The sequence below is a fragment of the Flavobacterium hydrocarbonoxydans genome, assembly GCF_009789235.1.
Lineage (GTDB): Bacteria > Bacteroidota > Bacteroidia > Flavobacteriales > Flavobacteriaceae > Flavobacterium > Flavobacterium hydrocarbonoxydans.
In genome coordinates this window covers 288,358-403,700 of the sequence record NZ_WSTB01000002.1, presented here as the reverse complement: position 1 = coordinate 403,700, position 115,343 = coordinate 288,358, and the positions used below count along the sequence as shown (strand labels likewise).

At 36.2% G+C, this 115,343-nt stretch carries 78 protein-coding genes, 1 tRNA gene and 2 pseudogenes (2 of these 81 only partly in view); 57 read left to right on the top strand and 24 right to left on the bottom strand.

Translation table 11 applies throughout. The features are described 5' to 3' along the window. The 8 genes from metG to GON26_RS04800 form a co-directional block, all read left to right on the top strand. Positions 1–1,525, top strand: the 3' portion of a protein-coding gene (gene metG / locus GON26_RS04835; protein ID WP_160373597.1) for a methionine--tRNA ligase. 533 nt of this gene lie to the left of the window's left edge; only the last 1,525 of its 2,058 coding nucleotides appear in the window; the start codon falls outside the window, past its left edge; its stop codon occupies positions 1,523–1,525. A 155-nt stretch (positions 1,526–1,680) separates the two neighbouring features. Beyond that, entirely contained in the window at positions 1,681–3,117 is a 1,437-nt protein-coding gene (locus tag GON26_RS04830) for a hypothetical protein (RefSeq protein ID WP_160373596.1), read from the top strand. Positions 3,118–3,207: 90 nt separating this feature from the next. Beyond that, positions 3,208–4,302 (top strand): acyltransferase family protein, encoded by a 1,095-nt coding sequence (locus GON26_RS04825; protein WP_160373595.1) that lies wholly within the window; start codon positions 3,208–3,210, stop codon positions 4,300–4,302. 104 nt (positions 4,303–4,406) lie between these two features. After that, the gene (locus tag GON26_RS04820; protein WP_160373594.1) at positions 4,407–5,276 is read left to right on the top strand and encodes a DMT family transporter; all 870 of its coding nucleotides are present in this window, start codon (positions 4,407–4,409) and stop codon (positions 5,274–5,276) included. Positions 5,277–5,573: 297 nt separating this feature from the next. Continuing rightward, complete coding sequence (locus GON26_RS04815; protein WP_160373593.1) at positions 5,574–6,281, top strand: HAD family hydrolase; 708 nt, start codon at positions 5,574–5,576, stop codon at positions 6,279–6,281. 614 nt (positions 6,282–6,895) lie between these two features. Then, complete coding sequence (locus tag GON26_RS04810) at positions 6,896–7,528, top strand: chloramphenicol acetyltransferase (protein ID WP_160373592.1); 633 nt, start codon at positions 6,896–6,898, stop codon at positions 7,526–7,528. Between the two features lie 133 nt (positions 7,529–7,661). Then, complete coding sequence (locus GON26_RS04805; RefSeq protein ID WP_160373591.1) at positions 7,662–8,180, top strand: ferritin; 519 nt, start codon at positions 7,662–7,664, stop codon at positions 8,178–8,180. Between the two features lie 342 nt (positions 8,181–8,522). Next, on the top strand, positions 8,523–9,215 hold the full coding sequence (locus GON26_RS04800) for a DUF2461 domain-containing protein (RefSeq protein WP_160373590.1): 693 nt from the start codon (positions 8,523–8,525) through the stop codon (positions 9,213–9,215). Positions 9,216–9,221: 6 nt separating this feature from the next. Here GON26_RS04800 and GON26_RS04795 read toward each other — a convergent pair whose 3' ends face one another. Further along, complete coding sequence (locus tag GON26_RS04795; RefSeq protein ID WP_160373589.1) at positions 9,222–9,659, bottom strand: hypothetical protein; 438 nt, start codon at positions 9,657–9,659, stop codon at positions 9,222–9,224. Between the two features lie 225 nt (positions 9,660–9,884). After that, positions 9,885–10,211 (bottom strand): single-stranded DNA-binding protein, encoded by a 327-nt coding sequence (locus GON26_RS04790; protein ID WP_160373588.1) that lies wholly within the window; start codon positions 10,209–10,211, stop codon positions 9,885–9,887. 174 nt (positions 10,212–10,385) lie between these two features. Here GON26_RS04790 and GON26_RS04785 point away from each other — a divergent pair, with 174 nt between their 5' ends. The 11 genes from GON26_RS04785 to proC all read left to right on the top strand — a co-directional run bounded on the left by GON26_RS04785 (position 10,386) and on the right by proC (position 23,232). Continuing rightward, the gene (locus GON26_RS04785) at positions 10,386–11,915 is read left to right on the top strand and encodes a bifunctional GNAT family N-acetyltransferase/carbon-nitrogen hydrolase family protein (RefSeq protein ID WP_160373587.1); all 1,530 of its coding nucleotides are present in this window, start codon (positions 10,386–10,388) and stop codon (positions 11,913–11,915) included. Positions 11,916–11,930: 15 nt separating this feature from the next. After that, on the top strand, positions 11,931–12,248 hold the full coding sequence (locus tag GON26_RS04780; RefSeq protein WP_160373586.1) for a hypothetical protein: 318 nt from the start codon (positions 11,931–11,933) through the stop codon (positions 12,246–12,248). A 425-nt stretch (positions 12,249–12,673) separates the two neighbouring features. Further along, the gene (locus GON26_RS04775; RefSeq protein WP_160373585.1) at positions 12,674–13,021 is read left to right on the top strand and encodes a hypothetical protein; all 348 of its coding nucleotides are present in this window, start codon (positions 12,674–12,676) and stop codon (positions 13,019–13,021) included. 14 nt (positions 13,022–13,035) lie between these two features. After that, the gene (locus GON26_RS04770; RefSeq protein WP_160373584.1) at positions 13,036–15,462 is read left to right on the top strand and encodes a M28 family peptidase; all 2,427 of its coding nucleotides are present in this window, start codon (positions 13,036–13,038) and stop codon (positions 15,460–15,462) included. Between the two features lie 227 nt (positions 15,463–15,689). Then, positions 15,690–16,961, top strand: a complete 1,272-nt coding sequence (gene serS / locus GON26_RS04765; protein ID WP_160373583.1) for a serine--tRNA ligase — start codon at positions 15,690–15,692, stop codon at positions 16,959–16,961. A gap of 58 nt (positions 16,962–17,019) precedes the next feature. Next, the gene (gene lgt, locus GON26_RS04760; RefSeq protein ID WP_160373582.1) at positions 17,020–17,847 is read left to right on the top strand and encodes a prolipoprotein diacylglyceryl transferase; all 828 of its coding nucleotides are present in this window, start codon (positions 17,020–17,022) and stop codon (positions 17,845–17,847) included. 81 nt (positions 17,848–17,928) lie between these two features. Then, a complete protein-coding gene (locus GON26_RS04755) occupies positions 17,929–19,710 on the top strand; it encodes a tetratricopeptide repeat protein (protein WP_160373581.1) in 1,782 nt (593 codons plus the stop codon). A 76-nt stretch (positions 19,711–19,786) separates the two neighbouring features. Then, positions 19,787–20,098 (top strand): DUF4286 family protein, encoded by a 312-nt coding sequence (locus tag GON26_RS04750; RefSeq protein ID WP_160373580.1) that lies wholly within the window; start codon positions 19,787–19,789, stop codon positions 20,096–20,098. Between the two features lie 139 nt (positions 20,099–20,237). Beyond that, positions 20,238–21,023: a 16S rRNA (adenine(1518)-N(6)/adenine(1519)-N(6))-dimethyltransferase RsmA gene (gene rsmA, locus GON26_RS04745; protein WP_160373579.1), complete on the top strand. Its 786-nt coding sequence runs from the start codon at positions 20,238–20,240 to the stop codon at positions 21,021–21,023. Then, positions 21,007–22,356: a magnesium transporter gene (mgtE, locus tag GON26_RS04740; RefSeq protein WP_160373578.1), complete on the top strand. Its 1,350-nt coding sequence runs from the start codon at positions 21,007–21,009 to the stop codon at positions 22,354–22,356. Before rsmA ends, mgtE begins: the two co-directional genes overlap by 17 nt. Before the next feature lie 99 nt (positions 22,357–22,455). After that, a complete protein-coding gene (proC, locus tag GON26_RS04735) occupies positions 22,456–23,232 on the top strand; it encodes a pyrroline-5-carboxylate reductase (RefSeq protein ID WP_160373577.1) in 777 nt (258 codons plus the stop codon). 303 nt (positions 23,233–23,535) lie between these two features. Here proC and nhaA read toward each other — a convergent pair whose 3' ends face one another. Next, positions 23,536–24,681, bottom strand: a complete 1,146-nt coding sequence (gene nhaA / locus GON26_RS04730; protein WP_160373576.1) for a Na+/H+ antiporter NhaA — start codon at positions 24,679–24,681, stop codon at positions 23,536–23,538. Positions 24,682–24,865: 184 nt separating this feature from the next. Between nhaA and GON26_RS04725 the strand changes: the two genes are divergently transcribed. The 3 genes from GON26_RS04725 to GON26_RS04715 all read left to right on the top strand — a co-directional run bounded on the left by GON26_RS04725 (position 24,866) and on the right by GON26_RS04715 (position 26,745). Further along, on the top strand, positions 24,866–25,813 hold the full coding sequence (locus GON26_RS04725) for a 2-hydroxyacid dehydrogenase (protein ID WP_160373575.1): 948 nt from the start codon (positions 24,866–24,868) through the stop codon (positions 25,811–25,813). A 210-nt stretch (positions 25,814–26,023) separates the two neighbouring features. Continuing rightward, entirely contained in the window at positions 26,024–26,449 is a 426-nt protein-coding gene (locus GON26_RS04720; RefSeq protein WP_160373574.1) for a DUF805 domain-containing protein, read from the top strand. Positions 26,450–26,466: 17 nt separating this feature from the next. Next, entirely contained in the window at positions 26,467–26,745 is a 279-nt protein-coding gene (locus tag GON26_RS04715; protein WP_160373573.1) for a TM2 domain-containing protein, read from the top strand. A gap of 60 nt (positions 26,746–26,805) precedes the next feature. Here the strand turns inward: GON26_RS04715 and GON26_RS04710 are convergent, their stop codons facing one another. Then, entirely contained in the window at positions 26,806–28,614 is a 1,809-nt protein-coding gene (locus GON26_RS04710; protein WP_160373572.1) for a GNAT family N-acyltransferase, read from the bottom strand. 119 nt (positions 28,615–28,733) lie between these two features. On the opposite strand from GON26_RS04710, the gene GON26_RS04705 reads away from it, so the two are divergent. The 3 genes from GON26_RS04705 (at position 28,734) to GON26_RS04695 (ending at position 31,789) form a co-directional block, all read left to right on the top strand. Next, positions 28,734–29,495 (top strand): exodeoxyribonuclease III, encoded by a 762-nt coding sequence (locus GON26_RS04705; protein WP_160373571.1) that lies wholly within the window; start codon positions 28,734–28,736, stop codon positions 29,493–29,495. 110 nt (positions 29,496–29,605) lie between these two features. Further along, a complete protein-coding gene (locus tag GON26_RS04700; RefSeq protein ID WP_160373570.1) occupies positions 29,606–30,550 on the top strand; it encodes an OmpA/MotB family protein in 945 nt (314 codons plus the stop codon). A gap of 201 nt (positions 30,551–30,751) precedes the next feature. Further along, positions 30,752–31,789 (top strand): NADP(H)-dependent aldo-keto reductase, encoded by a 1,038-nt coding sequence (locus GON26_RS04695; protein ID WP_160373569.1) that lies wholly within the window; start codon positions 30,752–30,754, stop codon positions 31,787–31,789. Between the two features lie 48 nt (positions 31,790–31,837). On the opposite strand, the gene GON26_RS04690 is transcribed toward GON26_RS04695, so the two are convergent. Then, positions 31,838–31,917 (bottom strand) — tRNA-Leu (locus GON26_RS04690). A gap of 300 nt (positions 31,918–32,217) precedes the next feature. On the opposite strand from GON26_RS04690, the gene GON26_RS04685 reads away from it, so the two are divergent. Together GON26_RS04685 and GON26_RS04680 are read left to right on the top strand one after the other, a co-directional pair. Further along, positions 32,218–33,159, top strand: coding sequence for a ribose-phosphate pyrophosphokinase (locus tag GON26_RS04685; RefSeq protein WP_031454016.1), 942 nt, complete (start codon positions 32,218–32,220; stop codon positions 33,157–33,159). Positions 33,160–33,231: 72 nt separating this feature from the next. Continuing rightward, positions 33,232–33,843, top strand: coding sequence for a 50S ribosomal protein L25/general stress protein Ctc (locus GON26_RS04680; RefSeq protein ID WP_160373568.1), 612 nt, complete (start codon positions 33,232–33,234; stop codon positions 33,841–33,843). A 540-nt stretch (positions 33,844–34,383) separates the two neighbouring features. Here GON26_RS04680 and GON26_RS04675 read toward each other — a convergent pair. From GON26_RS04675 to panC, 5 genes are all read right to left on the bottom strand, one after another. Beyond that, positions 34,384–36,348, bottom strand: a complete 1,965-nt coding sequence (locus GON26_RS04675) for a transglycosylase domain-containing protein (RefSeq protein ID WP_160373567.1) — start codon at positions 36,346–36,348, stop codon at positions 34,384–34,386. A 115-nt stretch (positions 36,349–36,463) separates the two neighbouring features. After that, positions 36,464–37,825 carry a DNA repair protein RadA gene (radA, locus tag GON26_RS04670; RefSeq protein ID WP_160373566.1) on the bottom strand — a complete coding sequence of 454 codons (1,362 nt, stop codon included), beginning with the start codon at positions 37,823–37,825 and terminating at the stop codon, positions 36,464–36,466. Continuing rightward, complete coding sequence (locus GON26_RS04665; RefSeq protein ID WP_160373565.1) at positions 37,825–38,979, bottom strand: alpha/beta hydrolase; 1,155 nt, start codon at positions 38,977–38,979, stop codon at positions 37,825–37,827. The genes radA and GON26_RS04665 overlap by 1 nt, the downstream gene beginning before the upstream one ends. A 177-nt stretch (positions 38,980–39,156) precedes the next feature. Further along, on the bottom strand, positions 39,157–39,507 hold the full coding sequence (panD, locus tag GON26_RS04660; RefSeq protein ID WP_160373564.1) for an aspartate 1-decarboxylase: 351 nt from the start codon (positions 39,505–39,507) through the stop codon (positions 39,157–39,159). 14 nt (positions 39,508–39,521) lie between these two features. After that, positions 39,522–40,400, bottom strand: a complete 879-nt coding sequence (gene panC / locus GON26_RS04655; RefSeq protein ID WP_160373563.1) for a pantoate--beta-alanine ligase — start codon at positions 40,398–40,400, stop codon at positions 39,522–39,524. 78 nt (positions 40,401–40,478) lie between these two features. Between panC and GON26_RS04650 the strand changes: the two genes are divergently transcribed. From GON26_RS04650 to GON26_RS04565, 18 genes are all read left to right on the top strand, one after another. Beyond that, entirely contained in the window at positions 40,479–41,285 is an 807-nt protein-coding gene (locus tag GON26_RS04650) for a glycogen/starch synthase (RefSeq protein WP_160373562.1), read from the top strand. 21 nt (positions 41,286–41,306) lie between these two features. Further along, positions 41,307–42,929: a DUF4270 domain-containing protein gene (locus GON26_RS04645; RefSeq protein WP_160373561.1), complete on the top strand. Its 1,623-nt coding sequence runs from the start codon at positions 41,307–41,309 to the stop codon at positions 42,927–42,929. Positions 42,930–42,936: 7 nt separating this feature from the next. Continuing rightward, a complete protein-coding gene (gene glmS, locus GON26_RS04640; protein WP_160373560.1) occupies positions 42,937–44,790 on the top strand; it encodes a glutamine--fructose-6-phosphate transaminase (isomerizing) in 1,854 nt (617 codons plus the stop codon). Between the two features lie 827 nt (positions 44,791–45,617). Further along, on the top strand, positions 45,618–46,208 hold the full coding sequence (locus GON26_RS04635) for a hypothetical protein (RefSeq protein WP_160373559.1): 591 nt from the start codon (positions 45,618–45,620) through the stop codon (positions 46,206–46,208). Positions 46,209–47,051: 843 nt separating this feature from the next. Then, the gene (locus tag GON26_RS04630; protein ID WP_160373558.1) at positions 47,052–49,859 is read left to right on the top strand and encodes a carboxypeptidase-like regulatory domain-containing protein; all 2,808 of its coding nucleotides are present in this window, start codon (positions 47,052–47,054) and stop codon (positions 49,857–49,859) included. A 76-nt stretch (positions 49,860–49,935) separates the two neighbouring features. Then, the gene (locus tag GON26_RS04625) at positions 49,936–51,405 is read left to right on the top strand and encodes an SGNH/GDSL hydrolase family protein (RefSeq protein WP_160373557.1); all 1,470 of its coding nucleotides are present in this window, start codon (positions 49,936–49,938) and stop codon (positions 51,403–51,405) included. A gap of 233 nt (positions 51,406–51,638) precedes the next feature. Further along, positions 51,639–53,150: a F0F1 ATP synthase subunit beta gene (gene atpD, locus GON26_RS04620; protein ID WP_160373556.1), complete on the top strand. Its 1,512-nt coding sequence runs from the start codon at positions 51,639–51,641 to the stop codon at positions 53,148–53,150. A gap of 92 nt (positions 53,151–53,242) precedes the next feature. Next, positions 53,243–53,524 carry a F0F1 ATP synthase subunit epsilon gene (locus tag GON26_RS04615; RefSeq protein WP_160373555.1) on the top strand — a complete coding sequence of 94 codons (282 nt, stop codon included), beginning with the start codon at positions 53,243–53,245 and terminating at the stop codon, positions 53,522–53,524. Between the two features lie 64 nt (positions 53,525–53,588). Then, a complete protein-coding gene (locus tag GON26_RS04610; protein WP_160373554.1) occupies positions 53,589–54,113 on the top strand; it encodes a hypothetical protein in 525 nt (174 codons plus the stop codon). Positions 54,114–54,294: 181 nt separating this feature from the next. Further along, complete coding sequence (locus GON26_RS04605) at positions 54,295–55,416, top strand: hypothetical protein (protein ID WP_160373553.1); 1,122 nt, start codon at positions 54,295–54,297, stop codon at positions 55,414–55,416. A gap of 265 nt (positions 55,417–55,681) precedes the next feature. Further along, positions 55,682–56,881 (top strand): aminotransferase class I/II-fold pyridoxal phosphate-dependent enzyme, encoded by a 1,200-nt coding sequence (locus GON26_RS04600; protein ID WP_160373552.1) that lies wholly within the window; start codon positions 55,682–55,684, stop codon positions 56,879–56,881. 205 nt (positions 56,882–57,086) lie between these two features. After that, the gene (locus tag GON26_RS04595; RefSeq protein ID WP_160373551.1) at positions 57,087–57,287 is read left to right on the top strand and encodes a hypothetical protein; all 201 of its coding nucleotides are present in this window, start codon (positions 57,087–57,089) and stop codon (positions 57,285–57,287) included. Positions 57,288–57,344: 57 nt separating this feature from the next. Continuing rightward, positions 57,345–58,208, top strand: a complete 864-nt coding sequence (locus tag GON26_RS04590) for a TraB/GumN family protein (RefSeq protein ID WP_160373550.1) — start codon at positions 57,345–57,347, stop codon at positions 58,206–58,208. A 7-nt stretch (positions 58,209–58,215) separates the two neighbouring features. Then, entirely contained in the window at positions 58,216–58,719 is a 504-nt protein-coding gene (locus GON26_RS04585) for an RNA polymerase sigma factor (protein WP_160373549.1), read from the top strand. Continuing rightward, positions 58,709–59,323 carry a hypothetical protein gene (locus tag GON26_RS04580; protein WP_160373548.1) on the top strand — a complete coding sequence of 205 codons (615 nt, stop codon included), beginning with the start codon at positions 58,709–58,711 and terminating at the stop codon, positions 59,321–59,323. Before GON26_RS04585 ends, GON26_RS04580 begins: the two co-directional genes overlap by 11 nt. Before the next feature lie 166 nt (positions 59,324–59,489). Beyond that, positions 59,490–60,107, top strand: a complete 618-nt coding sequence (bioD, locus tag GON26_RS04575) for a dethiobiotin synthase (RefSeq protein WP_160373547.1) — start codon at positions 59,490–59,492, stop codon at positions 60,105–60,107. A 63-nt stretch (positions 60,108–60,170) separates the two neighbouring features. Next, on the top strand, positions 60,171–61,442 hold the full coding sequence (bioA, locus tag GON26_RS04570) for an adenosylmethionine--8-amino-7-oxononanoate transaminase (RefSeq protein WP_160373546.1): 1,272 nt from the start codon (positions 60,171–60,173) through the stop codon (positions 61,440–61,442). A 169-nt stretch (positions 61,443–61,611) separates the two neighbouring features. Next, the gene (locus tag GON26_RS04565) at positions 61,612–62,781 is read left to right on the top strand and encodes a beta-ketoacyl synthase N-terminal-like domain-containing protein (protein WP_160373545.1); all 1,170 of its coding nucleotides are present in this window, start codon (positions 61,612–61,614) and stop codon (positions 62,779–62,781) included. 59 nt (positions 62,782–62,840) lie between these two features. Here GON26_RS04565 and GON26_RS04560 read toward each other — a convergent pair whose 3' ends face one another. Then, a complete protein-coding gene (locus GON26_RS04560; RefSeq protein ID WP_160373544.1) occupies positions 62,841–66,989 on the bottom strand; it encodes a T9SS sorting signal type C domain-containing protein in 4,149 nt (1,382 codons plus the stop codon). A 506-nt stretch (positions 66,990–67,495) separates the two neighbouring features. After that, a complete protein-coding gene (locus GON26_RS04555) occupies positions 67,496–67,969 on the bottom strand; it encodes a regulatory protein RecX (protein WP_160373543.1) in 474 nt (157 codons plus the stop codon). Positions 67,970–68,234: 265 nt separating this feature from the next. On the opposite strand from GON26_RS04555, the pseudogene GON26_RS21865 reads away from it, so the two are divergent. The 5 genes and pseudogenes from GON26_RS21865 to GON26_RS04535 all read left to right on the top strand — a co-directional run. Further along, a pseudogene (locus GON26_RS21865) lies at positions 68,235–68,885 on the top strand (glycine-rich domain-containing protein); the annotation flags it as partial. 4,833 nt (positions 68,886–73,718) lie between these two features. Then, positions 73,719–75,119, top strand: a complete 1,401-nt coding sequence (locus tag GON26_RS21860; RefSeq protein ID WP_394350394.1) for a T9SS sorting signal type C domain-containing protein — start codon at positions 73,719–73,721, stop codon at positions 75,117–75,119. A 566-nt stretch (positions 75,120–75,685) separates the two neighbouring features. Continuing rightward, on the top strand, positions 75,686–81,649 hold the full coding sequence (locus GON26_RS04545; RefSeq protein WP_160373541.1) for an Ig-like domain-containing protein: 5,964 nt from the start codon (positions 75,686–75,688) through the stop codon (positions 81,647–81,649). A 233-nt stretch (positions 81,650–81,882) separates the two neighbouring features. After that, positions 81,883–86,994 (top strand): T9SS sorting signal type C domain-containing protein, encoded by a 5,112-nt coding sequence (locus GON26_RS04540; RefSeq protein WP_160373540.1) that lies wholly within the window; start codon positions 81,883–81,885, stop codon positions 86,992–86,994. A gap of 158 nt (positions 86,995–87,152) precedes the next feature. Then, on the top strand, positions 87,153–90,995 hold the full coding sequence (locus GON26_RS04535; protein ID WP_160373539.1) for a delta-60 repeat domain-containing protein: 3,843 nt from the start codon (positions 87,153–87,155) through the stop codon (positions 90,993–90,995). Here the strand turns inward: GON26_RS04535 and GON26_RS04530 are convergent. The 4 genes from GON26_RS04530 to GON26_RS04515 all read right to left on the bottom strand — a co-directional run bounded on the left by GON26_RS04530 (position 90,987) and on the right by GON26_RS04515 (position 94,694). After that, positions 90,987–91,853, bottom strand: a complete 867-nt coding sequence (locus tag GON26_RS04530) for a cupin-like domain-containing protein (protein ID WP_160373538.1) — start codon at positions 91,851–91,853, stop codon at positions 90,987–90,989. The genes GON26_RS04535 and GON26_RS04530 overlap by 9 nt on opposite strands. Before the next feature lie 81 nt (positions 91,854–91,934). After that, positions 91,935–93,023 carry a biotin synthase BioB gene (gene bioB / locus GON26_RS04525; protein WP_160373537.1) on the bottom strand — a complete coding sequence of 363 codons (1,089 nt, stop codon included), beginning with the start codon at positions 93,021–93,023 and terminating at the stop codon, positions 91,935–91,937. Between the two features lie 184 nt (positions 93,024–93,207). Continuing rightward, the gene (locus GON26_RS04520) at positions 93,208–93,645 is read right to left on the bottom strand and encodes a hypothetical protein (protein ID WP_160373536.1); all 438 of its coding nucleotides are present in this window, start codon (positions 93,643–93,645) and stop codon (positions 93,208–93,210) included. Positions 93,646–93,761: 116 nt separating this feature from the next. Then, a complete protein-coding gene (locus tag GON26_RS04515) occupies positions 93,762–94,694 on the bottom strand; it encodes a bifunctional riboflavin kinase/FAD synthetase (RefSeq protein WP_160373535.1) in 933 nt (310 codons plus the stop codon). Between the two features lie 321 nt (positions 94,695–95,015). On the opposite strand from GON26_RS04515, the gene GON26_RS04510 reads away from it, so the two are divergent. Then, positions 95,016–97,688: a zinc-dependent metalloprotease gene (locus tag GON26_RS04510; RefSeq protein WP_160373534.1), complete on the top strand. Its 2,673-nt coding sequence runs from the start codon at positions 95,016–95,018 to the stop codon at positions 97,686–97,688. Positions 97,689–97,691: 3 nt separating this feature from the next. Here GON26_RS04510 and GON26_RS04505 read toward each other — a convergent pair whose 3' ends face one another. Then, positions 97,692–98,375, bottom strand: coding sequence for a ComF family protein (locus tag GON26_RS04505; RefSeq protein WP_160373533.1), 684 nt, complete (start codon positions 98,373–98,375; stop codon positions 97,692–97,694). 98 nt (positions 98,376–98,473) lie between these two features. Between GON26_RS04505 and GON26_RS04500 the strand changes: the two genes are divergently transcribed. From GON26_RS04500 to GON26_RS04480, 5 genes are all read left to right on the top strand, one after another. Continuing rightward, entirely contained in the window at positions 98,474–100,015 is a 1,542-nt protein-coding gene (locus tag GON26_RS04500; RefSeq protein WP_160373532.1) for a glycine--tRNA ligase, read from the top strand. 469 nt (positions 100,016–100,484) lie between these two features. Further along, positions 100,485–101,282 carry a LytR/AlgR family response regulator transcription factor gene (locus tag GON26_RS04495; RefSeq protein WP_160373531.1) on the top strand — a complete coding sequence of 266 codons (798 nt, stop codon included), beginning with the start codon at positions 100,485–100,487 and terminating at the stop codon, positions 101,280–101,282. A gap of 174 nt (positions 101,283–101,456) precedes the next feature. After that, positions 101,457–101,693 (top strand): hypothetical protein, encoded by a 237-nt coding sequence (locus GON26_RS04490; RefSeq protein ID WP_160373530.1) that lies wholly within the window; start codon positions 101,457–101,459, stop codon positions 101,691–101,693. A 96-nt stretch (positions 101,694–101,789) separates the two neighbouring features. Then, positions 101,790–103,853 (top strand): tetratricopeptide repeat-containing sensor histidine kinase, encoded by a 2,064-nt coding sequence (locus tag GON26_RS04485; protein WP_317164680.1) that lies wholly within the window; start codon positions 101,790–101,792, stop codon positions 103,851–103,853. Continuing rightward, complete coding sequence (locus tag GON26_RS04480; RefSeq protein ID WP_160373529.1) at positions 103,843–104,541, top strand: response regulator; 699 nt, start codon at positions 103,843–103,845, stop codon at positions 104,539–104,541. Before GON26_RS04485 ends, GON26_RS04480 begins: the two co-directional genes overlap by 11 nt. Before the next feature lie 74 nt (positions 104,542–104,615). Here GON26_RS04480 and GON26_RS04475 read toward each other — a convergent pair whose 3' ends face one another. The 3 genes from GON26_RS04475 to thiL all read right to left on the bottom strand — a co-directional run bounded on the left by GON26_RS04475 (position 104,616) and on the right by thiL (position 112,192). Then, positions 104,616–109,595, bottom strand: coding sequence for an SBBP repeat-containing protein (locus GON26_RS04475; RefSeq protein WP_160373528.1), 4,980 nt, complete (start codon positions 109,593–109,595; stop codon positions 104,616–104,618). Between the two features lie 56 nt (positions 109,596–109,651). Continuing rightward, positions 109,652–110,680, bottom strand: a complete 1,029-nt coding sequence (locus GON26_RS04470) for a hypothetical protein (RefSeq protein ID WP_160373527.1) — start codon at positions 110,678–110,680, stop codon at positions 109,652–109,654. Between the two features lie 465 nt (positions 110,681–111,145). Continuing rightward, positions 111,146–112,192 (bottom strand): thiamine-phosphate kinase, encoded by a 1,047-nt coding sequence (gene thiL / locus GON26_RS04465; RefSeq protein WP_160373526.1) that lies wholly within the window; start codon positions 112,190–112,192, stop codon positions 111,146–111,148. A 232-nt stretch (positions 112,193–112,424) separates the two neighbouring features. On the opposite strand from thiL, the gene GON26_RS04460 reads away from it, so the two are divergent. Beyond that, the gene (locus GON26_RS04460; protein WP_160373525.1) at positions 112,425–112,904 is read left to right on the top strand and encodes a DinB family protein; all 480 of its coding nucleotides are present in this window, start codon (positions 112,425–112,427) and stop codon (positions 112,902–112,904) included. Positions 112,905–113,026: 122 nt separating this feature from the next. Here the strand turns inward: GON26_RS04460 and GON26_RS04455 are convergent, their stop codons facing one another. From GON26_RS04455 to GON26_RS04440, 4 genes and pseudogenes are all read right to left on the bottom strand, one after another. Continuing rightward, positions 113,027–113,986, bottom strand: a complete 960-nt coding sequence (locus GON26_RS04455; RefSeq protein WP_160373524.1) for a helix-turn-helix transcriptional regulator — start codon at positions 113,984–113,986, stop codon at positions 113,027–113,029. Positions 113,987–114,089: 103 nt separating this feature from the next. Next, positions 114,090–114,692: an outer membrane beta-barrel protein gene (locus GON26_RS04450; protein ID WP_160373523.1), complete on the bottom strand. Its 603-nt coding sequence runs from the start codon at positions 114,690–114,692 to the stop codon at positions 114,090–114,092. Positions 114,693–115,006: 314 nt separating this feature from the next. Further along, positions 115,007–115,129 (bottom strand): annotated as a pseudogene (locus tag GON26_RS21765) (hypothetical protein); the annotation flags it as partial. A 64-nt stretch (positions 115,130–115,193) separates the two neighbouring features. Continuing rightward, positions 115,194–115,343, bottom strand: the 3' portion of a protein-coding gene (locus tag GON26_RS04440) for a DUF4276 family protein (RefSeq protein WP_160373522.1). The gene runs 534 nt beyond the window's last position; the window shows 150 of its 684 coding nt (coding positions 535–684); the start codon falls outside the window, past its right edge; its stop codon occupies positions 115,194–115,196.

Below are 115,343 nucleotides of genomic sequence, written 5' to 3'. Positions count from 1 at the left end.
GATTACGGGTGAAACACCAATCTTAAAATCGACTAAACACTGGTTTTTACCATTAGACAGATATACCGATTTCCTAAACGAATGGATTATAAAAGGTCATAAAAACGACTGGAAACCGAATGTTTACGGACAAGTAAAATCGTGGGTTGATGGCGGATTAGAGCCTCGTGCTGTAACACGTGACCTGGATTGGGGAATTGATGTTCCGGTTGAAGGCGCCGAAGGAAAAAAATTATACGTTTGGTTTGATGCACCAATTGGGTACATCTCATCAACAAAAGAATGGGCTGCCCGCGAAGGAAAAGACTGGGAACCGTACTGGAAAGATGAAGATACAAAACTGGTTCACTTTATTGGGAAAGACAATATCGTGTTTCACTGTATTATTTTCCCTGCGATGCTGAAAGCCGAAGGAAGCTATATTTTACCAGACAATGTTCCTGCCAATGAGTTTTTGAATCTGGAAGGAAATAAACTTTCGACTTCTAAAAACTGGGCGGTTTGGCTGCACGAATATTTAGAAGAGTTCCCGGACAAACAAGACGTTTTGCGTTACGCCTTAACATCTAACGCTCCGGAAACTAAGGATAATGATTTTACCTGGAAAGATTTTCAGGCGAGAAATAATAACGAATTAGTAGCTATTTTTGGAAATTTCATTAATCGTGTGGTGGTTTTGACCAATAAATATTACGACGGATTTGTTCCAACTCCAAATGAACTTTCTGAAGTTGACGAAAATACTTTAGCAGAATTAAAAGCGTATCCTGCCGTGATTTCAAGTTCGGTAGAGCGTTATAGATTCCGTGAAGCATTGGGCGAATTAATGAATGTTGCCCGTTTAGGAAATAAATACCTTGCAGATGAAGAGCCTTGGAAAGTGATGAAAGACAATCCAGAGCGCGTAAAAACGCAAATGTATGTGGCGTTGCAAATTGCTGCTGCTTTGAGTGTTTTGGCTGAACCATTTTTGCCTTTTACAGCATATAAATTATCTAATATCCTGAAAAATCAAGGGAAACTGAAATGGAATGATGTTGCTGAGAATTCAGAATTGATTCCTGACGGACACCAAATTGGCGAAGCAGAATTGCTTTTTGCTAAAATAGAAGATGAAGAAATACAAAAACAAATAGATAAATTGGAAGCTACAAAAACAGCCAACATCGCCGAAAACAAAAAAGCAGAACCACAGAAGGATTTAATTCATTTTGAGGATTTTGCCAAAATGGATTTACGTGTTGGAACCATTCTTGAAGCCGAAAAAATGCCAAAAGCAAACAAACTTCTGGTTCTAAAAGTAGATACTGGAATTGATGTTCGCACCATAGTTTCAGGAATTGCCGAAAGCTTTTCGCCTGAAGAAATCATAGGAAAACGTGTGACCGTTTTAGTAAACTTAGCACCAAGAGCGTTACGTGGTGTTGAAAGCCAGGGAATGATCCTGATGACCACAAATGCTGAAGGAAAACTGGTTTTTGTAAACCCGGATGCTGATGCAGCGAATGGGGAGACGATAAACTAGCGGTTTGTAAATATAAAAAGTGCTTGGCGTTATTATATCATAATAATGTCAAGTACTTTTTCATTGAATACGAATCATAAAAAAGAATTTGTCACTGTATTGATAATTGAAAAAAAGTAGGATATTTGCCTTCAAAAAATAAATCCTAATTATAAATGTTAAGAAACTTCTTCTTTAGTACACTGCTCTTAAGTGCTTTTACTTCATTTTCTCAAGATGTTGTAAATTCTACCTCAATCGAATTAAAAAGAAATCGTGATATCTTTCAAGCTGTAAATGATGCCAAAAAAGAAGTTACTTTATTTATCAGTGACAAAATAAAAGTTAAGGCCGTCCGTCTTGACGAAAAAATGCAAATTATCGATAGTATTTCATCCGAAAGACCAAATACTAAGATTTATGATAAAATGGCAGGTTATAACATTAGCCATAACAACACTCAGCTATTTTGGTCGTCAAATGATTATGAAGATATTTTTTCGCAATTATATGATTTTTCCAACCGCAAAGTAGTTACAAAGCAATATACGCTAATGTTAAAAAACGAAAAAGTATTAGAGAAATTTAGTGGTAATAACGATTTTTACATTTTAACAGTTATCAAAAACAGTAATAATTTAAGGTTGCACATTTTTGACAATGCCGGAACTTATACAACCAAGATAATTGACTTAAAGGGATTTCACTTTTTTGACAGTTATTACAAAAGAACAGATTTATACGGGGTTTTAGGAGAAAACTTGTTGCCTTATGAAGCGCCTTTTTCATTAAAGAGTATCAATGTAGAAAATCCCACTTCTTTAACAGATGGTGCCAAGAAAAGAAAATGTTATTTCAATAATAAGCAAATTGTATTAACGTTCGATGCAAATATTGAATATACGCAACTTATTATAATCGATTTAGAAAATTTTTCTGCTACTGAAAAAATGATAAAGAAGCCTTACATTACAGGCGATCCAATGTTTTTAAAATCAAATTCGTTTTATTTTGACAATAAGCTTTATCAAATAAAAACTTCATCTGACCTTTTGTATTTCACAATCAAAGATTTAGAGGATAATATTATAAAAGAATATTTTGCCAATGCAGCTAAACCAATTGATTTTAAAAATTCTGAAATTTATCAGGAAGGTGGAGACTTTGGAGGTAAAAGAACTTTAGAAAAAACTTCGCAATTTATCAGAAAGGTCAATAATTTAAATTCAGGTCTTTCTTGTTATCACATTGGGCAAAATACCTTAATTACATTTGGAGGTGTTTCTGCAGCACAACAGTCTACGGGACAAATAGCCATGAGTCAATTTGGATTAATTGGTGCCATAGTAAGTGCTGCATTTCTTAACCCTACAATGGAAAGTTTTAACTCTTATTCTAATAAAAAAGTGGTTAAAATTGAAGGTTTATTTGATAGTGAAGGTAATAATATAAAGGGGGATTTACAGCCTTTAGCTTTTGATAAAATAAGAACTTTCTTTGATAATAATTCGGATGTGTCTTCGCAAACATTATTCAAAATGGGGGATTATTACTATCTTGGTTATTACGATAACAATAATAAAAAATACATTATTAGAAAATTTGCAGATTAGATACTATAAACCTTTAAATCTTATATCCATAAATTTCAATATCTTACACATTTTATACTAACATCAGCCATAATCAATAAAAGACAGATCATGAAATACACTTATCTAGAAGGTCTAAGAGGTTATATGTCTCTTTGGGTGCTTTTATATCATGCTTCGTGTTTTCTTCCTTCAGTCAATACAAAAAATGTTTTTTTAGATTTTTTTACTAATGCTTCTTTACCAGTAATTGTATTTATGATTTTGAGTGGATTTGTGACCCACATACTGCTTCAAAAAAACGAGAACTATTTTTTTTATTTAAAAAGAAGAGCTTTTAGGATATTCCCAATTTATTTAATTTGTTTTGTTGCCTCATTGCTCCTGTTAAAATTCTATTTAAATACATTAGAAGAGATCCCATTTGACAGCCCTAAAATTTATGGAAGAATTAAACAAATAGAAACGTATTACAATAGCTCTGACAAAATATTAAACATTATTAGTCACCTAACATTGTCTCACGGCATATTCCCTGAAAGCAGATTCCCTTTTACCTATAGTATTATGGGACAATCATGGAGTTTAACATTAGAATGGCAGTTTTATATTTTCATACCTTTTTTATATTATTTTTTAAATAAAAAAAACAGGATTCAAAATGCTTTTCTTTTATTGTTTTTTCTTGTAGTAATGTATATTTCGAAAACGCATCATATAAATCAGCCTTCTTTTTTACCAAATATGATCATTTACTTTTTAATAGGTTATTTTTCACTGCCACTTTATAAAAAATTCGAAACTTCTAATAACTATTGTGTTTTTGTTTTTTTGAGTGTAATCTGTTTGGTTTATTTGTTTTTTAATTGGGAAATAAGTTGTCTAATTTTACTTTGGGGTGTTGTTTTGTTCTTTCAAAACAACAACAACTTCTTATCAGATATACTTTTGGGGAGTAAAATTCCTCAGTTTTTAGGAAAAATATCTTATTCGATATATTGTACTCACATGATTGTTTTAGCATGTTTGCTTGCCCTTTTACAATGTATTGAAATAAATTATGGGTTGTATTTTTCTATTTCTATGTTATTTGGAGGTATGTTTCTTACTATACTTATATCTCACTATAGTTATCATTACATTGAGTTATATTTTATAAATTTAGCTAAAACTAAAAACTCTTCCAAGGAAGGCCAAACCCACTGAAATATGTTTGATTTTAGTTTAAATTTGTACTTTAGCTTCCCACGAAAGACTTAGATCAAATTTTTTTAAAACATTCTAAGTAATAAATAAATTTTTTGACTCTAATGAAACTCACCAAACCAAGATTAGCCTTAATCTGCGGGATACTTTGTATTTCAATATTTCCAATTTTGATTAAATTGAAGTTGGCTCCAGGATTAATTTCGGCTTTTTACCGAATGGCGATTGCGGTGACTTTGCTATTACCTTATGTGCTTTTGAGTAAAAACTTTAAAATCCCGAGTTTAAAACTGACCTTTTTAGCGGCTCTTTGCGGCATTTTATTTGGCTCAGATGTTTCGGTTTGGAATCTTGCCATTCAGGAATCAAGTGCAACACAGGCTTCATTGTTGACTAATTTAGCTCCGGTTTGGGTTGGGATTGGGTCTTTTTTCTTTTTGAATGTAAGACCAGCAACCAATTTCTGGATTGGAACAGCCGTTTCACTTTTCGGAATGGTGACTTTGGTAGGTTTTAGCTTTTTTATGGATTTGAATTTTGATAACGCTTTTCTGTTTGCGGTTTTATCAGGTATTTTATATTCGATTTATCTTTTGATCAGCAAAAATGTACTTTCAGAAATTGATGTTTTATCGTTTATGACCATTAGTTTACTGGCATCGAGCATTTACCTCGGAATCGTTTGTTATTTATTGAATGAGCCTTTTACAGGATTTTCAAATACGGGTTGGTTCGTATTGGTTTTGCAAGCTGTAATTTGCCAGTTGTGCGCCTGGATTTGTGTAAGTTATGCAACGCAACATATGCGTGCTACGAGAGTTTCGTTGAGTTTATTGAGTCAGGCGGTAATTACCTCTATTTTGGCTTGGCTGTTTCTCGAAGAACAAATAACTTTACAGATGATTATTGGCGGTATCATTTTGCTGTTAGGAATTCGAATTACATTTTACGAAAAGACTATTTCACTGAAATAGGATTGAGAAATGGCACGCTGATGACACAGATTAAATGGATATTCGCGGATTACTTATTTTTAATCTCTGGCAGAAAAATTTGTGAAATTTGCGATTAAATTAATTCGTGCAAATTCGTGAATTGATTTACCTGTTCGCTATCGTTCGGCTAGCGACAAAAAAAATGGCACGCAGATTCTGCAGATTGAGCAGATTTTTTTTTGAATCTTTGAAATCATTCTAATCTGTGGCAAAAAAAATCGAGAAAATTAATGCAATTCGTGACGAAGAAAACCTGAAACTTGAAACAAAAACCTTATGTTACATAGATCTAAAATCCCAAACCTTAAAGTAATCGCATTTGATGCTGATGATACTTTGTTTGTTAACGAACCTTATTTTGAAGAAACCGAGCACAAATTTTGTGCTTTGATGGAAGATTATCTTTCGCATCAGGGGATTTCGCAGGAGTTGTTTAAAATCGAAATTGACAATTTGCCTTTGTACGGTTACGGAATCAAAGGATATATTTTATCGATGATCGAAGCAGCTATGAATATTTCGAACAATACAATTCCGCTGGAAGTGATTGAAAAAATTATCCAATACGGAAAAGAATTGTTGGAGAAACCTATCGAGCTTTTGGATGGAGTTGAAGAAACTCTGCAGGCATTACACGGCAAATACAAATTGGTTGTCGCTACAAAAGGCGATTTGAAAGATCAGCACAGCAAATTGCATCGTTCAGGTTTAGGACATTATTTTCATCATATCGAGGTAATGTCGGACAAGCAGGAAATTGATTACACGAAATTATTAGGACGTTTGGATATTCAGTCACATGAATTTTTGATGATTGGAAATTCTTTAAAATCAGATGTTTTACCAGTTTTAGGAATTGGCGGATATGCCGTTCATATTCCGTTTCATACTACCTGGGAACACGAGAAAATCAGTCATAAAGTAGAACACGAACATTTTAGTTCGTTCGAAAAAATTACTGAAGTCGTTACTAATCTGGTTTAAACGGGAGCTGAAAAATGGCCCGCAGAGGAAACGTATTAAAACAGATATTCACAGATTGTTTTAAAAATTTTTAAAATCATTTTAATCTGTGGCAAAAAAAAATTTGTGTCAATTTGCGTAATTTGTGGTTAAAAATGGCCCGCAGAGGAAACGGATTAAAACGGATATTCACAGATTGTTTTAAAAAAAATCTTTAGAATCATTTTAATCTGTGGCTAAAAAAATTTGTGTCAATTTGCGTAATTTGTAGTTAAAAATGGCCCGCAGAGGAAACGGATTAAAACGGATATTCACAGATTGTTTTAAAAGAATCTTTAAAATCATTTTAATCTTTGGCTAAAAAAAATTTGTGTCAATTTGCGTAATTTGTGGTTAAAAATGGCCCGTAGAGGAAACGGATTTAAACGGATATTCACAGATTGTTTTAAAAAAATCTTTAGAATCATTTTAATCTGTGGTTAAAAAAAATTGTGTCAATTTGTGTAATTTGTGGTTAAAAAATGGTCCGCAGGTGACGCGGATTAAAACAGATATTCACAGATTGTTTTTTAAAAAATCTTTAGAATCATTTTAATCTGTGGCTAAAAACAGCAACGTTGCAATAATATATCATAATGAAAACACTTTTAGACTTAGAAAACTGGAATAGAAAAGAACATTTTCAGCATTTTAGAAAAATGGAGGAACCTTTCTTTGGTGCAACCGTTGAAATTGATTGCACCAGAGCGTATCAAACAGCAAAAAGTCTTAATACTTCATTTTTTATTTACTATTTGCACAAAACATTAGTAGCGGTTAATTCGATAGAGAATTTTAAATACCGTATTGCTGATGATAAAATATATAGTAATGATCGTGTAGATGTTTCGGCAACAATTGGACGTGAAGATGGAACGTTTGGATTTTCATTAATCGAATATCATCCTGATTTTAGAGTTTTTGAGCAAAACGCTAAAACCGAAATCGAGCGGATTCAAAATACGACAGGGCTTTTTACCCGTGAATTTAACGATGATAATGTGATTCATTTCTCGGCAATTCCGTGGCTGAATTTTACTTCGCTTTCGCATGCAAGAAGTTTTACTTATCCGGACAGTTGTCCAAAAATTTCTTTTGGAAAAATGATGATTACTGAGAATGACAAAAGAACCATTGCGATGTCTGTACATGTGCATCATGGTTTAATGGATGGATTGCACATGGGGCAATTTGTGGATTGCTTTCAGGAATTGATGAATGCTAACTAACTTGAAACCAATGTTTTTTCAGCAAATAATAAAAACGGACTTGTATTTAGTCTGAATCTGAATTGTTTTTTAATCCTAAGGAACAATTTCTTAATTGCTTAAAATTATTTAACTTTACAAAAAAGACGAAATTATGTTATCAAAAAATATTGAAGCAGCTTTAAATAAGCAAATCCGTATCGAGGCGGAATCTTCGCAGACTTATCTTTCTATGGCTTGTTGGTCAGAAGTACACGGACTAGAAGGCATCGCTCAATTTATGTACACACAATCTGATGAAGAGCGTGCACACATGCTAAAACTGGTTAAATATGTAAACGAACGTGGAGGGCATGCTCAAATTACTGATTTGAAAGCACCAAAAACAAGTTACACAACTTTCAAAGAAATGTTCGAAGCTCTTTATAATCATGAAATTTTTGTTTCAGAATCGATCAACGAACTGGTTCATATTACTTTTGAAGAGAAAGATTATGCCACTCACAATTTCTTGCAATGGTACGTTTCGGAACAAATAGAAGAAGAAGCAACGGCTAAATCGATCCTGGATAAAATAAACTTAATTGGAGATGATAAAGGAGGATTATACTTGTTTGATCGTGATATTCAACAACTAACAGTTACGAGTTCAATTGCAATTAATCCAAAATAAAAAAGTTAAAGTTTATTTAGAATACATAAAAATAACATTTTTCTTTTATATTTGTCTCGGTTTAATAATTGAGACAGAAAGTGAGCAAGAAAGATAAAGAGAAGGACAAGAAAAAGGATAAAAAGAAAAAGAAGAATAAAGATATCCTTGAAAACATCAAGAAGATTGAAAATTGTAAATCTACTTGTTGTGAGAAATTCAAAAAAAGCGAAAAGAAACGTTGTTCGCGTTGTCCTATGTATGACTTACTAAAAAATATAGCATAAAAACCTTCATCATTTGAAGGTTTTTTTATGTCCAAACGTTACCTTTCCTCTTTCTAAAAAAGACAACACTTTACTTATGAATAACACGGCTTTAATACCAGAATCTAGTCTTGATTTTTTGATTCAGCTAAAAGAGAATAACAATAAACAATGGTTTGAGGCACATAAGCCTGAGTACTTAAACGAATTAAAACATATTGAAGCATTTGCAGACGCTTTACTTGAGGAGCTTGCCAAAACCGATGTTCTGGAAACTCCGTCCGGCAAAAAAAGTGTCTATAGAATTTATCGTGATATTCGTTTTTCGAAAGATAAAACACCTTTTAAAACTTTTTGGGGAGGCAGTTTTACCAGGGCTACAAAAGCAAGACGAGGTGGTTATTATTTTCATCTGGAACAGGGAAATAGTTTTCTGGCCGGTGGTTTTTGGGGACCGAATGCAGCAGACTTAAAGCGTATCAGAAGTGAATTTGCTCATGATGCCGAACCAATGCGTAAAATATTAAATTCTAAAACATTTATCAGCACTTTTGGAACTTTGCAAGGAGAACAGCTTAAAACAGCGCCCAAAGGTTATGATGTACATCATGAGGCCATCGATTTGCTTCGCTACAAACAATTTTTGGTAATTAAACGTTTTGAAGATAATGAAGTTCTAAATCCTGATTTTCTAGAACAAGCAACAGAAACATTAAAAAATATGAGGCCCTTTTTTGATTATATGAGCGAAGTGCTTACTACTGATATAAATGGCGCTTCTGTTTTATAATTTTTTTTAATTGAAAACAGTCCAGTTTGTGCCATCACTTATTATAATAACAGAACGAAGTCCTTCGTACAAGTAAAAAGAGTGAGTTGCTGGATTGATTTCATTCGAAGAATTTTTATAATAAAATATGCCACTTGATGTTGAAACTGCTGCAGTGAAATTAGCATTTACGTTTCTTAAAAAATACATTCTGCCCGGGTACTCAGCTGCGCTGGGTAAATTAAACACCTGATCTTGTGCCTGAGGGTTTAGAGAGATATAAACTCCGTCACTAATGGGCGTTGGTGAACTACTTCCGTTTAAATTAACGACTTTCAATGAAATATTGCCATTAATATCTAATGTGCTTTTAGGGAAAAGGGTATTAACCCCTGTCTGTGAATAGGTTGGAGTAAAAAAAATTAAAAAAAGAATAATCAGAATTTTTTTTGCGACATCATCCATGGCATTTAGATTAAAATTTATGATAAAAAACAACACTCCGATCTTATTCTTATTAAACACATCAGATATAATGGCTGGCCTAAGTATGCTAAATTACACTATTTAATTTGTAGGTAAAATACCCTGATTTAGTGATTTTATAAACTCGATTAAATTCTACAAACAAAGACCCGAAAAACTACAAAATTTTTCGGATTCTTTTTTATATTATCAATTCATATAATTCTAGAGTAATAATATTTCATTTACAACCACCTCAGTTATATAGCGTTTTTCACCGTTTTTGTCGTCATAACTTCTGTGAGTTAATTTGCCTTCAATGGCAATTTCTTTTCCTTTTGCAACAAACTTCTCAATTATTTCGGCTGTTTTCCCCCAAGCCGTTATACGATGCCATTCGGTTTGCTCGACTTTTTCACCTTTATCATTGGTGTACCTGTCATGGGTTGCAATAGTCAACTGAGCTAATTTTTTTCCGTTTTCTAATGTTTTGATTTCCGGATCGTTTCCTACGTTTCCAATTAATTGGACTTTGTTTCTTAATGTGTTCATGGCGTATAAATTTTTAAGTTGTTATAAATGAATTCGTTCGTCAAATTCAACAAGGCAAAATTGCAAACGTTTTCAAAAATTATTCGGTAGCAAACTATTTACTTTCGGTTGTAACTATTTGTAAGCGTTTGCAAATGGAAATATTTTTTGTATATTTGAGAGAAATCGTACAATATGCAAACCAAGATTAATAAAGTTGAATTACGAAATTTAGAGTTAGACGACTACAAGCAGCTCAAAAACTCCATGGTAGAATCATATCCTGTGATGGCAGATTCTTATTGGAAGGAAGATGATATCAAGAAATTACTTTCTATTTTTCCGGAAGGACAGTTGGTTATTTTAGTCGATGGAAAAGTGGTTGGTTCGGCTTTATCGTTGATTGTTCCTGAAAAATTAGTTGATAAAAAACACAATTACAGACAGATTATTGGGGATTATACTTTTTCTACACATGATACAAACGGAGATATTTTATACGGAATAGATGTTTTTATCCATCCTAATTATCGTGGATTGCGTTTAGGCCGCCGTTTATACGATGCCCGAAAAGAGTTGTGCGAACAATTGAATCTGAAAGCCATTGTTTTTGCAGGAAGAATTCCGAATTACGCACAGCATTCTAAAAAACTGACTCCGAAAAATTATATTGATAAAGTCAAACACAAAGAATTGCACGATCCTGTGCTTTCGTTTCAGCTGAGCAATGATTTTCACGTTTTAAGAATTATCAAAAATTATCTGGAAGGCGATGAAGAGTCCAAAGAATTTGCGGTGCTGCTGGAATGGAACAACGTATATTATGACGAAAGTCCAAAACTGATTAACCTCGAAAAAAGTGTCATTCGGTTAGGATTGATTCAGTGGCAAATGCGTCAACTGAATAATGTGGAGTCGCTTTTTGAACAATCTGAATTCTTTATTGATGTGGTTTCTGGTTATGGAGCAGATTTTGCGCTTTTCCCGGAATTGTTTATTGCTCCTTTGATGGCCGATTACAATCATCTTTCTGAGGCCGAAGCCATTCGGGAACTGGCCCGCTATTCAGATCCTATCAGAAAGCGTTTTCAGGAATTTGCTATTTCGTACAACATCAATATCATTACCGGAAGTATGCCGTATCTTGAAAATGGTAATTTGTATAATGTTGGTTTTTTATGTAAAAGAGACGGAACCTCTGAAATGTACACTAAAATACATGTGACTCCCAACGAAGTACAACATTGGGGAATGAAAGGCGGCTCCGAATTTAAAACCTTTGATACCGATTGCGGTAAAATAGGAATTCTGATTTGTTATGATGTCGAGTTCCCGGAACTTTCCAGAATTATGGCCAATGAAGGAATGAATATTTTATTTGTTCCGTTTTTGACGGACACACAAAATGCTTATACAAGAGTGAAACATTGCTCTCAGGCGCGTGCGATAGAAAACGAATGTTATGTAGCTATTGCCGGTTGTGTAGGGAATTTGCCGAAAGTAAATAATATGGATATTCAGTATGCGCAAGCATCGGTGTTTACGCCTTCGGATTTTGCTTTTCCGAGTAATGGAATTAAGGCCGAAGCAACTCCAAACACTGAAATGACGCTGATTGTAGATGTCGATTTGAATCTTTTGAAGCAATTGCACGAGCACGGAAGTGTCAGGATTTTGAAAGACAGACGGAATGATTTGTATGAGATTAGGAAGATAAATCCATAATTATCAAAATGACTTATGACAAGAGTTAGAAAGAATCCATTATTTGAAATCTACACTGAAAATAATTTTTTAATAATCAACAATACAAATTACGTCAAAGACAATGGAAAATATGAATTAGAAAGTATCTCCAGCTTGGAGTTAATAAGGAATCTATCGTTTTTTAATAAAATAATTGAAGTGATTTTTGGATTTAGTGTTCCTGCAAAATCAAACGTATTGCGAATTAATTTAGAAAATGGATTTAAAGATATTGTTTTGACAAATTGTGATATTAAGAAAGTAGAAATTTTAATTTATGAGAAAAATCAAATGACAATCAATAAAGAATAAACATAAACTTGTCATTCCGGAGGAATCTCTACGTGCAGAGATTTAGCAAAGATGAGATTCCTACGGAATGACAAACGGGACGGGGAAGTTCTTTTTTTAGAATATTTAATTTATGAGACAAATCAATTGATAATTAATAAAGAATAAACATAAACTTGTCATTCCGCAGGAATCTCTATACGCAAAGATTCAGCGATGATGAGATTCCTACGGAATGACAAACTTTGGGTGTAATGGGATGTTTTTTGAATGAAACCAAGAAAAAAACCATGTCTCCTAACTAGCCCTGATGGAGCCGATATCCTCGAAGTCCCGATAGCTATCGGGATGGAGAGATAAAGGCGAGAGCAGGAACCATGAAACCAAATACAAAACCATAATTCGCTTGAAATAAATATTATTTTGAGCTTAAAAAAAGGAATTATATGAAAACCTGCCTTGAATGTAGCGATAAAATTGTCGGCCGGGAAGACAAGAAATTTTGTTCGGACAGTTGCCGAAATGCGTACAACAATAAAATAAACAAAGACAGCAATAATTTTATGCGAAATGTGAATAACAAACTGCGTAAAAATTACCGAATTTTGACGGAATTGAACACGGAAGGAAAATCTAAGGCAACAAGAGATAAAATGTTGCACAAAGGTTTCGATTTTGATTTTTTTACTAATATATTGCAGACCAAAACAGGGAATACCTACTATTTCTTGTATGACCAGGGATATCGCTCTTTGGACAATGATTATTATATGCTTGTTAAAAAAGAAATTTAGCCTCAAACCTAAAAATGAAAAAAAATTACAATTCCATAGTAGCCGTAATAGGCATTCTTTTTATCATTGGCTTTATCTACGCCACCATGATGCCGCAATGGATTTCTAAAGAAGAGGAGGCGTTGGCCGAATTTTCTACCGAAAGAGCTTTTGATCAGGTGCGTATTATTGCTCAAAAACCCCATTATGTAGGTTCTACCAATCATGAATTGGTAGCCAATTATCTTAAACTTGAGCTAAACCGAATTGGTCTTGAAACGAGTATTCAGGAAGGTTTTACCTTAAACGACAAAGGTTTATTGGTAAAATCGAAAAACATTTTGGCCCGAATAAAAGGAACAAATAACTCTAAGGCTTTGTTATTGCTTTCGCATTATGACAGCGCACCACATTCTTTTTCGAAAGGCGCGAGTGACGATGCATCAGGTGTAGCTACGATTTTAGAAGGTGTTCGCGCGTTTTTATATGCGAAGCAGCCTCATAAAAACGATATAATTATTCTTTTCTCGGATGCTGAGGAATTGGGTTTAAATGGTGCTGCCTTATTTGTCAATCAACATCCTTGGGCAAAAGACGTTGGATTGGTTTTAAATTTTGAGGCAAGAGGCTCATCGGGCCCAAGTTATATGCTGATGGAAACCAATGGTGGTAATCAGGCGCTGATAAAAGAGTTTAAAAATGCAAAAGCTGCTTATCCGGTTTCGAACTCGTTGATGTACAGCATTTACAAAATGCTGCCTAATGATACCGATCTGACCGTTTTTAGAGAGCAGGGCAATATTCAGGGATTTAATTTTGCATTTATAGACGGGCATTACAACTATCACACCCAACAGGATGATATTCAGCATTTAAGTAAAAGAACATTAAAACATCAGGGGACTTACTTAATGCCTTTATTAAAGTATTTTTCTAATATAGATTTAAACCAAACGGTAACGACAGAAGATAACGTCTATTTTAATATTCCGTTTTCGTTTATCAGCTATCCTTTTGCCTGGGTTTTCCCGATGACTGTGATTGCTTTTGGGTTGTTGGTTCTTTTTATTTTTATAGGAAAAGCCAAACGTGTCATCAGTTTTAGAGAAATGTTTAAAGGATTCGTTCCGTTATTGGGTTCTGTTATCATTTCAGGTTTAGTTACGTTTTTGGGCTGGAAAATCTTTTTGGAGGTTTATCCGCAATACAATGATTTGTTAAACGGATTTACTTATAACGGACATGCTTACATTGCCGGATTTGTATTATTAAGTATTGCAATCTGTTTTGCTTTTTACCATCATTTTTCTGAAACCAAAACTACGATGCAGCATTATGTTGCGCCATTGCTGCTTTGGATTGTCGTCAACGGATTTTTAGCGAACAGCTTAACGGGCGCTGGATTCCTGATTATTCCGGTTTATTTCGGAATTATTTTATTTGGAATTTATGTCCTCACGCAAGGTTCGAGTTTGGGTTTGAATTTAATTTTCAGCATTCCGGCTTTAATCATTATCGCACCGTTTATTCAAATGTTTCCTGTAGGTCTTGGTTTGAAAATTCTTTTCGGAAGTGCTATTCTTACCGTGCTTGCTTTCGGGTTATTATTGCCTGTTTTTGGTTCATTTGCTAAAAAAGGAGCCTGGACACTATTCTTCTTCGCCGCTTCTATAGTTTGTTTTGTATATGCCGGTTATCATTCCGGTTATGAAAAAGGAAAAGCAAAATCAAACAGTTTATTATATGTTTACAATGCCGATACTGATTCTGCTGTCTGGACGACTTACGATGTAAATTTGGACGACTGGACGAAAACGTATTTAGGACAGACTTCGCAAAAGGCAGTTGGTTTAAACAAATTGCCTATTTACAGCAAATACAATTCTGGTTTTACCTATAGCGCCATTGCACCCAAATTAGACGTTCCAAAACCTACTATTAGTTTCCTAAAAGACAGCGTTATTGGAAATCGCCGTTATATGAAAATTCAGATTTCTCCCAACAGAAAGGTCAATCGTTATGATGTTTTTGCCAATCCAAAAATGGTTTTTTACGACTTTAAAGCAAACGGAATGACAACTTCCGGAGCTAAAGGAAGAATTCTGGAACGTGACGGAATGAAGATTTTATGTTATTATGTGGTTCGAAATGAGCCTTTGACGTTAGAATTTAACATTCACAAATCGACAGCATTTGATATGGATTTGATAGAGAGTTCTTTTGATTTAATGACTAATCCGTTATTCAAAATTAAACCAAGAAGCGACTGGATGATGCCAACGCCTTTTGTGTTAAATGATGCTGTTTTGATTCAGCAGAAAATAAAAAGATTTACAGCGCCTGTAAAACCAATTGTAACAGCTCCTGTAAAAGACAGTACTTTGGTCGTAAAAGACAGTCTGAAACCTGTCATAAAACCTATTATCAAGCCAGTTGTTAAACCCACTGTTACTCCGGAATAAAAAAAAGGGCAAACTTAAATTTAAGTTTGCCCTTTTTCTTTAGCATGCACATTCTATTTTCAGGACTTTAAATAGTAAAAATTTCACTTCTCCCTCTGAAAACCTCATTACAACTTCATAAAACAATCATCTGATTGTATTTTACCCCTAAACTTTGTCGTAATCTTAGCAAACATTTCCTTAAATTTGCTTCCGTTATAAAAATACAATAGTATAAAAAAGAAACTATGTTACAAATCGCATTTATTAGAGAGAACCAGGAAAAGGTTATCAAGGCTTTAGCAAAACGAAATATCGATGCTAAAAGTGTTGTGGAAGAAGTGGTGCAACTAGACGAAAACCGTCGTGCAACTCAGGTAGAATTAGACAATACTTTATCTGAATCTAATAAATTATCCAAAGATATTGGCGAATTAATGAAAGCGGGCGAGAAATCGAAAGCCGCAATTCTTAAAGAAAAAACAGTTTCATTAAAAGAAAAAAGTAAAGATTTAGGTGCTAAAGCAGAAGCTTTGGCTGAAGAATTATTGCATAAATTATATACTTTACCAAATTTACCAGCAGACATTGTCCCTGAAGGAAAAACTCCAGAAGAGAACGTAAATGTTTTTCAGGAAGGTGCTATTCCGGTTTTGCACGAAGGAGCGGAGCCTCACTGGGAATTGGTAAAAAAATACGACATCATCGATTTTGAATTAGGTGTAAAAATTACAGGAGCTGGTTTCCCGGTTTACAAAGGGAAAGGGGCTCGTTTGCAACGTGCGTTAATCAATTATTTTTTAGATAAAAATACCGCTGCAGGCTACAATGAAGTTCAGGTACCGCATTTGGTAAACGAAGCTTCAGGATACGGAACAGGGCAATTGCCGGACAAAGAAGGGCAAATGTATCACTCAACCATTGATGATTTATATTTGATTCCGACTGCTGAGGTTCCGGTTACGAATTTGTTCCGTGATGTTCTTTTAGCCGAAACTGAATTACCGGTTTTATACACCGCTTACACACCATGTTTCCGTCGTGAAGCAGGTTCTTACGGAGCACACGTTCGTGGATTAAACCGTTTGCACCAATTTGATAAAGTTGAAATTGTACGCGTTGAACATCCAGATAATTCTTATGCAGCTCTTGACGGAATGGTCGAGCATGTAAAAGAAATTTTGAATGAACTGAAATTGCCATACCGTGTTTTACGTCTTTGTGGCGGCGATATGGGTTTCACATCGGCTTTGACGTATGACTTCGAGGTTTTCTCAACAGCGCAGGATCGTTGGTTAGAAATTAGTTCGGTTTCTAACTTTGAGACTTTCCAGGCAAACCGTCTGAAATTACGTTTTAAAGATAAAGACGGTAAAAACCAATTGGCACACACGCTTAACGGAAGTTCATTGGCTTTGCCAAGAGTTTTAGCTGGAATTATAGAGAATTACCAAACGCCGGAAGGAATCGTAATTCCTGAAGTTTTACGTCCTTACTGCGGATTTGATATTATAAATTAAAGGAAAAATCCTAACAGGGTTTTAAACTCTGTTAGGATTTCTTTTTAAAATAAAAAAGATGAACGGAATTTTAAACTGGAATGTAGATCCGGATATTATAATGATTACGGACAGTTTTCCACTAAAATATTACGGAGCTCTTTTTGCAATTGGGCTTTTACTTGGTTTTGCAATTGTTAGAAACATTTACAAAAAAGAGCATCTTTCTTTAGATAAACTCGATAGTTTGCTGATTTATGTCATAGTAGGAACTATTTTGGGAGCCAGATTGGGACATTGTTTGTTTTATGAACCAGGGTATTTTTTTCAGCATCCGATAGAAATACTTTTACCGATTCAGAAAATAGAAGGTGTTTATAAATTTGTTGGTTTTCAGGGTCTGGCAAGTCACGGCGGAACAATTGGGGTTTTAATCGCCATCATTTTATATTGCCGAAAATATAAGGTTGAATTCTTTGGATTACTGGATCGAATGGCTGTCGCAGTTCCTGTCACGGGTGCTTTCATTAGATTCGGAAATTTTATGAATTCTGAAATCTACGGAAAACCGACCAACGGAAATTGGGGAGTTGTTTTTGAAAGAGACGATTTAATTCCGAGACATCCAACACAATTATACGAAGCATTTGCGTATCTTTTGATTTTTGGAATTTTATTCTTTATGTATAAAGTCGAAAGATTTAAAAATGCACATGGATTAATCTTCGGATGTTTCCTGACATTGTTGTTTTTGGCTCGTTTTATAATTGAATTTTTCAAGGAAAATCAGGAAAGTTTCGAGGATAATATGATGATTAATATGGGACAAATTCTAAGCATTCCTTTTATATTAATTGGATTAGCATTGATAATTTGGAAAACAAAAACCAGTAAGGAATATGTTTAAAAGAGAAGTTTTCGCGCATAGTTTTTTAACTTAAAAGCGGCAGAAAGCTAAAATAAACCACAACTAATAAAAAACTGAAATATGAAAAACGCCTTTATTTATATCGTTTTGTTGTGGTCGGCATTTGCTTTTTCTCAAAATGAGCAATTGGCGCAATATTACTACGAAAAAGGTGATTTCGATAAAGCCAAAATCAGTTACGAAGAGCTTTTAAACAGCGCTCCTTCCAATACACAATATTTTCTCAGAACTGTAGAGTGTTACCAGCAATTGCAACAATTCGTTGCAGCCGAAAAGATGCTTCAGGTGCGTTATAACAAATACAAACAAGGTGTTTTTTTGGTAGAACTGGGATATAATTTTCAATTGCAAAAAAACGATGCTAAGGCTAAAAACTTTTACGAACAAGCTATTGAAAAGATAAAAACGAGTCCGAATGATGTTTACGGAATTGGAAATTCTTTCGAGAAAAAAGTATTGTTAGATTATGCTTTAAAAGCCTATCAGACCGCCATGGAGGTACAGCCCAATTACAACTTCAATTTTCAGATCGGAATGTTATACGGTCAATTGGGCAAAACAGATTTGATGATTGATATTCTGCTTACAGAATCCTTCAAGAACCAGCAAAATTCAAATCTAATCCAGACGCAACTGTCCCGTTTTATGAACGGAGAAACAGATGCTACTGCTTTTAAGGATGCGATGCGCAAAGCCTTAATCCTGAAAACACAAAAAGATCAGGATGTTTTCTGGAATCATTATTTGAGCTGGTTTTACGTGCAGCAAAAAGAGTTTGGAAAAGCGTTTATCCAGGAAAAAGCGATTTATAAAAGAGAACCGGAGTCGTTGATGAGCATTGTAAACTTAAGCCAGTTTGCATTGAATGAAAATGATACCGATACAGCAGAAGAAATTCTGAATTTTATTCTCCTGAATACCAAAGATTTGGATTTGTTAGTGGATAGCAATGCCAATTTGATGAAAATCAAAATTGATAAAGCACAGGAAAAAGACTATCCTGTAATTAATGCTGAATTAGAACAATTGCTTAAAACCTACGAAATAACTCCTTTTACCTTATCTTTGCAGCTTATTCAGGCACACTTTCTGGCTTTTGATTTAAAAAAGACAGAAGAAGGTAAGGCAATTGTAAAAAAAGCTTTAGAACTCAATTTGAACGAGTATCAAAAAGCAGATGCTAAAATGGAACTGGCGGATATTTTACTTTTGGAAGAAAAGTTCAATCAGGCACTGATTTATTATTCGCAAATTCAATTGGATTTAAAGAACGATGTCATGTCGCATGAAGCGAGTTTGAAAGCGGCCAAAACAAGTTATTTTAAAACCGATTTCGAATGGGCTTTAAAGCAATTTAAAGAACTTAAATCGGCCAATACACAGTTGATTGCTAATGATGCGCTTGAATATTTTTTATTGATAAATGATAACACAGTAGCAGATTCGACACAAACTGCCTTGAAGCAATTTGCAAAAGCTGATTTTTTAATTTATCAGAATAAAAAACAAGAAGCCATTACGCAGTTTCAAAGTATTTTAAAAACCTTTAAAGGGCAGGAAATAGAAAGTGTTACAATGTTGCGTTTAGGAAAAGTGTACGAAAGTCTGGCAGATTACAATTTAGCCTTATCCCAGTACCAGCAAGTAATTGACAGTCATTCGGACGGGATTTATATCGATGAAGCTTTGTTCTTTTCGGCAGAAATTTATAACGAAAAGTTGCAGGATATAGAAAAAGCCAAACCTTTGTATGAGAAGATAATTTTTAATCATCAGGACAGTATTTACTTTGTTGATGCCAGAAAAAAATACCGCCAATTACGCGGAGATACGAATTTATAATTCAGATTTTAGACTTTAGATTTCAGATTTCTACAAGAATCTAAAATCTAAAGTCTAAAATCTAAAATCAAGAAACATGATAATTTACAACGTTACCACCAATATACACGAAAGCGTTCACGACCAATGGTTGCAATGGATGCAGGAAAAACACATACCGGAAATTCTGGCAACCCAGAAGTTTTCTTCAGCAAGAATTGTCAAGGTTTTAATTGAAGAAGAAATGGGAGGCGTTACCTATTCGGTTCAGTATTTTACGGATAGCAAAGCAACTTTAGAAAAATATTATCTGGAAGATGCACCAAAATTTCGTCAGGAAGCTTTAGAATTATTTGCTGATAAAATGCTTTCTTTCAGAACGGAATTAGAAGTTATTTCGGAACATTAATTTTGAGTTTCAATAACAGAAATTTACCCACAGATTAATAGATTTTAAGATTTGTGAAAATTTGTGAAATTTGTGGTAAAAAAAACAATAAAGACTTTGTGTCTTAGAGTCTTCGTGGCAAGGCAAACAAAAAGAAAAAATGGAAAAAGTAAAAGCCAAAAAACATTTAGGACAACATTTCCTGAAAGACGAAAGTATCGCCAAAGCAATTGCAGATACTTTGAGCTTACAAGGATACGATGAGGTGCTGGAAATAGGACCAGGAATGGGTGTGTTGACTAAATATTTGCTTGACAAACCAATTAATACACACGTAATCGAAATTGACGGTGAATCGGTGGTGTATTTGGGTGAAAATTATCCAAAATTAAAAGATAAAATTATCTCTCAGGATTTCCTGAAATACAATATAAACGAGGTTTACGAGAACAAACAGTTTGCGATTATTGGAAACTTTCCATACAACATATCGACGCAGATTGTTTTTAGAACATTAGAATTTAAGCACCAGATTCCGGAGTTTTCCGGAATGTTTCAGAAAGAAGTTGCCGAAAGAATCTGCGAGAAAAAAGGTTCTAAGGCATACGGAATTCTATCAGTTTTGGCTCAGGCCTTCTATCATACAGAGTATCTGTTTACGGTTGACGAAAATGTGTTTATTCCTCCGCCCAAGGTAAAATCGGGTGTGATGAAAATGACCCGAAAGGAAGATTATAGCCTTCCTTGTGGTGAAAGATTGTTTTTTACAGTAGTAAAAACAGCTTTTCAGCAAAGACGAAAAACATTACGTAACAGTTTGAAAACATTAAATTTAACTGATAAGTTACGAGAAGACACTATCTTTGATAAACGTCCTGAGCAACTTAGTGTAGAAGAATTTATTGAACTGACTCAAAAAATAGAAGCCGATGGAGTTCAAAGTTAGCAAAGATTTAATAAGAGAATTAGAAGAGCATATTGTAAAGAAAAACGACAAAGAACTTGAAGTTTTACTGAATGATCTGCACCACGCCGATATAGCTGAAATTCTGGATGAACTGGATTTCGACGAAGCAACCTACATTTTTAAGGTTTTAGATAGTGATAAAACTGCCGAAATTCTTCTGGAACTGGAAGATGATTTGCGTGAAAATATCTTAAGCCGACTCTCACCAAAAGAAATTGCAGAAGAGCTTGATGAGCTTGAAACCAATGATGCGGCTGATATTATCGCCGAACTTTCGCAGGAAATTAAGGCCGAAGTAATCTCGGAACTGATTGACGTTGAACACGCCAAAGACATTGTCGATTTGTTGCGTTACGACGAAAATTCTGCCGGTGGTTTGATGGGTAAAGAGCTTGTAAAAGTAAACGAGAACTGGAATGTGCTCACTTGCGTGAAAGAAATGCGCATCCAGGCCGAAAACGTTTCAAGAGTACATTCGATTTATGTGGTGGATGATGAAAACCGTCTGCAGGGAAGATTATCACTGAAAGATTTATTAACGACTTCTACCAAAACTCAGATTAGCGATATTTATATTCGAAAATTAAATTTCGTAAATGTAGATACCGAAGATGTTGAGGTAGCCCGTATCATGCAGAAATACGATTTGGAAGCCATTCCTGTTGTAGACGAATTGGGCCGCTTGGTGGGCAGAATTACCATTGATGATATCGTAGATGTAATCAAGGACGAAGCGGATAAAGATTACCAAATGGCGGCGGGTATTACACAGGACGTCGAATCGAATGATAGTGTTCTGGAATTAACAAAAGCACGTTTACCATGGCTTTTAATCGGAATGGTGATCGAAATTATCGCTTCGTTTGTGTTAAAAGGAAATGAAGGTCTTTTCCAGAAATATTCGACACTCTTTATTTTTGTTCCTTTGTTATCTGCAACAGCTGGAAATATTGGGGTTCAGGCCTCTGCCATTGTGGTACAGGGTTTGGCAAACGGAACGTTGAAAGAATTTAGCCGTGCTTATTTTACTAAAGAAATAACGGTTTCGATGATTTCCGGAAGTATTATTTCGTTGCTTTTATTGGGGTTCCATTCCGTAATGTACGGACAATATTTAGTGGGAATTGCGATTTCGATTTCGATGATTGTAGTGATTTTATTCGCTGCGACTTTAGGAACTTTAGTGCCGCTATTTTTACATAAAAACAAAATTGACCCAGCAATTGCAACGGGGCCGTTTATTACGACGACTAATGATGTTTTCGGAATCATGCTCTATTTTGGAGTAGCCAGAATCATTTTAGGATTTTAGATTTTTGCCACAAATTAATTCATTATCGTGATTATAGATCTATAAAATCGGCGTAATTTGTAGCCGAAAATATGCTATTAACAAGCCAACCAATCAGCAATGAAAGTACATATCATAGGAGGAGGAAACCTTGGCGTTTCTATCGCCCTGGGAATTGCTAAATTCTCAAAGAATAATTCGGTAACAGTAACCAGAAGAAATACAGCCAGTATTCAATATTTATCAGAACACGGAATCACCGTTTCATCTGATAATAAACACAATATTCAGGAAGCCGATGTGGTGATTTTAACTATAAAACCCTATCAGGTAGATATTGTTTTAGCAGAAATTTTACCTGTTATCAAAGGAAAAACAATTGCTTCGGCAGTAAGCGGATTGTCACTCGACATGCTTCAGCAGAAAACAAATAACGAATTTTCGGTAGTACGAATTATGCCGAATATCGCAGCACAATTTGGAGAATCAGCTACTTGTATTTCTTTCCCTGAAAAGGACAGAGAAAAAGCCTTGCCAATCGTAGATTTGTTTCAGGATTTAGGAACAGCTCCCGTTATCGACGAAAAATTAATGGATGCCGCAACCGTTCTTGGTGCATGCGGAACCGCTTATGCGTTACGTTATATCCGTGCTTCTATGCAAGCCGGAATCGAAATTGGTTTCGACTCTCAAACTGCTTTAGCCATTGCGGCGCAAACGGTAAAAGGAGCGGCCAAAATGTTATTAGAGGAAAAAGTGCATCCGGAACAATTAATCGACCGCGTAACAACACCTCAGGGCTGTACAATCGTGGGTCTGAACGAAATGGAACACAATGGTTTCAGTTCGTCTTTAATCAAAGGAATCAAAACTTCTTTGAAACAGATTAAAGGGTAGTTTTTAAAGAAATTCCAAAATAAATAAAAATCCCAAATTCCAAGTTGTAAATTGGCGTTTGGGATTTTTTTTACGCATTTTGTTTGATTTCGATAATAAAACCAAATCTTTTTTTCAGGAGCTAATCCCGCTATCCGTTACAATCTTTTGTGGCGAACCCCGCCACAAAAGGATTTCCACTTCTATCGGGGCTAGGGCATCCGTTTTCATAAGAAAGTTATCGACTAACCAATGTAATTTCTCCTTCATCGAAAGGAATAACAAGTTTGGATAATTGGAATTTGAGATTTGGAATTTGGAATTTTACTTAGAAATTCTCTTCTTCAAAACATATTTCAAAAAGATAAACCCAAAAAGCCCAGCCAGCATTGAAGCAATCAAAATAGCGATTTTCGAAAAAGTAATAACTTCAGGATCATGAAATGCTAGAATGGTAATAAATATCGACATGGTAAAACCTATTCCGCCCAGCATTCCGGCACCCAAAATATGCGACCATTTTAAATCGTCGGGTAGGCTGCAAAGTCCGACAAGAACTCCGAGGAAAGAAAAAAGTATAATTCCGAGTGGTTTTCCAACAACTAATCCTAATATAATTCCAATAGTATTGGCGTGACCCAAGCCTTCATGCCAGTTCGATTCGATCGCGATACAGGTATTGGCAATAGCAAACAAAGGCAATATAAAAAACGCAACAGGCTTGTGTAAAAAATGTTGTAAAATATACGAGGAGCTTTTTTCGCCACCATCTCCAAACGGAATTACAAAGGCTAAAATCACACCCGTAATTGTAGCGTGAACACCAGAATTAAGCATAAAATACCACATCACAACTCCACCAATCAGATACGGAATCAGGTTGTGAATTTTCATTCGATTCAAAATAAATAATAATCCCCAAATACCTCCAGCGATGGCAAGATTTATAAAGGAAATCGAGGTGGTGTAGAATACCGCAATCACTATGATAGCGCCCAAATCGTCAATAACGGCAAGAGCGGTCAGGAATATTTTAAGCGAAGTGGGTACTTTCTTTCCTAAAAGCGATAATATCCCTATGGCAAAAGCAATATCGGTCGCCATCGGGATTCCGGCTCCGTTTTGTGTTGCTGTTCCAAAATTTAAAGCCAGAAAAATCCCCGCAGGAACCAGCATTCCGCCAAAAGCAGCGATTATGGGCAATGCAGCATTTTTTACACTGGACAATTCTCCATGATAAATTTCACGTTCCAATTCTAATCCAATCAACAAGAAAAATATGGTCATCAATCCATCATTAATCCAATGTGTTATAGAATGCCCGTTGAAATCGGTTTCCCAAAAGGAAATATATTCGAATTGAAAAGCTGAATTTGCAAACCAAAGGGAAAGAATGGTAACAAAAAGCAGTAACAGTCCTCCTGATTTTTCGTTTTCAAAAAAGACTTTAAATGTTTTGGTTAATTTCATGTAATGTGTTTCGGGTGATTTTTATTATTGTTTGAAGGTGTTATCTGAAAACCTTAATTTTTCAAAGTTAAAAAAAATACGTCCAATAAAAAACCGTATTGCTTTTGTTTTGGTACACAAGCCAATTAATAGTGTTCTAAAAATGGAGAATAAGCTGTATTTTTGTATTCTTAAAATAGTAAAAATGAGCATTAAAATTCTACATATCGACAGTAATAATCCAGTTTTGTGGAACGGACTAGAAGAAGCTGGTTTCGAAAATCACGCCGATTTTAAATCTTCAAAAGAGGAAATAGAATCGAAAATTCAGGAGTACAACGGAATCGTAATTCGCAGCCGTTTTAAAATAGATAAGACTTTTTTAGATAAAGCAACTAAGTTGCAATTTGTTGCAAGAGTGGGAGCTGGCCTGGAAAGTATCGATTGTGACTATGCCGAAACTAAAGGGATTCACCTGATTGCGGCTCCGGAAGGAAATCGAAATGCTGTGGCTGAACATTCGCTCGGGGTTATTTTATCGCTGTTTAATAATTTGAATCAGGCTGACGCTGAAGTAAGAGCGGGGCATTGGAATCGCGAAAGTAATCGTGGTCACGAACTCGACGGAAAGACCGTTGGAATTATTGGTTACGGAAACATGGGGAAAGCTTTTGCTAAAAAATTAAGAGGTTTTGATGTGGAAGTTTTGTGTTATGATATTTTGGAAAATGTGGGCGACGAAAATGCGAAACAAGTTTCATTGAAAGAGTTACAGCAAAAGACAGATGTTTTGAGTTTGCATCTTCCCTGGACGCCCGAAACCGACAAAATGGTTGATGCTAATTTTATAAACGCATTTGCGAAGCCATTTTGGATTATAAATACGTCTCGCGGTAAAAATATCGTTACAGCAGATTTAGTGGAAGCTATGAAGGCTAAAAAGGTTTTGGGAGCTGGTTTGGATGTTTTGGAGTATGAGAAACTTTCTTTTGAAACACTTTTTCAGGATAAAAACACTCCGGAAGCTTTTCAATATTTACTGGAAGCCAAGAATGTTTTGCTCACACCACACATCGCAGGCTGGACTTTCGAGAGCCACGAACGCTTGGCACAGGTGATTGTAGATAAAATCAGGGTGGTTTATGGTAAGTAAAGTCAATGATTTTGATATTTAATTAGTTAGTTGTTTTTTGCGATTTAATTTTAGGTTTTAATAACAAGTTTTTTCGGAAAGAAGTCTTATTTAGAATTAGTTTTTACAGTTATTTTTTTTTAATATTGTTTCGATTTTAACAAAAATTTAAAAAAAGGAGTAACCGAAAATCCAAAAAGAGTAGGGATTAACTAACTAATTTTATTAATTATGATTGAATGGTACAAAAAAGTGGTTTTTGAAAACTATGCAAATTTTAAAGGGCGCGCGAGAAGAAGCGAGTACTGGTTCTTTACCCTTGCCAACGTTATTATTAATTTTCTATTTATTATTCTTGGATTAATTGTAGGCGCAATAATGGATAATATCTTAGGAGGTCTTATCATAAGTTATGTTCTTTTGGCAATTTACGGATTGGCAGTTTTGGTTCCTTCATTGGCAGTTATCGTTCGAAGATTACATGATGTGGGGAAAAGTGGCTGGTTTTATTTCATTGCGTTAATTCCTATTGTGGGTGGAATTTGGTTGTTAGTTTTATTCTTTACTGAAGGAGATTCAGGTGAAAACATGTATGGTCAAGACCCGAAAAACGTAATTGAAGAAATTAGCGAAATTGGTAAAGTTGAATTACAATAATTAAAAAAGATATAAAAATGGAAACTACAAGACCAACTGAAGACTGGAATAATCCTCCAGTTCAAAGAGAAGAAAATAAAAAAGTTGTTGCGGGTATTTTAGGAATTTTAGTAGGTGCTTTAGGGGTACATAAATTTTATTTAGGTTATACCAAAGAAGGTATCATTCAGATATTGCTAAATCTTGCATGTGGACTGGGAAGTTTAATAGGACTTATTGAAGGAATTATTTATCTGGTAAAAACAGACGAAGAATTCTATCAAACGTATCAGGTAGGTAGAAAACCTTGGTTCTAAAACATAAAAAAAGCCTTTTCATTTATTTTGAAAAGGCTTTTTACTTTTTATATCAATCTCTTAGTTGATGTCTTCTTTCTCGGCTAATTTTCGTTCGAGTTCTAATTGAAACTCTTCGATAACTGGTTTCATTGTGCTTTCTGGAATATCTGCAATCCTGATGTACATTAAACCGTCTATGGCATTATTAAACAAAGGATCGACGTTAAAAGCTACTACACGGGCATTTTGTTTGATGTACTTCTTGATTAAAACGGGCAAACGTAAATTTCCTGGTTCTAATTCGTCGATAATTTTATCAAATTTATTCAAATCAGATTCGGCTTCATCAAAAATAAAGTCTTTATCAGCATCTTTTAGTTTTACTTTATACGCTTTTTTCGGGTGAATGTATTGCGCAATATACGGATCGTAATAATTAGATTTCATAAACTCAATCATCAAAGATTTCGAGAAATCCGAAAATTGATTACTAATACTCACACCACCTAGCAAGTATTTATGCTCTGGATAACGTAAGGTTGTGTGAATAATCCCTTTCCATAACAAAAACAAAGGCATTGGTTTTTGTTGGTATTCTTTTACGATAAAAGCACGTCCCATTTCGATAGACTTGTGCATCATATCGTGTAATTCCGGCTCAAACCTGAAAAGATCATTCAGATAAAAACCTTCAATACCGTATTTTGGATATATTTCAGAACCTAGTCCCATTCTATAAGCTCCGGCAATTTTTTTGGTTTCATCATCCCACAAAAACATATGGTGATAATATTGGTCAAACTTGTCCAGGTCAATCGATTCATTTGTTCCTTCGCCCACTTCACGGAAAGTGATTTCGCGTAAACGGCCAATTTCGTGTAAAATATTCGGAACTGCTTTTGCTCTTGCAAAAAACACTTCGTAATTTTTACTTTGCAGCAAACGGCAATCGCTATTTCTTAAGGCGATAACCTCGTCAATCATTTTTGATTCGTTTGCTGGTGTTACAATTTTTTTGGGCGCTTTTGGAATTTTCAAACTAGCGGTATCCAATAATTTGCTGTCCTTTTCAAATGGATTGGCCAGCATATAGGTTTTCTTTCGTAGAAATTCTGAATATTCTTCGAAAGATTCAATTTCGTTTTGTTCGTTTACCGAAATGGGTTTTCCGATGCGTACTTTAATCACGCGATCCTTTTGCGTAAGCAGTTCCGATGGCAATTTTGCAGTACGAAGCGTATCATCTATTTTAGAAAGCCAATAGAACAATTTGCTGTTTTTGGCATGAAAATAAATCGGAACAACAGGAACTTTAGCTTTTCTAATCAATTTTAGAGCGCCTTCTTCCCAAGGTTTGTCCACCACTAATTTTCCGTCTTTGTAAGTCGAAACTTCTCCGGCAGGGAAAATCCCTAATGGTTTTCCGTCGCTTAAGTGGCGTAATGTTTCTTTAATTCCGACCACACTCGATTTAGCATCCTTATGATTTTCAAAAGGATTTACCGGCATAATGTATTTTTTAAGCGGAACAATGCGGTGTAATAAAAAGTTGGCGATTATTTTGAAATTGGGTTCTCTTTCGAGCATCAGTTTCAATAATAAAATTCCGTCAACTCCTCCAAGTGGATGATTTGAAATTGTGATATAAGCCCCATCTTTAGGCAAACGTTTTAAATCTTCTTCAGGAATTTCAAATTTAATTTGCAATTCATCCAAAACTCCATTCAAAAAAGCAAGATCCTCAAGATGTTTGTTATGATCGTATATTTTATTCAGGGTCGATATCTTAAGAACCTTCATAAGAATCCAGCCTGAAAAAGTACCAAAAACTCCGTACTTCTCAGCATTTATTGCTTTTGCAACTTCTTTCGCGGTAACTAAACCCATGTACTATTGTTAATTTATTAGAGCAGCGAACAAAGATAACAAAAAACTCTACTTTTCGCTGATACAAACACAAACTTTCCACTTTTTTATTACATTTGAAATCCTAAAAAAAAATAGTAATGAAAATCATTTCTTATAATGTAAACGGTATTAGAGCCGCTATTGCCAAAGGATTCATAGAATGGCTGCAACATGCCAACCCTGATGTTATCTGTCTTCAGGAAATAAAAGCAACTCAGGAGCAAATTCCTGTAGAGCAAATCACAGCAGCTGGTTATCCGTATCAATATTATTATCCGGCAACTAAAAAAGGATATAGCGGAGTGGCTATTTTATCAAAAACAGAACCTAATAATGTGGTTTTTGGAACCGGAATTCATCACATGGATTTTGAAGGACGTAACCTTCGTGCTGATTTTGATGACGTTTCGGTAATGAGTTTGTATTTACCTTCCGGGACTAACATCGAGCGTTTGGATCATAAATTTATGTTTATGGATGATTTTCAAACTTATATTAATGAGTTAAAAATCACCATCCCAAATCTGATTATTTGCGGCGATTACAACATTTGCCATGAAGCCATCGATATTCATGATCCTGTACGTAACAAAACCGTTTCTGGATTTTTACCAGAAGAACGTGCCTGGTTAGACGGTTTTATGAAAACGGGTTTTATCGATAGTTTCCGTCATTTCAACAAAGATCCGCATCATTATTCGTGGTGGAGTTATCGCGCAGGAGCCCGCGGAAACAACAAAGGCTGGCGTATCGATTATAATTTGGTTAGCCAAAGTTTAGAGCACCGACTTAAAAGAGCGGTGATTCTTCCGGATGCTGTACACTCTGATCATTGTCCTGTTTTAGTCGAAATAGAGTAATTTTGGTATTGTTCTTGTTGAGAATAAGAAAGTTTTAAACTTAAAAATTGATATTCAATTTTGATATTTTCTAGAATTATTAATTAAGCCCCAAATAAAAAACCTTTCAAATGATTAAAAAAGCTTCCATCGGATTGCTAGTAATAGCTTTATCCACGACTTCATGTGTATCCAAAAAAATATACAACGATCTTGAATCTAAATATTCAGATCTAAAAAAAGAAAACCGCTCCATAGCTGATGAAAATGCCGAATTGCAAAAAGCAAAAAGCCAGTTAGAACTCGAACGCGATAATCTTACCAAAAACCTAAACAGCACAAAAGCTGATCTAGACAAACAAAAAGCTGATCTGGCTGCTGCACAAAAAAAATTCAACGTTTTGCAGGATTCCTATAATGCGCTTGAAAAGAACAGCAACGATGCTCTTGAAAAAAACATGAGTAAAAATCGTGAATTGTTAGCGCAATTAGAAGCAAAATCAAAAGCGCTGGCCGAAGAACAAGCGCGTTTAGATAAAACCGCAAAACGATTAGATGAACTAGAGGCGATGATTGCGGCAAAAGAAGCAGCAATGAAAACCCTTAAAGAAACTTTATCGAAAGCCTTAAATGGTTTTGAAGGAAAAGGTCTGACAGTAGAACAGAAAAATGGAAAAGTATATGTTTCTATGGAGAACAAATTGCTTTTCAACTCTGGAAGCTGGGCAGTAGGTACTGAAGGTAGAAAGGCTGTTGTAGAATTGGGTAAAGTTTTGGGCGATAATCCGGATCTTTCGGTTCTGATAGAAGGGCATACTGATGATGATCCTTATGCAGGGTCTGGTCCAATCGCCAACAACTGGGATTTGTCAACTAAAAGAGCAACGGCAATTGTTGGAATTTTAAGCGAAAACACAAAAATCAACAAACAAAAACTTACCGCAGCAGGACGTAGCGAATTTTCACCTCTGGCGAGCAATGCTACTCCAGAAGGAAAAGCGAAAAACCGTAGAATCGAAATTATCCTGACGCCAAATTTAGATGAAATCGAGAAAATGTTGAATGATATTAACTAAGGGACTAAGTTGCTAAGAAACGAGGTTCTGAGGTTTTAAATTCCAATGTTTAAATCCCAAATTCCAAAACAAAACTTGGAATTTGGGATTTCTTTTTTTGAGATTTATTATTCTTATCCTTTTTTTAACTTTTGTCCTTTTTCCTTTTGAAAAAACCCTTTGTACCTTTGAGCCTTTGCAACTTTGAACCTTTAAAGAAAAATGAAATACACAACATTACCCAACACCGATATAAAAGTTAGTAAAATTTGCCTTGGAACTATGACTTTTGGTCAACAGAACTCTGAAGCCGATGGACATGAACAAATGGATTATGCACTTGCAAACGGAGTGAACTTTTTTGATACAGCCGAAATGTACTCGGTTCCGGCAAGCGAAGCAACTTACGGCAGCACCGAAAAAATCATCGGAACCTGGTTTAAGAAATCTGGAAATCGGGATAAAGTAGTTTTGGCATCGAAAATTGCAGGTCCCAATGCTAATTTTGGTTACATGCGTGAAAAACTTGATTTCTCTCCGGCAAGTATAAAATTTGCATTGGAAAACAGTTTAAAAAGATTACAGACCGATTATATTGATTTGTATCAAATGCACTGGCCGGAACGCAAAACCAATACTTTTGGTCAACGTGCTTTTAAGGTACAGGATGATGCCTGGGAAGACAACTTTAGAGAAGTCCTGGAAACATTTGACGGATTAATCAAGGAAGGAAAAATTAAGCATCTGGGAGTTTCAAACGAAAACCCTTGGGGAATGATGCGTTTTCTGGAAGAAAGTAAATATCAAAATCTGCCAAGAATCAAAACCATTCAAAATCCATATTCGTTATTGAATCGCCTTTTCGAAGTTGGTTCTGCCGAAGTTGCCATGCACGAAAATGTAGGTTTGCTTGCTTATTCGCCTCTAGGATTTGGTGTTTTGACCGGGAAATTTTTAACCGGAGAGCATCACCCAAAAGCAAGACTGAATTTGTTTCAGCAGTATTCGAGATACAGCAGCGAGCAATCAACACAAGCAACACGTTTATATCAGGAAATTGCGAAAAAACACGGACTGACATTAACAGAATTAGCTTTAGGTTTCGTGCTTCAGCAGCCATTTGTGACTAGTGCAATCATTGGTGCAACCACTTTAGAACAGTTAAAAGAAAATATTGCCACGATAGATATTGTACTTTCTAAAGAAATTTTAGCAGAAATTGATGCTGTTCAGGCCATTATTCCGAATCCGGCACCTTAATAAATATAAAGCATAAAAAAAACCTCTTCGATTGAAGAGGTTTTTTTGTACCCGGAGCCGGAGTCGAACCGGCACGGTTTCCCACAGGTGTTTGAGACCAGCGCGTCTACCAATTCCGCCATCCGGGCTTAGCAGACGAAAAAACAATCAATAAATCGATTATTTTAACGCAATAGAATAGGTAATTATGAGGTCATAACTGTGCCTATTCCTTTAACACGGTGCAAATGTAAAAAATAAAATTAAATGTGCTACTAAAAATACTTAAATTTTTCCTTTCAGTGTCCAATAAATTTTCTAAATTTGCACCTCGTTAAAACGAAACACACACAACTAACTACACCCGAGGCAATTATACCTTTCAGGCTGGAAAGAAATTTCTAAGCAAAATTGTATAGCGTGCAGCGGAGCAAAAACAAAACATTATAATGTCGCACCTAGAACCTGAAGCTAAAATTTTTGCTTGTTCACAAAGTGTCTATCTTGCAGAAAAAATTGCGGAACAATACGGAATTCCGCTTGGTAAAGTAACGATGTCAACGTATAGTGATGGAGAATTTCAGCCATCTTACGAAGAGTCAATAAGAGGATTACGCGTTTTTATCGTGTGCTCAACTTTTCCAACTGCTGATAATTTGATGGAATTGTTATTGATGATTGATGCTGCAAAACGCGCATCGGCAAGACATATTACAGCGGTTATGCCTTATTTTGGTTGGGCAAGACAGGATAGAAAAGACAAACCAAGAGTTCCGATTGGAGCTAAGTTAGTAGCTAATTTATTAGATGCTGCCGGAGCAACAAGAGTAATGACAATGGATTTGCATGCAGATCAAATACAAGGTTTTTTCGAGAAACCAGTAGATCATTTATTTGCATCTACCATCTTTTTACCATACGTAGAAAGTTTAGGATTAGAAAATTTAACTATTGCATCTCCGGATATGGGAGGTTCAAAAAGAGCCTATGCTTACTCTAAGTTTTTAGAATCAGATGTAGTAATCTGTTACAAACAAAGAAAAGCAGCCAACGTTATCGACACCATGGAATTGATTGGTGAAGTAAAAGGTCGAAACGTAATATTAGTAGATGACATGATCGATACGGGCGGAACATTGGCAAAAGCTGCCGATTTAATGATCGAAAAAGGAGCATTAAGCGTTAGAGCAATTTGTACACACGCCATTTTATCAGGTGGAGCCTACGAAAAAATTGAAAACTCAAAATTAAGCGAATTAATCGTTACCGATTCTATTCCTTTAAAGAGACATTCAGACAAAATAAGAGTAGTGAGTTGTGCACCTCTTTTTGCCGAAGTTATGCACATGGTGCACCACAACAATTCCATCAGTGGAAAGTTTATAATGTAGTCATTGCGAGGAACGAAGCAATCTCACTACAATAAAGATTAGAATATTATTTAATAACTATATTTTTTTACAATGAAATCGATTACAATTAAAGGATCAGAAAGAGAAAGCGTGGGCAAAGTGTCAACTAAAGCCTTACGTAATGCTGGAGCGGTTCCTTGCGTGTTATACGGAGGAAATCAGGCAGTACATTTCTCAGCGGACGCTGCGGCATTCAAAAACTTGGTTTACACTCCAAACGCTCACACAGTTGTGATCGAACTTGGAAAAGGAAAATCATTCAATGCAATTTTGCAGGACATTCAGGTGCACCCGGTATCTGACAAAATTTTACACATTGACTTCTTTCAATTATTTGATGATAAAGAAATCACTATGGAAGTTCCTGTAAAAATCGTTGGTACATCAAAAGGTGTTCTTGCTGGAGGTGTTTTACGTTTGAACACTCGTAAATTAAAAGTGAAAGCTTTACCTAAAAATCTTCCTGATTTTGTTGAGGCTGACATCACTCCACTTGAAATGGGTAACAAATTATACGTTACTAAAGTTGGTGCTCCAGAATACAAAGTTATGCACCCGGACAACACAGTTGTTGCTCAGGTAAGAATCTCTCGTGCTGCTATGAAAGCTGCTCAAGAGGCTGCAAAAGCTGCAAAAGCTCCTGCAAAAGGAAAGAAAAAATAATTTTTTTCAATCGCAATACAAAAGCATCAATCGCAAGATTGGTGCTTTTTTTTTTGGCTTGAAGTTGGGGGTTTGAAGCTGGGAGCTGGGAGCAGGAAGTTTGAAGCTTTAAGCTTGAAGTTTTTGGAATTTGGAATTTTAGATTTGGAATTTTGAGGTTTTTGGAATTTGGAATTTGAATAATTGGAATTTTAAAATTTAAAATCAGGAGCAGAACCAAAGTTTTTCAGTAGCAACACTCGTCCTGCCGCCATTCGCTAAATCTTTTCCTGGCTAAAGAAGCCAGAAAAAGGATACCGCTGCTGTCAGGGCTATAAAGAAACCCCTGTAATCCTAATTGCTTTTAGCTTAGGAGTACAGGTTTTATTTATGTAAAATGAAAACCTGAGGACAATTATTAAAGAGTAGATAAAAGGAGTATTTTGGCTCCTGCAAGGTTTTCGAAACCTTGTAGGTGTTGTTATATGTATGCCCAAAAGACCTACAAGGTTTCGAAAACCTTGCAGGAAAATATAAAACATTGATAAGCAAACTTTAGGTTTACAAATCAAATTCGTCTTCAATAGTTAAAGAGTCCACCGGTACTGCTAAGGTATCCTGTATTTTAATACGTAATAAAGAACGCGCATTTCCCGAAACATAAACCGGCGATTGAAAAACTGTATCTTCAGAAATTAAAACACCACGACGCAACATTAGATTACTTAAGAATTTTTGATTCTTTATGGCGTAGTCTTTCAAGTTGCCCTGATCGTTAAACTGGTACATGAATTTTCGTGGTTTCGGAATAATCGTTGCCAGGAACAAACATTCATTCAAACTCAAATCAGCAGGACTTTTCTGGAAATAAAACTGACTCGCTTCGCCAATTCCATACACATTTGGTCCCCATTCGATAATATTAAAATAAACTTCCAGCATTCTTTCTTTACTTACCACCCGATTGTTTTCCAGAATATAAACCAGTAAAATTTCTTCCAGCTTACGCGAAAGTGTTTTGTCGCGGGTCAAAAAAACGTTCTTAATCAATTGCATACTAATCGTACTCGCACCACGTGAGAATTTTTTGGTTCGAATGTTTTTCAGAATCGATTGTTTAAACGCTTCATTGATAAAACCACGATGCGAGAAGAACGAAGGGTCTTCAGTCGTTAAAACACATTTGCGTAAATAAGGCGAAATTTGGTCTAAAGGAGTGTAATTTGGATTCGCATTTCCAACCAAAACGGGTCTTTGCAGCACATTTTGAATAATGGCGCGATAAACAAATTCACCATTTAGTTTATTTAGATTTGCCTCGCCATACTTCGTGATTTTCAGGTTTTCTTTATTGAGTTTGCTGTCGAAAACCAAAGTGTTGGGTTTGTTTTTATTGAATTTGAAATCTAATTTATAATTAAAATTCCCTGTCGCTTCCATTCCCTGAAAATGTGTAAACAAACCGTCAGGCAGCGAAACAATAAAATCCTGCGCCTTCATTTTCGGAATGTCAACTTTCATCGTATAAACCGTATCAGACTCTGTGTTGTATGACAGATACGGACGTACTTTTATTTTGTTCAGCTGCATGGTCGAACTGCTGTCAATCGAGATAAAATCGTCGCCTAATAAAAAGCGGTAATCAAAACGCGCATTTTTAATCACTACGTCTTTGGTTGCAATTTTAGGATGATTGATTTTTAAATTAGCAATAGAAGTAAAGCCGTCTATGTGCAATTCGCTTCCGTCTTTGTCTATGTTTTCCACATTCAGCCGGATCGAATCGAAGCTGGCTTTCAAATTATATCTCTGGTCAAGATACGGAACCCGAATGGCGCCGGTATCCAGATTAAAAAAACGAATATCAGCTTTTTTGTTTCTCGGATCGGCAAAACCTTTTATGTTCCAGCGCTGATCAAAATTTTTGCTCTGAACATGAAGACTGGTTTCAAGCTGTTTGTTGTTTAAAACGAGTTTATTTATCGCAATGGAGGCTTTTTTACCATTATCGTCAATCTTAAAAGTTAGATTTTCCAGTTTCATATCGGTCGGAACCAGATTCAGTAACTTCGAAATGATACGATAAGCAAAAGTGGCGTATTTTCTTTTTTCATTGCTTTCGGTTTCTACATCGTCTTTTTTAAGAAAAGCATCAAAGTTGCGAACTTTTCCTTTTTTGACCAATTGTACAAAACCATTGTCGATTTTTAACGTCCCAATTTGCACATCGCCAATCAACAAATTACTTAAACTGATGCTGGTTTCTATCTTCTTGATATTAAAAAGCGTGTCTGCGTTTTTAGGAACTAACACTACGTCGGTCAATTTTATGCCTGATAAACCATCAAACGAAGCCGATTTTATAGAGAAAGTACTATTATAATCCGTATTCATTTTATAAGTGACTTTCGCGATAGCCTGTTTTAAAAGCGAATCACGGAAAAAGTAAAATCCTAAAAAAAGCACAACTAATACCAGGGCAAGTATTTTGAGTGCTTTGATTATTTTTTGTTTTGGAAAATTCATAAAGCAGGTTTTATAAATAATGTGGTATTACAATTAAGTTGTTTGTAAAGTTTGCCATAATAAAATCCAGTTTATCAAGCTTAATGATTCTAAATTTTTTAATGGTAAAAAAAAATCATCCAAAAAGAATACTCGCCACATCTTCGATTTTAGCAACTAATTCTATTTTGATTCCGGTATTTTTTAATGCAATTTTGTTGTATTTAGACACAAAGATAGTACTGAATCCCAGTTTTTCGGCTTCCTGAATACGCTGGTCAACACGGTTTACAGGACGAATTTCGCCTGACAAACCTACTTCGCCTGCAAAACAAAAGCCTTTGGTTACAGGGATATCCTCATTCGATGATAAAATGGCAGCAACAACTGCTAAGTCAATTGCGGGATCATCAACTGAAATTCCTCCGGTAACATTCAGAAAAACATCTTTTGCACCCAATCGAAATCCGGCGCGTTTTTCTAAAACAGCCAGAATCATATTCAATCGTTTGGCGTTATATCCAGTTGTGCTTCGTTGTGGCGTTCCGTAAACTGCCGTACTTACCAGCGATTGTATTTCGATCATCAACGGACGCATACCTTCCATAGTGGTAGCAATAGCAGTTCCGGACATTTCTTCGTCTTTGTGCGAAATCAATATTTCTGACGGATTCGAAACTTCTCGCAGGCCACTTCCTAACATTTCGTAAATTCCAAGTTCAGCAGTAGAGCCAAAACGGTTTTTTAGCGAACGTAAAATTCGATACACATGATTTCTGTCGCCTTCAAACTGTAGAACGGTGTCGACCATGTGTTCCAGTATTTTTGGCCCGGCAATGTTTCCGTCTTTGGTAATATGACCAATCAAAATAACCGGAATATTGGTTTCTTTTGCAAATTTGATCAACTCCGCAGTGGTTTCCCGAATCTGAGAAATACTTCCGGCTGTCGATTCGATATAATCGGTATGCAAAGTCTGAATCGAGTCGATAATGACAATTTCAGGCTGGATAGCTTCAATTTGTTTAAAGATATTTTGCGTTTTGGTTTCGGTCAAAATATAACAATTGTCGCTGTTGGGCGTGATTCTTTCAGCACGCATTTTTATTTGTTTCTGACTTTCCTCGCCCGAAACATAAAGTGTTTTATAAGGTAATTTTAAAGAAATCTGGAGCAAAAGTGTACTTTTCCCAATTCCGGGTTCTCCGCCCAAAAGCGTCAAGGATCCGGGAACGATTCCGCCACCCAGAACACGATTCAGTTCGCCATCAGTGGTATCCATTCGGATCTCCTGTGTCGAATCGATTTCATTAATTTTTAAAGGTCTGGGTGCTTTTCCCGAAGGAGTTGGTTCGCTTTTCCAGGCCACTTTTTCCTGCTTCTGAATGATTTCTTCGGCAATAGTATTCCATTCTTTGCAGGCATTACATTGTCCTTGCCATTTGGCGTATTGGGTGCCGCAATTCTGGCAAAAAAAGGAAGTTTTAACTTTAGACATTATTTAGTTTGTTTGGCAAGGGTATTCATTTCATCTATTTTATCATACATCATATCCTTGTTCAAATCGCCAATAGGCTCCATTTGAGAGGCATTTTGATATTTTTTCGAAGCTCTTTTAGGGTCTCCCATTTTTTCATACATCAAACCAATTTCATATTCGCCTAACATTGCTTTGGGATAAGTTACATTTGCTATCTCGGCCATTTTGCCCAATTCGTCGTAGGCTTTGTTTTTTAAAATTAAATTTTCGATAACTTTAAAATCACTCATTCGGAACGGAACATCAAACCCAAGATTTTTAGACATAGTAGCATATTTATTTTCCAGATAATCAGCATAACCAGACTGAAGAACGACAATTTTATTGTTGTATTCTTCTGAGTTTATCGGTCTGTAGGATTCGAAAATTTGATACAAAGCACTCGGAATAGCATGCAATACCTGTGTGTAATGTGTAGTGTTTTTAAACAAGTCATATTTGTAGCTTACTAACGGATTGTTTGCGATTTTAATATTACTGTCTAATTTTTCTATGGGTTCTTTAATTTTCTTGATATCACCGTCAGCAACAGAAAGATAATAAAAAAAAGGCTCTTTTACTGCGGCTAGTTTTTCAGGAATTCTAACTTCCATTTTAGTGGGAAGTACAGGGCTAAAAGCAATGTAGGCGTTAAATAGCGGATTGTCTTTACAAAGGAAAAAATTAATAAATCCTGCTGTCACATCATGTCCTGCAATGATTCTAAAAGGAGCTGTTCTATATTTTTTTTCGATATGCGGAACTAATTCTGCGCCTATAAATTCAAAAAACTTGGCGCCTTTTTCGAATGGCACTCCATCTATGGCGTCATAAGTAGAGTCGTCTTCGCGTTCGTCGTTTTTGTTCTGATGAATCCCGATGATGATCATTTCCGGTAAATCATCCCAGTAAGTCCCGTAATTTACAGCACCTAAAAACGGATCGAACAAATAATCGCCATCCAGTAAATACAAAACAGGATATTTTTTATTAGGATTTGCTTCGTAAGATGCCGGAAGTCCAATGGTTATTCTTCTTTCTTCTCCAAGTTTTTCAGATTGAATATTGTCGAATTTTTTCTGCGCAAATACCGAAACCGATAGTAAGGCAAGGAGTAGGTAAACTTTTTTCATGATTTGTGGCATTTCAGAGAATTATATTTATTAAAATAATGTAGCAATATAATACTTTATTTGCTTTTTTTAAAAGATTGAAATTTTAAAAAACAATGAAATTTTTGACAAAAAAAATCTGGTTTGTTCAAACATAAATTTGACAAATCAGATTTTTTTATAAATGTAATGAAGATTTTATGTTAACGAATTATCATTTTCATTAGGGAAGACAATCCAGGGTTTGAAGGTTTTTGCTTCTTCAAAATCCAGGGTTGCATAGGAGATAATGATAATAATATCGTCTTTCTGAACTTTTCTGGCTGCAGGCCCGTTCAGGGTAATTTCTCCTGAATCTTTTTGACCTTTAATAGCGTAGGTTTCAAAACGTTCCCCATTATTAATGTTTACAATAGATACTTTTTCGCCTTCAATAATGTTTGAAGCCTCCAGTAGAGTTTCGTCAATAGTAATACTGCCAATATAATTCAAATCGGCTCCAGTTACTTTTACACGATGTATTTTTGATTTTATAACTTGAATTTGCATGGTGCAAAGGTAAATTAATTTAATGAAATGGTGTCAATCAACCTTATAGAATTAACAAATACGGCTATAAATGCACGGTATTTTTTGTCTTTACTTTTATCTTCTATAGGTAATAATGTCGATTCGTCAGCGATGACAAAATATTCAAGTTCGAACATTTCGTTGTCTTTGAAAGAATTTTCTACAAAAAAAATGGTTTCCTCCGGAGTTCCTTTTTTGAAAATTTCTCTGGCTTCAGTAAGGGTTTTGTATATAATAGATGCTTTTTTTCTTTCCTCAGTAGTCAGGCGTTCGTTTCTGGAACTCATCGCCAGTTCGTTATCTTCTCTAAAAATAGGACAGCCTACCACATTTACGGGCAAGTTGTTTTTTTCGACCATTTTTTTAACAATTTGCAGCTGCTGAAAATCCTTTTCACCAAAATAAGCATTCGTAGGTGTTACAATTTCGAAGAGTCTTTTTACAATAGTACCCACTCCGTTAAAATGTCCGGGTCTGAATTTTCCTTCCATTTGGTTTTCCAAACCGTCAAAATCAAAATCCTGTGAAACGGTATGTCCTTCGTAAATATCATCTACAGAAGGTGCATACAAGATGATTTTGTCGCTTAAAGTGCGCATCTTTTTTACATCTTCGTCAAGGGTTCGAGGGTATTTTTCTAAATCCTCGGGGTTGTTAAACTGTGTTGGATTTACAAAAATACTCACGACAGTATCGTCATTTTCTTTAATTGAGCGTTGCATTAAAGCCAGATGACCTTGGTGTAAAGCACCCATTGTTGGCACAAACCCAACAGTTGAATTTGCGGTTTTGATAGTTTTCAAATAAGCTATCAGGGCTACTTTACCGTAGAAAATATGCATGAGGGTATTATTAAAATTTAGTGCAAACATAATATATTAGTTAATAACTGCATAAATTTTTGTAATTTTGCAACGTTTTTATTACCAAAAATTAAGTAAATTACTATTATGAAAGATAAGAGGATATTATACGTATCATCTGAAGTCGTGCCTTATTTGGCTGAAAATGAAGTTTCTTTGATGTCTTATGACGTTCCTAAAATGATCAATGATCAGGGTGGACAAATAAGAATTTTCATGCCAAGATACGGAAATATTAACGAAAGAAGACATCAATTACACGAAGTAATCAGACTTTCAGGGATGAATTTGGTAGTGAATGACTTAGATATGCCATTGATTATCAAAGTAGCTTCGATTCCCAAAGAAAGAATTCAGGTTTATTTTATTGATAATGATGAATATTTTAAGAGAAAAGCAACTTTTGCAGACGAAGAGGGGGTTTTATATCCTGACAATGATGAAAGAGCAATATTTTTTGCAAAAGGTGTGGTTGAAACAGTAAAAAAACTGAACTGGGTTCCAGATATTATTCATGTTCACGGATGGTTAGCTGCTATGTTGCCAATTTATATGAAGCATTACTATAAAAACGAAGCTTTATTTTCAGAAACTAAGATTGTAACCTCTGTTTACGGGCAATCTTTTGATGAGAATTTAGATTTAGAAATGATCAATAAAGTAAAATTTGATGGTGTTCCTCATGAGTCAATAGCAGATTTAGAGACGCCTAATTACGAAAATGTTTTAAAAGCCAGCATATTACATTCTGATGCCGTGATCATTGCTTCAGAAAATGTGTCTTCAAGTTTAACAAAATTTATAGAATCTTCAGGAAAACCTTTTTTACCTTTCGCCACGAAAGATGCATTCGCCGAGGCGTATACAAATTTCTACAAAAGTATGGGTCTTTAAATTTTAACATTATTATTAAACATGTATAATACTTCTTTTTTTAAGAAAATTCTATTACTAGCAGCGGTTGTTTTTTTGTATTCTTGTGACAAAGACTTTAATGCCATTGGCGACGATATAATTGGCGATAATCATTTTGATCTGGATTCGATAAGTTATAAAGTAAATGTATACAACCAAGAGGTTACTCCTGTTGCAACCAACAATTTAGCGGTAAATCAATTAGGGATTTTTAGAAGTCCGGTTTTCGGAACTACAACGGCTAATTTTGCCACTCAGGTTACACTTGCAGATTATAATGTTGTTTTTGGTAAAAATATTGTGATTGATAGTGTTAAGCTTGCAGTTCCTTATTTCGTTAAAGGTAAAACACTTAATTCAAATGGAAGCTCAACTTATGTACTCGATTCTATTTCAGGTTCAAAGTTAGGTAAATTAAATTTGGGTCTATATGAGTCAGGGGTTCTGATGGATAATCTAACAGTTGATAATGGTACCGGAGCAATTGGTTCAAGATTATTTTATTCTGATCAGAATGATTTTTTTGACAGTTCAAAAAAAGAACAACTAAATGATACAACTCGTGTTTTGGAAAGTAAAGAATTCTTTTTTGATGCTAAAGAAGTAATCGAAACAACTGAAGATGCAACTACTAAAGTAAAAACGAATAAACTGATCGCGCCACAAATGGTGATGCGATTGAAGCCTGGTTTTTTCATGACTAAAATTTTTAATGCTCCAGCTGGAAAATTAGCCAATGCAAATGTTTTTCAGGATTATTTCAGAGGATTATACTTTAAGGTAGGTAACTCCGGAAGTTCTCGTACAAATATGAATACGATTGATTTTTCAAAAGGAACAATCACCATACATTATAAAGAAGATCTGGTAACAACAGTTGATGGTGTTTCGACTACAACAAAAACTCCAAAAACGTTTGTAATCAACCTAAAAGGAAATACAGTTAACCTGCTAAAAGACGAAAAAGCTGCCTCTTATAATACTGCAGTCTCAAATCCTAATACTACTACTGGAGACGAACGATTGTTTCTAAAAGGTGGACAAGGTGCTGTAGCAGTTGTAGAACTTAAGGATTTTGAATCTAAATTACAGGAGATTAGAGATAATAAATGGTTGATTAACGAAGCCAATTTGGTTTTTTATATTGATTCGGGAGAGATGAACAAGCCAGAATCACCAGAAGATAATGAGACTAAATTATCTGAACCTTATAGGGTTTATGTATATGATTTTACAAACAACAAAGCAATATTAGATTATAATGATTCATCTCCAAGTGCAAATACTGATCCTAAAGGAGCAAGAGTAGTATATGATGGATTACTAAAGAAAGAAAATGGAAGAGGAGCTTACTATAAAGTAAGGATTACCAACCATATTATTAACATTATCAAAGGAACTAATGTTGCTAATGTTAAATTAGGTGTATCGGTAACAGAGAACATCAACCTTTCAACATCAAATATGCTGAATAAGGAAAAAATGATACCTAATACACTTATAAAACAAGTACCTACAGCATCTGTAATGAGTCCATTAGGGACTGTTATTTATGGAGTAGGAGCTGAAGTTGAAGAAGCTAAAAAATTAAAACTTCAGATTTATTACACGAAACCAAATTAATAAATATATGTGTGGAATTGTTGGATATATCGGACATCGAGAGGCGTATCCTATTGTAATAAAAGGATTAAAACGACTCGAATATAGAGGTTATGACAGCGCTGGTGTCATGTTATATGATAACGCAGAAGCAGTTATTAAAGTTTGTAAAACCAAAGGTAAAGTTTTAGACCTTGAAGCAAAAGCAAAGGAAAACTTTGCCACAAACGGAACCATAGGAATAGGACATACACGTTGGGCAACTCATGGTGTGCCAAATGATGTAAATTCACATCCACATCTTTCTAATTCTGGTGAATTAGCGATTATTCACAACGGAATTATCGAAAACTACGCACCGCTTAAAGAAGAATTAATAAAAAGAGGATACACTTTTAAATCAGATACCGATACTGAAGTATTAGTAAATCTGATTGAAGAGGTTCAGAAAAAAGAAAACATAAAACTGGGCAAAGCTGTTCAGATAGCCTTAAATCAGGTTGTCGGAGCCTATGCAATCGCAGTTTTTGACAAAAAAAACCCAAACGAAATTGTAGCGGCACGATTAGGTAGCCCGTTAGCAATAGGGGTAGGGGAAGGCGAATATTTCATCGCTTCTGATGCATCACCTTTTATCGAATATACTTCGAATGCAATTTATCTGGAAGATGGCGAAATGGCAAACATAAGATTGCACAAGCCACTTAAAGTTCGTAAAATAAAAGATGACTCTTTAGTCGATCCTTATATTCAGGAACTTCAAATGAATTTGGAGCAAATCGAAAAAGGCGGTTACGATCACTTCATGCTAAAAGAAATCTACGAGCAGCCTAGCGTAATCAAAGATACTTACAGAGGAAGATTGAATGCGAACCTGGGCATCGTTCAAATGGCTGGTGTTGAGGATAACATCGAGAAATTCTTAAACGCAAAACGTATTCTAATCGTTGCCTGCGGAACTTCATGGCATGCAGGATTGGTAGCAGAATATATTTTTGAAGAGTTTACCCGTATTCCGGTTGAAGTAGAATATGCTTCAGAGTTCAGATACAGAAACCCAATTATCAATAAAGACGATGTGGTAATTGCTATTTCCCAATCAGGAGAAACGGCAGATACTATGGCGGCTATCAAATTAGCTAAAGAAAACGGAGCCTTTGTTTTTGGAGTTTGTAACGTAGTAGGTTCTTCTATTTCAAGAGAAAGTCATGCAGGTGCTTACACACACGCAGGACCTGAAATTGGGGTAGCTTCAACAAAAGCGTTCACTACTCAGATTACAGTTTTAACCATGATTGCATTGCGATTAGGGAAAGCCAAAGGAACCTTGTCAAATACCGATTTTCATACCTACTTACAAGAGCTTGAAATCATTCCTGAAAAAGTAAAAGAAGCTTTAGAAACGAATGATAGAGCCAAAGAAATTGCTGCTGCTTTCAAAGATGCACCAAACTGTTTGTACTTAGGTCGTGGTTATAACTTCCCGGTTGCCTTAGAAGGAGCTTTAAAGCTAAAAGAGATCTCGTACATTCATGCCGAAGGATATCCTGCAGCAGAAATGAAACACGGTCCTATTGCGCTTATCGATGAGCACATGCCGGTAATTGTTATTGCGCCTAAACAAGGTCATTACGACAAAATCGTAAGTAACATTCAGGAGATCAAATCACGTAGCGGAAAAATTATTGCCGTGGTAACAAAAGGAGATACACAGGTTCGCGAATTAGCCGATTATGTAATCGAAATTCCGGAAACATCAGATGCGTTATCACCGCTAATTACTACAATACCATTGCAATTGCTGTCGTATCATATCGCAGTAATGCGTGGTTGCAACGTAGATCAGCCTCGTAACTTAGCAAAATCAGTTACAGTAGAATAAGGTTAAAAATTTAAAATTTATATAAAAAGCGAGACGAAAGTCTCGCTTTTTTTTGTTTCCGCGGTTCAGCAAAATGATTGTTTAATCCCCATAATACCGTAGGCCCAACCCTTGCGGTTGCGCCACGCTGATAATAGTCTCCCGAAGTTTTACGTTAAGTTTATATTGATTTACATTCACAAAATAAGTTTCTATGAAAATAACTTTTTGAAGTCAGAGACTTTATGAGGTTTATGTATTTCAATTATATTTGTTTAAAAATGACGCAAAAGTCAGAGATAATTGCAGTGTGATAATGCATCAACAGTAATGTTAATGTAAAACTTATAAAGATTACCATTTCAATGAAAGTATCTATAAAAAAAATCAGAATAATAGCGTACGCATCACTAGTAATAATATGGATTTTTATTCTTAGTAATGTTTTTTTTGATATAAATTTTTTACCAGAACCAATCGGAGCATTTTGTTTGGTTGTGTGTTTTATCACTCTTTTAATCTCAATAGTTTTTAGATTTAAGAGTAAATAAAACAAACACGCCCACGAGTCTTATGAAAAACCGATCTATCGGATATACGATAAATTTTTCGCGTACGATACTGTGGAATTTGCAATCTGTGCCCGCAACGCTAAGCGACAATACAAAAGTTACAACCTAAAAAATTGTAGCTTTTTTGTATATTTAAAACCGAGTGATAGATTTACATATTAATTGTGGAAATTAAATGCTCTAACTTTTTAATGAGTTTTTACTATGAAAATCAGCTGTATTGTATTATTGCTTTTCTTTTGTTTAAGTTGCAAAAAGGATGTAAGGCCAAACGCCATGAGTTTAATTCCCGATGAAATGAATTTCATTCCAGGCAAGAGCATGAAAATAAAAAACGTATCGACTTTTAAAGACGATAATGTTTGTATTGGTAGTTATGCAATCAAGAATGACACTGTTGTTTCACAATATGAAATGCAATTAAAGTATTCGTTAATAGTAATAAAGCTTAAAAATGTTTCTAAAAATTGTTCATTCAATCATCATCAATCAGCTAATTATTCCACACCAGGTTATTTTTCAATTGTTAACGAGGGACTATACGAAGTTAATTTAAGCCCGGAAGTATTTAACGATGACTATAAAATTAATAGTATTGATTTCTTTTCGGATAGTAAGATAAACTATCAGGTAAATAATGACACTATTAAAAGCTTTGATCTGAATTTTAATAAATATACAATCAAAATTAATAATCAGGATACCAAGCTAATCTACAGTAAAGTAGAATATTATGGCTTAAAAAACTTAAATGCAAATGTTTTGTTTTATAAAATCGAAGATGAAACATATGTTTATATTATGACGCCTTTGAAAAAAAATATTCTTTTAGATAAAAATATATTGTATGACCAAATTTTTGGATAAAATGTCCTAAGTGATCGTGGTATTGTTACAAACAAATTCTAATAATTGATTATGAATAAAGAAAAATTATTAATTTGGTTTTATATCTTAACATATGTGTCATTGTTTTTATTGTATGTTTTTGAAAGAGATGCTTTTTTTGGAAATCAGAATGATAAAATTACTGAGTTATTGCAGACGAAACGATTGTGGGTGTTCTATGTTTATTTACAGCCAGTTTGGTTGTATATAATGCGGAAAATTTTAAGAAATTATGGAGTTTTTTTACTGGCATTGATTAATGTTTTTTTATCATTTATACTTTTAATGTAATAGAAAAAAAACAATCACTCGGATATGCAGTATTGATCCCCGATCTCTCGGATATGCGCAAAGATATCCGTCACCCAAAAAACAATCTCCCTCAATAAGTTACCCTAAAACACCATTGCAAAAACCACGACCCAAAAGCAGTTTTAATAAAAAGCTAAATCATTAAAAATCAATTACAACCATTCAGGATGCCTTGTTATGCACGACATTGCTACTTCATAATTAAAACACAAATACCCTAACGGTATGTTAAAAAAACAAGATTTAGGTCTTGCTTTTTTTTATTATCATATTTTTTTTCTAAACCCTCTATTTTTAAGAAATTGTCAGTTTTTTGGCAAAAAATTATATGTACGCATACTATTATACTATGCGTGCCGATATTCTTTGTTATTAATTTAATAAAATGATATGCTGAATACTTAAAATACTAACGAAAAAGATAGTAATAATGAATTTTTTTTAACGTTTTTTTATTAATATTAAAAATATTTGTTATTTTGGTATCCTAAACTAACAAAAACAACCCTAATGAAAGTGTATTTACTCATTCTGTCATTGTTTTTCTGTGGCATTTCTTTCGCTCAGAATACAATTACTGGTTCGGTTACTGACAGTAAAAACGAATCTATTCCTGGTGCCAATATTATCGTAGTAGGCGATCAAAGCGGAGCCTCTGCTGATTTTGACGGATCTTTCACCCTTAAAACAGACGTTAAACCGCCTTTTACAATAAAAGTTTCGGCTGTAGGGTATCAATCTAAAACCATCAATGTTACTTCGGCTTCTCAAAAAATCAGTGTCGTATTATCTGATGAAGAAAATAAATTAGATGAAATCGTTGTCTCGGCATCCAGAACACCGGAAAGGGTTATTGAGTCTCCGGTTACCATCGAAAGAATGGGGATTCAGGAAATTAGAAACACTACGGCTCCCACTTTTTATGACGGATTAGAAAACTTAAAAGAGGTGCACTTTAATACGAGTAGTATCTCCTTTAAATCAATCAATACACGTGGTTTCGCCTCTGTAGCCAATACCCGTTTTATGCAATTGGTTGACGGAATGGACAATTCATCTCCGGCTTTAAACTTTGTATTGGGTAATTTAATTGGGGTTTCGGATATTGATGTGGCCAATGTAGAGCTTTTACCTGGTGCTTCATCTGCATTATACGGAGCTAATGCCTTCAACGGAATCTTGTTTATGAACAGTAAAAGTCCTTTTACTAATGAAGGAATCAGTACTTATTTTAAATACGGTCAGACCAATCAGGATGCTGCAGGGACAAATGATTATGTAGATTTTGGTTTGAGAGCAGCAAAAGCTTTCACGAAACATTTTGCCATGAAAGCCAACTTTACTTTTACCCGTGCTACCGAATGGATTGCGGCTGATCAGAGAAGTATGACTGGAGGGTCAGTAGGACATGCTAACAATCAAAACTACGACGGACTTAACTTATATGGTGATGAGGTTACGACCTTTATATCAAATGTAGGTCAGGTAAGCAGAACCGGATATCGTGAACAAGACTTAACAGATAATAAAGTAAAAAACATAAAAGGAGATTTCTCTTTTCATTTCAAACCATGGGCAAATGATACTGAAATTATCGCACAATATAAAGTAGGTTTGGGAAGCACAATCTATCAGGGAGCAAACAGATATGCTTTGAAAGATTTTATCATGCAACAAGGAAAAATCGAAGTAAAAGGTAAAAACTTTTTCGCAAGAGTGTATGCTACCACTGAAGATGCAGGAAATTCATACGATATGCGTTTCGCGGCCTGGAACGTAAACAGAGCAGCAAAATCAGATACAGAATGGTTTACAAATTATGCAACGGCTTACCAGCTTTCAGGAGCGGTTATGGGTACCAATGCTACAGAGTCTGCTGCTATTGCAAGAAATTATGCAGACTACAACAAACTACCGGCTGCTTTAGTACCGCTGCCTCAATTTGCAACTGCACCAACAGGAAAGCCAAGATTTGAACCAGGTTCGGCACAATTCAACCAGGCTCTTGCAAAGGTAGTTGCGAATCCTGACCTAACTCAGGGAGCTAAATTTATAGATCAGTCTAAGTTATATCATTCAGATGTAAATTATAACTTTAAGGACATGGTTGACTTTGCAGAAATTCAGGTGGGTGGTTCATGGAGAAAATACATCATGAACTCTGACGGAACAATCTTTACAGATTACGACGGACCTATAGATTATAAAGAATATGGTGCTTATACACAATTGACGAAAAAATTGCTGGATGACAGACTTAAATTTACAGGTTCTGTACGTTATGATAAGAGTCAAAACTTCGACGGAAATCTTTCTCCAAGACTTTCGTTAGTATATTCAGCAGGAGAATCTAAAAGACATAATTTTAGAGTATCGTATCAAACAGGTTTCCGTAACCCAACCACACAAGATCAATACATCGGTCTGGATTTAGGGCCTTTTGCTTTAATTGGTTCAGCTGAAGAAAACTTAGATCGTTTTCAGGAAACACAACCAGTAAGCCCTGCGGGTCAGGCTTTACCTGGAAATGGTGCTACAGTTAATTTATCAGGACGTAATGCTTATGAAAACGCATATACTGTTGCTTCAGTTCAGGCATTTGGAGCTTCAGGAAATACAGCTGATCTTCAGGTAGCAAACATAGGACTGGTAAAACCAGAAGAAGTACAGGCTTTTGAGGTTGGATACCGTTCGGTTGTGCAAAATGATTTATCAATAGATATCAATGCGTATTATAATATCTACAATGATTTCATGAATACGGCAAGAGTAATATCTCCTTATTACGGAACAGCAGGTACAGATTCTACAGATCCTGCAGTACAGTTAAGTTATGCTGCTTTAGCTTTGGGAGACAGAAGAGTGTATCAGGTTTATACCAATACGACAGCCGAAATTTCGTCATTAGGATTTGGAGTAGGACTGTCTAAAAAAGTATATAAAGATTTCGAACTAGGGGTTAACTATAATTACGCTCAATTCGATTTTGATCAATCAGAAGATCCTAGCTTTATTGCAGGTTTTAATACACCAAAACACAGAATTAAAGGGTCTATCGGAAATTCTAATGTTACTAAAAATTTAGGATTTAATCTGAATGTTAGATGGAATACCGAATACTTATGGCAATCTTCTTTTGGAGATGGTATGATTCCGGAGAATACAGTTTTAGATGCACAGGTAAACTATGCTTTTCCAAAATTAAAATCGGTTCTTAAAGTAGGAGCAACAAATCTTTTCGGAAAAGATTATTTACAAGTAATTGGAGCGGGAGCTATTGGTCAGCAATGGTTTGCTTCTTGGACAATTAATCCTTAATAAAAAAGAAAAATCAAAAAGGTTCTTCTATTAAGATGAATGAAAAAGAAGTATTAAAATATTAAATTAAAAAATCATGATAAAAAATATAAAATGGCTATTATTGGTCTCTTTAACCTTTATAGCGTGCAACAATGATGATGACAGCTCAACAGAAGCTGAAGTTCCAGTAGTTCCCGGATCGGCTGTGTTTACAAAATATGTAGCACTTGGAGATTCGTTTGCAGCAGGATATAGTGATGGAGCACTTTTCAAAAGAGGACAGGAAGGAGCATATCCTAACATCCTTGCACAGCAATTTGTTGCTGCAGGAGGAGGAACTTTTACGACTCCATTTGCAAATGACAATATTGGAGGTTTGTTGTTAGGGGGAAATGTAATTGCAGGAACACGTTTGTATTTTAACGGTACAGGTCCGGTTGCTGTTGCAGAAGCTCCAACAACAGAGGTAGGTGTTCATCTTACAGGAGCATTTAATAATTTAGGTATTCCAGGGGCAAAAAGTTATCATTTGGTTGCTCCGGGTTACGGAAACATTGCAGGTGTAGCAACAGGAGCAGCAAATCCTTATTTTGCCAGATTTTCCAGCGCACCTTCAACAACGGTTATAGCCGATGCGGTAACGCAGGCTCCAACTTTCTTCTCTTTGTTTATAGGAGGAAATGATGTTTTAGGATACGCTACTTCTGGAGGTATCGGGAAAGATCAGACCGGAAATATGAACCCAGCAACTTACGGAACCAATGATATTACAGATCCTACTGTTTTTGCAAGTGTTTACTCGGCATTAGTTACGAATCTAACAGCTAATGGAGCAAAAGGAGTAGTGGCTAATTTACCTTATATTACCGCGTTGCCTTACTTTACAACAGTGCCTTTTAATCCGGTTCCTTTAACTGAAGCAGCTGCTACACAGCTGAATGCTGGATACGCAGCTTATAATGGTGGCTTGCAGGCAATGGTAGCCAATCAATTGCTTAGTGTAGAAGAAGCTGCCAAAAGAAAAGTAACATTCAAAGCAGGAGCTAATGCTGTAGTAATTGTAGATAGCTATCTGACTAATCTTGGAGATTATGGAGTTCCTTCTTACAGACAGGCAACAAAAGAGGATTTGTTAGTTTTGACTTCAAGAACCTTTATCGGTACTCCTGTTGGAGGAGATCCTACAAAAGTAAATGGAGTTTCGGTACCATTAGCAGATAATTGGGTTTTGACTAAAGAGGAAGTTGCCGAAGTAAAAAAAGCAACAGACGCATACAATGTAACAATCGAGTCAATTGCTAAAGACAAAGGACTTGCATTTGTTGATACAAGAAAAGTATTAACACAATTAGCAAGCGGAGGAATTAAGTTTGGAAATTATACAATGTCTTCGACTTATGTTACAGGAGGCGCTTTTTCGTTAGATGGTGTTCATCCAAGCGCAAGAGGATATGCTTTGATTGCTAATATTTTTATAGATGCCATAAATGTAAAATACGAATCGACTTTGAGACCTGTTGATTTGGGTGCCTATCCAATTCAATATCCAAAGACATTACCATAATGCCAATTTTTTTTAGTAAAAAGCCACTCGTTTTTTGAATGTAGTGGCTTTTTTTTATTCGTGTAAAAATTACCATTTTAACTATTTGAAGCCTGACTTTTAGGAATCAAACAAATTGGTAGTATTTTTTATAAAAAAAATATTGATTTTATATTTTAAAAAATTATCTTTGCGCTCTGAAAAAAGAGGTATTTTCGATAAACCTAAATAGCTATTTAATAAATACATAAGTAATGTCAAAAGTAATAGGAAAAGTTGCTCAAATCATTGGACCAGTAGTTGACGTAGTTTTCAACGGAAAAGATGTTGAACTTCCAAAAATTTATGATTCATTAGAAATCACAAAAAAAGACGGAACACTATTAGTTCTAGAAGTACAATCTCACATTGGTGAAAACACTGTTCGTACCATTTCTATGGACTCTACAGATGGTTTGTCAAGAGGATATGAAGTAGTTGGAACTGGTAATCCAATCCAAATGCCAATCGGTCCAGATGTATATGGTCGTTTATTTAATGTTGTTGGAGATGCAATTGATGGTTTAGGAGAATTACCTAAAACAGGAGAAAACGGTTTGCCTATTCACAGACAAGCGCCTAAATTTGAAGATTTATCAACTTCATCAGAAGTTTTATTCACAGGTATTAAAGTAATCGATTTGATTGAGCCTTACGCAAAAGGTGGTAAAATTGGATTGTTCGGTGGTGCTGGTGTTGGTAAAACAGTATTGATTCAGGAGTTGATCAACAATATCGCAAAAGGTCACGGTGGACTTTCTGTATTCGCAGGAGTAGGAGAAAGAACACGTGAAGGAAATGACTTGCTTCGTGAGATGTTAGAGTCAGGAATTATTAAATACGGTGATGATTTCATGCACTCTATGGAAAATGGAGGATGGGATTTATCTAAAGTAGATATGCCAGGAATGAGAGAGTCTAAAGCTACTTTCGTTTTCGGACAAATGAATGAGCCACCTGGAGCTCGTGCACGTGTGGCACTTTCAGGATTATCTATCGCTGAGTATTTCCGTGATGGAGCTGGAACTGACCAAGGAAAAGATGTATTATTCTTCGTAGATAACATCTTCCGTTTTACACAAGCGGGTTCTGAGGTATCAGCACTTTTAGGACGTATGCCTTCTGCAGTAGGATATCAACCAACTTTGGCAACAGAGATGGGAGCTATGCAAGAGCGTATTACCTCTACAAACAAAGGATCTATTACATCTGTACAGGCGGTTTACGTTCCTGCGGATGACTTAACGGATCCGGCGCCAGCAACAACGTTTGCTCACTTAGATGCAACAACTGTATTGTCTCGTAAAATTGCTGAGCTAGGTATTTATCCAGCGGTTGACCCGTTAGATTCTACTTCAAGAATTTTGACTCCTCAAATCTTAGGAAATGAGCACTACGACTGCGCACAAAGAGTAAAAGAGATTCTTCAGAAATACAAACAATTGCAGGATATTATCGCAATCTTAGGTATGGAAGAATTATCTGAAGAAGATAAACTTTCTGTATCAAGAGCACGTCGTGTACAACGTTTCTTATCTCAGCCTTTCCACGTAGCGGAGCAATTTACAGGTATTCCTGGAGTTTTGGTTGATATTAAAGATACTATCAAAGGATTCAACATGATTATTGATGGTGAGTTAGATCACCTTCCAGAATCAGCTTTCAACTTAAAAGGATCTATTCAGGATGCTATCGAAGCTGGAGAGAAAATGTTGGCTGAAGCATAATCAAGCGTAGCTTGATAAACAACAAAAAATAAAAATTCCAAATTCCAAGATTGGGATTTGGAATTTTATAATTTGGAATTTAAAAAAAAGTTATGATTTTAGAAATAGTATCACCAGAAGCAAAATTATTTTCAGGAGAAATAACATCAGTTACCTTACCTGGAGTTGACGGAAGCTTCCAAATATTGAATAATCACGCTCCTATAGTTTCTATTTTAGAAAAAGGAACTATTAAAATTGTAGCTTCAAGTTTCAGTTTTTCTAAAGAAGTAGCGGGTAAATTCACGAAAGTAAATGACCAGACTTATACATTAGAAATTGCGTCAGGTACTATCGAAATGAAAGACAATAAAGTAATTGTTTTAGCAGACTAAGATAATTTCGAAATAAAGTTTAAAGCCAAACAGCAATGTTTGGCTTTTTTTTTATTTTTGGAATATGGAAGAAAAAATACAATACGAAGTATCAATACATGAGAAAAAAAGAAGTTGGTACGAGTTACTACTAGCTTCTGTTTTCTATTCGGCTTTTATTTTCATGGTAATTCTAGTCATTTATTATGGTTGGATAGAAGAATCTTCAATGATTTTTATTAGAGCTTCGGTTACATTACTTTTATTAGGAACCTATTGTATTGTCTATGGTTTAAAATTTTCCGCTACTAAAAATGTACTCATTGACAAAGAAACAAATACCATAGTAACAAGATATGTTGTTGGGCCATTTTCTTATGATTTAAAATCGAAAGTAACAGAGTTTGAATATGTTTCTTTTTTTCAGGATAAGTGGGGCGAATATGGCACCAATCTTTGGTACGTTAAAAATAGACATTACAAAATGTACAGTTTTGAAAGCAAAGAAGCGGCCTATAAGTTTTCGTTAGATGTTTCGAATAGGTTAAATATAGATCTTCTCGACGCAACTGAAAAGGGAAACTTTAAATGGATAGAAAAGAAGATTTAAATTAAATCAAAAAGCCAAACAGCAATGTTTGGTTTTTTTGTTTTTCTATTTAAAAAAAAGTAAGATTTAAAGTATGTTGAAGTGATTAATTTGCTTACTTTGTGTAGGTTGATCAATGCAAAGGCTTCATTTGAAGTTGTTTTTTAAAAGCTAATTCAAATATCTTATAAAATCCAGTCCTATGAATTTACATAAAACATTGTTTTTAGGCTTAACTTTTTTAAGTATCAATACGTTCGCACAAGTTTACTCTGATAAAATTGTAGGGAAGAAAAACGAAGCCTTAAAAGACAGTCTGAAAACTGAAGAATATCCTTATTCCTTACCAATCTGGGGAAAGAAAGTGACCAAACTCGGTTATGACCTGCCTTATTCTGCCGGAGTTTCGGTCAATTATTTTTGGCAAAAATCAGATTTGACTATTAATAATCTAAATGTCGGGTTCAATAACGGAAACCAATTTAATTTAGACCAGGTAGTACGTTTTACAGATGCTTATTCTAATGTAAGTACTGTAAACATCCGCCCTGATATTTGGTTATTGCCATTCCTGAATGTGTATGGAATTTTTGCCCAGGGAAAATCATCAACAGCGATTAATGCCGGGATTTGGGTTCCGGACGGTCAAAACAATTGGACAGAGGTTTTTAACTTTGGTACAAAAGCCAATTTTGATGTTACTTCCGCCGGAATCGGAATTACTCCTACAATTGGTATTGGTGGCGGATGGCTGGCATTAGATATGAATATGGCCTGGACAGATGTAAGTGCGCTTGATAAACCTGCATTTACATTTATTTTTGGACCAAGATTTGGAAAATCCTTCAAATTTGTCAAGCCAGAACGTAATATTGCTGTTTGGGTTGGAGCTTTCAGAGTGCAGCTGAAAAGCGAAACGCAAGGCAATTTGCTTCTATCCGATTTATTTTCCCTCGATGGTTTGCAGACAAAAGTAGATAACGGAATTGCCAAAGTAGATGAAAAGCAAACCAGTGTAAACAATTGGTGGGATGGTTTGACACCTGTTCAAAAAGCAAATCCTGTAAATGCGGCCAAGTACGCAGCGGCCAATAAAGCACTGGATACGGCAGGTGGCTTTTTAGCTAACATAGATGGTGCTTTGAGTACTTCAGGAAATTCAACAGTACAATACTCTCTTGAAAAAGCACCAACCGACAAGTGGAATTTCATTATAGGATCGCAATTTCAATATAATAAACATATTATGTTTAGAGCCGAGTACGGATTTTTAGGATCTCGCGAACAGTTTCTTGCAGGTATCCAATATCGTTTCGGACTTTAGGTAAATTCTATATAGTTCAAATTATAATAAACCAGGCAGCAATGTTTGGTTTTTGTTTTTATAAGGAGCTATTTACTTCGTCAGTTCGCTTTCGCTCGTGTCCTGCTATCCGTTACAATATTTTGTGCCGAACCCCGGCACAAAATGATTTCCACTTCAAACGAAGTTCACTGAACTCCACTTAAAATAAAAGCGAAGTGAAGTAATCAGGGCTAAAAATCAGAAATACAAAGAACTTTAGTTTCAATTTTATAACTTTGTTACTATGAAACTACCCGAAAATCTCAATCAGAAATTAGAAATTCGCAAGCAAAATAATGCTTTACGACAACTGCCTATCGAAAATAATTTAATCGATTTTACTTCTAATGATTATATCGGGTTTTCAAAATCTGAAACGATTTTCAAACAAGCGCATCATTATCTATTCGAAAACGGAATCACGCAAAACGGCGCAACAGGTTCCAGATTAATTTCAGGAAATCATTATTTATATCAAATTACAGAGAATTTTATAGCCCGATTTCACGATGCAGAATCGGCTTTAATTTTCAATTCGGGTTACGATGCCAATGTTGGGTTTTTTAGCGCTGTACCGCAACGAAATGACGTTATATTGTATGATGAATTGAGTCACGCTTCTATTCGGGACGGAATTTCGATGTCAAATGCCAAATCGTACAAATTCATCCACAATGATTTTGAAGATCTGGAAAGATTAATTCTTAAATTCCAATCTCCTAAACCCCAAATTCCAAAAACTTCAGAAGCAGGTCAACGTCCAACTGCTGACTCCCAACTCCCAACTATTTACATCGTTACTGAAACCGTTTTCTCGATGGATGGCGATTGCCCCAATCTGGAAGAACTGGTTACGCTTTCAGAAAAATACGCGTGTTATCTTGTTATTGATGAAGCGCATACTTTGGGTGTTTTTGGAGAAAAAGGGGAAGGTTTTGCTCAATATTTAGATTTACATAATAGAATCTTTGCCAGAATCATGACTTTCGGAAAAGGATTGGGCTGTCATGGTGCAGCTGTTTTAGGAAGTGCAGATTTAAAAGAATATTTAGTAAACTTCGCCCGAAGTTTTATTTATACTACAGGATTATCTCCACATTCAGTGGCAACGATTTTAACGGCTTATCATCAATTAGAAATTGAAAAAGAAACTATCGAAAAGTTGCGGCAAAATATTGTTTATTTTAATCAGCAGAAAAACTTATTAGGACTTAAACCTATGTTTGTCCGAAGTAAATCAGCTATTCAGTCGGCCATAATTCCTGGCAATGAAAAAGTAAAACAAATCGCCATACAGCTTCAGGAAAAAGGTTTTGATGTAAAACCAATTCTCTCGCCAACCGTTCCGGAAGGTCAGGAACGACTTCGTTTTTGTATTCACAGTTATAATTCCGAAGAAGAAATTAATACGGTTTTAGAGCTATTGAGAGATTTTGTATTTTAGACAAAATTATTCCACAAAGATTCACAAAGTCAGCGCAGAGATTCACAAAGAGAATAAAAATACTTTGTGAATCTTTGTGTTTTTTCTTTGTGTAACTCCGTGTAATGCCTTATAAACATTGGTATTTAAAAAATAATTAAAATTTTCTGTAACGTTTTGATTGTTTGATTACTTACGAGTCGTAATCAAATAAATCAAAATAATTATGAAAACCATGACAACTTTAGAAAAAAAAACCATTTGTAGTTTAGTCCTTTTTTTAATGGGAGTAAAAGTAACGTATTTGTTGATAGACCATTTTATATTTGGTCTGCCTTATCCTTCACTTTTTATTATTATCTTTTGTTTGGCCGGAGCAACTTATGCTTCGCTAAAAAGAGAGCAATACAAAAAACTGCAGGAATAGTTTTTTCAATCATCAATCAATTTAATCAATCATAAATCAACTTAATCCATTAGAAAAATGAAAAATACAATCAAATTATTAGGAGCAGTACTTGCAATATTTTTTAGTGTAACAACTTACGCACAATCACAATCATCAAAACTTGAAAACTCTCTTTTGTGGGAAGTTTCAGGAAACGGATTATCAAAGCCATCGTACTTGTACGGAACGATTCACATGATTTGTTCAGCCGATTATTTTCTTTCGGAAAAAGCCAAAAAAGCATTTGATGCCACAAATAAGGTCGTTTTAGAAATCAATATATCCGATCCTAAAGAAATGACCGATTTGCAACAAATGGCAATGGGCAAAGAGCCTCTTAGCAAAACTTTAAGTCCGTCAGATTTAGCAAAACTAACAGGTATTCTTCAAAATGCAGGAGGTTTAACCGTTCAGCAAGTGGATAGTTTTAGTTTGTTTACCGTAATGAGTTTAATCACTATGAAAACATTTGGTTGTACTGACTTGAAATTTTACGAAATGGGTTTTATAGAAAAAGCCAAAGAACGCAGTCTTCCAGTAGCAGGATTAGAAACGGTAAAAGAACAAATGGGTGTTTTCGCTAAAGCCTATACAGATACTGAAATGATTGCTATGCTTGAAAAATCAGACCCTGCTGAAACTGCCAAAATGGTGGCCCTTTACAAAGAAGAAAATATAGAAGGTTTGTATGAAGTGACAACAGATGTAAATATTACAAGCGAAAAAACCAAAAAAGCAATTTTGGATGACAGAAATCTAAACTGGATTAAAACTATGCCAGGTATTATGCAAAACGAAAGTACTTTTTTTGCAGTTGGTGCAGCCCATTTAGGTGGAGAATTGGGAGTAATTAATTTATTGCGAAAAGCAGGATATCAAGTAAAACCAGTAACGAAATAACATCGTTTTGAAAGAAAAAGAACAGGAATTTTTATCCCGGATTGAAAAGCATAAAGGAATCTTGTATAAGGTTTCGAAGATGTATATGGACAATCATGACGATCAGCAGGATTTGTTTCAGGAGATTGTTTGTCAGCTTTGGAAATCGTATGATTCCTTCCGGAACGAAAGTCAGTTCTCGACCTGGATGTACCGGGTGGCCGTAAATACTGCGATCGTTTTCCTTAAAAAAGAAAAACGAAAGGTGGATAAATACGAAATCGCATCGGAAAACATTAAAGAGGAAGAAGGCGATTCGGCTATAAAGGAAAGTCAGTTAGAGCATTTTTATAAAGCGGTTCAGAAACTGGAAAAAATTGATAAAGCCATTATATTTTATCAACTAGAAGGTTTTTCACATAAAGAAATTGGCGACAACTTAGGAATTTCAGAAGGAAATGCAAGAGTAAAATTAAACAGGGCAAAAGAAAAATTAAAAGAAATTATAAAAAATCAGGGTTATGGATTTTAACGATATACAAAACGCATGGAATAATGAGAAAAACGAAAATGTCATTCTTCCAAATAATTTAGAAAAAATCCAATCGGTTCATACGCCTTTGGATATCATTAAGAAAAATTTGAAAAATGAGTTTATTTATCAAATTATTTCTATTGTTTTTATTGGACTTGTTCCTTTATTTTTTGATTTTCCGCCTAAGATGGATATCTTGTTTTATCTGTTATTCAGCTTGTTCGTAGCGGTTTGTTGTTATTATTTGGTAAAATTGTATTTCTTTTATCAGCGATTAAATAAAATAACATTAAAAACAAAAGACAGCCTGTATGAAACCTATTTTGATATTAGGCTGAACATGGAATTATACAAGACGTTTGGCTTTGCTTTAACACCTTTTTTAATTTTATATTTAATAGGATTCTTTTATTTTCAGCTTTCAAAAATTCCAGGTTTTATAGCTGAAGAATTTACTAATTTCCAATTACTAGCGTTGTTTTCAATCGTGGTTTCCAGTATGCTTTTTATGGGTATTGCTCTCGAATGGTGGGTGCGTAAGTTTTACGGAAAATATGCTGAAGAAATCAGGAAAGTTATAGACGAATTAAAAGAAGAATAAAACTCAACCCATCGTAATTGATGGGTTTCTTTTTTTTATTGGTATTTTTGCAGGGAATATTACACAGAGATTCACAGAGCAAACTCAGAGATTCACAAAGAAATAATTATTTTTTGTGAATCTTAGTGTTTTTTTCTTTGTGAATCTCTGTGAAACAAAATAAAAGATGAAAATATTTGTTACAGGAATTTCTACCGATGTAGGCAAAACTGTTGCTTCGACGATTATTGTTGAGGCTTTGGAAGCAGATTACTGGAAACCCATTCAGGCTGGAGATTTGGATAATTCGGATAGTCATAAAGTAAAAGCCCAAATCTCAAATTCCAAATCCCAATTTTATCCCAATTCTTATCAATTAAATACGCCGGCAAGTCCGCATTTGGCTGCTGAAATTGACGGAATTACAATTGATTTAAAAGCAATAAAAGAACCGGAAACTGATAATCATTTGGTTATTGAAGGAGCCGGGGGGATTTTTGTTCCGCTTAACGAAAAGGATTCTATTATCGATTTAATTCTGCCAGTTTACAAAATAATTGTAGTTTCTAGGCATTATTTAGGAAGCATCAATCATACTTTGTTGACGATTGAAGCCATTCAGAATCGGGGATTGAAAGTCGCTGGGATTATCTTTAGCGGAAGCGAAAACAAATCGACAGAAAGTTTGATTTTGAATAAAACCGGAATTAAATGTATCGGAAGAATTGACGAAGAGCCGTATTTTGATCAAAACGTAATTCGGGAATACGCCGATTTGTTTCGGGACAATCTTTTAGAATTGTAAAATGCATTTTGTAAAAAGTAAAATGCATTCATCTCACATCTCACAAAAACCATTTCACCAGACATGACTTTAACAGAAAAAGACAGCCAGTATCTTTGGCATCCTTATACACAACATAAAACCGCAGCAACGCCAATTGCCATTTCAAGAGGGGAAGGCGCTTTGCTTTGGGACGAAAACGACAAAGAATATATAGATGCGATCGCTTCGTGGTGGGTAAATCCGTTTGGGCACAGCAACAAATTTATTGCCGATGCGATTTACAAGCAATTGACAACTTTAGAACATGTTTTGTTCGGAGGTTTTACACACGAACCAGCCATTAAAGTTGCCGAAAAATTGATTGAAATTTTGCCAAAAAACCAGCAAAAAATATTCTTTTCAGACAATGGTTCAACAGCTGTAGAAGTAGCGATAAAAGTCGCTTTGCAATATTTTTTCAATAAAAACGAAAAAAGAACAACAATAATTGCTTTCGAAAATGCTTTTCACGGCGATACTTTTGCGGCTATGGCGGCAAGCGGAATCTCCTTTTACACCCAGGCTTTTCAGGGAATGTTTATCGATGTGGTTCGCATTCCGGTTCCGGTAAAAGGAAAAGAAGAAGAAAGTTTTGAAACTTTACAAAATGTTATTCAGAACCATCATTGCGCTGGATTTATTTTTGAACCTTTGGTACAGGGAGCTGCCGGAATGGTCATGTATGAGCCGGAAGCTTTGGCAAAACTGATCAGGATTTGTCAGGAAAATAATGTTTTGACAATTGCTGACGAAGTGATGACGGGTTTCGGTAAAACCGGAAAAACCTTTGCAATGGATTATGTTTCGGAACAACCAGATATGATTTGTTTGTCGAAAGCCTTAACTGGCGGAACAATTCCGATGGCGATTACGACTTTTACACAGGAAGTTTTTGATGCTTTTTATGATGATGACATCAATAAAGCGTTATTTCACGGACATACTTTTACGGCAAACCCAACCGGATGTGCGGCAGCTTTGGCGAGTATTAATTTGTTGCAAACTCAGGAAATGCAAGCTAATATTCAAAGAATAAATGCGAGTCATTTAACCTTTCAGAAGAAAATAGAAAACCATCCAAAAGTAATTACCGCCAGAACGCTGGGAGTAATTTTTGCAGTCGAAATCAAATCAGATTCCGAAGAAAGTTATTACGGTTCGATGCGAACGAAACTTTATAATTTCTTTATTGAAAAAGGAGTTGTTTTAAGACCAGTTGGCAACATTGTATATATTTTGCCTCCTTATATCATGACCGATGAGCAGCTTCAGAAAGTTTATAAAACGATCGAAGAAGCTATTGAAATGGTCTGATTTTTTTGAACCATATAAGTGATATAAGTTCATTAAAAAGAATTTATATCACAAAACTTAAATTTTCTTATATTACTTATATGGTTTAATTTAGCTAAACTTTTGCGACCTTTGCGTAAACCTTAGCGATCATTGCGGTTAAAAATACAACACGCATAAACACAATATTTTGAATACACAAAAAATCTCCATAACGGCTTTTTCATCAATTTCTCCTTTAGGGAATACTACCGATGAAGTCTGGCAAAAATACCTTAATAATCAGCATTGTTTTTCAAAGCAATTTTTAGATCAACAGGAAACTTCTGTTGCAGCTTTAAGTGCTGAATCAGAACAGATTGTTGCTGAGATTAGGGAATCCGATCCTAAATATAAATTTCTGGACGATTCGGTTTTGTTTGCTTTAGCGGCTTCGCGAAAAGCGGTTCAGGATGCCGGATGGAAAGAAAATGATGTTTTCGGTATCAACATTGGTTCTTCGAGAGGAGCAACGGATTTATTTGAAAAGCATTATAAAGAATACATAGATACTGGAAAAGCACAAACGTTAGCTTCTCCAACCACAACTTTAGGGAATATCTCGTCATGGATTGCACACGATTTGCAGAGTGTTGGTCCGGAAATTTCGCACTCTATAACCTGTTCTACAGCACTTCATGCGCTGTTAAACGGCGTTGCGTGGTTAAAATCCGGAATGGCCGATAAGTTTTTGGTAGGTGGCAGCGAAGCGCCTTTGACTGATTTTACGATTGCGCAAATGCGGGCTTTAAAAATATATTCGCGAATCAATCAAGCGGAAGAACCCTGGCCTAATTTAGCTTTTGACTTTGAGAAAACCCAAAACACCATGATTCTAGGCGAAGGCGCTTCGGTGTGTTGTCTGGAAGCAGGTGAAAAAGAAAATGCTATCGCTTATGTTACAGGTGTTGGGTATGCAACTGAAATTTTAGAACATAATATTTCGATTTCGGCTGAAGCGACTTGTTTTCAGAAATCGATGAAAATGGCTTTGAAAGACGAAAAATTAGAAGATATCGATGTCATCGTCATGCACGCTCCCGGAACGATAAAAGGCGATTTGACTGAACTGCGGGCTATCAAAAAAGTATTTGGAACTAATTTACCTCTTTTAACTACTAATAAATGGAAAATTGGCCACACTTTTGGCGCTTCCGGTTTGTTGAGTTTAGAATTAGCCCTTTTGATGATGCAGCATAATGTATTTGTCGATGTCCCTTTTGCGAAAGCGCAGAAACAAACTAAGGATATCAAAAAAGTATTAATAAACGCGGTAGGTTTTGGAGGAAATGCCGTGAGTGTTTTAATTGAAAAAGCATAAAAAAAGAGACGTACCACTCAATAGGTACGTCTCTCGTTTTTATCGTTTTGGAACTAAAATTACAAAAGAATCTTTTTTGTAATTTCTGAATTGTTTTCCGTTTGAATTTTTACAATAACAACCTGATTTCTAGTTCTTAAATCCCCAGTACTGAAAGTATTGTTATTGATTGCTGTTTTGGTGTAGATTGTTTTACCCAACAAGTCATAAACCTGAATAGATTGTATATAATCGTCAGTTGAAGTTACCTCAATCTGATTTTGTTTTTTATAAACCGAAATTCCTTTTTCGATTTCAGTTTCTGGCAATGGGCTATCTACTCCTAGTGTTTTTCCGGCAAAGGACAATTCGAAACGCTCATTAAAAGTTCCCTTATCAGTGGTAAAAGTATAACGTCCTTCTTTTAAGTTAGTGGTCGTATTGGTTACTTTGTCTTTCAAAAGTACTTTTACTGCGCTAAAGAAACCATCAAAACTTTCAATTCCTATCGTATATTCTGAAGCTTCACCAGAAATAAATCCTAACGGAATAATTTCGTTTTCAAGAGGTGTTGCAAGATCACGGCCCTGAATAACCATTTTTTTGTTATCTAATAAAGAATATAAGCTGGTTCCGGTGGCATAACTGGTTCCGTCATAGGCTTCGTCTAAATCGTTTGTAGCTCCGGTAATGTAGCCTAAAAGAATTTCGCTATAGATTCCGGTCTCATTTTTCATGTTCAGCCAAACCCTGTTTCTTTCCATCGCAACATCTTCTTTTTTAGTGTTGGACGGTTTTGAGAATTTGTTGTTATTGGCCGTTTTAAGTCTCAAAGCGTTTGTAAATTTTAGATCACCGGACGTTTTAGCTTCAACAATAAAGCCCTGACCTGAAGGAATAAATCCTTCTGATTTTTGTCCACCGCAGCTTTTGCAGGTAGCAGGGTCAACAGCACCTGTTCCTCCTGTAATGTTGTACGAAATGTAATTTGAATTACTGTATTTGTACCTGCCATTAGCATCTGGTATTGTGCTCAACGGAATAGCATGTGTCCAAAAGTAAAAAGTCCCTTTGATAAGATCTTTATTGGCCAAATAAAACGCACCAGCATCAATAGCAGACGGGTAAGGATTTCCTATCAGGTTTGATGTAGTTCCGCCCGTACCTGTTTTTTTTACCGGAACAGTCACCACTCCATTATTAGGAATCCCTATAAATTTAGCATTATAAATTTGAGGCTTATCTGTTGCATTCTCTTGCGGTCCTCTAACATTGTACCCTATTCCCGGATCCATTACTTTGGCTCCATTCATGTGTGTTTTCCAGCCTACTCCTGGTTCATAGTACTGGTATTTATCTGCTAAAGTCGTTGGCGATAACTTGTAAAGCGTAAATCCAGCCACAGGAGAAGACCAAAATGTAAAGTCGAATTTGCTTATTGGTGTTGTGGTCCTGTTGAATTCGAAGGAATCAGCTATACCAGCACCAGTATAAGTCCCGTTGTCATTTGTTTGCAAAAAAGCACCGTTGTTTTCTATAATTATTTTTCCACCTGTATTAACGATGGTATTTTCTTTAACTGTTAAAAGGATGTTTTCAGGAACCGTAATCGTTTTTCCTGCTGCTACAGTACAAGAGCAAACTTCAAGATTTGAAGTTAATCTTAAATCACTGTTTACTATGATAGAAGAACCACTTGGGGGAGCGATCGATCCATCATAATTAACAGGATTGTCTTTAAAACTAAGAGTTAAGCGGGCATCACCCTGATATTCTTTAAAAATAATTTCAACTTTTGAGGATTCATTTAAAGCAAAATAATTACCAATATTGGTCGCGCTTTCCGGTGTATTATCGTTTACGTTGTGTCCAGCTGTGTAAACCGGCGTATCATTTATTAAAACACGTACATTATCGTCGCAATTTGCAATTTCGATACTGTAGCGCCCGCATGGAAATCCAATTCTTCTATAAGAAAGGGTGTAATCATCTTTTGGGATGGGAGCTCCTTTGTATCCGGTATTGGTTACGTTTGAAGGAGAGGTCGCTTTATTCCAGTTATCTTCGGTCTTGATGTTAAGATTTTTTTCTACATAAGAACCGGCATAACTGTTTGTTGGAATAGGGAATAAATTGTTATCTACCAGTACAGAAGTAAAAGCATATACATTCCACTCATTGATTCCAAAAGGCAAACTAGTATCTCCTTTGATTAGTCCATAAGAAAAAGACACACGGGAATCTGAAATGTTTTCAAAATATTCTAATACCAAAAGGTGATTTCCTGCTGTAAGTTGTTTGTTAGTACCGCTTGAAATGTAATTATGGGTATTCCAGTTATTAATATCGGTTACCAATGTTCCATCAACATACAAACGATAACCGTCGTCAGCACCTACGGTTAGGTTGTAAATTCCGGCCTCGGTAATATTGAGCTGCATTTTGTAGCGTACAAAAAATTTATCATTTGGTGCCGTACCACAAATATTAGCCGTTTTACCTGTAACGTTTCCTGCGACTACGTTTCTGTCAAAAATAGCATCTTCGGTTACATACCCAACATAAGTTGTGGTGTTTGGGTCTGGTGTTGCAGCAATTGTTGGCGGTGGGTTCCCGGTCCATTTATAGACATATCCTCTCCATTCGTTGATACCATAGGAGGTCTGGTCGCCTTGTTCGCACAAAAAGATTTCGTCAGCACCTATGTCTGGTGTTGCGGTGTCTCTGTCTTCGTTGTCAATGTCTGTTGTGATGTTTGCAATTGGGTTTCCTTTAGCGTGAAAAGGGGTGTTGGTAGCATCTTTAACTAAGTGAAAATCACTGGTAAACTTAGGCTCAGTGTCAATCGATTTTGTTTCTTTTCCTGAAGGGCTCAACGCAGTTTGCCAATTAGTAAATGTGGCGTAATCGGTACCTACTAATTTACCTATTTTAGTGGCTGTGGTTTTTGCAAAATAAGCATTATAGTTTAGTAAAGTTATTACAGAATGATTAACTGAGGAGTAAATTAAATAAGGTTTTCCTGTTGTTTGTGTACTGTAAAAAATATTGTTTTTAATACTCAAATTACTAACAGAACTAATAAATAATCCTGCTGATAAATTAACCTGACTAGTATTTAATACTACGGTGTTGTAATAAAGATTTATTTTATTGCCTTTTGTAATATAGATATTATGTCCTGCATTTGTAGAGTCATCAGCATTTGAACTGCCTGTAAATATACCGCTAACAATATTGTTTGTAATATCTAAATTAGAGGCGCTTGTATTGTCAATATTGACTTCTATTCCTATTGCTGCTCCTGATGAAGAGGTTCTTTTTATATTTTTAATAGTATTCTGCGTTATTTTTGTACCAATACTTTTGTTGTAAAGATATATTCCTGAAGCAGCTACTTCATTTGAAATGGCGAAAGTAATACCTGAAATTTCGTTTTTAGTAATAGAAGCATTTTGTGCATTGGATATTCTCATGGCACTTACTACTACAACATCATTGGCTGCCGTTGCTGATCCAAATATGTTTTTATTAATGTTCAAATTCTGGTTTAAAGTATTGGTCATACCAAGTACAGAAATACCAACTTTCATTCGGGTAAAAACATTGTTCGAGATTTCTGTGTCAGAATTCGAAACTGTTTCTGCAGTTGCCATGTTTGTATTATTACTGATAACTATACCGGCTGAGGTAGATGAAGTTGCATCAACATTTGATCCTGTAAAAGCAATGTTTCTAATGATGTTGTTTGTTGCAGCATCGGTACCATTACTTGCAATCCAGAATATAGCCGAATGGATTTCGCCTAAATTATTATAGTTTGCTGTTGAAGTATTGGTAATAGTCATGTTGCGGGAAGAAGTATTATTATTACTTCCGTCAAAAATGACATAATCAGTCCCGTTAAGTTTGATTAAACTGGCAGTGTTAGAATTTCCAATATTTCCTGTAATAGCAATAGTTCTGCCGGTATCAGGTTTAATGGTTAAAGTTTTCGCGGCTGTGGTTCCCAGTGAGTTTACGACAAGAGTCGAACTAATGTTCTGATCGTCATAGAGTGAAAAAGTTACAGCTCCAGCAAGCCCCACATTTTTTATATGCGTTAAAGCACTTGCTAATGTTTTGAAATTGCTGTCTGTATTGGTCGATCTGATAACATAATTGCCAGACAAACCTTGGGCGGTTCCCAAAATTGGGAACGCCAACAATAATAGTAAAATTTTTTTCATAGTGGTGGTAGGCTATAAAAATGCAATACGGCGGTTTAAATTTTGCCAATGCAAATATACCTACACATACGTGTTATTGAGAGTCAGGGTTTTAGAAATAGTTAATTACTCGTTGAAATGCACGTATTTCCGATGAAATACATCATCAGTTTTAAGGATGTGTTTTATTTCTTATAATTAATTTTTATTAACATAAGAAAAAACATAAATTTTACTGACGAAAATACTTAATTATGAATTGTTTAGGTTCAAAAATGTATAAAAAACGTCAGGTTCGTGACGTTTTTTAATAATTTGATAAAATGCTATTTATTTAAATAACATTTAAATTGCTTATAATCTGAAGTCTAAAGCAGCTGCTTTTACTTTCAGTCATTTTAAACGCTAATACTTTGTGAACATTTAGGACTATCAATTATTAGAGAGCTAGAAATACAGCAAACTTTGTTTTAGAATTGATAATTATGCGATAGTTGTAAGGAGTTGTGAAGTTGTAAAGTATGAAATTATTCAGCTTTTTCCAGTTCCCTGATTTTATCATAAACCAGATTACTTTCGTAACCCCGACGCAAGAGGTAGTCGGAACATTTTTTTCTTTTCTTTAAAATGTTGGTTTCCTGAGTGTTATTCCAGCATTTAATGGCTAAATTATCAAAAGTAGTATAGTATTCTTCAGCTGAAATTTCTTTCAAAGCCAAAGAAATATTGGTTGAAGAGATGTGTCTGAATTTTAATTCGTTGGTAATTCTTACTTTTCCCCAATGTTTTATCCGATGTTTTCCTCTGGCAAAACTACAGGCAAAACGAGTTTCGTTCAAAAAATTATTTTCAATAAGCTGAACAACAATATTTTGAATTTCATCTTCCGTCATTTTCAAGCTGTATAATTTCGAAATTACTTCGTCATGACAACGCTCCTGATACGCACAAAAGCGTTCGAGTTTTTGTAAGGCTTGTTTAGGAGTCGTGATTTCATTCATGTGTTTTTTCTGTCTTTTTATTCTTAAAAATCATAATTTATTGATTATAAACCAATGAAAACGCCTGTAGTTACGTAATGTTTAAAAAAATCGTAACCTAAAGTATTGTATATGTGAGGAATTATAATAATTTTGTTCGCAAAATTAAGGAGTTTTTTTCATTTTAAAAGAATAAAGATTGCCCCCAAATTTATCAGAATGCCTGCATACAAAAAACATGACTTTTTGTAAGCTCGCATAATTAAAACTTTATACCACCACCAATATGGCTAAAAAACTACTCATCGTTTTTTTTGTGTTCTTTCTTTGTTATAATAATTCATTCTCACAAGCTACTACAACTACACAGGTACTTACTACTGGTACAAGTTTCACTATTCCCTGCGGTGTAACCTCGGTTACTGTTGAAGCATGGGGAGGCGGTGGTGCCGGTGGGGGTTCTCAAAATGATAATAGGGCCGGCGGCGGCGGCGGCGGCGGCGGGTATGTTATGAAAACTTTTGCAGTTATTGCAGGAGAAACTATAACTTATGCAATTGGTACCGGAGGAACAGGAGGTACTGGAAATGGTGGTGTTGGAGGAAATACTACAGTAACACATACTTCTTCATCTACTAGTTTAACGGCTAATGGAGGTCTAGGTGGAATAATGGCGAATGCTAGACCAAATGCCGGTGGTGCCGGTGGATCTTCTTCTGGAGGATCTGTAATGAAATCTGGAATTACTGGAAGCAGTAGTCCTACCAATGGAAGTGTTGGTGGTAACGGAGGAGCTGGAGCTAATGGTGGTGGAACTGGAGGTGACGGACAAACTGATAGTAATGGAAGTGTTGGAAATAGTCCAGGCGGTGGTGGTGGTGGTGCCGAACGTAGTGGGTCCAATAGATCTGGAGGTGCAGGAGGTGCAGGACAAATAAGAATCACCTATTTCACTCCGACAACAACTACACTAACTACAACAAATGCAACAGTTTGTCAGGGTGGTACAGCTAATTTACAAGCTTTAAATCCGAATACTACGATTACTACTTTTACAGGAAGCTGGACAGCTGCTACCGATCTTATAGCTGTAAGACAGCCTTCAGAAACTACTGCTGCTAATATAACTACATGTGGATTTACGGGAAACATCCGTAATTACAGTGTTGTTTATTTTACAGTAAATGTTACAGGGAGTTATACTTTCAAAATGACGGAGAATGGTGATTATGACGGTATGGCCTATATTACTACAGCTGATTTTGAACCTGGAAATTGTTCAGGTGGCGGTTCTTATGTAATGGGTGATGATGATGAGAATAATTCTGGTACCAACGAGCCAAGAATAACTACAAATTTAACTGCTGGAACAGTTTATAAATTAATATCGACTACTTTTGGTAATACAGGAACCTTCACAGGAACTTACATCTGGACAGTAACTCCGCCTACAGGTGGAGGAGTAAACTTACCCGCTGCTACAGTAAGATGGTACACAGCCTCTTCAGGAGGAACATCAATAGGAACAGGAGCTTCGTTTAATCCTGTTGGGGTTCCAGGTTCTGGTTTAGCCAATTCGAATACACCTGGAACTACTACTTTTTATGCTGCCTATGGCGATGCTTGTGGTACAAGAATGCCGGCGACTTATACCGTTACGGCTGTTACACCAAATGGCGAGGTAGGTACAGTGAATACTTTTTGTATGAATTCGGATCCTCCGGTTATCATAACCGCTCCGGTTAACTCGGGACAATATGTTTCGGTAAATGTGGTAAGTGGTTTTACGTATAGTTTTGCTGTTGGAGATGTTTTTCCAGGAGCAAGCGAAACACTTACAATCTTAAATAATAGCAATGCTAACTTTTCACCAGTAGCTTCAGTAACCGGTCCTACTGGAACTGCTATCAACACTTGGGTTGCACCTAGTTCAGGAGTTATTAGATTAGTTTTAACTTCCAGTACCTGTGCAAATGGTACTACGGGTGGAGCTTTAACCTTAACCCAAAACCTATTAGGAAATAATTTTGATTCACAAACCGCTTCCGGTACCAATAACTGGAGAGGTCATATATACAATGCTGGTGGAATAGAACCAGAACCCTTTACTAGTGCCAACTATATGGGGTATTATTTAGAACCCGCTGAAACAATCAATCAGGGTTTTGGAGGTGATACGGCTTGTTTTGCTGTTTTATCTAATGGCGTTCAGCGTGCCTCTGTTTATACCGAAGGTTATGCTGTTCGTTATCGTATGAATACGACTAAAACAGGTTGCTACCTAGCAACCATTACAGGTGATGATGGAGTACGTTTGTTTTTAAATCCTACAGGACCAACTCCAACCCCAATTTTGAGTAGATGGCAAGAACAAGGATCGACAACTTATAGCAATATTTTAGTTAACTTAGATGGAAATGATGATCTCGTTTTTGATTACTACGAAAACGGAACCAACAACGTAGTTGGGTTTAGTATGATTGCGTTTGATGCGGCAACCAATACGATTACACCAGCGACATCTACAGTATGTAGCGGAACAGCTGTAAATTTAAACGGTTCAAGTTATTTAATTAATGGCGTAACGAATCCTTTTTTAACTTTTCAATGGCAAGCATCTCCAACAGGTACAGGATCATGGACTAATGTAGCTACAACAGAAGATTATGAACCTTCGCCAACTACAACAACTTATTATAGAAGACAAGTAATACCTAATGCCTCTAGTGGATGTGGTACACTAACTAGTGGTAATGTAGTGATTAATGTAGCAACACCAACGCTAAATACCGTTGCACAAGCAGCAACTGTATGTCAGGGTGCTGCTGCAACGATTAACCTAACGGGCTTATTGCCAAGTAGTACTTCAACCATTGCCTATTCGATCAATGGTACTGCACAAACAGCGGTTGCAAATGTTGTTGCCAATGCCAGTGGTAATGCTAGTTTTAGTACGGTTGCCTTAACCGCTACAAATAATGGTCAGACTTTGAGTGTTACAGGCGTAACGACAACCAGTTCAACACCTAATTGCTCGACAGCATTTACAACTAAAACTTTAACACTAAGTGTTACCCCAACAGTTGGTACGCCAACAGCTATTACAATTTCGGCTGGAACACAGCCTACATGTCAATTAACAAATGGTACTACGACTACTACTTATGCAACTACTGCAACGAATAGTACTGGTTTCAACTGGAGTTTAAGTAATGGCTCAGCAGGATCAATAAATGCTACAACAGGAGTTGTTTCCTGGGCCAATGGTTTTTCAGGTTCAGTAAATATTCAGGTTCAGGCAAGTGGTTGTAACGGAGCTTCTGCTATGGTTACCAGAACCGTAAACATAAGCCCGGCAAGCGTTGCCGGAACAGTATCTGCTGACCAGTCACTTTGTACTGCTACAACTCCAGCTCCTATTACTTTAACAGGAAATACAGGAACCATTCAATGGGAGGTATCTTCAGATAATATTACTTTTAATCCTATAGCGGGTGCAACAGCAAGTCCTTTGACAGCTGCCCAAATGGGAACTTTAACGTCAACACGTTATTACCGCGCGGTAGTAACAAGTGGTACTTGTACTGCTGCAACATCAGCAGTAGTAAGAGTAGCGACAGGTCCCGTAACAGCATCAGCAGAAACAGCTGTAACCTGTACTGGTTTTACAGCTAATTGGACATTAGTGCCAGGGGCTAGTGGTTATTTATTAGATGTTGCTACAGATAATTTCACTACTTTTATACACAACGGTTTAGCCGCAGGAAATAATGCTTCCCATGCAGTAACTGGTTTAACAGCTAATACATCATACCGATATAGAGTTTGGCCTATGTATGCTTGTGGAACCTATGGTACACCTTCTAATGTAGAATTTGTAACAACCTCTACTTTAACAACTGTACCCGCTATTGGCGGAGGAGCTTCAGCAGTATGTGTGGGTTTAACAACACCTGCTTTTACCAATGCAACAGCTGGTGGAACCTGGTCTATAACAAACGGAACAGGACAAGCAACTATTAGTACAGGAGGTGTCGTAACAGGTGTTACAGCTGGAACCGTAACGGTTAGATACAGCATTACAAGTTCTGGAGGCTGTTCGAATACAGCAACAAGAGCTTTAACGGTAAACGCATTACCGGTCATTACAACCCAACCTGTTGCTTTAGCAGTATGTCAGGGAGCAAGTGGTAGTTTTAGTGTTGTAACATCAGCATCTAGTCCTACTTATCAATGGCAATACTTAGCTCCATCTGGATCAAGCTATGCTAATATACCTAATACTCCACCATTAGTAACCGGAACTACTTCGGCTACGATATCTTTTACCAATACGGATATTGCCTATAACGGTTATTATGTACGTTGTATCGTTACAAGCAATGGATGTCAGACAATCTCTAATGGAGTACTCTTAACAGTTAACACATTACCAACTCCTACTTTTACAGCCCAGCCAGGAGTTCAGGCTTGTATCAATACAAATGTTACCTATACCACACAAACAGGTAGTGGTATCAACAACTATGTTTGGGGATTCACCGGTACTGCTGGTACCGATTACCAAATTATGTCAGGAGGAGGATTAAATGATAACACTGTTACTGTACGTTACCTAACATTAGGAAACAAAACAGCAACCGTAAATTATAGAAATTCAAATAACTGTTATGCAGCTGCAGCCGCTACCTCTACGGCTACTAATATTACCCCTACATCAGCAGGAGGTACAGTTTCAGGGTCACATATTTTGTGTTCAGGAAATGCTCCTTTAAGTAGTCTTATTTCAGGGGGAGGACGTATCGGAAATGTGGTAAGATGGGAAAGATCGACTAACACTAGTTTCTCTCCTCTAACTACAATAGCTAATAATACCGACACATTAACATCGGCAGAAATAGGAGCACTAACAGTTACTACTTATTTTAGAGCAATTGCGGTAAGCGGTTCGTGTTCAGAAGCTGCTTCTACGTATGCTACTATTACAGTACCAGTTGCACCAGCCGTACCTACAGCGCAGGCGGTTAGCAATGTTACCTGTTCGCAGGTTCAGGCAAACTGGACAGCTGCGACCAATGCAGCATCCTATGTTCTGGAAGTAGCTTCAGATAATGCTTTTGCAACATTAGTGTATAATCAAAATGTGGGGAACAACCTATCTCAAACCGTTACAGGTCTTGCGGCAGGAACCTATTACTATCGTGTATATGCAGAAAATACCTGCTCAAACAGAGGAGGAAATTCAGGTACTATCACTTTCAATACTACAGCAACACTGGCGCCATTGGCAACGGCTGCTACACCTAACTGTACAGGGTTTGTTGCTTTTTGGAATTCGGTTTCGGGAGCAACAGATTATAGATTAGATGTTTCGACAAGCAATACTTTCAGCAGTTTTGTAACCAATGGTAACGGAACGGTCTTAAACGGGGCTACTGTGTCGGGTCTTACCTATGCAGTAACCGGCTTAGTACCTGGAACAACTTATTATTATAGAGTAAGAGCTAATAATGTAACTTGTGGCGATAGTGCCAATTCGAATACGATAACCATAACAGCAGGTTCACCTACTACGGCTACCTGGGATGGTTTAGCATGGTCACCAGCACCACCTACATTTGCAGACAACATACTTTTTACAGGTGATTACATTTCTACAGTAGATCTTAACGGATGTTCTTGTATTGTAAATAATGATGCTGATATCGTAATTTCGTCTGACAATACCCTAACACTGACGCATACGGTAAATGTGGCTACAGGATCTACCATGACTTTCGAGAATAATGCAAGTCTATTGCAAAATACAGATGCACAAAACACCGGGTTAATTAAATACAAGCGTATTACCACCCCAATATATAAGTTCGACTTTACGTTCTGGTCTAGTCCGGTACAAGGATTTACACTGGAAAAACTTTCACCATCTACGTTAAGTGATAAATACCAGGGATATGATGGTGCAAATTCTAAATGGACTACGCTAAGTAGAACTTTAACTATGAGCCCGGGAACAGCTTATAATATTCGTGGACCTCAAGGTCATGCTACTCCGGCTCCTTATCTGGCTACTTTTGAAGGAACACCTAATAACGGACCTTATGAGTTAACAGGTCTTGTGGCAGGCAAATTTTATCTTGCCGGTAACCCGTATCCATCTCCTATAAACGTGTTGGACTTTTTAGACCTAAACGAAGATATTATCGAAGGAACTATTTATTTCTGGACTCATGCTACCCCTATAGCGCCTAACGGAAGTGTATATTCGTATGGTTCTGATGATTACGCTTCCCGTAATTATTTAGGAGGTACAGCGGCTCAGCCAGACGGAAGAATACCTTCTGATTATATTAGTGCTGCTCAGGGATTCTTTATGAAAACCATCACTACTGATCCGGTTCGATTTACTAACGACATGAGGGTTTCGACTGCCGAAGGAGAGAATGCACAATTCTTTAAACCGGGTAAAACAGCTAAGACTGCAGCTACCAGCAAAAGAAGCCGTGTATGGTTAAGCATCAGTAATGGTTTAGGGGCTTACAAACAAACTTTATTAGGGTATGCCGAAGGAGCTTCTAATAGTTTTGATAGTAAATACGACGGTGTTTCTTTTAGTGCCAATAAAAACCTTAATTTATATACCCTAAACGAAGATAAGAAGTTTGCTATTCAGGGTAGAGCTTATCCAGTTCAGGAAACAGATGTTGTACCTCTGGGATATGTGGCGAATCTGGAAGGCGAGTTTAGTATCGCTATTGATAAAACAGACGGTACACTGGCTTCGCAGGCTATTTATTTAGAAGATAAACTTACAGGTACTATCTATGATTTAAAAGCGTCTAAATATACTTTTACAACGGCAAAAGGAACTTTTAATGACCGATTTGTTCTACGTTATACGAAGAAAACTTTAGGAAACGATGACTTTGAAAATGTTGAGGGCGGCTTAGTAGTTACGGTGAAGGATAAAGTAATCAAAGTAACCAGTGCTTCAGAAAGTATTCAGTCCGTTACGATCTTTGATCTTACAGGTAAATTACTTTTCAATAAACAAAAAATCGAAGCTACAGAGTTTGCTATCCCTAATTTACATTCAAGCGAACAAACCCTGTTAGTTAAAGTAGGTCTGGAAAACGGAACAACTGCAACCAGAAAGATTATTTTTAATTAAAAACAAAATGGAGTACCACAGGGTAAAGGATTAAAAGATTTTGCCCAGTCTGTGTGCGATTTGTGTTTGTAAAACAACACAGTCATCCATCCTAATACCAATCCACTTGTGAGAGCAAGTGGATTTTTTTTGGGTTAAAAGAGAGGTTTTGTGTTTTAAAAATACGCCACAAAGTTACTAATACCTTGTAGCCTGACCTGGATTTGTATTGAATAGCCTCCAACTTTAGTTGGAAGGTTATAATTTATGCGATAGTAAGGCTTTAGCCCAATAAGTAGTTTGCTTTTTCTTCGGCTAAAGCCAATTCTCTTTCCATCTTGTTCATCTCCAACTAAAGTTGGAGGCTATTCAAATATATTTGATTCTATCTTTTTGTTGTTGAGGTACTATTTAAGTTCAGCCTTGTAGGTGTTATACTCAGCTTTACCAATAGTGGCACTTTTACGGCAGGTAGTTCTGCAATTACTATTGATGGCGCGGCTGCTACTCAGAGTATTGCCGGTTTTACCACTACAGGAGCGGTAACCGTAAATAAAACAGCAGGAACAGCAACACTAAGTGGCGCTATGAACGCCGGATCTTTTTCAGATAGCAGTACTTCAGCTACCTTCAATTTCGGAAGCGGTTTTACACACACTATTACCGGAGCTTTTGATATGAGCAGTACCTCTACAACAAATGCTAATTCGGGACTTATAAGAATAGGAGGCAATATGACAAAATCCGGAACAGCTGCGTTTGTACCGGGCACAGGAACCGTGGAGTTTTATAATACTAACAATCAATCGCTTCCTGCTACGGCAACCTCATTTAATAATGTAGTACTTTCTGGCAGTGGTTCTAAGGCCTTTTTAGCCGCAATGACTATCGGAGGAAATCTTTCGATAGCATCAGGAGTCAAGGCCGATTTAAGAAGTTTTGTTCATCCGGCCGGTACGTTAACATTAGGAGGAACAGGTACTGCTTCCGGAAGATGGGGTAGTACTACCGCAACTAATAGCGTTAACTTTAAAAACAATACTTATTTTTTGGCAGGTTCCGGATTGACGGGAGTTGTCAATGTGGGAGCCGTTACTTGTACAAGTTTAACACTGACAGGAGTTAATTCTTGTAAGGGAGGTGCTTCTCAAGCCTTAAGTGCCGGATCTGTTGTAGCTTCGGCTCCGGTAACGACCAGAATTACAGGTTTTTTTGATGTCACGGCAAATGCCACAGCCGATAGACCTCCAGGCGAAGCGGTAGGGATAGGATATAATAATACAACCACCTGTCAGTTTGTAGCGGGACAGCCTACTGGTTATGTTATGACCGGTTTTCAGGTAACGGCATCAGGAAACTATACTTTTGCTATGGATGCTAATGGTGCTATAAACGGTATTGGATATATTTATACAGGCAATCTTTCTCCCGGAACTTGTGGTGGAGGGACATTTGTAATAGGAGATGATGATCTCTTAATATTGGTTAATGATGAACCAGTTATGAATAATGTTCCTTTACTTGCGGGCGTAAATTATACACTGATCACAACTGCATTTTCTCCTATCACTGATGGAACTGAGTTTGCCTGGACAATAACACCTCCAGCAGGACAGGGTATTAAAATAATGCCCAATTGGTACACTACTCCAACAGGAGGGTCTCCAATAAGCACAGGTAGTTCCTTTAGTCCGGTTGGGCTTACAGGATCTGGTTTGCCTAATACAAATACCGCCGGAACTTATACCTTTTATGCAGGATATGAAAATTCTGGCTGTAGATCTTCTGTTACTTACGTAATAAATGAATTGCCAACCATTACATTAGCACCAGCTGCCACTCCAGTTTGTTTCAGTGCGAGCGCACAAACTACTCCTTTAGCCTATACAGCCACAACATTATCACCTACAACGTATAGTATCACCTGGAATGCTTCGCCTACTAACAGTTTTGCAGCTGTTACAGATGCTGCTTTACCAGCAAGTCCCATTACGATTAATATACCAGCCGGTACTACCGTTAATACTTATACGGGAACATTAACAGTTAAAAACGGGACTTGTACAAGTGTAGCAAGCAATTTTACCGTTACCGTAAATGCTTTGCCTATTATATCGGGAACTCTAAGTGTTTGTGCAGGTCTTACTACACAATTAACAGGTTCAGCGACACCCAACGCATCGAATCCCTGGGTATCCGGTACACCCTCTGTTGCCACGGTAAATAGTACTGGTTTGGTTACCGGAGTTTCAGCCGGTACTAGTATTATTACTTATACCAATAGTAACGGCTGTATCATAACGGCTACCGTTACGGTAAATGCGTTACCTACGATATCAGGCACTTTAGGTGTTTGTATTGGCGCAACTACACAATTAACAGGCTCCGCCACACCCAACGCATCGAATCCCTGGGTATCCGGTACACCCTCTGTTGCCACGGTAAATAGTACTGGTTTGGTTACCGGAGTTTCAGCCGGTACCAGTATCATTACTTATACCAATAGTAACGGCTGTATAAGAACAGCTACCGTTACGGTAAATGCTTTGCCTATTATAACGGGAACTCTAAGTGTTTGTATTGCCGCTACTACACAATTAACAGGTTCAGCCACACCCAACGCATCGAATCCGTGGGTTTCAGGTACACCATCTGTCGCCACGGTAAATAGTACTGGTTTGGTTACCGGAGTTTCAGCCGGTACCAGTATCATTACCTATACCAATAGTAACGGTTGTATAAGAACAGCTACCGTTACGGTAAATGCTTTGCCTATTATAACGGGAACTCTAAGTGTTTGTGCAGGTCTTACGACACAATTAACAGGATCCGCCACACCTAATGCATCGAATCCCTGGGTATCCGGTACACCCTCTGTTGCCACGGTAAATAGTACTGGTTTGGTTACCGGAGTTTCAGCCGGTACCAGTATCATTACCTATACCAATAGTAACGGCTGTATCATAACGGCTACCGTTACGGTAAATGCGTTACCTACGATATCGGGCACTTTAGGTGTTTGTATTGGCGCAACTACACAATTAACAGGATCGGCCACACCTAATGCATCGAATCCCTGGGTATCCGGTACACCCTCTGTTGCCACGGTAAATAGTACTGGTTTGGTTACCGGAGTTTCAGCCGGTACTAGTATTATTACTTATACCAATAGTAACGGCTGTATAAGAACTGCTACCGTTACCGTAAATGCTTTGCCTATTATAACGGGAACTCTAAGTGTTTGTATTGCCGCTACTACACAGTTAACAGGATCTGCCACACCAAATGCATCAAATCCTTGGGTTTCAGGTACACCAGCTGTCGCCACGGTAAATAGTACAGGTTTGGTTACCGGAGTTTCAGCCGGTACCAGTATCATTACCTATACCAATAGTAACGGCTGTATCATAACGGCTACCGTTACGGTAAATGCTCTGCCTACGATATCAGGCACTTTAGGTGTTTGTATTGGCGCAACTACACAGTTAACAGGTTCTGCCACACCCAACGCATCGAATCCTTGGGTATCCGGTACACCCTCTGTTGCCACGGTAAATAGTACTGGTTTGGTTACCGGAGTTTCAGCCGGTACCAGTATCATTACTTATACCAATAGTAACGGCTGTATAAGAACGGCTACCGTTACCGTAAATGCTTTGCCTATTATAACGGGAACTCTAAGTGTTTGTATTTCCGCTACTACACAGTTAACAGGATCTGCCACACCAAATGCATCAAATCCTTGGGTATCCGGTACACCATCTGTCGCCACGGTAAATAGTACTGGTTTGGTTACCGGAGTTTCAGCCGGTACCAGTATCATTACTTATACCAATAGTAACGGCTGTATTATAACAGCTACTGTTACCGTAAATGCTTTGCCTATAATAACGGGAACTCTAAGTGTTTGTTCGGGTCTTACGACGCAATTAACAGGATCCGCCACACCTAATGCATCGAATCCTTGGGTATCAGGTACACCCTCTGTTGCCACGGTAAATAGTACAGGTTTGGTTACCGGAGTTTCAGCCGGTACCAGTATCATTACTTATACCAATAGTAACGGTTGTATCATAACCGCTACTGTTACGGTAGTAGCCTCATCTGTAGGTGGTACGGTTTCGCCGGCGCAAAATGTTTGTAGTGGTTCTACACCTATACAATCTTTGGTTTTAAGTGGTCACACGGGAACTGTTGTAAGATGGCAAAGAGCTAGTGATGCCGCTTTTACCTCTCCAGTAGATATTGTAGCAAACACAGCTACGTTGCCCACCAGTACAATAGGGAATCTTACTGCTGATACTTATTTTAGAGCGGTTGTGCAAAGCGGTAGTTGTGCTATTGCAAATTCTGCACCTGTGCTTATTAGCATTTATCCTTTAGCAGCTGCACCAATTGCAACAGGTGAGACAAATGTTACCTGTACTGCAATGCGTGTCAATTGGAATGCTGCAGCAAACGCAACAGGGTATTATATTGATGTAGCTACAGATAGTGGATTCACGTCGATTGTTCCTGCGTATAATAACTTAAATGTAAATAATGTTCTGTTTTATGATCTAACAGGTCTGACAGGAACTCAGTATTATTATCGGGTGAGAGCCTATAATACCTGTAGCCAGTTAAGTGCAAATTCTACAGGAGTTTTAGTACAAACAACTGCTTTACCAGCACCGATTGCTATGACAGGAACACGTAATTGCGAAGGATTCATCGCAGAGTGGACAGCTGTATCGGGAGCTACCTCTTATAATTTATCTGTAGCTACAGATATTAATTTTACCGGACCTTCGCATGTTGCAGGTCTTAATGGAACTGATGTTGGTAATCTAACTTCGTACGCTGTTACAGGCTTAGTGGCAGGAACTACCTATTATTTTAAAGTTTGGGCAACAAACGGAACTTGTGGCATAAGTGCATTAAGCTCAAATGTGGTAGCTATAGTAGCGGGTTCGCCTACTACCATAACCTGGGCGGGATCATGGTCTGGAGGTATTGCGCCAACTTTAACTGATAATATTGTATTTGATACTCCTTATTCTTCTACAGGTAACTTAGAAGGTTGTTCCTGTGAAGTTAAACCCGGTGTAACTGTTGAAATCAATGATGGACACACCTTAACTATTGTCAATACAATCAATGTTGATGGTTCTTTGGTGTTTAGAAATAATGCAACCTTATTGCAGACAACTGATATTCAGAATACAGACAATATACGTTATGAACGTCTGACATCTGTCCGTAAATTCGATTTTACGTTTTGGTCGTCTCCGGTTCAGGATCAAAAGCTGATTGATTTGTCTCCAAATACCTTATCCGATAAATATCAATCCTATACAGGAACAGCCTGGACTACCGAAAACCCACAAAATGTGATGAAAATAGGCAAAGGATATAATGTCAGAGGCCCTCAGAGTCACTCTAGTACGATTAAGTCTGACTTTTTGGGAGTGTTTGAGGGGATTCCGAATAATGGAAACTTAACAAGCGATCAAACTATTCTGGCTGGCAGATTTTATTTGATAGGCAATCCATACCCATCAGCCATAGATGCCGATGAATTATTGGCAGACAATAGTACAATTCTGGACGGTACCGTTTATTTCTGGACAAATAATACAGGACTCACGCAAAACGGAAACGTTTACTCTTATGCTACTAATGATTATGCTTCTTACAATGGTGTAGGAGGTGTGGCAGGTTCAGGAGGAGAAACCCCTTCAGGTTATATCTCAGCCGGACAGGCGGTTTTTGCCAAAACCATAGCCGCTGGATCTGTTGTTTTTAATAACGGTATGCGTGTAGATGGAGGTTCTAATAAAAACGGTCAGTTCTTTAAACCTAAGAGAGCTAAAAAATCAAACACAGAGCGTAGTCGTATCTGGCTGAACATGACCAATGATGGAGGAGCTTTCAAACAAATCCTAATCGGTTATATTACGGGTGCTACAAATGGTTATGAAACAAAATACGATGGAGTAAGTACCAATGCCCACGCTTATGTAGATTTTTACAGCATTTGCGATGATAAAAATCTGGTTATTCAGGGAAGAGCTATTCCGTTTGAAGAGTCGGATTGGGTACCACTTGGTTATCGTTCCTCAATTGAAGGTTCCAGCAGTTTTGATATTACCATTGCCAACTCAGATGGCGTATTGGCCAATCAAGGCGTTTTTCTTGAAGACAAAGTAAGTGGCACTTTCCATGATTTAAGAGCCTCTAAATATACGTTCACCACAATGAACGGAAGTTTTAAAGACCGTTTCATATTACACTTTACCAATAAATCTTTGGGTGTGGATGATTTTGATACGAAGGATGAAGGTGTTGTAGTTACGGTGAATAAAAAAGTAATTAAAATATTCAGTGAAAAAGACCCTATAAGTTCCATTCGACTATTTGATTTGACAGGTAAATTAATTTATACCAAGGAAAAAATAGACGCGAATGAGTTTTCCATTCTGAATTTGCACTCCAGCGAACAGACATTATTAGTCAAAGTTGGTTTAGAGAATGGTCATACAATTACTAAGAAAATCATTTATAGATAAAAAAAACAAATACTGTTTATTATGATTTATACATGTTCAGTACCATCCAGAATATGATGGTGTTTTTGTAAGAATTAATAGATTTCAATATCACTAAATTATGGATTTTTTTACAACTTAGGTATTGTTGACCCCTTCTAAATAAAGAAGCGAGAGCTACAATTATCCAAAGCGGGTTATAAATTATGGAGCATATTGTTTTTAGAATAAACTACTATTAAAATTTACAAGTCATGAATACAAAATTACTTCTGATTGTCTATCGAACATTTCAATTTCAAGCCAATAAACAAAGCATAGCGAAGCTGCTATTGCTGTTGGTATTAATAATGAGTGGTTATACTGCTAAAGCAGCTGATTTTACTTCTTCTGCAGTCTTGCTTGGTAACTGGAATAACAATTTGATCTGGACGCTTAACAGTGGTACCGATGCCGATGGAATTCCGGATGCAGATGATACAGTGACCATATCGGCGGGTAATAATATTTCGTTGACTGCTAATGCAGAATGTGCTTCTCTAACGATAAATGGAAATGCGCTTTTACTGGGAATTGTCACGATTAACGGTTTTACCCTTACGGTAGGAGGCAACATTACTATTGCAGGAGGAGCTAATTCTCAGATAGTAATGACTTCCGGTACTCTGAATGTAGCAGGTAATTTTGGTAGTGGGGCTTCTTTTACACGCGGAACAGGTACTGTAAATTATAATGGTGCAGGAAATCAGTCAGTAGGGACTTATAATTATGCCAACCTAACCCTTTCCGGTTCAGGAACAAAAACATTTACAGGGGCGATAGCAGTAGGGACAAATATAACTATCGATTCCGGGGTTGTTGCAAATCTAGGAACATTTGCTTCTTCTACACCAGTATTAACATTGGGTGGACTTCCCACCACTACTTATACTTGGGGAAATAATGCCAATGTAAGAAATCAAAATACCACCTTTTTTGCCGCTAACTCTGGATATATTAATGTTACTAATAACACTCTGAGTTGTAATACTTCATTAATTATTAGTGCAAACAATTTGATTTGTACAGGTGGAAATGCCACTTTTAATGCTACGGCTACTAATCCAGGGGCATCTCCTGTTTATCAATGGTTGTTAAATGGCGGTGTTGTGGGAACCAATAGTACTACTTTTAGCTCTACTACACTGGTGAATGGCGATGTCGTAAGCTGTAAAATGACAACCTGTAGATCAAGAACAGACTTTGTTACCTCTAATAGTATTGTAATGGGGGTTTCTACTGTTGCAGGAGGCGGAACACCTACATCTGTGATAAGCGGAGGCAATGTGGCGCTAACAGCAACCGCTTCGCCTACCTCTTATGTTGCTACACTGCTTAATGAAAATTTTAATGCAGCCACCAATTCGTGGTTACCTGGAAATTCTTCAACCGGAGGAACTCCTGCTAATGCCGCCTGGACTTTGCGTCCGAATGGTTACCAATATTTGCATAATGGTAGTGCAACTTATACTTTTTATTCAGACGATTACAGCCAGTTTTATATTAGTAATTCATCCGCACAAGGCGGTACTGCTTCAACCACATTAAAATCACCCGTTATGAACTCTACCGGTTATAGCAGTTTGTTATTAGAGTTTTATGAACACACACTAGATTGGGATGCTAGCGATTTCGAAATAGTGGAAGTATCTACTAATAATTCAACATGGACAGTAGTATCTACCAACACGACTACACAGGGAATTTCTACGAATTTTGTAAAAAGAACCGTTAATCTGGATGCCTACATCAATCAGCCTACATTGTATATCCGTTTTAGATATGAAGCCAATTTTGATCATTGGTGGGCACTCGATAATGTAAAAATATCGGGTAATTATAGTATTCCTTATACCTATAGCTGGGCAGCAAGCCCAGCAGGTACTGCAGGATTGCCTGCAGGTGCAGATACGCTGGCTTCAGGGAACACCAGTATTACCGCAAATCCTACTCAAAATACTGTTTATACCGCTACGGCACGAAATACTGTTTCGCCTTGTTCTGTTTTGGCTACGCCGGTAAACGTTACTATTTTGGCTCCTACTATTACTAATTTTACACCAGCCTCCACCTGTGCAGGAACTGGCGTTTCTGTGGTGATTACCGGTACTAATTTTACCGCTGCCTCCGCAGTACAATTTAATGGTGTTGCAGCAGCTTCGTTTACGGTAAATTCGAATACACAAATTACAGCAACGTCTCCAGTCTCGGCTACAACGGGAACCATTACGGTTACTACAGCAGGCGGTACGGCTACCAGTGCAGGAACTTTTACAGTAAATCCTTTGCCTACCATAACCATTCCTGATTTAGATCTTGTAATATGCTCTAACGAAAAGGCAGCTGGAGCCACATTTGTTTATACCAATACCACACAGGCTCCTAACACCTATTCTGTCATTTGGGATACGGGTTTGCCTCCAAATGAATTTGTAGATGTTACCGATGCTGCATTGTCAGGAGGAACAATCCTTATACCGATACCGGCAAGTACGGCCAGTAATTTTTATTCCGGAATATTTACGGTAAAAAATGCCAATGGATGTGTAAGTGATGAATATAGTTTTACGATTCAGGTTGCTGAGGCACCTTCGGTAAGTTTAACCTCCTCTGTACTGACTACTTGTTATAGTGCCAGTTCGCAAGTACTGCCTTTGGCCTATCAGCTGTTAGCCGGTTTACCAAACCAGTATTCTATTACCTGGGATTCGACACCTGCCAATAGCTTTGCAGCTGTTACCAATGCAAATTTACCTGCTAATACCATCAATATAAATGTTCCGGCTGGAACAGCAGCAGGCTCCTATACAGGAACGTTGGTAATAAGAGATTCTTTTTACAATTGTACAGAATCGCATGCTATACAAATAAACGTTAATGCCGCATCGGTGGGAGGTTCAGTATCGCCCGCACAAAGTGTCTGTACTAGTGCTACTCCGCTTCAGTCTTTGGTGTTAAGTGGTCATACAGGAACTATACTACGATGGGAAAGTGCTACTGATGCCGCTTTTACCTCTCCAGTAAATATTGCAGTAACCAGCAATACCCTGCCAACAGGTACAATAGGAAATCTGGCAGTGAGTACTTATTTTAGGGCTGTTGTACAAAATGCTAATTGTGCTGTAGTCAATTCTGCATCAGTACTTATTAGTGTTTATCCTTTGGCTGATGCACCCATTGCAACTGGCGAAACAAATGTTACCTGCAATTCGATGCGTGTCAACTGGAATGCTGCAGCAAATGCAACAGGGTATTATATTGATGTTGCCACTGATAGCGGATTTACCGATATCCTTCCGGCTTACAATAATCTAAATGTAAATAATGTTTTATTCTATGATCTTACAGGGTTAACAGGTACCAATTATTATTATAGAGTAAGAGCCTATAATACCTGTAGTGAACTAAATGCAAATACGGGTACTTCTGTACAAACTACAGCATTGGCAGCACCAATTGCAATGACAGGCGTGCGTAATTGCGAAGGATTTATTGCACAATGGAATGCTGTATCGGGAGCTACTTCTTATATTTTATCTGTTGCCACAGATAGTAATTTTTCAGGGCCATCCCACGTAATCAATCTGAACGCTGCTGATATAGGGAATTTAACCTCCTATGATGTTAAGGGATTGATAGCAGGAACTACCTATTATTTTAAAATTTGGTCTATTAATGCTACTTGTGGTATAAGTGCATTAAGTTCTAATGTTATATCCATAGTAGCAGGTTCTCCATCTACCATAACCTGGGAGGGATCATGGCCAGGAGGTATTGCGCCAACTTCAGCCGATAATGTTGTGTTTAATGCTCCTTATTCTTCTACTGGAGATATGACAGCTTGTTCCTGTGTCGTAAATTCAGGTGTGGATGTTGAGATTAATGGCGGGCATACTTTAACGGTTGTGAATGCCATTACAACCACTGGTAATCTAAGGTTTAAGAATAATGCAACCTTATTGCAGACAACCAATGTACAGAATACGGCCAATATTATTTACGAAAGGGAAACTTCTGTCCGTAAATTCGATTTTACGTTTTGGTCGTCTCCGGTTCAGGATCAAAAGCTGATTGATTTGTCTCCAAATACCTTATCCGATAAATATCAATCCTATACAGGAACAGCCTGGACTACCGAAAACCCTCAAAATGTGATGAAAATAGGCAAAGGATATAATGTCAGAGGGCCTCAGAGTCACTCCAGTACTGTAAAATCAGATTTTTTAGGAGGCTTTGACGGTATTCCGAATAATGGAGACTTAACAAGCGATCAAACTATTCTGGCTGGCAGATTTTATTTGATAGGCAATCCATATCCATCAGCCATAGATGCCGATGAATTATTGGCAGACAATAGTACAATTCTGGACGGTACCGTTTATTTCTGGACAAATAATACAGGACTCACGCAAAACGGAAACGTTTACTCTTATGCTACTAATGATTATGCTTCTTACAATGGTGTAGGAGGGGTAGCAGGATCCGGTGGAGAAACCCCTTCAGGTTATATCTCAGCCGGACAGGCGGTTTTTGCCAAAACCATAGCCGCTGGATCTGTTGTTTTTAATAACGGTATGCGTGTAGATGGAGGTTCTAATAAAAACGGTCAGTTCTTTAAACCTAAGAGAGCTAAAAAATCAAATACAGAGCGTAGTCGTATCTGGCTGAACATGACCAATGATGGAGGAGCTTTCAAACAAATCCTAATAGGTTATATTACGGGTGCTACAAATGGTTATGAAACAAAATACGATGGAGTAAGTACCAATGCCCACGCTTATGTAGATTTTTACAGCATTTGCGATGATAAAAATCTGGTTATTCAGGGAAGAGCTATTCCGTTTGAAGAGTCGGATTGGGTACCATTGGGTTATCGTTCCTCAATTGAAGGTTCCAGCAGTTTTGATATTACTATTGCCAACTCAGATGGCGTATTGGCCAATCAAGGCGTTTTCCTTGAAGACAAAGTAAGTGGTACTTTCCATGATTTGAGAGCTTCTAAATATACCTTCACCACAATGAACGGAAGTTTTAAAGACCGTTTCATATTACACTTTACCAATAAATCTTTGGGTGTGGATGATTTTGATACTGGTGAAGAACTTGTAGTTACGGTGAATAAAAAAGTGATTAAAATATTCAGTGAAAAAGATCCTATAAGTTCCATTCGACTATTTGATTTGACAGGTAAATTAATTTATACCAAGGAAAAAATAGACGCGAATGAGTTTTCTATTCTGAATTTGCACTCCAGCGAACAGACATTATTAGTCAAAGTTGGTTTAGAGAATCACGCTACTGTTACTAAAAAGATTATTTTTAGATAAATATATCTAATTCAGTTATTACAAAAGCCAATTGGCTCTCACAATTGGCTTTTGTAATTATAAAACTTGTGGTATTATTCTTAAATAAAAACAACAATACAATTGCATAGTTCAATTTAATAGCATAAATTGCTGTATATTCTTACTTTGTGTTGTTTATGTTGAAGAAGCCTGCAGTAAAATTGATCTTTTTAATTGTTTTAATAGTCATCTTTAAAACTCCGAATGTTCTTGCCCAGCAAGGAAAATTAGATACCACATTTAATATTCAGGATGATGGTGAAAATGGAGATGGTTTTGATAATACCGTTCGTACACTTGCGGTACAAGATAATGGCGATGTAATTGCAGGAGGTGATTATTTGAATTTTAATGGTGTTTCAAACCCTTATTTGAATCGATTAAAGCCAGACGGAACTATTGACCCCACCTTTGTTTTAGGCGAAGGTTTTAACGGAAAAGTATATACCACTTTTATTCAGCCTGACGGAAAAATTATAGTGGGCGGATCTTTTACCTCTTTTGCCGGAATTACCGCCAATCGATTGGTCCGATTGCAAGCCAATGGTACTTATGATGCTTCTTTTAATACAACATTAGAAACCAATAATATTATATATGATAGCACTCAGGATTCCAGCGGAAGAACCATAATCGTGGGAAGTTTTACCATTTGTAATGGGGTTTCGGTTTCCAGAATAGCCAGAATTTTATCTGATGGAAGTTTAGATACTTCTTTTGCTACTGGATCTGCAGCTAATTCTTTAATAGAAAAAGTAATTATTCAGGCAGATGGCAAAATCATTTTAGGAGGTACTTTTACTTCTTTTAACGGACAACCGCAAAATCATATTGTACGACTAAATCCTGATGGAAGTATAGATAACACTTTTAATACAGGATCAGGATTTGATGATAAAGTAACTTCAATGGCTCTGCAATCCGATGGTAAAATTTTGATTGTAGGCACCTTCTTAAATTATAACGGCATTTCAGCAAATAGAATTATTCGATTAAATCCAGACGGGTCAAAAGATTCTGAATTTTCATCTGGTCTTGGTTTATCAAATAATACTGTTTATACTGTCGCAGTTGATGAAACTGGCAACATTATGATTGGAGGTTCTTTTACCGGAAATTATAATGGAAATCCATTGAACCGTTTACTCTTTTTAAAACCTGACGGAACCTTAATACCTGATTTTGATATTGGAGATGGGCCAGCTTCGGGATCAGTGCTGGCGATTGCCAAAGGATTGGATGGTTCCTGGTTTTTAGAAGGCTCATTTACCGTTTTTGATAATCAAAATCAAGGACGATTAGCCAAAATTAATACTGATGGAAGTCTCGATATTGGATTTCTTTCATCAGATGTAGGTTTTAATAATTCAGTTTTTAAGGTGCTTTCTTTGGCAGATAATGGTAAAATGGTTTTTGGGAGTTTTACTAAATTTAATGGAAGCCCGGTTTATAGAATAGCCCGACTTACGAATGATGGAAAGTTAGACACTTCTTATAATTTAAATAAATCGGGTGCAAACAATTTTATTAAAACAGCAGTTCAGCAGCTTGACGGGCAGCTTGTTTTGGGCGGGAATTTTACCATTTACAATGACGTGATTTGTAATAGAATTGCCCGAATTGACTCTAACGGCAATCCTGATGTTTCTTTTAATGTGGGTTCGGGATTTAATAATCAGGTTTACGCTTTAGAACTTCAATCTGATCAAAAGATAATAGTTGGCGGAAATTTCACAAAATTTAACGAAGTGAATGTGGGCAGAATTGCCAGGTTAATGCCTGATGGAAGTATGGATGAAACCTTTAACGCTGGAATAGGAGCAGATGCTATTGTAGAATCGATATTGGTTCAGCCGGATGGTAAAATTTTAATTGGTGGAAAATTCGAAACCTTTAACGGAGTACTTTCACCACGTTTGATTCGGTTAAATCAGGACGGAACGATTGATTCTTCTTTTAGTGTTGGTGCAGGGTTTGATAAAAATGTGTATAGCATAGCTTTGCAATCTGATGGAAAAATCATTGTAGGAGGCTCATTTTTAAATTACAACAACATCGCTCAAAAAAGAATTGTGAGATTGCTGCCGGACGGAAGTCTGGATATCACTTTTAATACAGGAACAGGTTTTAGTAAAGGCGATGTTCGTACTATATTAATACAACCAGATGATCGCGCCTTACTAGGAGGAACTTTTTCAGGTAATTACAATGGAGTTCCAGCCTTACGAATGATTCGGTTATTATCCTCCGGAGAAAAAGACACTACTTTTGATGCCGGTTTAAACGGGACTTTGTTTACTATGGCACTTTCATCAGACCATCGGCTTATTATTGGCGGTAATTTTAATTCGGTTTCAGGAATTGCGAAACATAGGATTGCCAGATTGAGTTTGTGTACCAATAGTTCTGTCTGGGATGGAGTAAGTTGGTCAAACGGCTCTCCATCGGCGGGAAAAGAATTGATTTTCAATGCAGATTATCTACGTCTTGAAACAGCCTTCGCCTGTAATTGTTTTATTGCATCTGATAAAATAGTCACGCTTGCCAGTAATCATTCACTATCCCTAACCTTTGATTATTCTGGTTTAGGAACTTTGGTTTTAGAAGATTCGGCGTCTTTGTATCAATTTGATGATGAGATAACCAATACAGGAATTATTCACCTAAAAAGAAATACGACTATACGCAAATTCGATTTTACCTTTTGGTCTTCACCAGTAGATAATCAAAAATTAATAGAATTTTCGCCCCTGACTCTATCCGATAAATACCAGTCTTATAATGGTGTAAAATGGGTTACCGAAGATCCTGCTGGCGCAATGAAAAAGGGCAAAGGCTACAATATTAGAGGGCCCCAGACTTTTTCTAAAGACGTTCCAGCACTGTATGAAGCGACTTTTAAGGGAGTTCCCAATAACGGAAAAATTACAGGAGAAACGGTCGAGTCTGGTAAATATTACTTGGTTGGAAATCCGTATCCAACGGCTCTCGATGCAGTGGCTTTTTTGTCCAAAAATAAATTTTTAGACGGAACCATTTATTTTTGGACACATCAAACGCCTCTGAAACCTAATGGTACCAAATATTCGTATTCGACAAATGACTATGCCTCTTACAATGCTGTAGGCGGGATCAAAACGCAACGTTCCGGTAAAATACCAACGGGTTTTGTGGCTTCAGGTCAAAGTTTTTTTGCTCGTGCTGTTGGTAATGGAGAAATTCATTTTTCGAACCAAATGAGAAGCAGAGGTGAAGACAATAAAAACACACAATTTTTTAAACCTTCGGGAATCAAAAATAAGGAAGCAGAAGAAGCGAGAATCTGGATTAATTTATCCAATGAAAATGGAATTTTCAAACAACTTCTGATTGGTTATGTTACAGAGGCGACTAATGATTTTGAAAGTAAATACGACGGGGTTTCATTAAGCGCAAATTCGTATGTCAATTTTTACAGTATTTGCGATACTAAAAACCTGGCGATTCAAGGCCGTCGTTTTCCTTTTGATTCAAATGATACGGTTACGCTGGGATATAGTGCCAAAATCGAAGAAAAAGTAGCAATCGAAATCGATTCGGTTGACGGCGTTTTGAAAAATAAAGATGTTTTTTTGGAAGACAAAATAACTCATTTGATTCACAACTTAAAAGACAAACCCTATTGGTTTACTACAAATACAGGAACTTTTAATGATCGCTTTGTGTTGAGGTTTACCAATAGCACATTACAAACAAATGAGCCTGAAAAAATTCAAAACAATTTGATTATTTATCAAAACCAAAACCAACTTGTTCTGGATTCTCCAAAAGAAAAAATCTTAAAAATTCAGGTTTTTGATGTTGCAGGGCAATTGATTTTGGAACAGGATGCAAATCAAAAGAAGATCACGGTTTTGGATTTGAAACCTAAAAACCGCGTCTTAATTGTAAAAGTCGAAACCGACAGCAATACAGTTTTGACACAAAAAGTGTTATTTTGAAATATACAAATGCTGATGAGTGTTTTGGATTGCCTTTTCGTTTTTATAATCAATCCATTTTTGTCCCTGCATTTTTCGCATCATAATATCAAAATGGCGCATGATAAATACATTGTAAACCGCTTTTGATAAATGGCTAATACTTCTTGGAAAAGCACGTAAACTCATCGAGAACCCAGGCGTGAGATATTTCATGTAATGCCAGTAGCCTTCTGGCATATAGAGCATTTCGCCATGTTTGAGATTCGTGATATAACCTTCGGCATTTTTAAGTGCAGGCCATTTTTCGTAGTCAGGATTATCAAAATCGATATCTTCTCTTGAAATCAAAGCATGAGGAACTTTGTACATGTATTTAGACTGGTCAGGCGGGAAAATCATACATTGTTTTTCACCATGAAAATGAAAATGCAAAATATTCGAATAGTCAATATCAAAGTGCATAAACACTTTGGCATTTTCTCCTCCAAAGAAAAGCATAGGCATCTGTTTGACTAATTTTAAGCCAATATCTGGCCAACGGAAGTCGTTGTTTAATTGAGGTACTTCTTTCATTAAATTATAAAGAAAGATGCGGTAGTTGGTAGGTTTTTGTTCTAAAAGATCAATGTAATCGCTCATTTTCATTTTGGTATGTGCCTCGTTGAAGCCATCCTCATGATTGACGGGTCTGTTGTCGTACAGGGGAACGGTTTTATCTCCTGCGATTTCTTTGATATAACTTAATTTCCATTTTTCATAAGCAGGCCAATCTTCGGTGAGCTGTTCTATGACTACGGGGATTTGTTTTTTTACATATTGGGAAATAAAATCAGTTTTTGAGATTTTCTTTACCCTTTCTATTTGCTTTAAATTCATCTCTTATAAATAAAAAAATTGCTTATAGTATTAGCTATAAGCAATTTAAAAATATTTGCTGAGATTTTTTAACTCTTTTAATTAATTTTTTGACTTGATAGAAGCTTCAAGATTTCTTTCGATAGCGTGTCCGGGACGAGACCATTTTGGTTTTTCACCAAGCGGAGCGAATTGCGAATCGGCAGCTTCAACTGTTTGTGGCTGAGAAACTTTTACGAAAGGTTTTTGCGGAATCAAGCCTAACATTTCAAACATTTTCATGTCTTCGTGTACATCCGGATTTGGAGTAGTAAGTAATTTATCACCGGCAAAAATAGAATTTGCCCCAGCGAAGAAACACATTGCCTGACCTTCTCTGCTCATATTGGTTCTTCCTGCAGATAAACGTACCTGTGTGTCTGGCATCACGATTCTGGTTGTGGCAACCATACGAATCATTTCCCAGATTTCAACTGGTTTTTCTTCTTCCATCGGAGTTCCTTCAACTGCTACCAAAGCATTAATTGGCACAGATTCTGGTTGTGGATTCAAGGTAGAAAGCGCTACCAGCATTCCGGCTCTGTCTTCGATGCTTTCTCCCATTCCGATAATTCCTCCGCTACAAACGGTAACATTCGTTTTACGAACATTTTCGATAGTTTGCAAACGATCTTCGAAACCACGAGTCGAAATCACATCTTTATAATATTCTTCAGAAGTATCTAAATTATGATTGTATGCGTATAAACCAGCTTCTGCCAAACGCTGTGCCTGATTTTCGGTAATCATACCTAATGTACAACAAACCTCCATATCCAGTTTATTGATGGTACGAACCATTTCCAGCACCTGGTCAAATTCTTCACCATCTTTTACGTTTCTCCAGGCAGCTCCCATACAAACACGGGATGATCCGCTGGATTTGGCACGCAAAGCCTGTGCTTTTACCTGACTTACACTCATCAGATCGTTTCCTTCAACTCCGGTGTTGTAACGTGCTGCTTGCGGACAATAACCACAATCTTCAGGGCAGCCTCCTGTTTTAATAGATAACAAAGTAGAAACCTGAACTACGTTTGGATCGTGTTTTTCTCTATGAATCGTTGCTGCTTCATACAGCAGGTCCATCATAGGTTTATTATATATGGCGATTATTTCGTCTTTTGTCCAATTGTGTTTTGTAATGCTCATCGATACATTTTTTTTGATGCTTCAAAAGTAGTCAAATTGTTCTAATCAACCAATCCTGATTTTCGTAAATGAATATTTGTCAGTTAATTTCAAAAAAGAAACACTCTAAAATCATAAAAAAGTATAATTCTATGATTTTAGAGTGTTGAAATGTTGTTTTTATTTTGAAAAATTAATCAGGTTCTTAATCAGCAGCGTACTTGTTATTCCAGTACAGCATCAGCATCATCGTTACGATTACGGAGGAAGCAATTCCTTCAAAAAGCAAACAAATGCAATAGGTTGGTACTGATGGATTTCCGCCAAACATAAACGTTTCCGAAAGGGTTTTTACATAAGCGTCACCGCCTCTTGCATAACTATATACTAATAATCCGAAGACACTCAGCGAAACACCAACGACAGAGGTTGCCATTGCGGACACGGCATTGGATACAAAATTAGTTTCCCCTTCCAGAAGATTCATCTGTAATGTTCTATTGACACCCCAAAATATAAAAAATACATTTAAGGTACGCAGGTAAAACAAATCAGCTAAGCCTAGTACATTCATCAGTAAAAAATAAAGGCCAATTCCGAGGAAAATCAAAAAACCATTGAATATTTCTTTAGGTAGTTTCATAGTGGTTATTTTTAAAGAAGTTAATAGTAAAGATTTGACAAACAGCTGTCTATATCAAATTTACTAAAAAAAATACTACGATGAATTAAAAACCTGAAAAAGTATGTTTTAGAAGTTTATTTAAGTTGATTCACAAAAGCCAAAGCAGCTTTCTTGTCCTGATTTAATTGCGCTGTAAGCAATTCCAGCGAACCAAATTTTTGCTCTTCACGAAGGTATTGCAACAAGGAAACTTCGATTTTTTCGCCATAAATATCAGCATCAAAATCAAAAATATTGACTTCGATGGTTTGTTTCTGACCTTCAACTGTAGGGTTAAAACCGATATTCATCATTCCGAAAACTTCTTTTTGATCTACAACAACTTTTACTATATACACACCATTTTTCGGAATCAGTTTGTAGTCTTCTTCAATTTTGATGTTGGCTGTCGGGAAACCAATCGTTCTTCCTAATTGTTTTCCTTTTACAACTTCGCCGGTAAAAAAATAAGAATATCCTAAGTATTCATTGGCTAAATCCATATTGCCTTCTTGCAAAGCTTTACGGATTTTGGTTGAACTCACCGAAACATCCTGAATTTCCTGAGCAGAAATTTGCTCGACTTCAAAACCATATTCGGCACCAAAAGCAATTAAATCGTTTATATCGGCAGTTCTGTTTCGGCCAAAACGATGGTCGTAACCGATAATTATTTTCTGAATATGAAACTGATCCACCAAAATAGAATGCACAAATTCTTCAGCAGTGAGTCTGGAGAAACTTTCGTCAAAAGGATGAATAACAAGGTTTTCGATGCCTGTTTGTTCCAGAAGTTTGGTTTTTTCGGTAATGGTATTCAGAAGTCTAATCTCTGATTTTTCCTGTAAAACCATTCGCGGATGCGGAAAAAAAGTAAGCACCAGACTTTCGTACTTGCCATTCTCAGTGTTTTGAGTAATTCGTTCTAAAATTTTTTTGTGACCAATATGAACGCCATCAAAGGTGCCAAGAGTCAGAATGGTTTTCTTGGTTGACCGGAAATCGTTTATAGAATGAAAGAGCTTCAAAGCAAATTGTTTAAGATGCTGCAAATTTATACTATCTATTTTAAATCTAATAATAACCGGAATTGATTTTTGATGTTATTAAAGCAGTTTTTGTGAAAAAGCTGAAAATGTAAGTAAATCACTTGAAAGAGTTACTTTTAAAAGAAGTCTTCATTACATTTTATAACCCTAAATTTCAAATTAAGGAAAATAAAACAAAAGCACCAATCAGGCTGGTAGAAAAAAATCGCCCCACTCGTCGATGAAAAACGATTAAATATCGTATAAAGGTTTGAAATTAATTTAATTGACTTATTTTTGATTCACTAAAAGATACCACTTATGAAAAAACAATTACTCTTGGTTCTGATTCTATGTTGCAGTTTTCAATTACAAGCCCAGAATGATGAATTATGGCAAAAAGTAAGTCAAAGCTCCGCTACAAACAAAAGTGTTGTCGCTTCACCTGGTACAGACAAGCTTTTTTATAGTTTGAATGTGGGTTTGCTGAAAGAAAAGCTTTCAGGAGCAGGTCTTCAGACTTCTAAAAAAAGCAATACAGTCATTACATTTCCAAATGCTGAAGGAGTTTTAGAAAAATATACCGTTTGGGAATCTTCTAATTTTGATCCTGAACTACAGGCAAAATATCCTGAAATCAGAGCGTATGAAGGCGTAGGAACCAAAGGTGCTAAAATCCATTTTAGTTTGTCTTCAATTGGCGTACAAACCATGGTACTCCGAGCAAATGCAAATCCTGAATTTATCGAGAAAAACCCGGATAATAAATCACAATATGTGCTTTTTACGTCGAAGAACAGCAGTAAAATGGATGCTTTAAATTGTAAAACAACTGCAAGTCTTGTTGATAAAAGTGGTAAAAGCAAAACGGCGAAAACAGCTTCTAATACTAAAGTTTTTAAAACCTTGCGACTGGCTTTGTCCTGTACGGGCGAATATACAGCGTATTTTGGAGGGACTAAAGCAGGCGCTTTGGCAGGGATGAATGCGACGATGACCCGTGTAAACGGAATTTTTAATAGAGATTTGGCTTTAAAATTAATTTTAATTGCCAATAATGACGCTGTTATTTATACTGATGCTGCAACCGATCCTTATTCGGATGCTGATGACGGTGCTGATGGTGCCTGGAATCAGGAAGTACAAAATGCTTTGACGTCAAAAATTGGCAATAGCGGTTATGATATCGGGCACTTATTTGGCGCTTCCGGAGGTGGCGGAAATGCAGGCTGTATTGGTTGTATTTGCGAAAACCCAACAAGCGGAAACCCATTGGCAAAAGGAAGTGCTTATACCTCACCCTCTAATGAAGCACCCGAAGGAGATACTTTTGATATTGATTTTGTAATACATGAATTTGGCCATCAGTTAGGTGCAAATCATACTTTTTCTTATGATATAGAAGGAACAGATGTCAATGTTGAACCCGGAAGCGGCACTACCATCATGGGATATGCCGGAGTATCAGATGGATATGATATTCAAAACAATTCAGATGATTATTTTGCCTATGCCAGTATTCTTCAGATTCAGGATAATTTTACAAACAAAACCTGTCCGGTAAACACAACACTTACGAATAATCCGCCAACTATTAGTGCTGGTGCCGATTATACGATTCCAATTAGCACTGCTTTTGTTTTAAAAGGGACAGGATCTGATGCTGATGGTGATACCGTTACGTATTCCTGGGAGCAATATGACACAGCCGTGACGACTTCAGGAAGTAATAGTTTGGCTTTGTCGGATAAAAAAGACGGTCCGTTGTTTAGATCTTTTCCGCCTGTTGCATCGGCTACCCGTTATATGCCGGATTTTAATTCGGTTTTGCAAAATAAATTAACTTCAAGCTGGGAATCTGTTCCGTCTATTGGCAGAACGTTGCATTTTACCTTAACGGGTCGTGATAACGCTGCTCAGGGTACTGCTCAGACCAATACCGATAGTATGATTGTAACGGTTAATGCAGCTGCTGGACCATTTGCTGTTACTTCTCAAAACACAGACGATTTGGGCTGGATAAACAACACCCAGCAAACGATTACCTGGAGTGTAAATAATACCAATACCATTTCAGGAGCAACAAATGTGAATATAAAATTATCAACAGATGGAGGACTTACTTTTCCAACAGTTTTAGCTTCGAATACGCCCAATGATGGTTCGCAGGTGATTACTGTTCCTGCAGATATCAAAGCTAAAAATTGCAGATTATTAATCGAGCCTACGAATAATATTTTCTATGCTGTAAATAGTAAGCAGTTTGCGGTTGGGTATAATGTGACTACAAAAAATGAGACTTATACTTTTACAGCTCCTTTCGAAATTCCTGAGAGATTTGCTTATACAACCAGAATAATCACTGTGCCAACTTCAAGTGATGCGGTATTTATTACAGATGTAAATTTGAATCTGAAACTTACACATGCTTATTTGTCTGATGTTCAGATCGATATTGTTAGCCCAAAGGGAACGGTTGTAAAATTATTTGAAAGAAGTTGTGGAAGTACAGAAAACACACTGGTATTGAATTATGATGATGCAGGAGATGCTATTGACTGTGAGGAAACTGCTTTGCAAGTGGTAATTCCAGAAGAATTATTAAGTGCTTTTAATGACGAAAGTCCTTACGGAAACTGGACATTAAGAGTAAGAGATAATTTTGATGGAGACACAGGAACTATCGATGCTGCTTCTATCACCATTCAAACCCAGCAATATACTTTGGGAGTTTCTGACTTTGATTTGGCTAATTTTGCTCTATTTCCTAATCCAAATAAAGGAAATTTCACCGTACAATTTGATAGTAATACAAGCAGTGGTGTGACGATTCTGGTGCATGATTTCTTAGGCCGAAAAATATATGAAAATGAATTTCAGAGTACAGCCCGTTTCAACCAGAATATTCAGTTGCCTGCGGTACAGTCTGGAACTTATATCGTAAAAATTCTTGACGGTGATCGTGAAATTACCAGAAAAATAATTGTGAATTAAACTTTACGAATGGGCAATCGCCATACATACAATGCTGATTTTTGTTCCTGGGATTTTTAATAAAGCCCGGGAACAGGCTTCAAGTGTAGCGCCTGTTGTAATCACATCATCAATCAATAAAAAATGTTTGTTTTGATGTTCTTCGGATACATACACATCAAAAATGGTTTCAATATCTTCAGTCCTTCCCAAAAGATTCTTCTTAGATTGGGTTTTCGAATATTTTTTTCGGAACAAAACCGAATCTTCATAAGCAATATTCAGACCTTCTGACAACGCTTTTCCAAAAGTAGCAACTTGGTTGTATCCTCTTTCTTTTAATTTTTTTTGATGTAACGGAACCGGAATTATGGCATCAAAAGAATGATGCCGTTGTATTTTTTTTAAATCTTCCACATACCAGTTGCCCAAAACGCTGCCTATTTCTTCCTGACCTTTGTATTTTAAATTGTGAATGAGCTCCTGAACGATTCCTTTTTTATTAAAATTTAAAAAAGCAGCTGCGTACTGAATATCAATTTTGCCATAAAATTTATGAAAAGCTTCATTTTTAGGATCTAAATGATGTTGCGTTAACGGCATTTCGTGACGGCAACCGGTGCAAACTACGACTTCATTACTCATTAAAAGCGTGTGACAGCCTACACAAACTTGAGGAAAAAAGAGATTTGTAAGATATTTAAACATATATAAAGTGTATTGTTTTATAAAAATATGAAAATCAATACTTCAATCTTTACTTTTTTTCTTTTTTTTAAATTCACTTTTTATATTTTTGCATCACTATGGCAAAACAAGAAGATATATTTAAGAATGTGGTTTCGCACGCAAAAGAGTACGGATTTATTTTTCCGTCAAGCGAAGTATATGATGGATTAAGCGCAGTGTATGATTATGCACAAAATGGCGTAGAGTTAAAAAAGAATATTCGGGAATATTGGTGGAAATCAATGGTTCAGATGAATGAAAATATTGTAGGCCTTGATGCTGCAATATTGATGCACCCTACTACCTGGAAAGCTTCCGGTCACGTAGATGCTTTTAATGATCCGTTGATTGATAATAAAGATTCGAAAAAAAGATACAGAGCCGATGTTTTGATTGAAGATTATGCTGAAAAGCTAAATCAGAAAGCGGTTAAAGAAATCGAAAAAGCAAGAGCTCGTTTTGGTGAAGCTTTCAACGAACAGGAGTTTGTTACGACAAATGCCCGTGTGATGGAGTATAAAGCCAAAGAAAGAGAGATTCTGGAAAGAATGGCCCGTTCTTTAGGAAACGAAGATTTGGCTGATGTAAAAGCTTTGATCGAAGAGCTGGAAATTGCAGATCCGGAAACAGGTTCCAGAAACTGGACAGAGGTGAAGCAATTCAACTTAATGTTCGGAACAAAACTAGGTGCTTCTGCAGATTCTGCTATGGATTTGTATTTACGTCCGGAAACAGCTCAGGGTATTTTTGTAAACTTCCTGAACGTACAAAAATCTGGCCGTATGAAAGTTCCTTTTGGTATTGCTCAAACTGGTAAAGCCTTTAGAAACGAGATTGTGGCAAGACAATTTATCTTCCGTATGCGTGAGTTTGAACAAATGGAAATGCAATTTTTTGTACGTCCGGGCGAAGAAATGAAATCATACGAATACTGGAAAGAAACACGTTTGAAATGGCACCTTTCATTAGGTTTAGGAAAACAAAATTACCGTTTTCATGATCACGAAAAATTAGCGCATTATGCAAATGCGGCTGCAGATATCGAGTTTAACTTCCCATTCGGATTTAAAGAATTAGAAGGAATTCATTCAAGAACCGATTTTGACTTAAAAGCACACGAACAATTCTCTGGTAGAAAATTACAATATTTTGATCCTGAATTGAATGAAAACTATGTTCCGTATGTAGTGGAAACCTCTGTAGGTCTTGATAGAATGTTTCTGGCTGTTTTTGCAACATCATTGCAGGAAGAACTTTTAGAAGATGGTTCTACCAGAACAGTTTTGAAATTACCATCTGTTTTAGCGCCAACAAAAGCAGCGGTTTTACCATTAGTAAAAAAAGATGGTTTGCCTGATATTGCTAAAAAAATCATCGATGATTTAAAATGGGATTTCAATGTAGCGTATGATGAAAAAGATGCGGTTGGTCGTCGTTACAGAAGACAGGATGCTCTTGGAACGCCATTTTGTATTACAGTAGATCACCAAACGATCGAAGACGAAACGGTAACCATTCGTCATAGAGATACGATGAAACAGGATCGTGTGAAAATCTCTGAATTAAAAAACATCATCGAAAACGAAGTTTCTATGAAAAACTGGTTGATGAAAATGTAAGTTTTTAAAACTTTAAATATAGAAATCACAAATTCCTAAATTGGAGTTTGTGATTTTTTTTGCCTAAAAATAGACCACAGATGACACTGATTGAACAGATAATAACGGGTCTTTCATAACTCTTTGTAAGTCATTAGCAGCGTTAATCCGTTAAAATCCGTTTCATCTGTGTGCCATTCTCGATGGTTGGTATAAGAAACGGATTAGTAGGCTAGGAGTCTATAAAAGAAGTGAAATGCCTTTTTAAGCGTTTAAAACCGATGTCTCTATGTTTTAATTAATTGCACTCAATAGATGTTTTTGATGTAATTATTAGAGATTAAATCTTTTGAATTAAGAATTATTTTGATGAATTAATTGCGTAATTTTATGAATTAATTATGTTCCAAAACAAATTATATCCAAAAATCACGACAAATGATTGTTTTTCTTGTCGGAAAAATAATCAAAAGTTGCTAAATATTTAACCTTGAAAAAGTATTCGTACATTATAATCGATGATGATCTGTTAAGCAACCAGAATACCAGAACTGTAATTGATGGTTTTTTGGAATTTGCCCACATGGCTTCGGCGACGAATTATCACGAAGGGCTCAATCTGGTTTTAGAATATCATCCTGATGTTGTTTTTCTGGAAATCGATCCGCAAAATCCTGAAAGCGAGTTGTCATTATTGTTTATCAATGCGCTGCACCGTTATTTAACGTATATTCCTAAAATAATCATTACTACAAGAAACAGAGAACTTGCTTTTGAGGCAATACAATATCAGGTTTTCGATTATATACTTAAGCCTTTAGACAGACTGGATATCTTAAAAGTGGTTTTTAAACTGAATAAAATCGAATCTGATTTTGATTTGATTAATGTGGACAGCAATAACGTTTCGGTACGGTTAACCGATAATTCATTCGAAAAGCCATTAGTAATCTGTATTAAATCCTATGGCGATTACCGTTATTTAAGAGCAGTTGATATTTGCTATTTTCAGGCCGATAATAATTCGACCGATATTTACCTGAATTCAGGCGAAATGATTACGGCTTTCAAAACCCTGAAGCATTTTGAAACCATTTTATCGCATCCGTTTATCCGAATTCATAATAGTTACATCATCAATAAAAAGTATATTTCGAGAATTCATAACGGAAACTCAGCCTGTTATATTCGGAACTTACATAAAAAAATTCCTTTTTCGAAAACCTATAAATCAAACATTGATCTGATTATTGCCGAATTTGCCTCCGAAAATTATCTAGAGGTTTAATAATTAGCATTTTACACGTTTTTAACATCCGTTTACTCATATTTGGTATTGTTTCACCATAAATATTAAATTTTATGCAAAAAAACAATAGATATGGTTTTAGTTTTACACTATAAGATTTGCAAATGCAATCAGAAAAAACTTTAAAAACAATCATATTAAATCCCCCAGATTATGAAAAAAACAATTACAACAATCGGCTTATTTTCTTTAGTAATGGCTTTAACTTCTTTTACTACTTCTGAAATAGTTGCAGCAACAAATAATGCAAGTGTTGATGGTGCTGCCATCGGAGTTTCAAAAAAAGTAGATTTTGTTAAGTCAAATACCCAATCAGTTACTAGTTATAGTATGTTGGATATTGCAGGTCCAGGAGGGCAATCTACAGGAGGAAATAGAAAAGTTGACTAATATAAGGCATTTTGTCTCAGATAAATAAACCGTTCTTACAGACGGTTTTTTTTATGTCTCAGATTTACTACTTTTGGAAAAATTCCAACCACGCTATTGAAGAACAAGTTTTTCATATTAATGTTTTTACTGGCCGTTTTTTATGGGTGTACCCGTAAGGAGCAGCACGGTCAAAACACAAAAACTGCCGAAGACAGTCTTTCGATTTATTTATCATTGGCCAATGATGTTAATATGCCTTTGACTTTTAAACAAAAATACAATCAGCGGGCTTTTAAGATTGTCATCAATCAGGAAAATGATTCTTTAAGCAAAGCCAATTTGTTTAAAATTGCCAACCGTTATTATAATATGAACGACTGGCCAGCGTATTTTTCTACTTCTAAACTTATTTTAGAAAAATCGGAAGAGACTAAAGATTCGATAAATATAGCAAGGGCTTTAACGTATTTGGGAGATTATTACAGCGTTCAGTTGATCTCGGATAGTGCCTTTGTATTTTATTTTAAATCTGAAAAAATTTACAGCAGAATCAATGATCCCTATAATTTAGCCAAGACTTTTTTGAATAAAGCCAATCTGCAGTACAACGAGAGTGATCTTTTTGGCAGCGAAATGTCTGTTTTTAAAGCGCTGCAAATTATAAAAGGAAACGACTCGGCCAGTGATTTGCTTTATGAATCCTATAACCTTTTAGGTGTTTTATACAACGAAAGAGATGAATATGATAAAGCACTGGAATTTCACGGTAAAGCCTTAAAATGTCTCGAAAATAAAGCAATTCCGGTACCCAGCGAATTTCAGTCTAAGGCGACTTCTCTAAATAATATTGGGTATGTTTATCTCGGAATGAAGAAGTTTGATGAAGCCAAAAAATATTTTGAGGAGGGTTTGAAACAGGAAAATTTAAAAGCCGAAAAACCTTCGCTTTACGCTATGCTGCTTGATAATCTGGCGTATTCTAAATATAAAATGGGAGATTTTAAGGGATTGCCGGATCAGTTTTTTCAGGCGTTACAGGTTAGGGATAGCCTAAAACTTACTTCGGGGATTATTCTAAATAAAATTCACTTATCCGAATATTATGCTTTCAGAAAAGATACTTTCAAAGCCGTGCAATATTCGAAACAGGCACTACTTTTATCACGCAATCACAAAAGGCTCACTAATACTCTGGAAGCTTTGAAACAAATTGCGGCTGTAGAGCCTGAAAATGCTTCGATTTATTCGGAAGAATATATTCATATTAACGAACGTTTGCAAAAAGCAGAAAGAAAAATGGGAGAAAAGTTTTCCCGAATCGAATATGAAACCAATGAAATAAAAAGTGAAAACACTAGTTTAGCCTTGCAAATCAGAAACTTGGTGTATGTTTTTGGCTTTTTTACGCTGTTAGGCCTTTTTTTATATGTATATAAAACGCAGCAAGCCCGAAACAGAGAGTTACTTTTTAAACAACAACAGCAAATTGCGAATGAGGATATTTATAATTTAATGATTTCTCAGCAAAATGAAATTGAAGCCATACGAATCAAGGAAAAGAAAAAAGTAGCTCAGGAACTGCATGATGGCGTTTTGGGCAGAATGTTTGGTATCAGGATAAGTCTGGACAGTCTGGATAAGATTGATGAAACACTGGCCGCGCCTAAACGAAAAAAATACCTCACAGAACTTAAAAATATAGAACAGGATATACGCGAAATATCACATGATCTGAGTAAAGAAAAAGCAGATTTGATTAACAATTTTGTAGCCATTTTAGAAAAATTAATGGACGATCAGGTCAATACTTTTAGTGTAAAACTGATTTCTAATATTGATCCTCATATCAAATGGGAGCTTGTGAGCAATGCTGTAAAGATTAATTTGTACAGAATTGTTCAGGAAGCCCTTCAAAATTGTAATAAATACGCAAACGCTAATACGGTTAAAGTAGAATTTAAAAGCGAAATCAATCATCTTGTCCTCACCATAGCGGATGATGGAATCGGGTTTAATACCAAAACAACCAAAAGAGGAATTGGTTTGCAAAATATAGCCTATAGAACTGCCGAATGCAAAGGCACTTTTACTTTAAAATCAGTAAAAGGAGAAGGCACCATTCTTACGATTAAAGTCCCAATAGATCAAAAAATAAACCTACAAAATCATGACACTTGATGCCCCAGCTCTGGTTTCTGAAATTAAGAAACAAAAAATCCTTATAGTAGATGACCATCCTTTTATAATAGAAGGATATAAAAATGCTATTACCAGATACAATCCCAGGGAATATGATTTTCATATTACTCAGGCAAACGATTGTCAGTCGGCTTATGATATCATTATGCAACCCGATATGCCAAATTTTGATGTTGCTTTTTTAGATATTAGTATGCCTGCCTATGAAGAAGAAAATATTTTTTCAGGTGAGGATGTTGCAAAACTTATTTTAAAACGTATGCCGCATTGCAAGATTATATTGCTTACGATGTACACAGAGCTGCTTAAAATAAAAACAATTACCAGAGTAATTAATCCAAATGGTTTGATTATTAAAAATGATTTGACTTTTGATGAATTGCTTTTTGCTTTTGATAAAGTAATGAAAAATCAAAAATACTACAGTCAGTCTGTGGTAAAAATGCTTAATCAGGCGCCACACCATTCGATAGAAATTGATCAGTTTGATAAACAGATTTTGTTTCATTTATCTAAAGGAACTCCAACAATCGAACTCCCACAGTACATTCCGATTTCTTTAAATGCAATTGAAAGAAGAAAAACAAACCTGAAAGAATTACTCAAAATAAAATCCGGATTAGATGATGATTTGGTAAAAGAAGCCAAAAGTAAAGCCCTTTTTTAAAATAAAAAACGACATCGGTTAAGATGTCGTTTTTTGGTTAAAATCTACTTATTAATTCTGCAACTAATTCAAAATTACTTTTTAATTACTTTAATCGTTTTTGATCCTTCTGCTGAATTTACAATGAGGTAATAAACACCTTCTGCAAGACGGGACATATCGATTTTTCCAGAAGTACTGTTTAGGTTTCGGGAAATTACCTGTTGTCCATTTGCATTAAATACAATCACACTGGTTAATTCATGAGCATAAGATAAATTTAAATAATCCACTACTGGATTTGGAAAGTAACTGAACGATTTAGAATCGAAATCACCCGTACCAAGAGTCACCGATGTTGTTACTGCCAAAGAAGCAATACTAGTACAACCGTCTATAGTTTGGGTTGCATAATAGGTTTTAGCATTTTCCAAAAGAGCAGTTTCATCTAACGGATTTGTAGCGGCAGCAGCATCTTCAGCTGAACCATACCATACTACATCAGTTCCGGTTACTACAATATCAGCGATGGTTTTGTCATCTCCTAACGTTTGGCTTGCTTCTCCAGCTGGAGCAGGAGTAACATTTACAGTTGCTAATACTGGTAAACGTGTAGCACCTTCACAAGAGTTTAAAGTTTGACTTGCATAGTACAAAGTATTGTTTACTAAAGCTGTTGTGTTGTCCAGAGCTATTCCGCCTGTAGGTCCGGCATACCATTTTATATCCGTTCCGCTAACGATTAAATCTTCGATTGTAGCGGCATTACAAAATACTTGTGTAGCAGCTCCTGTTGGCTCAGGCGTAACATTGATAGTAACGAATACGGCCAAACGCGAAGTACTTTCGCAAGAATTTAAAGTCTGACTTGCATAATACCAGGTGTTCGCTACTAAATCTGCGGTGTCTTCTAGTGCTGTTCCTCCAGAAGGTCCAGTGTACCATTTTATTCCTTCGCCAGTAAGTACTAATTCAGTTACTTTAGCAGCATTACAAAATACTTGCGAAGTATTTCCTGTAGGCTCTGGCGTTGTACTGATGCTTACTGTAATTTTAGAAGCTGGCCCAGTTCCGCAAGGTCCTGTTCCGTTTACTGCGATAACCGTATATTCTCCGGTTTGGTATTGTGCCAAATTTGGAATGCTGATACTTTGTGTCGTAGCCGTAAAACCGTTTGGTCCAGTCCATAAATATGAAGTGGCTCCAGTTACAGTTTCGGCATTCAGGCTAAGCCCTTGCCCGGAACATACCACAGCATCTCCTGTTATTACCGGAGCTGTTAAGATTACTGAACAAATCGTAAAGGTTCTTTTCTCCGTTAAACTCCAGGTGTTTCCATTGTCTTTTACTCTGATGTAAATGTTGTGATCACCAGCGGTAAGAGGTGCAGTAGCTACATCTGAAAGTGTAACTGTAATAGATTCTGCCGGAGTTTCAATGTCAATTGCAGTTCCGTTTCCTAATCCCGGATCGGTATTAAAATAATATTCTGCAGTAACAATAGGTTCGATTACGGTTGCTGCAACAGTAGGCTGGATATAAACCACTCTGCCTTCGTACATACTCCATTTTCCTTTAGAATCTTTGGTTCTAAGGAATAAATTATGAAATCCTTCTGATAATCCTGTTGTTGGTATCTGAGTGGTCATGCTAAGCGGATTGGCACTGCTAAAAGAAGCTACAGCCGTTCCGTTACCCACACCTGGCTCAGTATCAAAAAAGTATTCAGCGGCAACAATAGGGCTGCTGGTTAATACTAAAGGCTCTGGCTGAACATAAAAAACTCTTCCTTCGTACATTCCCCAGGTTCCGTCAATATCTTTTGCTCTGATAAAAAGATTGTGAAATCCTGCTGTTAATGTCGGTAAGGTAATTTGGAAATTCTCGCTTACTGTAAGTCCACCAGTTGTTGGCAATGGAGTTCCGTTTCCGGCTCCCGGATCAGTATCAATAAAATATTCAATAGCAGCGATTGGTTTTACATCCAGTTTAACGATGTTGTTTACACAATCGGTTTGGTTGATTTCAATATCAATGCCATTATCATTTCCAACCAATGCAGGATTGCTGCTTATCACACGAATACGGTATCCTGTACCCGCCGGAGTTGCTAATGGAATGATAGTATAAATACTGGTGTTTAAAGGAGACTCTAACGTTCCAATATTTACAGGACTGCTAAAAGATCCCGAAGCATCTGATAATTGTGCTGTAAAAATATTGTCGTCATCATATTTACCTGTAATGGCAAAGTCAACAGTTACTACTGCGCCTCCGCAAAAGTTTTCTCCTTTTACCACAGCTGTTCCTAAAGTAGTAGCTGCAGTTACGCCAATTTTAGCTAAAAACGGAGTACGGGTACCACCACTTAAAGTAGTAGATCCAAAATTAGTACTGGTTGTGTAATAACCATTAATATAACAGTTTCCATCAGCATCAACACCTATTTTGCTACCTGCATCCTGACCACTTTCTCCAGCTTGCTGCAACCAGGCAATATTACCCTGATCGTCATATTTGGCAACAAAAACATCACTAATACCACTGCTGGTATTGCTAACATTCAGAGTAGAAAAATCGGTATTGTGCTGGAATCTTCCCGTAACAAAACAATTTCCGTTAGCGTCAAGAGCAACTCCGTCTCCGTAGTCGTTATCTAAACCAATTCCGTTTTGATTCCAGACTACAACACCTGCTGCGTTGTATTTTGTGGTGAAGATGTCGTATAAACCTGAGGAATAATTAGCTCCAGTTACATAACTGTTTCCAACTGCATCAGTAACTATGTCGTTTCCGACAGAATAATCTATTGTTGATTTTTTATGCCATACTGTATTTCCTGAAGGATCACATTTTCTTATAAAAAAACCTCTGTTGAAATTATAATCACGATTTGAACCTGTTATATAAGTATTCCCATAACTATCAACGGATATGCCATTCACAACATTTTCTAATATTGATGTGTTATAATATCCGCTATCAAGTTTAGTCCATTGAGCAACTCCAGCTGAATTGTATTTTGCATAAAAAAGTTGAGGATAACCAAAACTTCCTCCGAAGGAATATCCTCCCACATAACAATTTCCAGAAGCATCTATTGCTATACTATTTCCTTGATCTTTGTAAGGCTGTCCATATTTTTGAGTCCAAACCACATTTCCGTCAGTATCATATTTTACAATAAAAATATCTGATTCTCCTGAACTGGCTAATGTTGTGGCTCCAAAAGAAGCAGAGCCGCTGTAAGATCCTGTAACATAATAATTACCTGCAGCATCTACAGTAATATCAGTTGGGAGTTCTATTCCTGCACCGCTGCTTCCAGCGCGATCCCAAACCAAAGCTCCTGTTGCATCGTATTTTTTGATGTTTATGTGCGAACTTATTTGGTTTACAATATAACTGTTTCCTGCAGTATCGGTAAAAATAGCCCCATCATCTGTAGCGGCTACATCGCTTGCTCCATCTATATTGGTTGCCCAAGACCAGTCAGGTGTTGTCAGCTGACTGTTGCCGTTTATCGTGATAGCACTTCCGTTATCTGTACCTATAACTGCTGGTGTTGCAGAAATCACACGAATACGGTATTCTGCTGCCGGAATGGTCAAAGCTGGAATCACACAAGTTATAGGACTGGTGGTACCAACCCCAATATATTTAGGATAAAAGAAAGAACCTGAAGGATCCGATAGTTCTACGGTAAAAGTAGTACCTGCCGGAAAGGTTCCTTTGGTCGAAAAAGGTACGCTTATAGAACCACCTGCATTGTAGTTATGAGAAGCAAGAGGAAGAGTCGTAATGCTTTCGGTTCCTTCTACAAGGTCTCCAATTTTAGCGATAAAAGGTTGTCTGACAATACCATTTAATGTAGTTGTTCCAAATGTAGTACTGGTAGTATAATACCCACTAATGTATGGGTTTCCAGCACCATCTACGCCTATTTTATTGGCTCCATCTTCTCCATTTTCACCTGCTTGCTGTACCCAGACTTCATCGCCTAATTTATCATATTTAGCTACAAAAACATCGCTGATACCGCTGTTGAGGTTACTTATAGCAATAGGGCCAAAAGTGGCGTTTTGTTGAAATCTTCCTGATACATAACAGTTTCCATCGGCATCAATAGCAATTCCGTCTCCATAATCCTGGTCTATACCTCCTGCAGTTTTTGTCCACAGAATTTGACCTCCTGCATCATATTTTGTTGTGAAGATGTCGTATAGACCTGATGAATAATTAGCTCCAGTTACATAACTGTTTCCAACTGCATCAGTAACAATGTCATTTCCAACAGAGTAATCTATTGTTGATTTTTTATGCCATACTGTATTTCCTGAAGGATCACATTTTCTTATAAAAAAGCCTCTATTGTAATTATAATCACGATTTGAACCTGTTATATAAGTATTCCCATAACTATCAACGGAAATACCATTTACAACATTTTCTAATATTGATGTGTTATAATACCCGCTATCAAGCTTCGTCCATTGAGGAACTCCAGCTGAATTGTATTTTGCATAAAAAAGTTGAGGATAACCAAAACTTCCTCCGAAGGAATATCCGCCCACATAACAATTTCCAGAAGCATCTATTGCTATGCTATTTCCCTGGTCTTTGTTTGTGCCTCCATATTTCTGAGCCCAAACCACATTTCCGTCAGTATCATATTTTACAATAAAAATATCTGATTCTCCTGAATTGGCTAATGTTGCGGCTCCAAAAGTCGCCGTACCTGTATAAGATCCTGTAACATAATAATTACCTGCAGCATCTACAGTAATATCAGTTGGGAGTTCTATTCCTGCACCGCTGCTTCCAGCGCGATCCCAAACCAAAGCTCCTGTTGCATCGTATTTTTTGATGTTTATGTGCGAACTTATTTGGTTTACAATATAACTGTTTCCTGCAGTATCGGTAAAAATAGCCCCATCATCTGTAGCGGCTACTGCGCTTGCCCCATCTATGTTGGTTGCCCAGGTCCAGTTGGGGGTGGGTTCTGTTTGAGCATATATTTGTGATCCATACCCTGTAGAGAGTATCACAAATAATATAAATATTATTTTTTTCATCGTGAATCGGGTTTTAGATTAGAATTTTAAATTCAAGAAATGATTTTAAATCATTCTTATTGTTGGCCTTTAGCCTTAAATTCTATATTTAAAGTCCCGTTTTGTGGCAGTACAGAATTTTGAAGATCCATACTCGTAATTTGAGGTATGTTTGTTGCTCCTGAAGTATTTGGAGATGGGTAACTACCACCATGAATACCTACGTCTGTTCCGTCTGTTCCGTATTTAAAACCTATTGAAGTAGCTAATAAAGTCCAATCGTGTTTTGTAGCATCTTCAAGAGTAATATTCAATGGTATTGTGCTAGTAAACTGTGCATCAACCGTGTTTAAGTTTCCTACGCCGGTGTTATTTGCTGGAGGGAAAGTTTTGTAATTAGCAGGGTCAGCATAAATCATAATGTTTTTATTCCAGGTGTTTTGAGAATTGTATATTTCATAATCTAAACTAGGTTCGATGAAAATGTTATTAGTAATTGTAGCGTATTTTACAGTATAAAAGTGGGCACCGTTTAAGAAAATGTTATTTGTAATGATAACACTTGGTTTGTCGGAATAATATACGCTTGAATTTGAAATTATATTATTACTAATAATTGTATTTTTATAATTATCGACATTAAAATAATTGACAAAATTATTACGACAGATCCATCCAGATCCTAAAATAGTTGCAGCAGAATAGATGTAATTTCTTTCAAGTGTTACATTATTGACCGATAATGATCCGCCAGAGCCACCTATAAATGGAAAATGAATTCCTTTTATGGTACTTCCAGTCGGTAAAGTAGTAGAATTTCCCTGACTAAGATAAATATTTCCTAAAAGTGTCGGGAAATTAAATTGCGTACCTGTAACATGATGTCCGGCACCTATAAGCACTAAACGTTTGTTTAAAGTAACATCACCATAATTGGTTTGAGATCCATGAATGTAAATTGTATCACCTGCGGTAGAAGCATCAACAGCATTTTGCACAGAAGTGTATTGTCCGGCACCTACAGATCCGTTGTTTACGGTTCTAATAGTGGCATTGGCAGTAATGGTTGTAACTGCAAGTACAAATAAAAAGTAGATTTTTTTCATTTTTTGGAAATTTTAATTTTGCCTACTCTGTAATTAGGATTTTCGGCTTTCTCCTTTTTTTAAACATTGGAAATTTTATTTCCGGTTATTGTGGTATTTATTGGGTATGCTTTATTTTTATTTTGTTTAATATTGCGTTTTAGTATTTATGAATTTTAGAATAAAATAAAATGTGTTTTTTATCTTTTTGTTTTTTAAATGTTGTATTTTACTAATCCTTTGATATGCTGTAAAGTATTGGTTTTTAGTATTAAAATAAATTTAATCAACAAATCTAATTTTAAAACTAAAGTGAAACAATACCTCTTTTGGAGTATTTTTTAGTTTAAAACCCATTTGAAGAGCTTTTTTTTGTCGTTAAACAGTAGTTAGAAAATAAAAAAAGGTTCAGCCTTTGTTAAAAAAGCTGAACCTTTAAGATTCTTAGTTGGATCACTCTCTTTATAAGAGTGTATGTATGGGTGTTTATTCGCTCAAAGCGTCCCAGCCACGGGCTTTCAAAGGAATTTGAGTATTGGCTCTTGTTACTAAATTGATTCCTTCGCTTTCATCTGCCATGTGACCAATAATAGAGAAATTTGGATTTCCTTTTATTTTGTCAAAATCGTTGATGTCAATCGTAAAAAGCAATTCGTAATCTTCACCGCCATTGATCGCAACCGTAGTGCTGTCAATATTAAATTCTTCGCAAGTCGAAATAAATTGTGGGTCTAATGGCAGTTTGTCTTCGTATAAATTACAACCTACTTTTGACTGCTTGCACAAATGAATAATCTCTGATGATAATCCGTCTGAAATATCAATCATCGAAGTCGGTTTTATTTCAAGCGCGTGCAACAAAGTACGAACGTCTTTTCGGGCTTCTGGTTTTAATTGGCGTTCAATCAGATACGTATAAGCATCCAAATCAGGCTGGTTGTTAGGATTCACCTGAAAAACTTGTTTCTCGCGCTCTAAAACCTGCAATCCCATATAGGCAGCTCCAATGTCGCCGGTTACAACAAGCAAATCGGTTTGTTTGGCGCCATTGCGATATACAATTTCCTCTTCATTGGCTTCACCAATTGCCGTAATGCTAATGATTAGTCCTTTTTGCGATGAGGTAGTATCACCACCAATAACATCAACTTTGTATTCTGTAGCGGCATGTGTAATTCCTTCAAAAAGCTCTTCTAAAGCTTCTAGCGGAAAACGATTCGAAACCGCAACCGATACTGTGATTTGTGTTGCTTTGGCATTCATGGCGCAAATGTCAGAGATGTTTACGACAACAGCTTTGTATCCCAAATGTTTTAAAGGCATATAAGCCAAATCAAAATGAACGCCTTCAATCAGTAAATCAGTAGAAATAACGACTTTTTTGTCTTTAAAATCAAGAACAGCGGCATCGTCACCAATACTTTTTAGTGTTGATTCGTGTTTCACGTCAAAGTTTTTAGTCAAATGTTCAATCAGGCCAAATTCACCTAATTGTGCTATACTGGTACGTTGTGGATTTTTATCTTCGATCATTTTTTTTAAGTTCCAAAGTTTTTAAGGTGCAAAGGTACAAAGGTTTTATCGAATTTAACCGAATGTTGTCCTGGAACACCTGATCTACTGTAGAGACGCACTGCAGTGCGTCTTTATCAATTCTAATAATAAACAATTTCAATAAATAATAAAAATTAATTTTTCCTACTGACAAACTGTTGTCACCAGCCCGTTTTACTTTTGAAGTATTAAAATATAAAAACTTAATATTATGAAAACATTAGCAGCTCAGGTAATTACTTCGGAAGATTTACTAAAACATTGGCAGGGTCATCGTGCGCTAACCCGTCGTTTGATTGAATTATTCCCTGAAAAAGATTTTTTCGAGTTTTCGATAGGAGGAATGCGCCCTTTTTCAAAATTGGTTGATGAACTTTTGGCAATTGCCGCTCCGGGATTAAGAGGAATTGTAAATCGTGATGTTCAGCCTTTTGATGAAGGTTCTGAAAAATTGATTTTTAAAGCACAATATCTACAAAAATGGGATGAATCAACTGCTGAAATTAATCAGCTTTGGGAAAAATTAGCTATCGAAGATTTTAATGAAACGTTTAATCTTTTTGGACAATACGAATTTCCGGTGATTCATAATATATTATATTTTATTGATAATGAAGTGCATCATCGTGGTCAGGCTTACGTTTATCTACGCGCCTTAAATATTGAACCGCCTTTTTTCTGGGAAAGATAGATTTTTGATTAAAAATTAAAGGCCCAATCTTGTCATTCCGGAGGAATCTCTGAATATGTGATTTAGCGTATTCAGTAAACCCGACAGGTTTTTAAACCTGTCGGGTTTGTTCGTTTAGTTGTTTACGAAAGTTTCTTCTTTATTTTCTCAAGCAATTCCAGCGTATTTATTTTTAGTTGTTCCGGCTCTAAAATCTCCGCATAATCACCAAACATTAAAAGCCAACGCGGAAAAGCATTCTCAATATCTCGCGACATAAAGGTCATTTCCAGTTGCCCATCAATTTCTTTTTCGGATACAAAACCATGGTATTTTCGCTCATAAGCCAAATATCTTGCGATTTTTTTATCGACTATTACTCTAACTTTTATGGTGGGAATGGTTTCGTTTTTATTCAGATAGGTTTCTAATGAATCGTGTTCTAATGTAAAATCAATTTCTGTTTTCTGAATCCCCTGAATTCTGTCGGTTCTAAATTGGCGATAATCCTTTCGTAAATGACAAAATCCCAAAACATACCAGTTGTTGTGGTCGTGAAAAACACCAACAGGTTCAATGTTTCTTGAGGTTGTTTCTCCAGATTCGAAGGTTTTGTATAATAAAATGACTTGCTTTTTTTCGGCAATACTTTCAAATAAAAAAGCCAGTGTGTTGGGAGAATTATCATGAAATAAAGGTTCTGCGTTTTGCATGACCACTTTGTTTTCTATGTTAGAAAGCCAGTCTTTATCAGTACTTCTCAAAACCGATTTTAATTTATACATCGCCGATGCGTAATGCGTTCCAAGCGAAGTATCGGTGAATTTCTGCATCAGTTTTTCGGCGGCAATAAAACTGCTTACTTCTTCGCGCGTAAACATAACGGGAGGTAAGCGGTAGCCATCCATCAGAGCATAACCTACACCGGCTTCACTGTAAATAGGAACTCCGGAAGCTTCCAGTGTTCGAATGTCTCTGTAAATTGTTCTTAAACTCACCTCAAAACGATCGGCTAATTCCTGTGCCTTTACAATTTTCTTCGATTGTAACTGAATCAGAATAGCAATAATTCTATCAAAGCGTTTTGGGGTTTCGTCTAGCATTGGTTGAGGTTTTGTCTTTCAAAGATACTTTTTTGAGAACTTCTGATAAAGCAAAAAGGCAACTTTATTAGAGTTGCCTTTTTTAATTTTGAATATTTAATTCTTAGAATTTGTATAACAAACCAAATTGTGGCTGGTCAAAAATATTCTCAAATAAGTTAATGTTTAATTGAAAAACATCTGATGAGGGTCCATCGGCTGGAGAAACGCTATTGTAAGATAAAATATTAGCCAAAGTAAACGTTACAGCAATATTTTTGGTAATGAAATAATTCAATCCAATATTGATGTCCGCTGTTATACTATTGTCTGAATCACCATCTTGTTTGTTTCTACCAAAACCTAAGCCAGCTTCTCCATAAGCTTTAAAACGTTTTTTATCTAATTCAAGAACGTAGTATCTTGCAAAACCGCCAATACCAAATTGATTTGTTTTTTCATCTGTAGCTTCAATTTTACTAGAACCAACACTTAATTTTGCTCCAACTGCGAATTTTTCACTTAAAAAATAACCAAATTTTGGATTGAACCCAAAATAATCAACTGGGCCACCGGTTGAAAGTTGCAGAGAACCTTCAATAAACATGTCCCCTTTTTGAAAAGTTATTCCTTTTGCCGAATTTACTTCATCTTGAATTTCTTGTTGTTGTGCATTTGCAAAACCAATTGCAAATAACAGAGCCATAATAGTAATTTTCGTTTTCATAATCTTAGAATTTAAAGTTGTAAGATTAAAATTATGTTTTTTATCTTAATATTTAAGAAAAGTTCGATGAAAGACTGAAAAAATAGATGAATTGATATTAATTTTTATTTTGTAAGAAATAATCTATATAATTATGGCTCTATGATTAGTATTAACGGTTGTTAATCTTTGTTTTATGTGTTTTAAAGAATAAAAACAACTTGATTAAACCTGTAAAGCAATATTTTTATGAATGTTTTATATTAAACAAAAAGAAAACCCGATAACTTTTCGTCATCGGGTTCAATCTATATTTTATTTTCTAAATAAAAATCTTAATCATTCAATTTCAAAACAGCCATAAAAGCTTCTTGCGGAATCTCAACGTTTTCAACTTGTCTCATACGTTTTTTACCTTTTTTCTGTTTTTCAAGCAATTTACGCTTACGCGAAATATTTTACTATCAATCTTAAAGTTCGATTAGAAACAACTAAAAGAAGTTCAATCCTAGCTGTTTTTACTTATTCTTTTAATAATCTTATTAAATGTTCTATCCAATTTCTAAAGCGTGGACATTTTTCTAAGATTTTTTGTATTCCTGTTAAGTCAGCGATATCAATCCCGTCAATGATTTTTTCATATTTTTTTCCATCTGCTTTATAAATGGCTTC

Excerpts from the sequence above, each read along its gene's own strand:
- nhaA (WP_160373576.1), bottom strand. The coding sequence starts at position 24,681 with ATGAAATTAACCAAAACATTTAAAGTCTTTTTTGAAAACGAAAAATCA.
- thiL (WP_160373526.1), bottom strand. The coding sequence starts at position 112,192 with ATGATCGAAGATAAAAATCCACAACGTACCAGTATAGCACAATTAGGT.
- GON26_RS04500 (WP_160373532.1), top strand. The coding sequence starts at position 98,474 with ATGGCAAAACAAGAAGATATATTTAAGAATGTGGTTTCGCACGCAAAA.
- GON26_RS04545 (WP_160373541.1), top strand. The coding sequence starts at position 75,686 with ATGAACGCCGGATCTTTTTCAGATAGCAGTACTTCAGCTACCTTCAAT.
- GON26_RS04815 (WP_160373593.1), top strand. The coding sequence starts at position 5,574 with ATGTTACATAGATCTAAAATCCCAAACCTTAAAGTAATCGCATTTGAT.
- GON26_RS04605 (WP_160373553.1), top strand. The coding sequence starts at position 54,295 with ATGAATTTACATAAAACATTGTTTTTAGGCTTAACTTTTTTAAGTATC.
- GON26_RS04460 (WP_160373525.1), top strand. The coding sequence starts at position 112,425 with ATGAAAACATTAGCAGCTCAGGTAATTACTTCGGAAGATTTACTAAAA.
- GON26_RS04470 (WP_160373527.1), bottom strand. The coding sequence starts at position 110,680 with ATGAAAAAAATCTACTTTTTATTTGTACTTGCAGTTACAACCATTACT.
- GON26_RS04770 (WP_160373584.1), top strand. The coding sequence starts at position 13,036 with ATGAAAAAAAATTACAATTCCATAGTAGCCGTAATAGGCATTCTTTTT.
- bioA (WP_160373546.1), top strand. The coding sequence starts at position 60,171 with ATGACTTTAACAGAAAAAGACAGCCAGTATCTTTGGCATCCTTATACA.
- GON26_RS04615 (WP_160373555.1), top strand. The coding sequence starts at position 53,243 with ATGATTTTAGAAATAGTATCACCAGAAGCAAAATTATTTTCAGGAGAA.
- proC (WP_160373577.1), top strand. The coding sequence starts at position 22,456 with ATGAAAGTACATATCATAGGAGGAGGAAACCTTGGCGTTTCTATCGCC.
- GON26_RS04610 (WP_160373554.1), top strand. The coding sequence starts at position 53,589 with ATGGAAGAAAAAATACAATACGAAGTATCAATACATGAGAAAAAAAGA.
- GON26_RS04450 (WP_160373523.1), bottom strand. The coding sequence starts at position 114,692 with ATGAAAACGAAAATTACTATTATGGCTCTGTTATTTGCAATTGGTTTT.
- bioB (WP_160373537.1), bottom strand. The coding sequence starts at position 93,023 with ATGAGCATTACAAAACACAATTGGACAAAAGACGAAATAATCGCCATA.
- mgtE (WP_160373578.1), top strand. The coding sequence starts at position 21,007 with ATGGAGTTCAAAGTTAGCAAAGATTTAATAAGAGAATTAGAAGAGCAT.
- GON26_RS04480 (WP_160373529.1), top strand. The coding sequence starts at position 103,843 with ATGACACTTGATGCCCCAGCTCTGGTTTCTGAAATTAAGAAACAAAAA.
- GON26_RS04630 (WP_160373558.1), top strand. The coding sequence starts at position 47,052 with ATGAAAGTGTATTTACTCATTCTGTCATTGTTTTTCTGTGGCATTTCT.
- GON26_RS04645 (WP_160373561.1), top strand. The coding sequence starts at position 41,307 with ATGTATAATACTTCTTTTTTTAAGAAAATTCTATTACTAGCAGCGGTT.
- GON26_RS04790 (WP_160373588.1), bottom strand. The coding sequence starts at position 10,211 with ATGAACACATTAAGAAACAAAGTCCAATTAATTGGAAACGTAGGAAAC.
- GON26_RS04590 (WP_160373550.1), top strand. The coding sequence starts at position 57,345 with ATGAAAAATACAATCAAATTATTAGGAGCAGTACTTGCAATATTTTTT.
- GON26_RS04650 (WP_160373562.1), top strand. The coding sequence starts at position 40,479 with ATGAAAGATAAGAGGATATTATACGTATCATCTGAAGTCGTGCCTTAT.
- GON26_RS04530 (WP_160373538.1), bottom strand. The coding sequence starts at position 91,853 with ATGAATTTAAAGCAAATAGAAAGGGTAAAGAAAATCTCAAAAACTGAT.
- GON26_RS04795 (WP_160373589.1), bottom strand. The coding sequence starts at position 9,659 with ATGGATGATGTCGCAAAAAAAATTCTGATTATTCTTTTTTTAATTTTT.
- bioD (WP_160373547.1), top strand. The coding sequence starts at position 59,490 with ATGAAAATATTTGTTACAGGAATTTCTACCGATGTAGGCAAAACTGTT.
- GON26_RS04705 (WP_160373571.1), top strand. The coding sequence starts at position 28,734 with ATGAAAATCATTTCTTATAATGTAAACGGTATTAGAGCCGCTATTGCC.
- serS (WP_160373583.1), top strand. The coding sequence starts at position 15,690 with ATGTTACAAATCGCATTTATTAGAGAGAACCAGGAAAAGGTTATCAAG.
- GON26_RS04695 (WP_160373569.1), top strand. The coding sequence starts at position 30,752 with ATGAAATACACAACATTACCCAACACCGATATAAAAGTTAGTAAAATT.
- GON26_RS04600 (WP_160373552.1), top strand. The coding sequence starts at position 55,682 with ATGAAACTACCCGAAAATCTCAATCAGAAATTAGAAATTCGCAAGCAA.
- GON26_RS04825 (WP_160373595.1), top strand. The coding sequence starts at position 3,208 with ATGAAATACACTTATCTAGAAGGTCTAAGAGGTTATATGTCTCTTTGG.
- GON26_RS04665 (WP_160373565.1), bottom strand. The coding sequence starts at position 38,979 with ATGAAAAAAGTTTACCTACTCCTTGCCTTACTATCGGTTTCGGTATTT.
- atpD (WP_160373556.1), top strand. The coding sequence starts at position 51,639 with ATGTCAAAAGTAATAGGAAAAGTTGCTCAAATCATTGGACCAGTAGTT.
- GON26_RS04800 (WP_160373590.1), top strand. The coding sequence starts at position 8,523 with ATGAATAACACGGCTTTAATACCAGAATCTAGTCTTGATTTTTTGATT.
- GON26_RS04725 (WP_160373575.1), top strand. The coding sequence starts at position 24,866 with ATGAGCATTAAAATTCTACATATCGACAGTAATAATCCAGTTTTGTGG.
- lgt (WP_160373582.1), top strand. The coding sequence starts at position 17,020 with ATGAACGGAATTTTAAACTGGAATGTAGATCCGGATATTATAATGATT.
- GON26_RS04625 (WP_160373557.1), top strand. The coding sequence starts at position 49,936 with ATGATAAAAAATATAAAATGGCTATTATTGGTCTCTTTAACCTTTATA.
- GON26_RS04785 (WP_160373587.1), top strand. The coding sequence starts at position 10,386 with ATGCAAACCAAGATTAATAAAGTTGAATTACGAAATTTAGAGTTAGAC.
- GON26_RS04810 (WP_160373592.1), top strand. The coding sequence starts at position 6,896 with ATGAAAACACTTTTAGACTTAGAAAACTGGAATAGAAAAGAACATTTT.
- GON26_RS04560 (WP_160373544.1), bottom strand. The coding sequence starts at position 66,989 with ATGAAAAAAATTTTACTATTATTGTTGGCGTTCCCAATTTTGGGAACC.
- GON26_RS04535 (WP_160373539.1), top strand. The coding sequence starts at position 87,153 with ATGTTGAAGAAGCCTGCAGTAAAATTGATCTTTTTAATTGTTTTAATA.
- GON26_RS04455 (WP_160373524.1), bottom strand. The coding sequence starts at position 113,986 with ATGCTAGACGAAACCCCAAAACGCTTTGATAGAATTATTGCTATTCTG.
- GON26_RS04510 (WP_160373534.1), top strand. The coding sequence starts at position 95,016 with ATGAAAAAACAATTACTCTTGGTTCTGATTCTATGTTGCAGTTTTCAA.
- GON26_RS04475 (WP_160373528.1), bottom strand. The coding sequence starts at position 109,595 with ATGAAAAAAATAATATTTATATTATTTGTGATACTCTCTACAGGGTAT.
- GON26_RS04750 (WP_160373580.1), top strand. The coding sequence starts at position 19,787 with ATGATAATTTACAACGTTACCACCAATATACACGAAAGCGTTCACGAC.
- GON26_RS04720 (WP_160373574.1), top strand. The coding sequence starts at position 26,024 with ATGATTGAATGGTACAAAAAAGTGGTTTTTGAAAACTATGCAAATTTT.
- GON26_RS04830 (WP_160373596.1), top strand. The coding sequence starts at position 1,681 with ATGTTAAGAAACTTCTTCTTTAGTACACTGCTCTTAAGTGCTTTTACT.
- GON26_RS04710 (WP_160373572.1), bottom strand. The coding sequence starts at position 28,614 with ATGGGTTTAGTTACCGCGAAAGAAGTTGCAAAAGCAATAAATGCTGAG.
- GON26_RS04635 (WP_160373559.1), top strand. The coding sequence starts at position 45,618 with ATGAGTTTAATTCCCGATGAAATGAATTTCATTCCAGGCAAGAGCATG.
- GON26_RS21860 (WP_394350394.1), top strand. The coding sequence starts at position 73,719 with ATGACTTTCGAGAATAATGCAAGTCTATTGCAAAATACAGATGCACAA.
- GON26_RS04595 (WP_160373551.1), top strand. The coding sequence starts at position 57,087 with ATGAAAACCATGACAACTTTAGAAAAAAAAACCATTTGTAGTTTAGTC.
- GON26_RS04490 (WP_160373530.1), top strand. The coding sequence starts at position 101,457 with ATGAAAAAAACAATTACAACAATCGGCTTATTTTCTTTAGTAATGGCT.
- GON26_RS04755 (WP_160373581.1), top strand. The coding sequence starts at position 17,929 with ATGAAAAACGCCTTTATTTATATCGTTTTGTTGTGGTCGGCATTTGCT.
- panC (WP_160373563.1), bottom strand. The coding sequence starts at position 40,400 with ATGTTTGCACTAAATTTTAATAATACCCTCATGCATATTTTCTACGGT.
- GON26_RS04775 (WP_160373585.1), top strand. The coding sequence starts at position 12,674 with ATGAAAACCTGCCTTGAATGTAGCGATAAAATTGTCGGCCGGGAAGAC.
- panD (WP_160373564.1), bottom strand. The coding sequence starts at position 39,507 with ATGCAAATTCAAGTTATAAAATCAAAAATACATCGTGTAAAAGTAACT.
- glmS (WP_160373560.1), top strand. The coding sequence starts at position 42,937 with ATGTGTGGAATTGTTGGATATATCGGACATCGAGAGGCGTATCCTATT.
- GON26_RS04680 (WP_160373568.1), top strand. The coding sequence starts at position 33,232 with ATGAAATCGATTACAATTAAAGGATCAGAAAGAGAAAGCGTGGGCAAA.
- GON26_RS04700 (WP_160373570.1), top strand. The coding sequence starts at position 29,606 with ATGATTAAAAAAGCTTCCATCGGATTGCTAGTAATAGCTTTATCCACG.
- GON26_RS04555 (WP_160373543.1), bottom strand. The coding sequence starts at position 67,969 with ATGAATGAAATCACGACTCCTAAACAAGCCTTACAAAAACTCGAACGC.
- rsmA (WP_160373579.1), top strand. The coding sequence starts at position 20,238 with ATGGAAAAAGTAAAAGCCAAAAAACATTTAGGACAACATTTCCTGAAA.
- GON26_RS04805 (WP_160373591.1), top strand. The coding sequence starts at position 7,662 with ATGTTATCAAAAAATATTGAAGCAGCTTTAAATAAGCAAATCCGTATC.
- GON26_RS04780 (WP_160373586.1), top strand. The coding sequence starts at position 11,931 with ATGACAAGAGTTAGAAAGAATCCATTATTTGAAATCTACACTGAAAAT.
- GON26_RS04580 (WP_160373548.1), top strand. The coding sequence starts at position 58,709 with ATGGATTTTAACGATATACAAAACGCATGGAATAATGAGAAAAACGAA.
- GON26_RS04715 (WP_160373573.1), top strand. The coding sequence starts at position 26,467 with ATGGAAACTACAAGACCAACTGAAGACTGGAATAATCCTCCAGTTCAA.
- GON26_RS04685 (WP_031454016.1), top strand. The coding sequence starts at position 32,218 with ATGTCGCACCTAGAACCTGAAGCTAAAATTTTTGCTTGTTCACAAAGT.
- radA (WP_160373566.1), bottom strand. The coding sequence starts at position 37,825 with ATGTCTAAAGTTAAAACTTCCTTTTTTTGCCAGAATTGCGGCACCCAA.
- GON26_RS04520 (WP_160373536.1), bottom strand. The coding sequence starts at position 93,645 with ATGAAACTACCTAAAGAAATATTCAATGGTTTTTTGATTTTCCTCGGA.
- GON26_RS04675 (WP_160373567.1), bottom strand. The coding sequence starts at position 36,348 with ATGAATTTTCCAAAACAAAAAATAATCAAAGCACTCAAAATACTTGCC.
- GON26_RS04505 (WP_160373533.1), bottom strand. The coding sequence starts at position 98,375 with ATGTTTAAATATCTTACAAATCTCTTTTTTCCTCAAGTTTGTGTAGGC.
- GON26_RS04540 (WP_160373540.1), top strand. The coding sequence starts at position 81,883 with ATGAATACAAAATTACTTCTGATTGTCTATCGAACATTTCAATTTCAA.
- GON26_RS04820 (WP_160373594.1), top strand. The coding sequence starts at position 4,407 with ATGAAACTCACCAAACCAAGATTAGCCTTAATCTGCGGGATACTTTGT.